General features: G+C 63.4%; 107 protein-coding genes, 1 tRNA gene and 1 other RNA gene (2 of these 109 running past the window's edge). 67 read left to right on the top strand and 42 right to left on the bottom strand.

The annotated features are described in order from the left end of the window. A protein-coding gene (gene mutY, locus Q0603_RS05440) for an A/G-specific adenine glycosylase (protein ID WP_298723185.1) crosses the window boundary here: on the bottom strand, nucleotides 1-639 show its 5' portion. The gene continues 468 nt to the left of window position 1, outside the view; 639 of the gene's 1,107 nt are visible here — the first part of the coding sequence; the start codon lies at nucleotides 637-639; the stop codon falls past the left edge of the window. Nucleotides 640-711: 72 nt separating this feature from the next. Here mutY and Q0603_RS05445 point away from each other — a divergent pair, with 72 nt between their 5' ends. From Q0603_RS05445 to Q0603_RS05460, 4 genes are all read left to right on the top strand, one after another. Next, nucleotides 712-1,278 carry a DciA family protein gene (locus tag Q0603_RS05445; protein ID WP_298723187.1) on the top strand — a complete coding sequence of 189 codons (567 nt, stop codon included), beginning with the start codon at nucleotides 712-714 and terminating at the stop codon, nucleotides 1,276-1,278. 119 nt (nucleotides 1,279-1,397) lie between these two features. Further along, nucleotides 1,398-2,006 (top strand): DsbA family protein, encoded by a 609-nt coding sequence (locus tag Q0603_RS05450; protein WP_298723190.1) that lies wholly within the window; start codon nucleotides 1,398-1,400, stop codon nucleotides 2,004-2,006. A gap of 32 nt (nucleotides 2,007-2,038) precedes the next feature. After that, complete coding sequence (locus tag Q0603_RS05455; RefSeq protein WP_298723193.1) at nucleotides 2,039-6,271, top strand: AAA family ATPase; 4,233 nt, start codon at nucleotides 2,039-2,041, stop codon at nucleotides 6,269-6,271. Nucleotides 6,272-6,397: 126 nt separating this feature from the next. After that, nucleotides 6,398-8,569 carry an MASE4 domain-containing protein gene (locus tag Q0603_RS05460; protein ID WP_298723196.1) on the top strand — a complete coding sequence of 724 codons (2,172 nt, stop codon included), beginning with the start codon at nucleotides 6,398-6,400 and terminating at the stop codon, nucleotides 8,567-8,569. Between the two features lie 29 nt (nucleotides 8,570-8,598). Here the strand turns inward: Q0603_RS05460 and Q0603_RS05465 are convergent, their stop codons facing one another. The 6 genes from Q0603_RS05465 to Q0603_RS05490 form a co-directional block, all read right to left on the bottom strand. After that, on the bottom strand, nucleotides 8,599-9,528 hold the full coding sequence (locus Q0603_RS05465) for a pentapeptide repeat-containing protein (RefSeq protein ID WP_298723199.1): 930 nt from the start codon (nucleotides 9,526-9,528) through the stop codon (nucleotides 8,599-8,601). A gap of 170 nt (nucleotides 9,529-9,698) precedes the next feature. Beyond that, a complete protein-coding gene (locus Q0603_RS05470; protein WP_298724198.1) occupies nucleotides 9,699-10,685 on the bottom strand; it encodes a D-glycerate dehydrogenase in 987 nt (328 codons plus the stop codon). A gap of 165 nt (nucleotides 10,686-10,850) precedes the next feature. Continuing rightward, nucleotides 10,851-11,444 (bottom strand): hypothetical protein, encoded by a 594-nt coding sequence (locus Q0603_RS05475; RefSeq protein WP_298723202.1) that lies wholly within the window; start codon nucleotides 11,442-11,444, stop codon nucleotides 10,851-10,853. Nucleotides 11,445-11,552: 108 nt separating this feature from the next. Continuing rightward, complete coding sequence (locus tag Q0603_RS05480) at nucleotides 11,553-12,473, bottom strand: Hsp33 family molecular chaperone (RefSeq protein WP_298723205.1); 921 nt, start codon at nucleotides 12,471-12,473, stop codon at nucleotides 11,553-11,555. A gap of 32 nt (nucleotides 12,474-12,505) precedes the next feature. Then, entirely contained in the window at nucleotides 12,506-13,435 is a 930-nt protein-coding gene (gene argF, locus Q0603_RS05485; protein ID WP_298723208.1) for an ornithine carbamoyltransferase, read from the bottom strand. Further along, nucleotides 13,432-14,628 (bottom strand): aspartate aminotransferase family protein, encoded by a 1,197-nt coding sequence (locus Q0603_RS05490; RefSeq protein ID WP_298723211.1) that lies wholly within the window; start codon nucleotides 14,626-14,628, stop codon nucleotides 13,432-13,434. The genes argF and Q0603_RS05490 overlap by 4 nt, the downstream gene beginning before the upstream one ends. Before the next feature lie 664 nt (nucleotides 14,629-15,292). Here Q0603_RS05490 and Q0603_RS05495 point away from each other — a divergent pair. Further along, a complete protein-coding gene (locus Q0603_RS05495) occupies nucleotides 15,293-16,453 on the top strand; it encodes an iron-containing alcohol dehydrogenase (RefSeq protein ID WP_298723216.1) in 1,161 nt (386 codons plus the stop codon). 23 nt (nucleotides 16,454-16,476) lie between these two features. Continuing rightward, entirely contained in the window at nucleotides 16,477-16,932 is a 456-nt protein-coding gene (locus Q0603_RS05500; protein WP_298723219.1) for a thioesterase family protein, read from the top strand. A gap of 28 nt (nucleotides 16,933-16,960) precedes the next feature. Here the strand turns inward: Q0603_RS05500 and Q0603_RS05505 are convergent, their stop codons facing one another. Together Q0603_RS05505 and Q0603_RS05510 are read right to left on the bottom strand one after the other, a co-directional pair. Beyond that, nucleotides 16,961-17,299, bottom strand: coding sequence for a type II toxin-antitoxin system PemK/MazF family toxin (locus tag Q0603_RS05505; RefSeq protein WP_298723222.1), 339 nt, complete (start codon nucleotides 17,297-17,299; stop codon nucleotides 16,961-16,963). Beyond that, complete coding sequence (locus tag Q0603_RS05510) at nucleotides 17,296-17,526, bottom strand: antitoxin MazE family protein (RefSeq protein ID WP_298723225.1); 231 nt, start codon at nucleotides 17,524-17,526, stop codon at nucleotides 17,296-17,298. The genes Q0603_RS05505 and Q0603_RS05510 overlap by 4 nt, the downstream gene beginning before the upstream one ends. A gap of 168 nt (nucleotides 17,527-17,694) precedes the next feature. On the opposite strand from Q0603_RS05510, the gene Q0603_RS05515 reads away from it, so the two are divergent. Further along, a complete protein-coding gene (locus tag Q0603_RS05515) occupies nucleotides 17,695-17,880 on the top strand; it encodes a hypothetical protein (protein WP_298723228.1) in 186 nt (61 codons plus the stop codon). Between the two features lie 272 nt (nucleotides 17,881-18,152). Here Q0603_RS05515 and Q0603_RS05520 read toward each other — a convergent pair whose 3' ends face one another. Then, complete coding sequence (locus tag Q0603_RS05520) at nucleotides 18,153-18,977, bottom strand: ABC transporter permease (RefSeq protein ID WP_298723231.1); 825 nt, start codon at nucleotides 18,975-18,977, stop codon at nucleotides 18,153-18,155. Nucleotides 18,978-19,046: 69 nt separating this feature from the next. On the opposite strand from Q0603_RS05520, the gene meaB reads away from it, so the two are divergent. The 3 genes from meaB to Q0603_RS05535 all read left to right on the top strand — a co-directional run bounded on the left by meaB (nucleotide 19,047) and on the right by Q0603_RS05535 (nucleotide 22,420). Further along, nucleotides 19,047-19,988 (top strand): methylmalonyl Co-A mutase-associated GTPase MeaB, encoded by a 942-nt coding sequence (meaB, locus tag Q0603_RS05525; protein ID WP_298723234.1) that lies wholly within the window; start codon nucleotides 19,047-19,049, stop codon nucleotides 19,986-19,988. Between the two features lie 5 nt (nucleotides 19,989-19,993). After that, the gene (locus Q0603_RS05530; RefSeq protein ID WP_298723236.1) at nucleotides 19,994-21,160 is read left to right on the top strand and encodes a pyridoxal phosphate-dependent aminotransferase; all 1,167 of its coding nucleotides are present in this window, start codon (nucleotides 19,994-19,996) and stop codon (nucleotides 21,158-21,160) included. A gap of 75 nt (nucleotides 21,161-21,235) precedes the next feature. Further along, entirely contained in the window at nucleotides 21,236-22,420 is a 1,185-nt protein-coding gene (locus Q0603_RS05535; RefSeq protein WP_298723239.1) for an acetyl-CoA C-acyltransferase, read from the top strand. A gap of 1 nt (nucleotide 22,421) precedes the next feature. Here the strand turns inward: Q0603_RS05535 and Q0603_RS05540 are convergent, their stop codons facing one another. Next, entirely contained in the window at nucleotides 22,422-22,853 is a 432-nt protein-coding gene (locus Q0603_RS05540; protein WP_298723242.1) for a DUF3293 domain-containing protein, read from the bottom strand. Nucleotides 22,854-22,882: 29 nt separating this feature from the next. After that, entirely contained in the window at nucleotides 22,883-23,569 is a 687-nt protein-coding gene (locus Q0603_RS05545) for a lipid-binding SYLF domain-containing protein (RefSeq protein ID WP_298723245.1), read from the bottom strand. A 137-nt stretch (nucleotides 23,570-23,706) separates the two neighbouring features. Here Q0603_RS05545 and Q0603_RS05550 point away from each other — a divergent pair, with 137 nt between their 5' ends. From Q0603_RS05550 to Q0603_RS05615, 14 genes are all read left to right on the top strand, one after another. Next, nucleotides 23,707-23,985: an exodeoxyribonuclease VII small subunit gene (locus tag Q0603_RS05550; protein ID WP_298723249.1), complete on the top strand. Its 279-nt coding sequence runs from the start codon at nucleotides 23,707-23,709 to the stop codon at nucleotides 23,983-23,985. 1 nt (nucleotide 23,986) lies between these two features. Continuing rightward, nucleotides 23,987-24,904 carry a polyprenyl synthetase family protein gene (locus Q0603_RS05555; protein ID WP_298723252.1) on the top strand — a complete coding sequence of 306 codons (918 nt, stop codon included), beginning with the start codon at nucleotides 23,987-23,989 and terminating at the stop codon, nucleotides 24,902-24,904. A gap of 14 nt (nucleotides 24,905-24,918) precedes the next feature. Further along, complete coding sequence (dxs, locus tag Q0603_RS05560; protein WP_298723255.1) at nucleotides 24,919-26,838, top strand: 1-deoxy-D-xylulose-5-phosphate synthase; 1,920 nt, start codon at nucleotides 24,919-24,921, stop codon at nucleotides 26,836-26,838. Between the two features lie 12 nt (nucleotides 26,839-26,850). Further along, nucleotides 26,851-28,212 carry an MATE family efflux transporter gene (locus tag Q0603_RS05565; protein ID WP_298723258.1) on the top strand — a complete coding sequence of 454 codons (1,362 nt, stop codon included), beginning with the start codon at nucleotides 26,851-26,853 and terminating at the stop codon, nucleotides 28,210-28,212. Next, nucleotides 28,209-28,958 (top strand): TlyA family RNA methyltransferase, encoded by a 750-nt coding sequence (locus Q0603_RS05570; RefSeq protein ID WP_298723261.1) that lies wholly within the window; start codon nucleotides 28,209-28,211, stop codon nucleotides 28,956-28,958. The genes Q0603_RS05565 and Q0603_RS05570 overlap by 4 nt, the downstream gene beginning before the upstream one ends. Next, a complete protein-coding gene (locus Q0603_RS05575) occupies nucleotides 28,951-30,240 on the top strand; it encodes a class I SAM-dependent RNA methyltransferase (RefSeq protein WP_298723262.1) in 1,290 nt (429 codons plus the stop codon). Before Q0603_RS05570 ends, Q0603_RS05575 begins: the two co-directional genes overlap by 8 nt. Before the next feature lie 76 nt (nucleotides 30,241-30,316). After that, nucleotides 30,317-30,390: transfer RNA gene (locus Q0603_RS05580), tRNA-Gln, on the top strand. 192 nt (nucleotides 30,391-30,582) lie between these two features. Beyond that, entirely contained in the window at nucleotides 30,583-31,884 is a 1,302-nt protein-coding gene (locus Q0603_RS05585) for a TniQ family protein (protein ID WP_298723265.1), read from the top strand. A 5-nt stretch (nucleotides 31,885-31,889) separates the two neighbouring features. Continuing rightward, the gene (locus tag Q0603_RS05590; RefSeq protein WP_298723268.1) at nucleotides 31,890-32,525 is read left to right on the top strand and encodes a TnsA endonuclease N-terminal domain-containing protein; all 636 of its coding nucleotides are present in this window, start codon (nucleotides 31,890-31,892) and stop codon (nucleotides 32,523-32,525) included. 110 nt (nucleotides 32,526-32,635) lie between these two features. Then, nucleotides 32,636-34,492, top strand: a complete 1,857-nt coding sequence (locus Q0603_RS05595; protein WP_298723271.1) for a Mu transposase C-terminal domain-containing protein — start codon at nucleotides 32,636-32,638, stop codon at nucleotides 34,490-34,492. Further along, nucleotides 34,489-35,382 carry a TniB family NTP-binding protein gene (locus Q0603_RS05600; protein WP_298723274.1) on the top strand — a complete coding sequence of 298 codons (894 nt, stop codon included), beginning with the start codon at nucleotides 34,489-34,491 and terminating at the stop codon, nucleotides 35,380-35,382. Before Q0603_RS05595 ends, Q0603_RS05600 begins: the two co-directional genes overlap by 4 nt. A 36-nt stretch (nucleotides 35,383-35,418) precedes the next feature. Further along, the gene (locus tag Q0603_RS05605; RefSeq protein ID WP_298723277.1) at nucleotides 35,419-35,766 is read left to right on the top strand and encodes a hypothetical protein; all 348 of its coding nucleotides are present in this window, start codon (nucleotides 35,419-35,421) and stop codon (nucleotides 35,764-35,766) included. Further along, nucleotides 35,766-36,311, top strand: coding sequence for a hypothetical protein (locus Q0603_RS05610; RefSeq protein WP_298723280.1), 546 nt, complete (start codon nucleotides 35,766-35,768; stop codon nucleotides 36,309-36,311). Before Q0603_RS05605 ends, Q0603_RS05610 begins: the two co-directional genes overlap by 1 nt. A 2-nt stretch (nucleotides 36,312-36,313) precedes the next feature. Beyond that, entirely contained in the window at nucleotides 36,314-36,910 is a 597-nt protein-coding gene (locus tag Q0603_RS05615) for a hypothetical protein (RefSeq protein WP_298723282.1), read from the top strand. Between the two features lie 208 nt (nucleotides 36,911-37,118). On the opposite strand, the gene Q0603_RS05620 is transcribed toward Q0603_RS05615, so the two are convergent. The 3 genes from Q0603_RS05620 to Q0603_RS05630 are packed head-to-tail and all read right to left on the bottom strand — an operon-like array spanning nucleotide 37,119 to nucleotide 39,772. After that, entirely contained in the window at nucleotides 37,119-37,721 is a 603-nt protein-coding gene (locus Q0603_RS05620; protein ID WP_298723284.1) for a cation transporter, read from the bottom strand. Beyond that, on the bottom strand, nucleotides 37,708-39,108 hold the full coding sequence (locus Q0603_RS05625; protein WP_298723287.1) for a HAMP domain-containing sensor histidine kinase: 1,401 nt from the start codon (nucleotides 39,106-39,108) through the stop codon (nucleotides 37,708-37,710). Before Q0603_RS05625 ends, Q0603_RS05620 begins: the two co-directional genes overlap by 14 nt. Then, nucleotides 39,095-39,772: a winged helix-turn-helix domain-containing protein gene (locus Q0603_RS05630; protein WP_298723289.1), complete on the bottom strand. Its 678-nt coding sequence runs from the start codon at nucleotides 39,770-39,772 to the stop codon at nucleotides 39,095-39,097. Before Q0603_RS05630 ends, Q0603_RS05625 begins: the two co-directional genes overlap by 14 nt. Nucleotides 39,773-39,956: 184 nt before the next feature. Between Q0603_RS05630 and Q0603_RS05635 the strand changes: the two genes are divergently transcribed. The 11 genes from Q0603_RS05635 to rfbC all read left to right on the top strand — a co-directional run bounded on the left by Q0603_RS05635 (nucleotide 39,957) and on the right by rfbC (nucleotide 52,285). Next, nucleotides 39,957-40,706, top strand: a complete 750-nt coding sequence (locus Q0603_RS05635) for a glycosyltransferase family 2 protein (RefSeq protein ID WP_298723291.1) — start codon at nucleotides 39,957-39,959, stop codon at nucleotides 40,704-40,706. An 8-nt stretch (nucleotides 40,707-40,714) separates the two neighbouring features. After that, nucleotides 40,715-41,038, top strand: coding sequence for a lipid-A-disaccharide synthase N-terminal domain-containing protein (locus tag Q0603_RS05640; RefSeq protein WP_298723293.1), 324 nt, complete (start codon nucleotides 40,715-40,717; stop codon nucleotides 41,036-41,038). Continuing rightward, nucleotides 41,031-42,704, top strand: a complete 1,674-nt coding sequence (locus tag Q0603_RS05645) for a glycosyltransferase family 39 protein (RefSeq protein ID WP_298723295.1) — start codon at nucleotides 41,031-41,033, stop codon at nucleotides 42,702-42,704. Before Q0603_RS05640 ends, Q0603_RS05645 begins: the two co-directional genes overlap by 8 nt. Beyond that, a complete protein-coding gene (locus tag Q0603_RS05650; RefSeq protein WP_298723298.1) occupies nucleotides 42,701-43,393 on the top strand; it encodes a phosphatase PAP2 family protein in 693 nt (230 codons plus the stop codon). The genes Q0603_RS05645 and Q0603_RS05650 overlap by 4 nt, the downstream gene beginning before the upstream one ends. Before the next feature lie 138 nt (nucleotides 43,394-43,531). Then, nucleotides 43,532-45,508 carry an LTA synthase family protein gene (locus Q0603_RS05655; RefSeq protein ID WP_298723301.1) on the top strand — a complete coding sequence of 659 codons (1,977 nt, stop codon included), beginning with the start codon at nucleotides 43,532-43,534 and terminating at the stop codon, nucleotides 45,506-45,508. 598 nt (nucleotides 45,509-46,106) lie between these two features. Further along, a complete protein-coding gene (locus tag Q0603_RS05660; RefSeq protein ID WP_298723304.1) occupies nucleotides 46,107-47,450 on the top strand; it encodes a Gfo/Idh/MocA family oxidoreductase in 1,344 nt (447 codons plus the stop codon). Nucleotides 47,451-47,466: 16 nt separating this feature from the next. After that, nucleotides 47,467-48,549, top strand: coding sequence for a glycosyltransferase family 2 protein (locus Q0603_RS05665; RefSeq protein ID WP_298723307.1), 1,083 nt, complete (start codon nucleotides 47,467-47,469; stop codon nucleotides 48,547-48,549). Next, the gene (locus Q0603_RS05670) at nucleotides 48,546-49,892 is read left to right on the top strand and encodes a glycosyltransferase family 4 protein (protein ID WP_298723310.1); all 1,347 of its coding nucleotides are present in this window, start codon (nucleotides 48,546-48,548) and stop codon (nucleotides 49,890-49,892) included. The genes Q0603_RS05665 and Q0603_RS05670 overlap by 4 nt, the downstream gene beginning before the upstream one ends. Continuing rightward, complete coding sequence (gene rfbF / locus Q0603_RS05675; protein WP_298723313.1) at nucleotides 49,889-50,662, top strand: glucose-1-phosphate cytidylyltransferase; 774 nt, start codon at nucleotides 49,889-49,891, stop codon at nucleotides 50,660-50,662. The genes Q0603_RS05670 and rfbF overlap by 4 nt, the downstream gene beginning before the upstream one ends. Beyond that, the gene (locus Q0603_RS05680; protein WP_298723316.1) at nucleotides 50,647-51,753 is read left to right on the top strand and encodes an SDR family oxidoreductase; all 1,107 of its coding nucleotides are present in this window, start codon (nucleotides 50,647-50,649) and stop codon (nucleotides 51,751-51,753) included. Before rfbF ends, Q0603_RS05680 begins: the two co-directional genes overlap by 16 nt. Continuing rightward, nucleotides 51,740-52,285 (top strand): dTDP-4-dehydrorhamnose 3,5-epimerase, encoded by a 546-nt coding sequence (gene rfbC, locus Q0603_RS05685; protein WP_298723319.1) that lies wholly within the window; start codon nucleotides 51,740-51,742, stop codon nucleotides 52,283-52,285. Before Q0603_RS05680 ends, rfbC begins: the two co-directional genes overlap by 14 nt. Nucleotides 52,286-52,314: 29 nt before the next feature. Here rfbC and Q0603_RS05690 read toward each other — a convergent pair whose 3' ends face one another. Beyond that, entirely contained in the window at nucleotides 52,315-53,784 is a 1,470-nt protein-coding gene (locus Q0603_RS05690) for a lipopolysaccharide biosynthesis protein (RefSeq protein WP_298723322.1), read from the bottom strand. A 187-nt stretch (nucleotides 53,785-53,971) separates the two neighbouring features. Continuing rightward, nucleotides 53,972-54,250 carry a hypothetical protein gene (locus Q0603_RS05695; protein ID WP_298723325.1) on the bottom strand — a complete coding sequence of 93 codons (279 nt, stop codon included), beginning with the start codon at nucleotides 54,248-54,250 and terminating at the stop codon, nucleotides 53,972-53,974. A gap of 213 nt (nucleotides 54,251-54,463) precedes the next feature. On the opposite strand from Q0603_RS05695, the gene Q0603_RS05700 reads away from it, so the two are divergent. Together Q0603_RS05700 and Q0603_RS05705 are read left to right on the top strand one after the other, a co-directional pair. Then, nucleotides 54,464-55,660 carry a multidrug effflux MFS transporter gene (locus tag Q0603_RS05700; protein ID WP_298723329.1) on the top strand — a complete coding sequence of 399 codons (1,197 nt, stop codon included), beginning with the start codon at nucleotides 54,464-54,466 and terminating at the stop codon, nucleotides 55,658-55,660. Nucleotides 55,661-55,858: 198 nt separating this feature from the next. Then, a complete protein-coding gene (locus Q0603_RS05705) occupies nucleotides 55,859-56,161 on the top strand; it encodes an HU family DNA-binding protein (protein ID WP_298723332.1) in 303 nt (100 codons plus the stop codon). Between the two features lie 24 nt (nucleotides 56,162-56,185). On the opposite strand, the gene Q0603_RS05710 is transcribed toward Q0603_RS05705, so the two are convergent. Next, a complete protein-coding gene (locus tag Q0603_RS05710) occupies nucleotides 56,186-56,350 on the bottom strand; it encodes a hypothetical protein (protein WP_298723334.1) in 165 nt (54 codons plus the stop codon). A gap of 176 nt (nucleotides 56,351-56,526) precedes the next feature. Here Q0603_RS05710 and Q0603_RS05715 point away from each other — a divergent pair, with 176 nt between their 5' ends. Both Q0603_RS05715 and Q0603_RS05720 read left to right on the top strand, forming a co-directional pair. Next, entirely contained in the window at nucleotides 56,527-56,877 is a 351-nt protein-coding gene (locus Q0603_RS05715) for an FKBP-type peptidyl-prolyl cis-trans isomerase (RefSeq protein ID WP_298723336.1), read from the top strand. Nucleotides 56,878-57,020: 143 nt separating this feature from the next. Continuing rightward, nucleotides 57,021-57,500 carry an FKBP-type peptidyl-prolyl cis-trans isomerase gene (locus tag Q0603_RS05720; RefSeq protein WP_298723338.1) on the top strand — a complete coding sequence of 160 codons (480 nt, stop codon included), beginning with the start codon at nucleotides 57,021-57,023 and terminating at the stop codon, nucleotides 57,498-57,500. Between the two features lie 81 nt (nucleotides 57,501-57,581). Here Q0603_RS05720 and acnA read toward each other — a convergent pair whose 3' ends face one another. Beyond that, on the bottom strand, nucleotides 57,582-60,278 hold the full coding sequence (gene acnA / locus Q0603_RS05725; protein ID WP_298724200.1) for an aconitate hydratase AcnA: 2,697 nt from the start codon (nucleotides 60,276-60,278) through the stop codon (nucleotides 57,582-57,584). 557 nt (nucleotides 60,279-60,835) lie between these two features. On the opposite strand from acnA, the gene Q0603_RS05730 reads away from it, so the two are divergent. The 20 genes from Q0603_RS05730 (at nucleotide 60,836) to Q0603_RS05825 (ending at nucleotide 80,727) form a co-directional block, all read left to right on the top strand. Beyond that, on the top strand, nucleotides 60,836-62,815 hold the full coding sequence (locus tag Q0603_RS05730; RefSeq protein ID WP_298723343.1) for an AMP-binding protein: 1,980 nt from the start codon (nucleotides 60,836-60,838) through the stop codon (nucleotides 62,813-62,815). Nucleotides 62,816-62,820: 5 nt separating this feature from the next. After that, entirely contained in the window at nucleotides 62,821-63,612 is a 792-nt protein-coding gene (locus Q0603_RS05735; RefSeq protein ID WP_298723346.1) for an ABC transporter ATP-binding protein, read from the top strand. A 15-nt stretch (nucleotides 63,613-63,627) separates the two neighbouring features. Continuing rightward, nucleotides 63,628-64,512, top strand: coding sequence for a branched-chain amino acid ABC transporter permease (locus tag Q0603_RS05740; protein ID WP_298723349.1), 885 nt, complete (start codon nucleotides 63,628-63,630; stop codon nucleotides 64,510-64,512). 16 nt (nucleotides 64,513-64,528) lie between these two features. Continuing rightward, nucleotides 64,529-65,593 carry a branched-chain amino acid ABC transporter permease gene (locus Q0603_RS05745; RefSeq protein ID WP_298723353.1) on the top strand — a complete coding sequence of 355 codons (1,065 nt, stop codon included), beginning with the start codon at nucleotides 64,529-64,531 and terminating at the stop codon, nucleotides 65,591-65,593. 116 nt (nucleotides 65,594-65,709) lie between these two features. After that, nucleotides 65,710-67,020 (top strand): ABC transporter substrate-binding protein, encoded by a 1,311-nt coding sequence (locus Q0603_RS05750; protein WP_298723356.1) that lies wholly within the window; start codon nucleotides 65,710-65,712, stop codon nucleotides 67,018-67,020. A 68-nt stretch (nucleotides 67,021-67,088) separates the two neighbouring features. Then, nucleotides 67,089-67,916, top strand: coding sequence for an ABC transporter ATP-binding protein (locus Q0603_RS05755; RefSeq protein WP_298723360.1), 828 nt, complete (start codon nucleotides 67,089-67,091; stop codon nucleotides 67,914-67,916). Between the two features lie 18 nt (nucleotides 67,917-67,934). Next, on the top strand, nucleotides 67,935-69,290 hold the full coding sequence (locus Q0603_RS05760; RefSeq protein ID WP_366132448.1) for an AMP-binding protein: 1,356 nt from the start codon (nucleotides 67,935-67,937) through the stop codon (nucleotides 69,288-69,290). Between the two features lie 71 nt (nucleotides 69,291-69,361). After that, complete coding sequence (gene ccmA, locus Q0603_RS05765) at nucleotides 69,362-69,994, top strand: heme ABC exporter ATP-binding protein CcmA (protein ID WP_298723362.1); 633 nt, start codon at nucleotides 69,362-69,364, stop codon at nucleotides 69,992-69,994. Continuing rightward, a complete protein-coding gene (gene ccmB, locus Q0603_RS05770) occupies nucleotides 69,991-70,656 on the top strand; it encodes a heme exporter protein CcmB (RefSeq protein WP_298723366.1) in 666 nt (221 codons plus the stop codon). Before ccmA ends, ccmB begins: the two co-directional genes overlap by 4 nt. Before the next feature lie 26 nt (nucleotides 70,657-70,682). Beyond that, complete coding sequence (locus tag Q0603_RS05775) at nucleotides 70,683-71,414, top strand: heme ABC transporter permease (RefSeq protein WP_298723369.1); 732 nt, start codon at nucleotides 70,683-70,685, stop codon at nucleotides 71,412-71,414. Between the two features lie 73 nt (nucleotides 71,415-71,487). Next, a complete protein-coding gene (gene ccmD, locus Q0603_RS05780; RefSeq protein ID WP_298723372.1) occupies nucleotides 71,488-71,667 on the top strand; it encodes a heme exporter protein CcmD in 180 nt (59 codons plus the stop codon). Nucleotides 71,668-71,686: 19 nt separating this feature from the next. Further along, on the top strand, nucleotides 71,687-72,151 hold the full coding sequence (ccmE, locus tag Q0603_RS05785) for a cytochrome c maturation protein CcmE (RefSeq protein WP_298724204.1): 465 nt from the start codon (nucleotides 71,687-71,689) through the stop codon (nucleotides 72,149-72,151). A 12-nt stretch (nucleotides 72,152-72,163) separates the two neighbouring features. Further along, nucleotides 72,164-74,146 (top strand): heme lyase CcmF/NrfE family subunit, encoded by a 1,983-nt coding sequence (locus Q0603_RS05790; protein ID WP_298723375.1) that lies wholly within the window; start codon nucleotides 72,164-72,166, stop codon nucleotides 74,144-74,146. Between the two features lie 6 nt (nucleotides 74,147-74,152). Further along, nucleotides 74,153-74,707, top strand: a complete 555-nt coding sequence (locus Q0603_RS05795; RefSeq protein WP_298723378.1) for a DsbE family thiol:disulfide interchange protein — start codon at nucleotides 74,153-74,155, stop codon at nucleotides 74,705-74,707. Further along, nucleotides 74,701-75,174, top strand: a complete 474-nt coding sequence (locus Q0603_RS05800) for a cytochrome c-type biogenesis protein (protein ID WP_298723381.1) — start codon at nucleotides 74,701-74,703, stop codon at nucleotides 75,172-75,174. Before Q0603_RS05795 ends, Q0603_RS05800 begins: the two co-directional genes overlap by 7 nt. Further along, complete coding sequence (ccmI, locus tag Q0603_RS05805; RefSeq protein ID WP_298723384.1) at nucleotides 75,175-76,596, top strand: c-type cytochrome biogenesis protein CcmI; 1,422 nt, start codon at nucleotides 75,175-75,177, stop codon at nucleotides 76,594-76,596. A 208-nt stretch (nucleotides 76,597-76,804) separates the two neighbouring features. Further along, nucleotides 76,805-77,161 carry a hypothetical protein gene (locus tag Q0603_RS05810; protein WP_298723387.1) on the top strand — a complete coding sequence of 119 codons (357 nt, stop codon included), beginning with the start codon at nucleotides 76,805-76,807 and terminating at the stop codon, nucleotides 77,159-77,161. A 532-nt stretch (nucleotides 77,162-77,693) separates the two neighbouring features. Beyond that, nucleotides 77,694-78,740: an ABC transporter substrate-binding protein gene (locus tag Q0603_RS05815; RefSeq protein WP_298723390.1), complete on the top strand. Its 1,047-nt coding sequence runs from the start codon at nucleotides 77,694-77,696 to the stop codon at nucleotides 78,738-78,740. 347 nt (nucleotides 78,741-79,087) lie between these two features. Then, complete coding sequence (locus Q0603_RS05820; protein WP_298723393.1) at nucleotides 79,088-79,861, top strand: ABC transporter ATP-binding protein; 774 nt, start codon at nucleotides 79,088-79,090, stop codon at nucleotides 79,859-79,861. A 23-nt stretch (nucleotides 79,862-79,884) separates the two neighbouring features. Continuing rightward, complete coding sequence (locus tag Q0603_RS05825) at nucleotides 79,885-80,727, top strand: ABC transporter permease (RefSeq protein ID WP_298723396.1); 843 nt, start codon at nucleotides 79,885-79,887, stop codon at nucleotides 80,725-80,727. A gap of 145 nt (nucleotides 80,728-80,872) precedes the next feature. On the opposite strand, the gene Q0603_RS05830 is transcribed toward Q0603_RS05825, so the two are convergent. Continuing rightward, nucleotides 80,873-81,358: a MarR family transcriptional regulator gene (locus Q0603_RS05830; protein ID WP_298723399.1), complete on the bottom strand. Its 486-nt coding sequence runs from the start codon at nucleotides 81,356-81,358 to the stop codon at nucleotides 80,873-80,875. A gap of 195 nt (nucleotides 81,359-81,553) precedes the next feature. Here Q0603_RS05830 and Q0603_RS05835 point away from each other — a divergent pair, with 195 nt between their 5' ends. After that, entirely contained in the window at nucleotides 81,554-82,090 is a 537-nt protein-coding gene (locus Q0603_RS05835; RefSeq protein ID WP_298723402.1) for an NUDIX hydrolase, read from the top strand. A gap of 27 nt (nucleotides 82,091-82,117) precedes the next feature. Here Q0603_RS05835 and ftsY read toward each other — a convergent pair whose 3' ends face one another. The 5 genes from ftsY to Q0603_RS05860 form a co-directional block, all read right to left on the bottom strand. Beyond that, complete coding sequence (gene ftsY / locus Q0603_RS05840) at nucleotides 82,118-83,083, bottom strand: signal recognition particle-docking protein FtsY (protein WP_298723405.1); 966 nt, start codon at nucleotides 83,081-83,083, stop codon at nucleotides 82,118-82,120. Then, nucleotides 83,080-84,330 carry a tRNA (N(6)-L-threonylcarbamoyladenosine(37)-C(2))-methylthiotransferase MtaB gene (gene mtaB / locus Q0603_RS05845; protein WP_298723408.1) on the bottom strand — a complete coding sequence of 417 codons (1,251 nt, stop codon included), beginning with the start codon at nucleotides 84,328-84,330 and terminating at the stop codon, nucleotides 83,080-83,082. The genes ftsY and mtaB overlap by 4 nt, the downstream gene beginning before the upstream one ends. 6 nt (nucleotides 84,331-84,336) lie before the next feature. Further along, a complete protein-coding gene (gene dapF, locus Q0603_RS05850) occupies nucleotides 84,337-85,188 on the bottom strand; it encodes a diaminopimelate epimerase (protein ID WP_298723411.1) in 852 nt (283 codons plus the stop codon). 125 nt (nucleotides 85,189-85,313) lie between these two features. Continuing rightward, nucleotides 85,314-85,814 (bottom strand): Hpt domain-containing protein, encoded by a 501-nt coding sequence (locus Q0603_RS05855; protein WP_298723414.1) that lies wholly within the window; start codon nucleotides 85,812-85,814, stop codon nucleotides 85,314-85,316. A 7-nt stretch (nucleotides 85,815-85,821) separates the two neighbouring features. Next, complete coding sequence (locus Q0603_RS05860; RefSeq protein WP_298723416.1) at nucleotides 85,822-86,319, bottom strand: response regulator; 498 nt, start codon at nucleotides 86,317-86,319, stop codon at nucleotides 85,822-85,824. 171 nt (nucleotides 86,320-86,490) lie between these two features. Here Q0603_RS05860 and Q0603_RS05865 point away from each other — a divergent pair, with 171 nt between their 5' ends. Then, the gene (locus Q0603_RS05865) at nucleotides 86,491-87,699 is read left to right on the top strand and encodes a multidrug effflux MFS transporter (protein ID WP_298723419.1); all 1,209 of its coding nucleotides are present in this window, start codon (nucleotides 86,491-86,493) and stop codon (nucleotides 87,697-87,699) included. Between the two features lie 27 nt (nucleotides 87,700-87,726). Here the strand turns inward: Q0603_RS05865 and thyX are convergent, their stop codons facing one another. Further along, a complete protein-coding gene (gene thyX / locus Q0603_RS05870) occupies nucleotides 87,727-88,665 on the bottom strand; it encodes an FAD-dependent thymidylate synthase (RefSeq protein ID WP_298723422.1) in 939 nt (312 codons plus the stop codon). A gap of 157 nt (nucleotides 88,666-88,822) precedes the next feature. Between thyX and ssrA the strand changes: the two genes are divergently transcribed. The 3 genes from ssrA (at nucleotide 88,823) to Q0603_RS05885 (ending at nucleotide 91,460) form a co-directional block, all read left to right on the top strand. After that, nucleotides 88,823-89,150: a transfer-messenger RNA gene (ssrA, locus tag Q0603_RS05875) on the top strand. Between the two features lie 134 nt (nucleotides 89,151-89,284). Further along, nucleotides 89,285-89,794 carry a ClpXP protease specificity-enhancing factor SspB gene (locus tag Q0603_RS05880; RefSeq protein ID WP_298723425.1) on the top strand — a complete coding sequence of 170 codons (510 nt, stop codon included), beginning with the start codon at nucleotides 89,285-89,287 and terminating at the stop codon, nucleotides 89,792-89,794. Nucleotides 89,795-89,849: 55 nt separating this feature from the next. Beyond that, a complete protein-coding gene (locus Q0603_RS05885; protein ID WP_298723428.1) occupies nucleotides 89,850-91,460 on the top strand; it encodes a fumarate hydratase in 1,611 nt (536 codons plus the stop codon). A 74-nt stretch (nucleotides 91,461-91,534) separates the two neighbouring features. Here the strand turns inward: Q0603_RS05885 and Q0603_RS05890 are convergent, their stop codons facing one another. The 10 genes from Q0603_RS05890 to Q0603_RS05935 all read right to left on the bottom strand — a co-directional run bounded on the left by Q0603_RS05890 (nucleotide 91,535) and on the right by Q0603_RS05935 (nucleotide 99,922). Beyond that, a complete protein-coding gene (locus Q0603_RS05890; protein WP_298723433.1) occupies nucleotides 91,535-92,014 on the bottom strand; it encodes a PAS domain-containing protein in 480 nt (159 codons plus the stop codon). Between the two features lie 108 nt (nucleotides 92,015-92,122). After that, entirely contained in the window at nucleotides 92,123-92,830 is a 708-nt protein-coding gene (locus Q0603_RS05895) for an ABC transporter ATP-binding protein (RefSeq protein ID WP_298723436.1), read from the bottom strand. After that, nucleotides 92,827-93,555, bottom strand: a complete 729-nt coding sequence (locus Q0603_RS05900; RefSeq protein ID WP_298723439.1) for an ABC transporter ATP-binding protein — start codon at nucleotides 93,553-93,555, stop codon at nucleotides 92,827-92,829. The genes Q0603_RS05895 and Q0603_RS05900 overlap by 4 nt, the downstream gene beginning before the upstream one ends. Next, nucleotides 93,552-94,553: a branched-chain amino acid ABC transporter permease gene (locus Q0603_RS05905; RefSeq protein WP_298723442.1), complete on the bottom strand. Its 1,002-nt coding sequence runs from the start codon at nucleotides 94,551-94,553 to the stop codon at nucleotides 93,552-93,554. Before Q0603_RS05905 ends, Q0603_RS05900 begins: the two co-directional genes overlap by 4 nt. Further along, on the bottom strand, nucleotides 94,550-95,419 hold the full coding sequence (locus Q0603_RS05910; RefSeq protein WP_298723445.1) for a branched-chain amino acid ABC transporter permease: 870 nt from the start codon (nucleotides 95,417-95,419) through the stop codon (nucleotides 94,550-94,552). The genes Q0603_RS05905 and Q0603_RS05910 overlap by 4 nt, the downstream gene beginning before the upstream one ends. 36 nt (nucleotides 95,420-95,455) lie before the next feature. Then, nucleotides 95,456-96,688, bottom strand: a complete 1,233-nt coding sequence (locus tag Q0603_RS05915; RefSeq protein WP_298723448.1) for an ABC transporter substrate-binding protein — start codon at nucleotides 96,686-96,688, stop codon at nucleotides 95,456-95,458. After that, nucleotides 96,685-97,365: a MarR family winged helix-turn-helix transcriptional regulator gene (locus Q0603_RS05920; RefSeq protein ID WP_298723453.1), complete on the bottom strand. Its 681-nt coding sequence runs from the start codon at nucleotides 97,363-97,365 to the stop codon at nucleotides 96,685-96,687. Before Q0603_RS05920 ends, Q0603_RS05915 begins: the two co-directional genes overlap by 4 nt. Before the next feature lie 313 nt (nucleotides 97,366-97,678). Continuing rightward, the gene (locus Q0603_RS05925) at nucleotides 97,679-98,251 is read right to left on the bottom strand and encodes a response regulator (RefSeq protein ID WP_298723456.1); all 573 of its coding nucleotides are present in this window, start codon (nucleotides 98,249-98,251) and stop codon (nucleotides 97,679-97,681) included. 98 nt (nucleotides 98,252-98,349) lie between these two features. Next, complete coding sequence (gene dapD / locus Q0603_RS05930) at nucleotides 98,350-99,204, bottom strand: 2,3,4,5-tetrahydropyridine-2,6-dicarboxylate N-succinyltransferase (protein ID WP_298723458.1); 855 nt, start codon at nucleotides 99,202-99,204, stop codon at nucleotides 98,350-98,352. 76 nt (nucleotides 99,205-99,280) lie between these two features. Continuing rightward, a complete protein-coding gene (locus Q0603_RS05935) occupies nucleotides 99,281-99,922 on the bottom strand; it encodes a pyrimidine 5'-nucleotidase (RefSeq protein WP_298723461.1) in 642 nt (213 codons plus the stop codon). 146 nt (nucleotides 99,923-100,068) lie between these two features. Here Q0603_RS05935 and Q0603_RS05940 point away from each other — a divergent pair, with 146 nt between their 5' ends. Continuing rightward, nucleotides 100,069-101,358, top strand: coding sequence for a sensor domain-containing diguanylate cyclase (locus Q0603_RS05940; RefSeq protein ID WP_298723464.1), 1,290 nt, complete (start codon nucleotides 100,069-100,071; stop codon nucleotides 101,356-101,358). Further along, entirely contained in the window at nucleotides 101,355-102,641 is a 1,287-nt protein-coding gene (locus tag Q0603_RS05945) for a DUF2336 domain-containing protein (protein ID WP_298723467.1), read from the top strand. The genes Q0603_RS05940 and Q0603_RS05945 overlap by 4 nt, the downstream gene beginning before the upstream one ends. Nucleotides 102,642-102,669: 28 nt before the next feature. On the opposite strand, the gene xdhC is transcribed toward Q0603_RS05945, so the two are convergent. Genes xdhC through Q0603_RS05970 form a run of 5 tightly spaced genes read right to left on the bottom strand, consistent with a single transcriptional unit; the run spans nucleotide 102,670 to nucleotide 108,888 of the window. Further along, nucleotides 102,670-103,473, bottom strand: a complete 804-nt coding sequence (xdhC, locus tag Q0603_RS05950; protein WP_298723471.1) for a xanthine dehydrogenase accessory protein XdhC — start codon at nucleotides 103,471-103,473, stop codon at nucleotides 102,670-102,672. Continuing rightward, nucleotides 103,470-105,812, bottom strand: coding sequence for a xanthine dehydrogenase molybdopterin binding subunit (xdhB, locus tag Q0603_RS05955; RefSeq protein WP_298723474.1), 2,343 nt, complete (start codon nucleotides 105,810-105,812; stop codon nucleotides 103,470-103,472). The genes xdhC and xdhB overlap by 4 nt, the downstream gene beginning before the upstream one ends. Next, the gene (gene xdhA, locus Q0603_RS05960; protein ID WP_298723477.1) at nucleotides 105,809-107,266 is read right to left on the bottom strand and encodes a xanthine dehydrogenase small subunit; all 1,458 of its coding nucleotides are present in this window, start codon (nucleotides 107,264-107,266) and stop codon (nucleotides 105,809-105,811) included. Before xdhA ends, xdhB begins: the two co-directional genes overlap by 4 nt. Nucleotides 107,267-107,326: 60 nt before the next feature. After that, a complete protein-coding gene (locus Q0603_RS05965; protein ID WP_298723480.1) occupies nucleotides 107,327-108,097 on the bottom strand; it encodes an ABC transporter permease in 771 nt (256 codons plus the stop codon). Beyond that, nucleotides 108,094-108,888, bottom strand: a complete 795-nt coding sequence (locus Q0603_RS05970; RefSeq protein ID WP_298723483.1) for an ABC transporter ATP-binding protein — start codon at nucleotides 108,886-108,888, stop codon at nucleotides 108,094-108,096. The genes Q0603_RS05965 and Q0603_RS05970 overlap by 4 nt, the downstream gene beginning before the upstream one ends. Before the next feature lie 240 nt (nucleotides 108,889-109,128). On the opposite strand from Q0603_RS05970, the gene Q0603_RS05975 reads away from it, so the two are divergent. Beyond that, nucleotides 109,129-110,301 (top strand): MFS transporter, encoded by a 1,173-nt coding sequence (locus Q0603_RS05975; RefSeq protein WP_298723486.1) that lies wholly within the window; start codon nucleotides 109,129-109,131, stop codon nucleotides 110,299-110,301. A gap of 61 nt (nucleotides 110,302-110,362) precedes the next feature. Here the strand turns inward: Q0603_RS05975 and Q0603_RS05980 are convergent, their stop codons facing one another. After that, nucleotides 110,363-111,381 carry the end of a xanthine dehydrogenase family protein molybdopterin-binding subunit gene (locus Q0603_RS05980; protein ID WP_298723489.1) on the bottom strand. It continues 1,186 nt past the right edge of the window, so the window shows 1,019 of its 2,205 coding nt (coding positions 1,187-2,205); the start codon falls outside the window, past its right edge — the gene reads right to left on this strand; its stop codon occupies nucleotides 110,363-110,365.

The following is a 111,381-nucleotide window of genomic DNA, read 5'->3' on the forward strand; positions in this document are numbered from 1 at the left end:
CATCGCCGCCAGCGGACAGATCAGGCAATTGGGGGATTTGGGTGTGCAGACGGTCGCGCCCAGATCCATCATCGCCTGCGCGAAATCGCCCGGCCGCTGCTGCGGCGTAATGCCCTTGACGCGCTCGCGCAGTTCCGGTTTCGCCTGCGGCAACGGTGTTTCGATGGCAAACAGCCGCGCGATCACGCGCTCGATATTGCCATCCATCACGGCAGCCGGGCGGTTGAAAGCGATTGCTGCAATTGCAGCCGCCGTATAGGCGCCGATGCCCGGCAGTTCCAGCAGGCCTTCCTCGGTATCGGGAAAACGCCCGCCAAGTTTGCTCGCCACGGCCTGCGCGCATTTATGCAGGTTGCGGGCGCGCGCGTAGTAGCCAAGCCCCGCCCAGGCTTCCATCACGTCTTCCACCGGCGCTGCGGCGAGGTCTTCCACGCGCGGCCAGCGGCGCAGGAATTTGTCGAAATACGGAACCACCGCCGGCACGGTCGTCTGCTGCAGCATCACCTCGCTGAGCCAGACGCGATAGGGCTCCATCGGCGGCGCACCGGGCGGCGCGCGCCAGGGCAGCACGCGATGATGCCGGTCGTACCAGGCGAGCAGAGGCGTCGCGATGTCGGATGGCCGGCGGGGGCTGGGCATGGCGCGACCCTAGCATCGGCGAAGACGCAGGCAAGCATCGCGCGCGGATGATATGCGGCGTAGAATGCGGCCATGAGCGATGAGTCCGCCAAGAAGCCCGATTCAGCGAAGGTTGCAGCCAGGCAGGATGCAACGCGGCACGATCCTGGCCGGCGCTTCAATGCGCCCAAGGCTCTGGGACTGGCGACCAGCCGGCTGACCAATCCGGTGCTGAAGAAGCGCGGCGCGGCCTTGGTCGATATCCTTGGCCATTGGACCGCCATTGTCGGGCCGCTGCTGGCGGCCGAAACCCAGCCCGAGCGGCTGATCTATGCCGCAGGCGCAGGCCATGCCGCGACACTGGAAGTCGCGGTCAGCCCGGCCTTCGCGCTGGAGCTTCAGCATCTGTCTCCGCTGGTGGTCGAGAAGATCAACGGCTATTTCGGCTACCGCGCCGTGGCCGGTCTGAAACTGAAGCAGATGCCGATCCGCCGCCCCGAGTCGCCGCGCGACTCGGGATTGGCGACTCGGCGGGAGCGCCATCCGCTCACCGATCAGCAGCAGCGCCAGCTCGCCGAAATGCTCGCTGGAATCGAGGATAAAAGCCTGCGCCAAGTGCTTGAAAGCCTTGGCCGATCACTTCTTGGTGCGCGGCGCTGATCGCTGCTTTGGGCGCCTTGCCGGCGCCAGATTCTTGTGGATAACGGCAGAGTCCGGTTGAGGCCGGGTAGACCCATCCATAAAATGGCCCCCTACATGTTGGGGGTAGGAGCATCCCTATGAAATATATACAGCGTTTTGTCTTTGCTCTGACCCTGTGTCTTGCCATTCTGGGCCTGGGTTCGGCAGCCCAGGCGCAAGCGTCAGACCCGCGCCTGCAGGACATGGTGCTGGGCAAGGCTGACGCGCCGGTCACCATCGTCGAGTATGCGTCGCTGACCTGCCCGCATTGCGCCAATTTCCATTCCAGCATCCTGCCGGAGCTGAAGAAGGAATTCATCGAGACCGGGAAGGTCAAGCTGGTGTTCCGCGACTTCCCGCTCGATCAGCTCGCCTTTGCCGGCGCCATCGTGGCGCGCTGCGGCGGGCCGGAGCGCTACTTCACCTATCTCGACGTGCTGTTTGCGCAGCAGCGCCAGTGGGCCACCGCGCAGGATCCGATGGGGGCGTTGAAGCAGATCGCCCGCCTCGGCGGCATGTCCTCCGAGCAGGTCGACACCTGCTTCGCCGACAAGACGCTGGGCGACTACATCCTGAACCAGCGCCTCGAAGGCAATCAGAAGTTCAACGTCAATTCGACGCCGACCCTGATCATCAACGGCAAGACCGAACCCGGCGTGCCGTCGTGGGAAGAGTTGCGCAATAAGCTCAACGCGCTGGCGAAGTAATCGCCACACGCTGACTACGAAAGGGAGTTCCCGTGCAGTTCACCAAGTTGCGCTTGTCCGGCTTCAAGTCCTTCGTCGAGCCGACGGATTTCATCATCCATCCCGGCCTGACCGGGATCGTCGGTCCGAATGGTTGCGGCAAGTCCAACTTGGTGGAAGCGCTGCGCTGGGTGATGGGCGAGAATTCCGCCAAGCGCATGCGTGGCTCGGGCATGGACGACATGATCTTCGCCGGCACGGCGACGCGTCCTGCCCGCAACATCGCTGAAGTCACGCTCACCCTCGACAACAAGTCGCGCACCGCGCCGCCGGCCTTCAACGATCAGGAAGTCCTGGAGATCACGCGCCGCATCGAGCGCGAGAAGGGCTCCGACTACAGCATCAACGGCAACGAAGTGCGCATGCGCGACGTGCAGTTGCTGTTCGCCGATCTCGCCTCGGGCGCCAATTCGCCCGCCATGGTCAGCCAGGGCCGCGTCGGCGCCATCATCAACGCCAAGCCGACCGACCGCCGCATGCTGCTGGAAGAGGCGGCAGGCATTTCCGGTCTGCATTCGCGCCGTCACGAGGCCGAGCTGCGCCTGAAGGCCGCCGAGCAGAATCTGGAACGCGTGGTCGATGTCATCGGCCAGCTCGACAACCAGTTGCAGTCCCTGAAGCGTCAGGCGCGTCAGGCCAGCCGCTACCGCAACATCGCCGGTCAGATCCGCAAGACCGAAGCGATCCTGTTCCATCTCAAGCACGAAGCCTTGCGCAAGGCGCTGGCCGAGGCCGAGCAGGCCCTGCATGCCGCCGAGCGTGAAGTGGCTGACCGCACCTTGCAGGTTTCGGAAGCGCATGAAGCCGAGCGCGTCGCCGCCGAGGCTTTACCGCCGCTGCGCCAGCATGAGGCGGAAGCCGGCGCCAAGCTGCATCGCCTGACGGTTGCCCGCGAAGGCCTTGATGCCGAAGCCGCCCGCGCTCAGGAAGCGGCCGAGCAGGTGCGCCAGCGTCTGGCGCAGATCCAGGCCGATGCCGGCCGCGAAGGCAATCTGGCCGAAGAGGCGCAGGCTACCGTCGCACGGCTGGATGCCGAAACGCAGGAACTCGAAGCCCAGCGTGCCGGCGAAGCCGAAGCGCAGGCCGGCGCCGAAAGCGGCGTCGCCGAAGCGCAGGGCCGCGTCGATGAGCGCCAGGCCGAACTCGACCGTCTGACCGACCGTGCCGCCCAGGAGCAGGCCCAGCGCGCCCGCCTGCGCCAGGCCATCGAGGATGCCGAGCGCCGCCTTGCCCGCTTGCGCGCCCGCCTGGACGAGATCGTTCAGGAAGAGCAGCGCCTGCAGGAGCAGACCGAAGCGCAGGCCGAAGCCGAGATCGCCAATGCGGAAGTCGAGGCCAAGCAGCAGGCCGTCGAAGCCGCCCGCGCCGCTCTGGATGGCGTTGAGCAGGAATTCGCCGAGAAGATCGAAGCGGCCCGTCAGGCTTACGAAGCCGTGGAGGCCGAACAGGCCCGCCTGATCGAGGCGGCCCGCGCGGCGCTGGAAGCCGTCGAAGCCGAGCATGCGCAGAAGATCGAGGCCGCGCGCCAGGCGATGACCGCGCTGGATGCCGAGCATGAGCAGAAGATCGAAGCGGCCCGCACCGCTCTGGCTGCCGTCGAAGGCGAGCATGCCGACAAGATCGAAGCGGCCCGCGCCGGTCTGAACGCCGTCGAAGCCGAACATGCGCAGAAGCTCGAAGCGGCCCGCGCCGGCGTGAATGCCGTCGAGGCCGAGCATGCCGAGAAGATCGCCGAAGCGCGCCGCGCCCAGGAAGCCGCCGAGGCCGAGCGCCAGGCCAAGGCCCAGGCCGAGCAGGCCGCCCGCGATGCCTGGCAGGGCGTGCAGGGCGAACTCACCCGCCTGAAGGCGGAGGAAGCCGGTCTCACCAAGCTGCTCAAGATTGACGAGAGCAATCTCTTCCCGCCGCTGATCGACCAGGTCACGGTCGAGCCGGGTTACGAAAAGGCTCTGGGCGCCGCGCTGGCCGATGAGCTGAATGCCGCCACCGATCCCAATGCGCCGATGCACTGGGATGCGCTGCCGCCGCTGACCGATGCGCCGGCTTTGCCGTTTGGTGCCGAGCCGCTGTCGAAATACGTCACCGGCGCCGCCGCATTGCAGCGCCGCCTCAGCCAGATCGGCGTGGTGGCCGACGATGCTGATGGCGCGCGCCTGCGGGCCGATCTGAAGCTGGGCCAGCGTCTGGTCACCCGCTCCGGCGCGCTGTGGCGCTGGGACGGCTTCACGGTGAAGGCCGGCGCGCCGACCTCCGCCTCGATCAAGCTGGAGCAGCGCAACCGCCTTGCCGATCTGCGCGAGGAAATGCGCGAGCTGGAAGGCAAGCTGGCCGAAGCCCAGCGCGCCTATGAAGAGGCCAAGCAGGCGACCGAAGCCGCCGCCGCGCAGGAGCGCGCCGCGCGTCAGGCGATTGCCGCCGCCGAAGCGCAGCGCGATGCCGCCCGCCAGCAGGCCAATGCCGTGGTGCAGGCGGCCGAGCAGGCCCGCAACGAAGCGCGCCAGCAGGCGACGCAGGTCGTGCAGGCGGCCGAGCAGGCGCGCGACGACGCCCGCCAGCAGGCTGCCGCCATGGTGCAGGCGGCCGAACGCTCCGCATTGGAGGCGCGCGAGCGCGCCAGCCAGGCGGTGGCTGCGGCTGAGCGCGAGCGCCAGGCCGCGCGCGATCATGCCAATCAGAATGTCGCCCAGGCCGAACGCGACCGCCAGGCAGCGCGCGAACGCGCCACCCAGGCCATCGCCGCGGTCGAGCGCGACCGTCAGGCGGCGCGCGAGCGCGCCACTCAGGATATTGCCCGCGCCGACCGCGATCTGGCCGCTGCCCGTGAATTGCAGGCGGAAGTCGTGCGCAAGGAAGCCGAACGCCAGTCGCGCCTTGCGGCCCTTGCTGAACAGAAGCAGCAGACCGAAGCCGAGATCGCCGAAACCGAGCAGGCGCGTCAGGCCGAGGCCGCCGCTCTGGAGGCGATGCCGCCGGAAGACGAAGTGCGCGAACTGATCGCAATGGTGCGCGAAGAGGTCAACAGCCTGCGTCAGGCTTTGGCCGAGCGCCGCGCTGCGCTGGAGCAGCTTCGCCGCGATGCCGAGGCGCGCGCGCGCCGTCTCGAAGCCATCGTCATCGAGCGCCGCAACGCCGCCGCGCGTTACGAAAGCGCCACCCAGCAGATGGGCCAGCTCGCTGCCCGCCGCGAAGAGGCGGAAGCCGAACTGGCCAAGCTGGAGCAGATCCCGCTCGAACTCGAAAGCCGCCGGCAGGCGCTGCTCGATCAGATCGCCATTGCCGAGGCCGAGCGCCAGCAGGCCGCCGACCATCTTGCCAATGCCGAAGCGGCGCAGCAGCTTGCGGCCAAGACTGCGCGCGAACTGGAGCAGCTCATGGGCGCCGCCCGCGAGGAGCGCGTGCGCGCCGAGGCCGATCTGGAGCATCAGCGCACCAGCATGGACGAACTGGCGATCCGCGTGCGCGAGGCGCTGGACTGTACCCTGGACGAAGTGCTCAAGGCCGGCGAGGTCGAAGAGGGCGAGGAATTCCCCGAACTGTCGCAGGTCGAAAACCGCCTCGAGCGTCTGCGCAAGGAGCGCGACAATATGGGCCCGGTCAACCTGCGCGCCGATATCGAGGCGCAGGAAGTGGAAGAGAAGCTGACCACTTTGCAGACCGAGCAGAACGATCTCGTCGCCGCCATTGACAAGCTGCGCCAGGGCATCGCGTCGCTGAACAAGGAAGGCCGCGAGCGTCTGCTCGATGCCTTCAAGAAGGTCGACGAGCATTTCCAGAAGCTGTTCGTCGAAGTCTTCGGCGGCGGCCGCGCGCATCTGCAGCTCGTCGAAAGCGACGATCCGCTGCAGGCGGGCCTCGAAATCTACGCCTCGCCGCCGGGCAAGCGTCTGCAGGTGATGTCGTTGCTTTCGGGCGGCGAGCAGGCGCTGACGGCCTTGTCGCTGCTGTTTGCCGTCTTCCTCACCAACCCGGCGCCGATCTGCGTGCTGGACGAGGTGGACGCGCCGCTGGACGACTCCAACGTCGAGCGTCTGTGCAATCTGATGGAAGCGATGGCGCGCCAGACCTCCGATATCGGCGAGGGCACGCGCTTCATCGTGGTGACCCACCATCCGATCACCATGGCCCGCATGGACCGCCTGTTTGGCGTCACCATGGCCGAACGTGGCGTCTCGACGCTCGTCTCGGTTGATCTCGCGGCCGCGGAGGCGATGAAGGCGACGGCATGACCGTCGCCTCTTTCTGCGCTAACTCAGGCTAGATTTATCCAGGCGCGATTTATATCGACACGCTCTCTCACTGGACGATAAGCTGGGCTCACGAAGGAGCCTGCTGACTGTCCGAAGGGAGCGGTCATGTCGAAAGCGGAGATTGCCGCAGAAAGCGGCTCCGGTCGAACTGGCGCGTCCGGTGAAGAGACACCGGTTTTCCTGTCGCTATTGCCGGCCCGCCCCGGCGAGCGCCGCTTCGCTTTTGCGGTCATGGCGGTATCGCTGGCGGTTTTCGTCGCGCTCGCGCCCTTCGCCAAGGTTCAGCTCCCGCGCCTGGACGCCTTCATCCCGCTTTATCAATCGGCACTGGTGATCAGTCATCTGATCATTGCCGTGCTGCTGTTCGGGCAGTTCAGCATCGTACGCACGCGCGGACTTCTCATTCTTGCCAGCGCCTATCTGTTCACCACGCTGATGGTGGTGGCGCATACCCTCAGCTTCCCCGGCCTGTTCGCGCCAGGCGGCCTGCTGGGCAGCGGTGCGCAGACCACCGCCTGGCTTTACATGATCTGGCATGGCGGTTTTTCGCTGCTGGTAATCGGTTATGCGCTGTTCAACGGCGCGAAAATCGATGCTCCGCCGAACCAGATCATCACCTTTTCCGTCATCGTCGTTGCCGCCGTGGTGGCTGTCGTGATGGCGCTGACGTCGGCCGGGCAGGACTGGCTGCCGGCCATCATGGACGGCGACCGCTATACGCCGATGATGAGCGTGGTCGTCTTGGCGGTATGGCTGATCGGCCTGTTCGCCCTGCTGCTGCTGTGGCGCCGCAAGGCGGATACCGCACTCGATCTCTGGCTGGTCGTGGTGGTCGGCGCCTGGCTGCTCGATGTTGCGCTGGCGGCGGTATTCAATGGCGGGCGGTTCGATCTCGGCTTCTATGCCGGCCGCATTTATGGCCTCTTGGCCTCCGGCACCGTGCTGCTGGTGCTGCTTTTGGAAACCCGCGCGCTCTATGTGCGGCATGCGCTGGAGTTGCAGCAGACCAATCAGGCGCTGCGCGAAAGCAAGGCGCGGCTGCGGCAGCTGAACGAAACCCTGGAGCAGCGGGTGCAGGAACGCACGCAGCGGCTGGAAGAGGAAGCAGCCGAGCGCGAGCGGATGGAGGCGGCCCTGCGCGACGTGCAGAAGCTGGAAGCCATCGGCCGCATGACCGGCGGCATCGCCCATGACTTCAACAACCTGCTCGCCGTCATCATCGGCAATGTCGATGAACTGATGGAACGGTTCAGAGACCGGCCGGACATGGAATCCCTGTTGGCGATCAATCATGCGGCCGAACGCGGCGCGCGGCTGATCCGGCAATTGATGACTTTTTCCCGCAACAAGCCGCTCAAGACTGACACCATCGACCTGAAACAGCGCGCGCGGGACATGGGCTCATTCCTGACGCAGTCCTTGCGCGGCGATATCCGCCTCGTCTTCGACTGGCCGGAAGATCTCTGGCCGGTGCGCTGCGATGGCGACGAACTCGATCTCGCCATGGTCAATCTCTGCGTCAATGCGCGCGATGCCATGCCCGATGGCGGGCTGGTGCGGATCGCGGGCCGCAACATCGCCGCCATCGAGAAGCAGGAACCGAGCCTCGGGCTTGCCGGCGATTACGTGCAGCTCAGCCTGTCCGATACCGGCCATGGCATCGCCGGCGACGATCTGAAGCGGGTGTTCGAGCCCTTCTTCACCACCAAGGAAATCGGCAAGGGCACCGGCCTGGGCCTGTGTCAGGTCTACGGCTTCTGCCAGCAGGCAGGCGGCCGTGCCATGGTCGAAAGCGTCGAAGGGCAGGGCACGACGGTGACGCTCTATCTGCCGCGCGCTGTCGTGGAAACCGATGCGCCGTCCGTGCCGAATTCAGGGACTGCGCGGCGCGGCCGCGGCCGGGTGCTGCTGGTCGAGGATGACGACGCGGTGGCTGCGATGGCGACCCGCATGCTGACCATGCTGGGCTATGAAAGCCACCGCGCCCGGGATGCCCGCACCGCCCTGGCATTGCTGCTCGGCGGCCAGCAATTCGATGTGCTGTTTTCCGATATCGTGATGCCCGGCGGCATGAGCGGCCAGGAACTGGCGCAGAAGGTGCGCAGCCATTTTCCGGCTCTGCCGATCCTGCTTGCCAGCGGCATCGTCTATGCGGCAGCCGAAGTCGACCGCCAGGGCTTCGACATCATCGCCAAACCCTATCGTGCCGACGCGCTGGCCGATGCGCTGGAGCGCGTGATCCGCGAAAGCTATTCCAGGCAGCGCAACCGCGCGTGACCAGGCGCGCATAATCCAATCGCGCGTGATTAAAGGCTGCCGGCCGGCAGGAAGCCGAAGCTGCCCTCCAGCATGGCGCCGCGGAAATCGGCCTGCTCCAGCCGTGCACGCGAAAGATTGGCGCCGCGCAAGTCCGTGCAGATCAGCTTGGCCCGTGTCAGATCGGCGCCGGCCAGATTGGCATGAGCCAGATCCGCGCCGCTTAAATCGGCGCCAGCCAGGTTGACGCCGGTCAGGCAGGCGCCGCGCAGGCTGGCGCGGCTGCCCTGCTTGCCGTCGGTCCTGATCCAGGTCGTGTGCTGCCAGACAATTTCGGCCAGCTCGGTGGCGGCGGGCGGCCGCGGCAGCTTGCCGCCGGCGGCTTCGATGGCGGCCGCAACATCCTGCGGGATATCCGCCAAGGCAAACGAGGCGCCGCGCAGATCGGCGCCCTGAAAGCGCACATTCTCCAGCCGCGTGAAGGCGAAATCGGCATCCTGCAGATTGGCCTTCTCAAAGCTCGCCTCCACCAGGGTGGCGCGCGCAAAGGATGCGCCGCGCAGCACCGCGGAATGCAGCTTGGTGGCGGTGTGGTCGGTGCCGTCGCGATAGGGGCCAAGCTGGGCTTCGGTGAAACGGGTTCCGGCCAGTACCGCGCGGCTGAAATCCGCGCCGCGCAGATCGGCCTTGGTGAAATCGGCCTCGGTCAGGTCGGCGGCGGTGAAGTCGCCACCGGGAAGCTCGGCTTCAGCGAAATTGCATTCGCGCAGGTCAGCGCAGACCATCCGGCAGAAATGCAGATGCGCGCGCCGCAGATTGCGGCGGTGCAGCTTGATGGCGTCGAAATTGATGCGGTCGAGATGCAGCCGGCGGCCGATCCGCACCGAACTGTTCAGCGAGGACACGAACCGCCCATGCGATTCCAGCAGATCGCCCAGATCGGGCGGACAGGGGGCATAATGCGGCGGCAAGGCGGTCATGCGATGGCTCGGCCAGTCTGGGAGCAACCCTGGCCGTTAGGATAGGCCAAGTTGCGCCTGCTTGTAAGCACGCATGATGCCGCATGCAGCCTGGCTTGAAGGGCATCGGATGTGAAAACGGCGCCGGAGGATCGTCCGGCGCCGTACGTAAGACTTGCAGCAGGCGGGGCTTACAGCAGGCCCGCAATCACCCGGTCGGGCGGAGCATGGCCGTCGGCGAAGGTCTTGATGTTGATGATGACCTTCTCGCCCATGTCGATGCGGCCTTCCAGCGTGGCCGAGCCCATATGCGGCAGCAGCACCACGTTGTTCAGCTCGATCAGCTTCGGATTGACGGCGGGCTCATGCTCGAACACGTCCAGCCCGGCCCCGGCGATGTCGCCCTTGCGCAGCTTGCGCACCAGTGCGTTCTCGTCGATCACCTCGCCGCGCGCGGTATTCACGATATAGGCATGCGGCTGCAAAAGATCGAGGCGCCGCGCCGACAGCAGATGGAAGGTGGCTGGCGTATGCGGGCAGTTGACCGAGATGATGTCCATGCGCGCCAGCATCTGGTCGAGGCTTTCCCAATAGGTTGCTTCCAGCTCCCGCTCGATGCTTTCATGCACGCGCTTGCGGTTGTGGTAATGGATCGACAGGCCGAATGCCTTGGCGCGGCGTGCTACCGCCTGGCCGATGCGGCCCATGCCAATGATGCCGAGCCGCTTGCCCCAGATGCGCTTGCCCAGCATCCAGGTCGGCGACCAGCCTTCGAACTTGCCCTGCTGCAGCGCCATCGCGCCTTCCACCAGCCGCCGCGGCACCGAAAGGATCAGCGCCATGGTCATGTCGGCGGTATCCTCGGTCAGCACGCCTGGCGTGTTGGTGACGGTAATGCCGCGCTGGCGGGCGGCGGCCAGGTCGATATGGTCGACGCCGGTGCCGAAATTGGCGATCAGGCGGAAATTCGGGCCGGCATGGGCGAGGATCGAGCCGTCGATCCGGTCGGTGATGGTCGGCACCAGCACGTCGGCGGTCTTCACCGCCTCGATCAGTTCGGCCTGGCTGAGCGGCTTGTCCGTCACGTTCAGACGCGTGTCGAACAGCTCCATCATCCGGGTCTCGATCGGATCCGGCAGCTTGCGGGTCACGATCACCAGCGGGCGCTTTTTCGACATGGGCATGTGGGCGTTTCCAACTCCGCGGCGGGGGAGGTTTTGCCCCTCTCTAGCAGATCGACCCGACCGAGACAAACCTCGGCCGGGCCGAAATCGGCTGCCGTTAGGACAGTGTATGATCGCTCCGTTTGCGTACGAACGGAGCCGTTTTCAAGGGCTTAGCCGTCACCGGACGTAGAGCGCCATATACTGGCGGATATTGCGCTCCAGCTCCCGGTTCACGTCCATCATGGTCTCGCGGACCAGGTCATGAAGAATCCGGTCGCGGTCGTTCAGCGTGGCCCGCTCGCTCATGCTGGTGGCGCGCCGGGCGGAAGCCGAAGCCTCGGCCAGGCGGAAGCCGCGGGCGTCGCGCAGTTCGACCGCCATCTCCACATCGGTGTCGAAGCGGGCAATCTGATCCTCGGTGAAATTGCCGCGCAGGCCGGGGGTCTTCTTCAGGTCGGTGTCGGTGACGCTGGCCCTGCGGATGACGACGCGCACGGTGTGCTGCTGGCTGTTGTCCAGCTCCACGCGGTCACGCGCCCAGCGCTGCGCCACCACCAGAGGCGGCTGCGGGATGCTCAGCTCCACATGCGGCGGCTGGGCCGAGGGCTGATATTCCACCACGGTTTCGACATTGCTGGCGGCGAAGGTCAGCTTGGGCGATTGCTCGAAGGTGATCTCGGGCAGGAAAAGCCGCTCCGGCGGACCCGATGAGCAGGCCGCGAGCAGAACCGTCAAGCCGAGCGCAGCGAGGCCGCGGACGAAAGCATGCATGGCTTTTCTCCTTGTTTTCCGCCGTTAGCTAGATGGCAAATAGGGCGAATTCAAGGCTCGGCGACGGCAGCGGCGAGGCTGGCGCGTTTTATTCAGCTTGGGCGCTGCTTATCCGCGCGCGGCCTGCACGGCTTCGAGCGGAAAGTTGTAGGACTCGCTGCAGAACTGGCAGGTCACGGAGATGACGCCTTCCACCGCCATGCTGTCGATCTCCTCGGGCGAGAAGGTTGTCAGGATGCCGCGCACCTTGTCGGCCGAGCAGGTGCAGCGGTCGACCATCGGCAGCGGCTCGAAGACGCGCACGCCATCCTCATGGAACAGGCGGTACAGCAATTCGTTCTGGCCAAGCCGCGGATCGGTCAGTTCCTCATGCCTTGCTGTCGCCAGCAGGGCGGTGACCTTTTCCCAGGCCTGGCCGCGCTCTTCCTGGGTCAGGCCGCCGGGCTGCAGCGGCAATTGCTGCAGCAGGATGCCGCCGGCGCGCCAGTGCTTGCGGCCATCGGCGCCCTTGCGATGGGCGGCGCCCAGCACGACGCGGGCATTGAGCTGTTCGGATTGCGAGAAATAGGCATGCGCCGCATCGGCCAGCCGCGCGCCCGAAAGATCAACGATGCCCTGATAGCGGTCGAAATCCTCGCTTTGCGGCTCGATGGTGAAGGCGAGATAGCCCTTGCCGAGCAAAAGCGGCACCAGCCCTGCCTCGGCACCCGGGCCGAGTTCCAGCCCTTCCAGGCGCTCGGCATCGAAGCTTGCATAGCCGCGCAGATTGCCCGGCGTGCGGCAATCGGCCACCAGGGTGGAAACCGGCCCGTCGCCCTTGGCTTGCAGCGAAAAAATGCCGTCGAATTTCAGTGCCGTGGCCATGGTGGCGGCAAGCGTCAGCGCCTCGGCCAGCAGCATGGCGACCGGTTCGGGATAGTCATGCCGCCCGAAAATGCGGTCGAGCGCCGGGCCCAGCCGGACGATGCGGCCGCGCACGTCGCATTGTTCGACCTGGAACGGCAGCGACAGATCGTCGTGAAGAGGCATGCTCACAATACGGCCAATATAGGGTCGCGGACCTAGCCGTTAAAGCACCAGGCGAGAATTGCCTTCTGCACATGCAGGCGGTTTTCCGCCTCGTCGAATACCACCGAGCGTGGACCGTCGATCACATCCGCCGTGACTTCCTCGCCGCGATGGGCGGGCAGGCAATGCATGAAGATGGCGTCCTTGGCGGCATGGTTCATCAGGCTGTCATTGACCTGATAGGGCGCCAGAATCCTGTGGCGGCGCTCGGCATCCTTCATGCCCATCGACACCCAGGTATCGGTGATCACACAGGCCGCATCGGCCACCGCCTTCACCGGGTCAGTGGTGACGTAGATCTGGCCCTGCCGCGCGGCCGCCCATTGCAGCACCGCCTTGCTCGGCTGCAGCTCTTCGGGGCAGGCGAGATCGAGGCGGAAGCCGAACAGCACGGCGGCATGGATCAGCGAGGTCGCCATGTTGTTGCCGTCACCCACCCAGGCGAGCTTGCGGCCGCGGATCGGCCCGCATTTTTCCTCAAACGTCATCACGTCGGCCATCACCTGGCAGGGATGGCTGTCGTCGGTCAGGCCGTTGATCACCGGAATGGTGGCATTCTCGGCCAGCTCGGTCAGTACCTTCGGATTGCCGGTGCGGATCATGATCGCATCGACATTGGCCGACAGGATCTTCGCCGTATCGGCGATCGACTCGCCGCGGCCGACCTGCAATTCGTCGCCGCGCAGGATGATCGTCGCGCCGCCGAGCTGCCGCATCGCGCTGTCGAACGACAGGCGCGTGCGGGTCGAGGGCTTTTCGAAGATCATCGCCAGGATGCGGTCCTTGGCCGGGCGGTCCGGCTCGACCGCGCCTTTCGGCAGGCCCTTGCGGCCGGCCTTCATCTTGCTGGCGTGTTCCAGAATCCGCCGCAGCGTCTCGGCCGGGATCTGGTCGAGATCGAGAAAATGCCGGATTGCACTCATTTTGCCGCCTCGGCCCTCGCCTGCGCCTGCAGCTTCTGACAGGCCGCCTCGATGCGCTTCACGCCCTCGGCGATGTCCTTCTCCGGTATCGTCAGCGGCGGAATCAGCCGCACCGTATTGTCGCTGGCGGTCACGCCCAGCACATGCTCGTCGCGCAAGGCCGCCTGGAAGTCGCTGTTCGGCATCTTGGTCTTCACCGCAAGCAGGAAGCCCCGGCCGCGCACTTCCTCGATCACATCGGGATAGCGGTCATGCAGCATGGCAAGCTGCTGGCGGAAATAGGACGAACGCTTCTGCACGCCGTCAAAGAAACCCGGCTCCAGCATCACGTCCAGCACGGCATTGCCCGCCGTCATCGCCATGATGTTGCCGCCGAAGGTCGTGCCATGGGTGCCCGGCACGATGCCCGATGCGGCTTCGGCAGTGGCAAGGATCGCGCCGACGGGGAAGCCGCCGCCCAGGCCCTTGGCCAGCGTCATGATGTCGGGCTCGATGCCGGCCCATTCATAGGCAAACAGCTTGCCGGTGCGGCCCATGCCGGTCTGCACTTCGTCGAGAATCAGCAGCAGCTTGTTCTCGTCGCAGATCCTGCGGATCTCGCGCAGGATTTCGCTCGGCACCTCGCGCACGCCGCCTTCGCCCTGGATCGGCTCCAGCATGATGGCTGCCGTCTCCGGCGTGATGGCGGCCTTCAGCGCCTTGAGGTCGTTCAGCGGCACGTGGTCGAAGCCCTCGACCTTCGGCCCGAAGCCGTCGAGATACTTCTTGTTGTTGGTGGCCGCCAGCATGGCCAGCGTGCGGCCATGGAAGGCGCCGTCGAAGGTGATGATGCGGTATTTCTCCGGCTGGCCCTTCGAGGCCCAGTATTTGCGCGCAACCTTCACCGCGCCCTCGTTCGCCTCGGCGCCCGAGTTGCAGAAGAAGGCCTTGTCGGCGAAGGAATTGTCCACCAGCCGCTGCGCCAGCCGGGTCTGCTCCGGGATCTCGAACAGGTTCGAGACATGCCACAGCTTGGCGGCCTGGTCCTGGATGGCTTTCACCAGATGCGGATGGCTATGGCCCAGCGCGGTGACCGCGATGCCGGAACCGAAGTCCAGGTAACGTCGACCGTCGGCGGTGTAGAGGTAGGATCCCTCGCCCCGCTCGAACGCGAGGTTCTGCCTCGCGTAGGTCGACATCAATGCTTCGCTCACGGCACCTCTCCTTGGATGCTGGCCGGCCGGGCTGGCCGCCAGAAACGCCTAGACTGAAAACGATGACGCCAGCCCCGGCGTTTTTCGCGGCCGGGCTGGCGGGAAGGGGCGAATCTACGGGCCGGGGGCCTACCCTGTCAATTCGGCGAATGTCTGGATGCATTTGGCGGATTTCATGGCTGAGGCTGCGCCCGGATAGACCCCACCTTCGCATTGCCGGCGCGATGGCCCCCTCCCTCTCTCACTGCATGGGCGTGGGATTGTTTCTTTTAATCCTCCGCCTTGGGAGAGGGAGGGACCCGCGAAGCGGGAGGGTGAGGGTATTGGTGAAGTGCAAGAACCGGATGGCCGTCCAACCGCCATCCCGGCCAGGCAATCAAATCGCCTAAGTCCTTAACCGTCATCCCGGCCAAGCGGCGCTTTTCGCGCCGCGCATGCCGTGATCCCGTTCTTTCGATGCGACACAAAAAATGGGACCCCGGCTCTGCGCGATGCAACGGCATCGCTTGGCCCGGGTGACGGAAACAGAGAACTGCAGTCAGGCACCGCCGCTTGACGGTACGTCATGCATCAAAGGTCCAAGAATCCCCGTCCGGCGCCTTTTTCCCCGGCCGCCGGCAATGCTAGCCTTTTGCAAACGACAAGATTTGTGGAGGACGACCGGATGACCAGCCTAAGTTTCGAAACCACCCGCCGCGTTTATTGCGAGCCCGGCGCCAGCGCCAAGCTGGGTGAGCTCATGGCCGGCCTTGGCGCCAGCCGGGTGGTGCTGGTAACCGATCCGGGCGTGATGAAGCTTGGCCTGCCGAAGGCCGCGCTCGACAGCCTCGCCGCCGCGGGCATCGAAGTGGCGATCTTTGATAAGACCGAAGCTGATCCGCCCGAGCATCTGGTGCATGAGGCGGTGGCCCTGGCGAAGCAGCACAAGGCCGATGGCGTGGTCGGCTTCGGCGGCGGCTCGTCGATGGATATCGCCAAGCTGGTAGCCTTCCTGCCGAATGCGACGCAGCAGCTTTTTGAGATCTACGGCGTCGGCAATGCCAAGGGCAGCCGCCTGCCGCTGGTGCAGGTGCCGACCACGGCGGGCACCGGCTCGGAAGTCACCGGCATCAGTATCATCACCACCGGCGAAAGCGAGAAGAAGGGCGTGGTCTCGCCGATCCTGCTGCCCGATATCGCGCTGCTCGATGCCGATCTGACGCTTGGCCTGCCGCGCCATGTCACGGCGGCAACGGGCGTCGATGCGATGGTGCATGCCATCGAAGCCTATACCTCCAAGCACAAGAAGAACGCGATGTCGGATGCGCTGGCGCGTGAGGCTTTGCGCCTTCTGTCGTCCAACATCCGCAAGGTCTGCTCAGAGGCAGGCGCCAAGGACCGCCAGGCACGCTCTGACATGTTGCTTGGCGCCATGCTGGCGGGCATGGCCTTTGCCAATGCGCCGGTGGCAGCGGTGCATGCGCTGGCCTATCCGGTCGGCGGCCATTTCCATGTGCCGCATGGCCTGTCGAACGCGCTGATGCTGCCGCATGTGCTGCGCTTCAATCTCGATGCCGCCGTGCAGCATTATGCCGAACTCGCGCCGATCCTGCTGCCGGGCCAGAGCTTCCAGAATGACAAAACCGCCGCCGGCGCGCTGATCGCCGAACTGGAAGCCATCATCGACGACGTGAAGCTGGAAAAGCAGCTCCGCCAGGTCGGCATCAGCCACAATCATCTGCCGATGCTGGCCAAAGACGCGATGAACCAGCAGCGCCTGCTGGTCAACAATCCGCGCGAAGTGACCTATGAGGATGCGCTGAAGATCTACGAGCAGGCCCTGTGACAGGCGCTGTGAGCTGAGACGCAATGAGCATCGAAACGATGAGCGAGACCGATCCGAAAAAGCAGACCCGCGCCGATTACAAGCACAGCCTGAAGATTCCGGTGCGGCTCGGCGATGTCGACATCTACCAGCATGTCAACAACGTGGTTTATTACTCGTATTTCGACACGCTGGTGAACGATTACATGATCCGCTTCGGCGGGCTGGACATGGTCAATGACAAGGTGATCGGGCTGGTGGTCGAAACCGCCTGCCGCTTTCACCAGTCGATCAATTTTCCAGAAACCATCGATGCCTGCCTGCGCACGACCAAGATCGGCAATTCCTCCGTGCGCCACGAGATCGGCCTGTTCCGCGAAGGCGAGACGCATCCCGCCGCCACCGGCCATTTCGTGCATGTATTCGTGGAGCGCGGCGTGCAGAAGCCGGTGCCGATTCCGCCGCAAATCAGGGCCGCGCTGGAGAAGCTGCTGGTGTGATGCCATAAGCGGCACATCCGCCGCGCCGTCAGGTCGCCGGTCCGGCCAATCCCAAAAACACCATCATTGCACGGTTCAGCCACACGATATCTTCGTCGCAGAGGCGGCCGATCTGCCGGCCGAGCCTGGCCCTCGGCACAGTGGTGATCTTGTCCACCATCAGCCGTGACGGTTCGCGCAAGCCATTGCCAGCGCTCGGCTCGACAGGCAACCGGAACAGGGGCGCTTCCGCAGGATTGGTTGTCATCGCGCAGATGGTGATCGATGCCGTGGCGTCAAAGCGATCGTCCTGCAGAATCGCCACCGTCCGAGGTTTGCCGGCATAGTCGGCCCCGCCGGCCATCGTCCAGATATCGCCGCGCTTCATGCATCATCCAGATCGGAGACGGAATCGATGAAGCTCTGGTCGTCCCACTCGTGCTGGCTGCGGGCGACCAGCAGCGACTGCCGATGCGCTTCCTCGGCAAAGCCGGGCGCGCGGGTATCCGGCACCCAGATCTGAATGGGTCGCAGCCCTTGGCGGCGCAGACGCTCCCGATGCGCCCGGACCTTTTGGCGGGAGGGCGAAGCTGACTTGGATGCCGGTCTGGTCATGCTGCCTCGCTGGTTACATGTAACCTGGTGCGCGGCCGAGCGGGAAGATAGCCGGAAATTAATTACCGCCTTCGTGCTGCAGCGCGGCATGGTGGGGCTGCGCCGGCAGGGGCTATTTGGGAGCCGGCAGCAGAAGCCGGCGGGAACTGGCCGGAGAAAGAGCGAGTTATGGCAACGATCCGATCCGTGCCGGGAGCCCGGCTTGTCATCCTGCTGGGTATCCTGGCGGCCATCGTGGCCGGTGTGGCGATTGCCCATGGCGACCAGACCTCGGCGGTCTGGGCGGCGGCGGCCCTGTTCGGCGCGGCGGCCTGGCTGGTCAAGGCCGGCCTGGGTCAGATGCGCCAGGGCTGAGATTACGATGCTCTGTGACTTTAATCCTTGAGTATGTGCGATTGATATTCTCAATCAGGGCGGGGCGCCAGTCCGGCCTGCTGTTGGACATCATGGCTGTGATCTGCCTGGAGTCCGCCCGGCCCCTCTGGCCCGGCTTGGGGCCGTGTCAGGCGACTTTGGTCGCGTTGGCTCGTTTTGGACGAGTTTGGGCGAGTTTGGCTCCGTGTGGCCGCGCATGGCTTGCGGTCCGGCCCTAGTCCGAGCCCGGCCGCCTGGGAAGTCCCCTTATTTTAAGGCTTCAGCCGGTAGCCCCGGCGCAGCAGCGCATAGCACAGCGCCCATAGCGCTGCCCCGGTCGCCCCCAGCGCCACCCCGCCGATCAGCACGTCGCCATCGGTATGCCCGGTCATGCCCCAGCGGAATCCGTCGATCATGAAGAAGAACGGGTTCAGATGGGCGGCGTTGTACCAGAATTCGGGCAGGCGCTGGATCGAGTAGAAGGTGCCCGAGAGAAATGCCAGCGGCGTGACGATGAAGTTGGTCACCGCGGCGAGATGGTCGAACTTCTCGCTCCACAGCCCGGCCAGGATGCCGATCAGGCTGAGGATCAGCGAGCCGCAGAAGGCGAAATACAGCACCGCCGGCCAGGAATGGATGCGGATTTCCGCAAAGGGCAGGACCGCAAGCCCGACCGCCAGCGCCACGGTCAGGCCCCGCGTCACGCCTGCCATAGAATAGGCGAACAGCAATTCGCCGGCGCTCAGCGGCGGCATCAGCACGTCGACGATGTTGCCCTGAACCTTGGAGATCATGATCGAGGATGAGGTGTTGGCGAAGGCGTTCTGCGTCGTCGCCATCATGATCAGGCCCGGCGCGAGGAATTCGACGAAAGGCAGGCCGCCCACCTGCCGCACCGCGCCACCCAGCGCCAGTGCGAAGACGGCGAAGAACAGCAGCGTCGTCACCACCGGCGCCAGCACCGTCTGCGTGATCACCTTGATGAAACGCTTCACTTCCTTGACGTACAGGGTCCACAGGCCGATCCAGTTGATCGCGCCGTACCTGCGGGGGCCGCGAAGAGGCGTGCTGGCGGCGTGGCGGAGAGCGTTCGTCATGGCGTGGTCCGCACAAGTTGAGGGGCAGGCTTCTTGTAGGGCCGACTTCTTAGCGCGTATGGTGCGGCGATGCAAAAGCCTGACGCGGAAATCCCGGTAAAGCAGCCCGAATGGCTGTCACGCCTGCTGGACGGCGAACGCGCCGCCCTGGCGCGGGCGATCACTGCCGTCGAGAATGAAACCGCTGAAGCCCGCCCCGTGCTGCAGGCGATCCGCGGAAGGCTGGGCCGGGCTTTGGTGGTGGGTTTCACCGGTGCGCCGGGTGCGGGCAAGTCGACGCTCGTTTCCGCCTATGTGGCCGAGCTGCGCCGGCGCGATCAGACGGTTGGCGTCGTTGCCGTCGATCCGTCCAGCCCACTCACCGGCGGCGCCATTCTGGGCGACCGCATCCGCATGGGCCAGCATGCCACCGATCCGGGCGTATTCATCCGCTCGCTGGCCAGCCGCGGCCATCTCGGCGGCCTGTCGCGCACGGCGGCACGCGTGATCGATGTCTTCGATGCCGCCGGCCGCGATGTGGTGGTGGTGGAAACCGTCGGCACCGGCCAGTCGGAAGTCGAAGTGGCCGAGATCGCCGATGTGCGCGTGGTGGTGAATGCGCCGGGTCTTGGCGACGACATCCAGGCGATCAAGGCCGGCATTCTGGAGATTGCCGATATCCTGGTAGTCAACAAGTCCGACCTGCCGTTCGCCGAACGCTCGGCCCGGCAACTGGCCGCGATGGCGGCGCAGCGGTCAGGCCAGCCGATCCCGGTGCTGCAGACCAGCGCCACCTCGGGCAAGGGTGTTGCCGAACTCGCCGATGCCATCGTCGCGGTGGGCAAGCGCAAGCGTCCCGATCCGCGCGCCCGCACCCGGCGCCTGCTGCAGACCCTGGCGCTGGATCGCCTGCGCCAGGGTCTTGCCAGCCTGCCGGACTCTGAAATGGATGCGCTGGCCGATGGCGTGCTGTCGGGCAGCCTGGATATCGATACCGCCCTGCATCAGTTGATAGCGTTGTTGAAACAGTGAGTGTTATGACCAGCCAGCCCCGTATTCGTCAGACCATCCTCGATCTGCCCGGTTCGCGCATCCGCGCCGTTTATGCCGCCGGCCAAGGCGTCGAGGGCGTGATTCCGCTTTGGGTCGGCGAGGGCGACGAGCCGACGCCGGACTTCATCCGCCAGGGCGCGGTGCAGGCGCTGGCACGCGGCGAAACCTTCTACGGACCCAATCGCGGCATTCCCGAATTGCTGGCCGCGATCCGCGACTATCTCAAGCGCAGCTACAGCGCCGACATCGCGCTGGGCCGCATCGTGGTCAGCGCCTCGGGCATGAATGCGCTGATGATCGTGCTGAACTGCCTGATCGAGGCCGGCGACAATGCCGTCGTGATCGGGCCGATCTGGCCCAACGGCCGCGAGGCAATCAAGGCGCTGGGCGGCGCCGTGCGGGACGTCTATCTGCAGCAGGATGAAGACGGCCGCTGGAGCCTGGATCTGAACCGCCTGTTCGATGCCTGCGATGCCTCCACGCGGCTGATCATGCTCAACAGCCCCGGCAACCCGACCGGCTGGGTGGCGAGCGAGGACGAACTGCGCGCGATCCTCGATTTCGCCCGTTCGCGCGGCATCTGGATTCTCTCCGACGAAGTCTATGGCCGCATCGTTTATAACGGCGCGCCGCATGCGCCGAGCTACTATCCGATCGCTACGGCCGACGATCCGGTGGTGATCGTCAATTCATTCTCAAAGAACTGGTCGATGACCGGCTGGCGGCTCGGCTGGATCGTCACCACGCCGGCCTTGGCGGCCGCCATCGAGAAGATGACGGAGTTCCACGTCTCGCATGCCACGACCTTCGCGCAATGGGGCGGTGTGGCGGCGCTGAATGAAGGCGATGCCTATGTGGCATCGCTGGTGGAACGCTACAGCCGCGCCGCGGACATGGTCTATCAGGCGCTCGCACCGCTGCCGCGCATCCGCCTGGGCAAGCCGCAGGGCGCCTTCTACGCCTTCTTCGCGGTCGATGGCATGACGGACAGTCTGCAATTCTGCATTGATATGCTGCACAAGGCGCGCGTGGGACTGGCGCCGGGCATTGCCTTCGGTGACGCAGGGGAAGGGCGCATCCGGCTCTGTTACGCAGCGTCATTGCCGAAACTGTCGGAAGCGCTCGACCGTCTGGTGCCGCAGTTGAAGTAGGGCGGTCGTCGCGCTAGCGTCACCGCCTGACCGGGATCACGGATAGATTGCGAACAGGATTACGGAGGAAACCTCATGCGCGAAGCCGTCATCGTCTCCACTGCCCGCACACCGATCGGCAAGGCCTATCGCGGCGCCTTCAACAACACCGATGCGGCCACGCTCGGCGCTCATGCGATCCGCGCCGCGGTCGAACGCGCCAAGGTCGATCCGGCCGAGATCGATGACGTGATCATGGGCGCGGCGCTCCAGCAGGGCGCGACCGGCGGCAATATCGCGCGCAACGCTGCCATTGCGGCGGGCCTGCCGGTTTCGGTTGCCGGCATGAGCGTGGATCGTCAATGCGGCTCTGGTCTGATGGCGATCGCCACCGCCGCCAAGCAGGTGATTCACGACAATGTGCCGATTGCGGTCGGCGGCGGCCTGGAATCGATCTCGCTGGTGCAGAACGAGCATATGAACACGTTTCGCGCCCGCGACGAATGGCTGATGAAGAACAAGCCGGAAATCTACATGGCGATGATCGACACGGCGGAAGTCGTCGCCAAGCGTTACGGGATCAGCCGCGAGGCGCAGGACGAATACGCCCTGCAAAGCCAGAAGCGCACGGCTGCCGCCCAGCAGGCCGGCAAGTTCGACGACGAGATCGTGCCGATGCCGACCAAGATGGCGGTGGTCAACAAGGAGACCAAGGAGGTCACCTACAAGGACGTCACGCTCACCAAGGACGAAGGCAACCGTCCGGACACCAATGCCGAAGGCCTTGCGGCGCTGCAGCCGGTGCGTGGTCCGGGCCATTTCATCACGGCCGGCAATGCCAGCCAGCTTTCGGACGGCGCGTCGGCCTGCGTGGTGATGGAAGCCAAGCTGGCCGAGAAGCGCGGCCTACAGCCGCTTGGCATCTATCGCGGCATGGCGGTCGCCGGCTGCGAGCCTGACGAGATGGGCATCGGCCCGGTCTATGCCGTGCCCAAGCTGCTGCAGCGTTTCGGCCTGAAGATGGATGATATCGGCCTGTGGGAGCTGAACGAGGCTTTCGCCGTGCAGGTGCTCTACTGCCGCGACAAGCTCGGCATTCCGAACGAGCTGCTGAACGTCAATGGCGGCGCGATTTCCATCGGTCATCCCTATGGCATGTCGGGTGCGCGCATGGTCGGCCATGCGCTGATCGAGGGTAAGCGCCGCGGCGCCAAATACGTCGTTGTGACGATGTGCATCGGCGGTGGCCAGGGCGGCGCGGGCCTGTTCGAGGTCGTTTAAGTCAGCGCCGGGCGAGGCGGGTCAGCAGCAGTTCGGCGATCCCGCCGCGCTCATAAAACACAACAGCATATTGGCCGTACGTCTCAGCCAGGCGTACGGCCTTTTGCTGATCGATATCCAGCACGGCAAAGCCCGGTTCCGGGTGCCAGTTCGGCTGATCGGGCACGCCGATATGGGAACGGAAGCGCCAGCCGCGTGCGCGCAGGTCGCGGCGCAGGCGCTGATGCGCCGCCATGTTGCGGTTGACCGGCAGCATGCGGCTGCGCGGATTCCACGCATTCACGCAGCAAAGCGTTCTTGCCTGCAAACGCCTGAGCAGCGCATCGGCCTCTGGGCTGGGCTGATCCAGCCGCAGGCCGATCCATTCGCCGCTTTGTGCTTCAACCGTGTAGGTGGTTGCGCGATAGCCGCGCAGCTGCGCCTGAGAAATCATTGGTGTGGAAAATCATTGAATAGGAAAAATCAACGCATCTCCGCCGCATTCAGGGACTGGATCAGATTCGACGTACCAGGATTGGAGACGACGTTATCGTAAAGAATGTTACGCGGATGCATCGAGCGGCCGTAATAGGCCTGGTTGCGGCTATGGCGCGCAGTAATCACCGCGCCTTCTATCGAGATGCCGGCCGCCAGTCCCTTGCTTTTGGAGTAAGACAGGATATCGGCGCCAAGATTGGTGGTGGTTGCCGCTTCGATGCCTGCGCCCACCGGCCCGGCCGCAACGGTCGCATCGGCACCCAGCTTGAATTCGTTGCGCAAAATGGCGTCGACGGCCTTGTCGTTCATCAGCAGCAGTATCACTTCCGAAGCCTCGCCGCCAATCTGCAGGCCGATGGAGCCCGCGCCCATCGTATAGATGGCCGGCTGGCTCCAGCCATTTGGCGTTCTGGCCAGCAGCACGCCCGAGCCGCCTTCACCGCCGATGATAAAGCTCGCCTTCAGCAATTGCGGCACGATGAACACGCCCTTGGCATTGGCCAGCTTGCGCCGCATATCGGTGAATTGCGGGTCGGCCGCGAAACGGTCGACGGTGATGCGGGCTTCGTCGATCAGGTTCTGATTTTCATCCGCCCGGGCGGATGGCGCCACCAGCATGAACGCGATAGCGCCGCAGGCTGCTGTCGCGAGCAGGGTTCGGCGAGTCTGCATATCTGTCCTCCCGGGTTGGCAAACCGGATGTCGCATTATATTGCTTCGCCCGCCTTGGCGCGCTGTCGAGTCGCGCCAGCGGGTTGTTCGGTGGGTAGCCAACCTTTAGACTATGGCAACTTTTGGACGGAGGCGGCATGTCTAACATCAAGGAATCGGCCGAAAATACCCAAGAGGCGATTCCGGCGGACATCGCGGCGATGAGCTTTGAAACGGCGCTGAAGGCACTGGACGAAATCGTCGCCAAGCTGGAAAGCGGCCGCGTCGATCTTGAGGAATCGATCGCTCTCTATGGCCGCGGCGCGCTGCTGAAGCGTCACTGCGAAGCCAAGCTGAAAGCTGCCGAAGAGAAGATCGAGAAGATCGTCGTCGGCGGCGACGGTCAGGTTTCGACGCAACCCTTCAAGGCCGAGTGACATGACTTCGGAGCCGTCGCCTGCCTTCACGGCGGCGGTGCAGGATGTTGCGGCCGCCGTTGAGGCCGAACTCGACCGCCTGCTGCCGCGCCCGGAAGGGCCCACTGCCAAACTCGATGACGCGATGCGCTATGCCTGCCTGGGCGGCGGCAAGCGTCTGCGCGCCCTGCTGGTGGTGGCGGGCGCCGACCTTTTTGGCGTGCCGCGTGAGCGCAGCCTGCGGGTCGCGGCTGCAGTCGAGATGCTGCATGCCTATTCGCTGGTCCATGACGACCTGCCCTGCATGGACGATGACGATCTGCGGCGTGGCAAGCCGACGGTGCACAAGGCCTATGACGAGGCCACGGCGGTGCTGGCGGGCGACGCGCTGCAAACGGAAGCCTTTGCCGTGCTGGCCGATCCGGCCACGCATCCCGATGCGGCCATCCGCGCCGAATTGGTCGCCGGCCTGGCGCGGGCCTCCGGCGCGCGGGGCATGGTGGGCGGGCAGGCCATCGATCTGGCCGCCGAGACGCGCAGCGCCGCCGGCCAGCCGCTGTCTTTTGCGGAAATCGCGCATCTGCAGAGTCTCAAGACCGGCGCCCTGATCGGCTTTTCGGCGGAAGCCGGGCCCATTCTGGCCAGCGCCCGGACCATCGAACGCTCGGCCCTGATCGGTTATGCCGCCGATATCGGGCTTGCCTTCCAGATCGCGGACGACATTCTGGACGAGGAGGGCTCGGTCGCCGAACTGGGCAAGGCGGTGGGGAAGGACCAGGCGGCCGGCAAGGCCACCTTCGTCGGCCTGCTGGGTCTGGAGCAGGCCAAGGCCAAGGCACGGGAATTAACCACTTCGGCCCAGGCACGTTTGGCGGGATTCGGCGATAAAGCCCGGCTTTTGCAGGAGTTGGCGGAGTTTGTTATAACCCGCCGCTCGTGACAGAATTGGACCCCATGATCAGCAACCGTACGCCTCTGCTGGACTTGGTGCGGACGCCAGCGGATATCCGCGGCTTCGATATCGACCAGCTCAAGCAACTCGCCGACGAAGTGCGCCGCGAGATGATCGATGCTGTCTCGGTTACCGGCGGCCATCTCGGCGCGGGTCTGGGCGTGGTCGAGTTGACGGTGGCGCTGCATCACGTCTTCGACACGCCGGTCGACAAGCTGATCTGGGATGTCGGCCATCAGGCCTATCCGCACAAGATCCTGACCGGCCGGCGCGATCGCATCCGCACGCTGCGGCAGGGCGGCGGGCTGTCCGGTTTCACCCGCCGCAGCGAAAGCGAATACGATCCCTTCGGTGCGGCGCATTCCTCGACCTCGATTTCCGCCGGCCTCGGCATGGCGGTTGCGCGCGACTTCAAGGGCGAGAAGAACAACGTCATCTGCGTGATCGGCGATGGCGCGATGTCGGCTGGCATGGCCTATGAGGCGATGAACAACGCCGGCTCGATGGATACGCGGCTGATCGTCATCCTCAACGACAACGACATGTCGATTGCGCCGCCGGTTGGCGCGATGAGCGCCTATCTGTCGCGGCTGCTGTCCTCGCGGTCTTACATGGGCCTGCGGCAGCTGGCCAAGCAGATCGGCGAGAAGATCCTGCCCCGCGGCCTCGCTTCGGCAGCCGAGAAGGCGGAAGAATATGCGCGCGGCCTGGTCACCGGCGGTACGCTGTTCGAGGAAATGGGCTTCTACTACGTCGGCCCGGTGGATGGTCATAACCTCGAGCATCTTGTGCCGGTGCTGAAGAATATCCGCGACTACGACAAGTCCGGCCCGGTGCTGATCCATGTGGTCACGCAGAAGGGCAAGGGCTATGGCCCGGCGGAAGCTGCCGACGACAAGTATCACGGCGTCGCCAAGTTCGATGTCATCACCGGCACCCAGGCCAAGCCGAAGGCCGGCCCGCCGAGCTATACCAAGGTTTTTGCCGAAAGCCTGATCAAGGAAGCCGAGCGCGACGACAAGATCGTTGCGATTACGGCGGCGATGCCCTCTGGCACCGGCCTGGATCTTTTCGCCAAGAAATTCCCGGACCGCTGCTTCGATGTCGGCATCGCCGAGCAGCATGCGGTAACCTTTGCCGCCGGCATGGCCTGCGAGGGCTACAAGCCCTTTGCCGCAATCTATTCCACCTTCCTGCAGCGTGCCTATGACCAGGTGGTGCATGACGTGGCGATCCAGAAGCTGCCGGTGCGCTTTGCCATCGACCGCGCCGGTCTGGTCGGTGCCGACGGCGCCACCCATGCAGGCAGCTTCGATATCGCCTATCTCGGCTGCCTGCCCGACATGGTGCTGATGGCGGCGGCTGATGAAGCCGAACTCGTCCATATGGTCGCAACCGCGGTCGCCATCGACGACCGCCCCAGCGCTTTCCGTTATCCGCGCGGCGAAGGCATCGGCGTGGCACTGCCCGAGCGCGGCCTGGTTCTGCCGCTCGGCAAGGGCCGCGTGATGCGCGAAGGCAGTTCCATTGCCATCCTGTCCTTCGGCGCGCGCCTGCAGGAAGCGTTGAAGGCTGCCGACGATCTGGCCGCACGTGGTCTGCCGACGACGGTGGCCGATGCGCGTTTCTGCAAGCCGCTCGATACGGATCTGGTGCGGCAGCTGGCGCGCCATCATGAAGTGCTGATCACCATCGAGGAAGGCTCCATCGGCGGCTTCGGCAGCCATGTGCTGCATTTCCTCAGCCAGGACGGCCTGCTCGATCAGGGCCTGAAGGTGCGCAGTATGGTGCTGCCGGACATCTTCATTGACCATGATTCACCGGCCAAGCAGTACGACATCGCCGGCCTGAACGCACCGCAGATCGTCGCCACGGCCCTGTCGGCCCTGGGCCGAGCCAGCGAACTTCCCGCCCGCGCATAAACGAGTCTCGTCATGATTGTTACCGAAGCGCGGGCGACGCTCACGCTGGCGTTGCCGATTGCTGGAACGCAGCTTGCCCAGGTCGCCATCCACACCACCGACGTCTGGCTGCTGTCGCATTACAGCGAAGCGGCCCTGGGCGCGGCCTCCCTCGGCATTGCGGTCTATAACATCCTGTGGATGCTGGGGCTTGGGCTGTCGATGGTGACGCCCGCGCTGGCTGCGCAGGCGCGCGGCCGCGATGCGCAGGACAAGGATGGCGTCCGCCATGCCGTGCATGACGGTCTGATCTGCACCGGCATTTATGGCCTCGTCTGCACGGTGGCCTTGTGGTTTGCCGCGTCGTTCTTCCGCCTGACCGGACAGCCCGAATCTCTGACGGCTTTGGCCGCGCCCTTCCTGCAGGCGGTCAGCGGCATGTTCATTCCCTCGCTGTGGTTCATGGTGCTGCGCGGCTTCTGTGCCGCGCTGGAGCGGCCGCGTCCGGCGATGGCCATGATGCTGATGGCGATCATGCTCAATGCGGGCATCAATTCCGTGCTGATCTTCGGCGCTTTCGGCCTGCCTGCCTTGGGTGTCGTCGGCGCGGGCATAGGATCGAGTCTCGTCAACCTGATCACGGTGATCGGTCTCGGGCTTTACATTGCGCGCGATCCGCAGTTCCGCGAATACCGGCTGGCGAATGGCTGGTGGCGCACCACGGCGGCGCGTTTGCGCGGGTTTTTGCGCATCGGCGTACCGATTTCGCTCACGCTTGGCGCCGAGGTCGGGCTTTTCTCAGTGGCAGCACTGCTGATGGGGCGGATCGGCACGGCGGAGGTCGCCGCGCATCAGATCGCCCTGCAATGGGCGACCATCGCTTTCATGGTGCCGATGGGGATCGGCCAGGCGGCGACGGTGCGCGTCGGCCTCGCGGCTGGCGCAAGCGATGCCGCGGGCGTGATGCGGGCCGGCTGGATCGCCATCCTGATGGGCATCGGCTTCATGGGCTGTACGGCCTTGATTTTTGCCTTTGGCGGCGAATGGCTGATCCGCGTCTTCGTCGCCGACACGACATCCAGGGTTTACGCCCTGGCAGTGTCGTATCTTGGCATGGCGGCCCTGTTCCAGCTCGTGGACGGCGCACAGGCGGTGGCAAACGGCGCGCTTCGCGGCCTGAAGGATACCGCCATCCCGATGGTGATGACGGTGATCGGCTATTGGGGCATCGGTTTCACCACTGCGGTCTGGCTTGGCTTCTACACCGCGCAGCAGGGACGGGGCGTCTGGGCCGGTCTGGTGGTCGGACTTTCGGTGGTGGCGGCCATGCTGCTCTGGCGCTTTGCCCGGCGGACGCATAGGCTGCGCCGCATGCAGATGCGGAGCGTGGCATGAAGGCGCCAAAGATCAGGCTGGATCAGGCGCTGGTCGAGCGCGGCCTGGCGGAAAGCCGCGCCAAGGCGCAGGCCGCCATCATGGCTGGCCTGGTGTTTTCCGGTGACAAGCGCCTGGACAAATCCGGCCAGATGATCGCCGCCGACCTGCCGCTGGAACTGCGCGGCAAGCCGCATCCCTGGGTCAGCCGTGGCGGGATTAAGCTTGCCCATGCGCTGGAGCATTTCGGCCTGTCGCCGCAGGGACGCATCTGCATCGATGTCGGCGCTTCCACCGGCGGCTTCACCGACGTGCTGCTGCAGCATGGCGCGGAGAAGGTCTATGCCGTGGATGTCGGCGAGGGGCAGCTGGACTGGAAGCTGCGCAACGATCCGCGTGTGGTGGTGCTGGAGAAGACCAATGCGCGGCATCTCAGTGCGGATCAGGTGCCCGAGGCGGTTGGCGCCGTGGTCTGCGATGCCAGCTTCATCGGCCTGGAGACGGTGCTGCCCGCGCCTTTGGCGCTCGCCGCGCCGGGCGCCTGGGCGGTGGCGCTGATCAAGCCGCAATTCGAGGTCGGCCGCGAACGTGTCGGCAAGGGCGGCGTGGTGCGCGATCCGGCCTTGCATGAGGAAGTCTGCCAGCGCATCGCCGCCTGGTGGAGCGCATTGCCTGGCTGGCGCGTGCGCGGCATCGAGCCGAGCCCGATCCTCGGCCCGGAAGGCAACAAGGAGTTTCTGATCGCAGCGGATTACGATCATGCGTGACGTGGAAGGCATCATTGCGCGCATGGGCGGGCAGGGCCATGGCGTGCTGGAGAAGGATGGCGAGCGCTATTACGTGCCCTATACCGTGCCGGGCGATCATGTCGCCGCGAAAGTCGGCGAGGCGCGGGGCGATGGCTTCGCTGCCCAGATCAGCGTGCTGGAAGCGGCGGGGCCCGAGCGCATCGAGCCTGTCTGCGCGCATTTTCAAAGCTGCGGCGGCTGTGCCCTGCAGCATTGGGCGGATGCGCCCTATCGTGCCTGGAAGCGTGACAAGCTGGCTGCGGCGCTGGCTCGCCGCGGCTTTGAGACGCCGCCGGTGCAGGATCTGCTTGCCGTGCCGGATCAGTCGCGCCGCCGTGCCGAATTCGTTGCCCGGCGCGTGAAGGACCGCGTGCTGATGGGCTTCCATGAAGCCGGCAGCCGCAAGATCGTCGATCTCGCCGAATGCGCCGTTTCGCGGCCCGGGCTGGTTGCGGCATTGCCGGGCCTGCGCGAAGCATTGCTGCCGGTGCTGGGCGATGGCTGGGCGGTGGATGTGAAGGTTACCGACACCACGACCGGTCTCGATGTGCTGATCACCGGCAACATGAAGGTGCGGGTGCAGGAGCGCATCGGCCTCAGTAAAGCGGCAAAGGCAATGAATCTCGCGCGCCTGAGCTGGCGGCGCGAGCTGCGCGGCGGCGAGCCGGAACTGCTCTATCTCGGCGACCGGCCGCCGACCGTGATGTTCGGCGAGGTGCCGGTGGTGCTGCCGCCCGGCGGATTCCTGCAGGCCACCGCCGAGGCCGAGCAGATGATGATGGACTTCGCGCTCGACGCTTTAGGCAATGCCAAGCGCGTGGCCGATCTTTTCTCCGGCTGCGGCGCCTTCGCGCTGCGGCTGGCGGCCGCCGGCAAGCAGGTGCTGGCCGGCGATGCCGATCGGCCCGCCATTGCCGCCTTGCAGGCTGGCGTCAATGCGGCGGGCTTGAGCGGCAGGGTCACAGCCGAGGCGCGCGACCTCGAACGCCGGCCGCTCACCGGGCCGGAGCTGAAGAAGCTCGATGCGCTTGTGCTCGACCCGCCGCGCGCCGGCGCCAAGGCGCAGGTGCAGCAGATCGCCGCTGCGGCCGGCTCAAAGCAGGCCCCGCCGCTCATCGTCATGGCGGCCTGCGATCCGGCCAGTTTTGCCCGCGACGCCCGCACCCTGGCGGATGCCGGCTACCGGCTGGAACGGGCCGTGCCCATCGACCAGTTCCGCTGGTCGCCGCATCTGGAAATCGTCAGTATTTTCAGGTGCTAACGGGGGTATGCGGGAGGGGTTGCAAAGCCCCGGCGGAACCGCTATATCCCGGCGCCTGAACCGATCCGGTCCCTGCTGGGGGATCGTCTAACGGTAGGACCCCAGACTCTGACTCTGGTTGTCTAGGTTCGAATCCTAGTCCCCCAGCCAACTCTCCGCTCCGGCGGCTTTCCCATATTCCTGATGTCGGTTTTCAGATTAGTTGGCAATTTCTCAAAGAAGTTGGCAATTCCGACCGGACATTCTGGCAATCGGTGAGAATCACTGCCGCGTTTCGAACTACGGTTCGCGGCGCGACGTGGTAAAATCCATCCAAATCGCAGGCAGAAATTTCGGCTGCCAGTGAGCGATCCGGAAGGATCCCAGATGTACTTGCCGCGGAAATGGCCCGTCGGCATCTCGCTTCTGACCGATGAGAGTTTTGCGTCTTGGTTTGCTCGCATCGCATGGGCGCATGGTGCCACACCGTCTGAACTCTATCGTATTGCCTTACCCGGTGCGCGCATCGGTGGGGTCGATCTGGACAGGCACGCCTGCGACGATCTGATCTTTAACCTTTCCCGGGACGCCGGCTTGCCGGCGCTTACCCTTGAGGCTGCCACGCTCCGGCGCTGGCGGGGCTCGGTCTATGACAACGACGACGGCAAGACGCCGATCGTCTGGCTGCCACCAGCCGGACGTGCTTATGCAAAGAGCTCTTTCGGGCAGCAGGTCTGCCCGTCCTGCCTGGCCGAAGATCCAGAGCCGTATTATCGGACCAGCTGGCGCCTTAGCTTCTACAGCGTTTGTACCCGGCACCGGCAGATAATGGTTGATCGTTGTCCTGGCTGTACCCACCCGCTTCATCCCTCGAACACGGTTTCTGGTGCCACATTGGCGCTGTGCGGCTTCTGCGGCTTCGATTTGCGGGCGATTGCAGCAGCGAAGGTTCCTGAGAGAGATTTGGCCGCTCAGATTCGACTTCTAAAAGTCGCCGATGGTGATTGGCAGCCAATGGGCGATTATGGACCGATACACCCGGTCTTGTTCTTCCGCCTATTTACGCTGCTTTACAGGTTGGTTTCGTCCGATCGCCATGCGCTTCCGTTGCGACAATTATTGATGCCGCCCAAAAGCGACGTCAGGGCTGAAGCCATCCCGCGCATTCGTGAAATCGACAGGCATCCCGCCCGAGTACGCCATCTGTTGGTCAACCTGGCGTCGCAGATGGTCCAGGATTGGCCGCGTCGCTTTGTTGACGCCTGCGATGCTGTGGGTCTGCATCGTTGGCTGCTCGTCAAAGAGCCAAAAGATGTACCATTTGCCTATTCGGACGCTGTATCCCGACACTTGGTTCGGCAAATGCACCATGTTGGCGCCGAGGAGGTTGATACCGTTTCGCGGCATCTCTCCGCAGCTGGACAATCCCCAACTTACGAAGCGTTGCAAGGCATCCTTGGCGTTAAATTCCACGCCGCGCGCAAGCTCGCAGCGCCTGTGAAGGCTCACAAACCATACGGAACCCATAGATACTGGAAGCTCGATGGGGTTTCCCCCACTACGAGAGCAGCTGTGAAGCAAGCCGCGCACAAAGCTGGAGAAAACGTTGGCGCGTGGGTAGATCTCGCCCTGCAAAGCGCTCTGAAAGCTCAAGCGAAGAGGTAACTGAAATGCCTGTACGCCGCATTAGAGCAAACCCGCGTAGTATCACTGGCGCCGTGACTGGTGCGGATGGAAATTTTATCGACTTTGAGTCGCTCTTGGAGCGGGACTATCTAGTCCTTACCCGCTTTCAGTATCCGAGCGCGAAAATCGAAGAGCAGCCAGTCAAGATCCCATATGTCATGGATAATGGCCGTAAGAGCCACTACACCCCCGATTTTCTGGTGGAATACGAGCAAGGTCCGAGTGAACTCGTCGAAGTCAAGCCAGCTGAGGTGCTAGTTAAAGAGAAGGAAGCATTCCTGGCTCGTTTTGCTGCAGCCGCGGAATATGCTGCAAATAAGGGCTGGGATTTCGTCATCAAATCAGAGATCGACGTTAAGCTCCCTGTCCTGCCTAACGCACATTTCCTGATTCACTACAGGACGCTCAAGCCAAAGCCTGAGCTCTGCGCGCGCCTCATGTGCGAGGCAGAATCTGGCCCCATTCCTGTTGGCAACCTAATCGCGAGTGCAATCTGGGAGGCATCCGAAAGGTACAGCGCAATACCACAGGTTTGGCGGTTGCTGGCGACAGGCATGCTCGATGCCGATCTAAATGTTCCATTGAACCAAGGCTCACTCGTATGGGCTCAGGCGAGGTAGTTCAGGTGAAGAGGCTATCGACATTTAAGAAGGGGACCAACGCTTACCTGCATGGGCGGCGTTGCACCATTATTGGTACTGCGGGGACAAAGTCTGTCCGGATCGTATTCATGGATGGTGGTCAGACTGTTCAGACTGATATCGAGAACCTGTGGGAAGACATTTCTCCCGACGATATGGGAGCCGATGTTTCAATCGATATCTTCCATCCCAGCGATATAGAGGTAGCTCGTGAGCGCCTGGAAATTATTGAACCTATCGTGTCTCTACTCAACAAACCCGCCAAGGATGAAGCTTTTAAGGCACTTTATAAGGAGATCAGTCAGAAGAGCGGGCATAGCGTAAGAACGTTGTACCGCTGGGTTTCCGATTATACCGGAAGAAGTCTGCTAACAGACTTGGCGCCCAAGAGGCGAAAACGTCATAAGCGACGGCTCGATAGCAAATCAGAAGACATCGTTGAGGATGCTCTGAAGAAGTATCTGTCAGGCCGTAGACCATCAATTAACGCGATCTATAAAACGATTGCACAGCAATGCAAAGATGTAGGCGTTGAAATTCCACACTTGAGTACATTGCGTCGGCGAATAAAGGATTTACCGCCGAAAGAAATTCTCGCTAGCCGCCTCGGCCCCAAGGCCGCGAGAGACATGTACGAGCAGATCCAGGGGCACTATCCCGGGGCTGACTATCCACTCGCATATGTTCAAATTGACCACACACTTCTCGATATCCAAGCGGTAAGCGCACGGGATCGCCTTCCGATCGGTAAGGTGTGGCTGACAGTGGCAATCGATGTATATAGCCGAATGATCGTGGGCATTTACATCACGATTGAAGCGCCTAGTGCGTTTTCGACGTGTATGTGCATCCGACATGCCGTCTTGCCCAAGGAGAATTTTTTACTGGGGCTAGATGTCAAAGGAGAGTGGCCGGTATGGGGATTCATGCGGAATTTGCATGCGGATAATGGCCCCGACTTCCGCAGTGAGGTGTACAAGGCCAATCTGCAGCAATACGGGTGCTGGCCATTGTGGCGCAAGCTGCGTCAGCCGCACTACGGTGGCCATATTGAGCGCCTCATTGGGACGATCAATCGTGTTTTCCATGATCTGCCAGGGACAACATTTTCAAACCCTCGGGAACGAGCAACATACGACTCCGAAGGTAATGCCGTATTCACGATCGATGAGCTTGAACAGGTCGTGGCGCATTGGGTGGTGAATATTTACCACAGGACCCTGCATGAAGAACTGGGATGTACGCCTCTGGAGAAATGGGAGGCTGGCATACTTGGCACGGATGGCTCGCCAGGTGTTGGCCTGCAGGATCGTGCCGAAGATCCGGAGCGGGTAGCGCTTGACCTGCTGCCATTTGATGAGCGCACGGTGCAGCGTGACGGAATCACATGGGAGAAGATCACCTATATTTCCGAAGCGCTCATACCGTGGATCAAGGCTGATGAAGGCCGTGTGCGCAAAAAGTTCAAAGTTCGCCGGGACCCGCGAGACGTCACTTGTGTCTGGTTTTTAGACCCCAAGAGCGGAGTATATCACCGGATTCCAGAGGAAACTCGGCAGATGAAGCCAATATCCATATGGGATCATCGGCTTGCGAACAGCCTTAAACTGAAGCGCGGCGGACGGGTTGCCAGCACTCTCGATACCTTGGATGCGCACCGAGATCTGGAGCGCATGACCCAGGCAGCCGAGGAAAAGACGAATATGGCAAAGGGTGCGCGGCGGAAAGCCGAGCGGCAGCGCCGTAATCAAAAGACCCTCGGAGATGAGGCGTATGCCGGCAAACCAGATTTGACGTCTGCGCAGCAGAAGATTAAAGCGCCGGTACGACCGCGTTTGGTCGTGAATAATGACAATCTCAGTAAAAAACCGACACGCCAGATCAATGACGACAATGACCTCGATCTGTCGCTGGATGATTTGACGGCACGTGCGGAGGAATTATGACCGAACCAAATATGGTTGATCCTGTCTGTGGCACAGGATCGAGTTTACTAGCTGCAGACTTCAATGAGTTGCGAAAGCCTTGCTGGATATCATATCCACGAGGCGATGTAGGGCTGCGGAAACTGCGTGATTTGATTAAGGCGCCTGTGAGTCACCGGCCGGGTGGTATGCTTCTCTATGGAGATTCTAACAGCGGAAAAACAACGCTGGTCCGACATTTTCAGAACCTCCGCTCGAAAAGTAGCGATGATGGTGACGACGATTATCCGTTCGAGGGTGGCAATGCGACGATGATCTTCCAATCGCCGCCGTATCCGTCAACCGGCGCTCTCTTAACCGGTGCTTTGCGAAGCCTGAATGCACCCCACCAGGAAACATGGCATTGGGAGAAGAAGCTGGCCGCGGCGGTCGCCATCCTTTCGAAGACCAGCGTACGTATGATCGTCATTGATGAAATACATAACGCGCTTACGGGACCGCATGACAAGCGGGTGCATTTCCTGAACACGATCAAATATCTTTCCAATGAGTTGCGGATCCCGATCGTGGTTATCGGGACGAGCCTGGCGCTCAGCACTATTCAGACCGATCAGCAACTCGGCAGCCGGCTTGTGCCTTTCAAGCTACCGAAATGGGAGGCCGACAAGGAGTTTGCCCATTTTCTTGGACGGATATTCGTGCACCTAAAGGTCAACCCGTTGCCTGCCGTCAATTCTCGCAAATTCCGTGAGCGCTTCATCCATATGACGGATGGCCTTACGGGGGAAATCTGGAATCTTGCGGTTCTGACCGCTGAAGACATGCATGCCAAGACCATTGATATCGTCGAAGAGCAAATGCTGATCGATGCTCCTTGGGTTCGGCCGCAGGATCGGCGAATCGAAAGCTAGGCCGTCTGATCAGAGATTACTTCTAGGGAGGTGACCGTGCCGAATTTTCGTTCGTTTCACGATGGCGTTTTTGAATGCGCTAAAATCGACGGGGACTTTCGGCGATCATTACTGCGCGAATGCGCAGGGTTACTCCTGAATCAAGAATTCGAGGTCGCTCACAGGCTGGTCAAGAATTACATCCTCTCGGCCGACTACATTGAGAGAATGTCCGAAGAGCTTGAGCTGGATGGTGGCACAGAGGCCGTCATCAATCTGCTTGACCCGGAAGTAAATGATGAGGGTACCAGGCTGCTTCTGGCGCTTATTATCATACTTCAGAATGAAGGATTGTCCCTGATCACACGACGACAGATTTCTGTCGATCGACGGCGGCTATCCTGATGCCGATCAGTCGGTCTTTCGATGAGACAGCTGCGGCCCGTGCAGCCCGCGATAAGGAATTCGCCCGAGGTCTTCTTGTCGAAGCGATATCTGTATTAGGCTCAGAGCCGGAAGTTGCTTCAGTGCTCATCGGTCATTATATCGACGGTACAGGCGATATTGACCGCCTGGCCGTAGCAATGGGCCTTCCGGGAACGGATGGCCGGTCTGCAATGCTAAATCCAGGCGCGACACCGTTTGTCACTTTCATGCGCGGCCTTGATTCACTCTGTAAGGCGGAGGGAATGTCCGCCGCGGTATCTTGCCTAGCGCCGGGTATTCAGCCCTTAGAAGAATGGACGCCAGCACATCACAGATTGGCTCTGGTGCGCATCGAAAATCTAATGGATGCAGCCGCAGGCTCTCCGGATGCAGCCGAGCTGGCTGCGCTCGGAGAAAAAGTCGCGTCCTATGAACGACTATGTTTTCCCCATCGCAGACGAACGCTAGCCGAGCACATACAGGATTTTCTGCGTAAGGTCCGGGAACGAAAGCCCTGGGAATAGGCATGCAACTGTCTGAAATTGTTTTTATGGATTCTGAGGCCTCAGCTCTGCGGGACGGTTACCCCGTCGAGGTGGGGTGGGCATGGGTCGAGGGCAGCGATGTTCAGGCCGAGAGCATGCTCATCTCGCCTGCCGACGAATGGCTGACACCAAGCTTCGTATGGGACCCGATTGCCGAAGGTCTTCACGGTCTTCCGCTAGCCAGGTTGCGGGCGGAAGGTGTAACCCCGTCCGAGGTCTGCGACGTTCTCAACGAACGTCTGCAGGACAAAATTGTCGTTTTCGATACGGGCCCTGATGGGGTCGATCGGCATTGGCTGGACCTTCTGTATTTTGAAGGTGGGCAGCATCGACACTTCAAGCTCGGCGGATCGGCGAGTGAAGTCCTCTTGGCGCTGGCAGCTGGTCATGGCCTGACGGATGCCGATCTGCTGCAAATAAAGAAGTGGGCGCCGGAAGCGACCCATCACGCAGCGATCGATGCCGCACACTATGCTTGGTGTGCAGCGGCTATTCAGTTAATGACAAGTCAAATGCCAGATGAAGGAATTGAAAGAATTGTACACCTGATATCAGTTCGGGGCGCAGTTAGAAAGTAGCAGATGGTAAAAATAGCTTCATGAAATGAGTTGTGTGAGCTTCGAGAAGCCTAAACTGGTGGCTATATTATCCCGTCGATCTAACGGTAGCAGCCGAAATTACTGATCTATGAATGCAACAAGCCATTCGGAGGCAAAGGGTCATGTATGATCGTCAGCAGCGAAACAAGTTGCGCGAATGACATTGAACGTGCACTAGCGAAGTATTCTAGACCGCAGCCTGCTTCCGCTCCATTCTGGCAGCTCTCCAGACATCGTTCGCAGCCCCTACATTCATCGCCGCGATAGCGGTGCCGACAATCAGATCTGGCCAGCCCGATGCCGTATAGGCCGTCGCCACGGCAGCCAGCAGGATGGCGCCATTCGCATAGGCATCGTTCCGGGCGGACAGGAAGGCCGCCTTGGTCAGGCTGCCGCTATGATGGCGGAATTTCACCAGCACATAAGCGCAAACCACGTTGACGGCAAGAGCTCCCAGGCCAGCCAGCGACAGAGGGACCGGTTCTGGCGGAACGGGCGCCAGGAACTTCTCCCAGGCCATCCATATGGTCGCCAAACCTGGAACCAGCAGGATCCCGGCCAGCGCCATGCCCAATCTGCTGCGCGCCTGCAGCGACCAGCCTAACGCAATCAGAATCAGGAAATTGACTAAGGCATCTTCCAGGAAATCAACGCTGTCGGCGAACAGGGAGACCGAGCCGATCGTCAGGGCGACAGTAAACTCGATGAAAAAATAAATCAGGTTGGCACAAGCGACGAAACCAACCGCCTTTCGCAGTTCGACATTGTCGCTCGGATCAATCGCGCCCATGTGTCGTTCCCGAAGGAAATGCCAGTCTGACAATTAGGCCAGGCCTGTTGTCCTGCAACGTCACCTGTATGTGATGTAGTTCCGCCACCGCTGACACCAGTGACAGGCCCAGTCCGTTGCCTGCCGTCGTGCGACTGCTTTCCAGGCGATAGAAGCGCCGGAAAACCTTTTCACGCGCTTCCGCGGGAATGCCTGAGCCAGTGTCAGACACAATACCCACAATGCCATCTGGGCTATCCTTGAGGCCGAGGTAAATGGTCGTTCCGGGCGGGCAATGCCGAATGGCATTCTCCACCAGGTTGACGAGCATTTGGGTCAGCAGTTCCTTATCGCCGTGGACCAAGACGCCATCCTCGATATCGGCGCTGATGAACTGACCGTTATCTTCAGCGACAGCAGAATAGGTCTCGCAAATCGACCGGAACAGAATGGACAGGTCGACCGTGCTGAAGCCTGCCTTTCGCGTACCAGCTTCAATCTGTGCAATTCGCAGCAAGGCTGCGAAGGTTTGCAGAATGGCGTCCACATCCGAAATGGCGAGGTCGACAGCCGATGTGTAACCTTCAACGCTCATGCTGCGCGCCCGAGCAGCTTCCAGCTTCTGGCGAAGTCGACTCAGGGGCGTGCGCAGGTCATGTGCGATGTCGTTGGATACCTGTCGCAGACTCTCAATGAGCGCCTGGAGCCGGTCGAACATCTCGTTCAGACCCTGCGCGAGCCGGTCCAGCTCATCGCCAGTACCTCGTGTCGGGATACGGTCATGCAGATTGCCTGATACGATAAACTGGGCAGTACGCGAAATCTCATCGACGCGACGCAAGAAGCCTGTGCTCAACAGTATACCGCCACCGAAGCCCGAAACGATAATTAGGGCAAATGCCAGCCCGAAGGCGCGGAAAATGGCCTCCTCGGCCTCAATGACACGGAGACGGTCTTCCGCCACAAGAAGGAAGCTTCCGTCTGTAAATTTCTTGCCAAAGGCGATCAGCATGTGCTCGCCTTTCTGATCATGGTCCAGATCATCAGGGCCGGTTGGTGGCGTTGGACGGATAAATTCATGCCAACCGACAACAGGATCCCGCATCGGCAAGCTGCCGGCGAGCCGCTGTCCCGCCGGGTCGAGGAGAAGGTAGTAGGTCGTCGGGCGACGGCCAGAACTAAGGCGAATCTCAACTTCATCCTTTAGATGAGGTAGCCCATCTTCATCATACTCCTCGGTAAGCGCCTCAATTTCGGCGGAGATGATATGGTTCAAGCCATCTCGCAGGGCATTGCTGGTGACGATGTAAACCACGCCGAGCAACAGTAATACCGACACGCCGAATATCCCCGCATAGAGCAGGGCCAAGCGGAAGCCGATTGTCTTGACGATCCTATTCAGGCGCATGCAGTTTATACCCGGCGCCCCGAACCGTGTGAATCAGTTCTTGACCAAAACCACGGTCCACCTTGCTGCGCAGGCGGCTAATATGCGTCTCGACTACATTGGTCTGCGGGTCGAAATGAAAGTTCCACACGTTCTCCAGCAACATCGTTCGGGTGACGACGCGACCGGTATGCCTGATCAGGTATTCTAGCAGCTTGAATTCCTGTGGTTGCAAATCGATGCGTTTGCCGCCCCGTGTCACCGTCCGGCGAACCAGGTCCATCTCCATGTCCGCCACACGCAGGGTGGTATCAACATTCACTACGGGCGGACGGCGCGCGAGCGCATTCACGCGAGCCAGTAGTTCGGCAAAGGCAAAAGGTTTGACGAGATAGTCGTCAGCACCGGCTTCCAGACCCTCGACACGATCATCGATGCCACCCAGCGCGGTCAGGAACAGGACCGGCGTGCGAACCGCTGCACCGCGTATGGTCTTCACGATGCCTAACCCATCGAGTCCGGGCAGCATGCGGTCGACAATCATGACGTCGTAAGGTTCGCCGGCAGCCATAAACAGGCCATCGCGACCGTTTGCCGCATGATCGACAGTGTGTCCAGCCTCTTTCATCCCGCCGACGATGTAATCGGCAGTTTCCTGATCATCTTCGATAAGCAGCAGCTTCATCGCTGTCGATTGGCTCAATCAAATTGTTGCCGGACCCGCCACGGAGACTACCTGTCCAGCATACCCAAGCAACGGACTTTACAGGGAAAATCCAAATATTACGAAATTGTATAGTTCGGGCATCCTTGCCCCAATGCTTGCTTGCTCATAGTGGCTCCGTTTTCATCCTCACGGGGCTCTCTTTATGGCTAGCCAGCCAGACATCTCAGTCGTCATCCCGGTCCACAATGAGGAAAAGTGCATTTCCGCATTGGTCTTAGAGACCTGCCGGATTCTGCGCGGCCAACTTGCATTCGAGATTATCGTCGTAGACGACGCCTCCGATGACGACACATGTGACTTGCTTCAGCAATGCATGGAAGCAATTCCAGAACTGCGACCTCTACGCCACGGAAAACAGGCCGGACAATCCCGAGCCATCATGACCGGCGTCCAGGCTGCCCGCGCTGAGATCATTGTCACCATGGACGGCGATGGCCAGAACGATCCCGCCGATATCTTAACTTTCTGGACCGCGATGCAGGGCGCTTGGGACGGCACATTCCTGCTGCTGGCGGGGCAACGGGTGCGCCGCCAGGACACCTTCATCAAGAAGGCCTCATCCAAGGTCGCCAATATCATCCGTTCGTCGGTTCTGCGCGATGCGACTCCTGATACCGGTTGCGGTATGAAAATGTTCAGCCGTCAGCTTTTCCTGCAGCTCCCCTTCTTCGATCATATGCACCGTTTTCTGCCGGCACTGGTCATCCGTATGGGCGGGCGTGTGGTCTCCTTGCCGGTGAACCATCGCCCTCGACGTGGCGGCCGTTCGCACTACGGCACGCTCGATCGGCTGGTTGTCGGCCTGATTGATCTCTTTGGAGTCTACTGGCTGCGTCTTCGCTGGACCGATAGCGGCGGCGCTACTCTCCTGTCAATCAAGAACAATAACTGAGATTTCGAATGTGGCCGGAATATCTTCAAAGGCTGCTCGACAGCTTCGACGTCTGGGCATTGGTCGGGTTCCTCGGCCAGCTCGTATTCGCCTCCCGCTTTGTCGTTCAGTGGATTCACGCTGAACGCGTCGGCCGCAGCGAAATCCCGCTTGCCTTCTGGTTCCTCAGTGTGGCCGGCGGCGTAATCTTGCTCTTTTACGCTGTCCAGCTCGCCAATATCGTCTTCATCGTAGGTCAGGTCACCGGCCTCGCCATCTATCTGCGGAATCTGCACCTGATTCTCCAGTCCCGGCGGTCTATGCCTTCTCAGCAGAGCATCGCCGGTGCTTGAACGCAAAGACTACTCCCATCTGACGCCGTTCCTGCTGACTGGCGCCGTCATCCTGATCAGCCTTTACGCTCGGCCGCTACTGCCGGTCGACGAGACGCGCTACCTGTCCGTCGCCTGGGACATGCATATCAACAACGATTGGCTGGTCCCGCACCTGAACGGTGAGCCATACCACCACAAGCCGCCATTGCTGTTCTGGATTATCCGCCTGCTCTGGCTGACGTTCGGGGTTTCCGAATTCGCTGCTCGCCTGGTCGCTCCGATATTCGGCATCGGCGCCTTGTGGCTGACGCAAATTCTCGGCCGACTGCTCTGGTCCGGCGAGGAAGGCCGCAAGGCTGGCATCTATGCATCTCTGATGGTGGCATCCGCCAGTTGGTGGATGGTTTTCTCGTCACTGGTGATGTTCGACCTGATGGTCGCCTTCTTCGCTATGCTGGGATGCGTCGGTCTGGCTTACACGGCGCGCACTGGAAAGCTGCTGCATGGCATGGCGATGGTCGCAGTGGCCATTGGCGGCGGCATCCTCGCCAAAGGCCCCGTCATTTTCCTATTCATTGTCCCGGTAGGCTTGCTCGCACCCATTTGGGCACCCCCCGAAAACCAGATCCGCTGGCGGCAGTGGTATGGCAGCCTGCTGGCAGCCGTATTGGCCGGTACTGCCGTTGGGCTGGCCTGGGCCATTCCAGCGGCAATCTCAGGTGGCGAAGATTTTGCGGAGAACCTGCTCTGGGGTCAGACTGTCAACCGGGTTTCAAACAGCTTTGCCCATCGGCGGTCGTTCCTGTGGTACCTACCGCTGCTGCCTCTCATCCTTTTCCCGTGGTCGATCTGGCCGAATAGCTGGCGTGCCCTGACACGCTGGTCGCACACGACCGACCGTAGCGTCTTCCTGACCGTTCTTCTCCCAGCACTGGTCTTCCTTTGCTTCTGTGTAATCAGCGGCAAGCAGCCCCAATATCTGCTGCCGCTATTTCCGCTGCTGATGCTGGCGATTGCCCGCGGCATCACGATGCCGGGCCGGGCCATGAATCGGCCGGCGGCCTGGCCTATCACCGGCACCCTGGTGTGTCTTGGCGTTGGACTGCTGGCGGCGCCATTCATGCTTCTGGTGGATGCCCGCCTTGAAGGCGCCGACTGGTCGGGCATCGTGCTGAAAGCACATGTACCTGCCGGGCTTGCGGTCCTCGCGGTGGCCGCCTTGTGTCATTGGATGGCGCGTCGAGGTCAAGTCGAAGATGGTCTTCATGCCTGCGTCGTGGCCGTTTTCGGTCTCTTTGCCATTCTGCATCTGGCAGTATTCAACCCGCATTTACGCGACGCCTATGACCTTGGTCCTATCAGCCGCGTCATCGCTGAATACCAGAAGTCCGGGTACGACATTGCTTTCGCCGGCGACTACGCCGGGGAATACAATTTCAGCGGCCGTCTGAAGCAGCCACTCGCGGAACTCCACCTCAATGAGGTCTCGGCTTGGACCGCGGCCCATCCGGACGGCATCGTCGTGACACTGCTCCGCGATGAGCTCGCGTCATTCCCGCCGCTATTCAGCCAAGCTCAGCGTGGCCGCACCGCAGTCCTGCTACCGTCCCGCGCATACCGTACCGGGACAGACCAATCGCCCATGTCCCTCAGTGCAAGTGCTTTAGCGAGGCAGGCACAATGATGATGGCGCCTGCACCAAGCACTTTGAAATTCCGCATCCTGCAGCTAAGCGCGCGCCGGGACAGATGGATGCTTCCACTGGTGATTGCCTTCTTCGTATGCCCTTTGGCGGCCTTTCTGATCGATCCTTGGCTGGCCCTATTTATCCACGGGAAGCGCGATAGCTGGGTAGTCAGCGTCGCCCAGTGGGTAACGGATTTCGGAAACGCCTGGCGATACTTGCTTGGCCTGGCGGTCCTGCTCGCGGGCTCCTACATCTTCAAGAATGCCAGCAATTTCCGCGCTCGCTGCATTTATGTCTTCGTGAGCATATGCGCGAGCGGCGCCATCACCGAAGTGCTCGCATTCATCATCGGCCGGTCCCGTCCGAGGCTTCTTATAGAGCAGGGCATATACCAGCTTTCCCTATTCAACGGCTTCAAGCCTTACGACTCCCTGCCATCCTCGCACGCCGCGTCCGTGCTAGCCTTCGTGTTTGCCGCGGCCCTGGTGTTCCCCAATGCGCGGGGAGTTCTATTCATCTACGGCTTCTTGCTGGCAATCACGCGCGTCCTGATTAATGCCCATTACTTTGGCGACCTCGTCGCCAGCGCGGCAGTATCCGGAGCTGCTGCTCTATTCCTGTTGCGATACCTGCCGCAGAAAAATACAGCCCTGACTCCAGACACAGTCGTGAATGGCCCTACCTGATGAAATCCTCAGAGTATCTCAAGGGTCTTTTTGCTGCGACTGGGCGCAGTAATAGCCGGCTTCTGGATTTTCTGGGCGCTTGTGCATTTCGGCCTGGAATTCTGGATCTACTTGCTTCGCCATTAAGGGGTGCGCCCAATGCGGCTTCCGAACCGTTTCAGCTTCTGGCTGCTATGTATCGTTGTTTTTGTGGTTATTTCAACGCTTGTACGCTTGGGCCTCGCCACCTGGATTGCCGTGGAAGGGCATTCAGTCCGAGGGCTACTGATAACTGTCGTGGTAGGTATTTTCCATGACGCTAGTATGGGCTTAGCGCTCGGCCTGCCATTTCTGGTCGGACTCTATTTGCTGAAATTTGCATGGCAGCGCAGGACTGGTCGCTGGCTTGCACATGCAATTCTATTTGCGTTCAGCAGTGTATTGATTTTCTCGGCTGGCGCTGAATTCTTATTTTGGAATGAGTTTAGCAGCCGGTTCAATGGCATTGCCGTCAATTACCTCATCTTCCCGCGCGAGGTGATCGGCAATATCGGTGAGTCCTTCAATCTTGGCCTGTATCTGCCAATGGCGGCTCTGATTGCTCTGGTGCTTTACTGGAGTCTCCGCCGCCGCCTGGATGCGGCGCTTGCGGCTCGCCTATCGCCCGCCGAGTTGATCGGCGTTGCCAGCAGTGCTCCTATCCTGGCCATCATCGCGGCATTGAGCCTTTACTGGGCGCCATTCGGCCCCAGCCGCGACCGAGAGATCAATGAGGTTGCCCAGAACGGTCTGTTCAGCATGGTCAGGGCATTTCTGACTAACGATTCCGAATATGATGGTCAGTATGCCGGTATGGATGAAACTGCCGCTATTCCGCTGCTCCGCGGTATGGTTGCTCAGGACAATACGGTTTTCCTGACACCGAAAGGCTCGCGCAGCCTGATGCGGCATGTGGACAATGGCCAGAAGCTCAAGAATCTGAATATCGTTCTCGTCATCAACGAGTCCTATGGCTCAACCTACATCGACAGCCTGGACAACAAGCGCGGAGAGTCCATTTCTCCGAACATCGACAGGCTGGCCAAAGACGGCCTGTTGTTCACCAACGTCTATGCGACCGGCGACCGCACAGTGCGCGGCCTGGAAGCCCTACTGACGTCCTTTGCTCCCATTCCCGGCATCTCGACTGCTCGCCGCAGCGGGTCTGAGGGCATGAATTCCGTGCCGCTCCTGTTGCGCCAGTTCGGTTACCGCAGTGCCTTCCTGTACGCGGGCGACGGACGCTTCGACAATATGGGCCACTTCTGGGAGACCATTGGCTTCGACAATGTCTGGGACGAACGTGACTTCTCCGAGAAAGGCTTCAAGACGATCTGGGGCTATGCCGACGAGTATCTGTACAAGGAGGCTACTGCACGCCTCGACCAGATGACCAAGGATGGCCAGCCAGCCTTTCTGGCCATGCTGACCGTATCCAACCATCGCCCCTATACCTATCCTGAAGGCCGGATCTCCAAAGATCCGAATGCCAAGACGCGGACGAATGCTGCGACCTATGCCGATTGGGCATTCGGCAACTTCGTGGACAATGCGCGCGGCAAGCCATGGTTCGACAACACGGTATTCGTATTCATCGGTGACCATGGCCCAAAGATTAACGGCTCGGCCCATGTGCCGGTCGATGGCTTCCGCGTTCCGCTGCTCTTCTATGCGCCCAAGCATATTGTGGCAGCACGAGACGGCACTCTCGGGTCCAGTCTGGACATGGCACCGACCCTGATGGGTCTGCTCGGCATCAGCTTCGACAGCCCATTCTTCGGGATCGACTTGCGCCGCGTGCCCCCCGGCGGCGGGCGCATGACGATGGCGCACAACTTCTCAGTCGCGTTCGGAACGCAGAACAAACTGGTAGTGCTGGAACCCAATCGAACGGTTCGTGGCTACACCTTCCAACCCGGCCCGGCACCGCCTCGATGGCAGAAGGAGCCGGACCCGGAAGTCATGCAACTCGGCATAGCCCAGACGCAGACGGCGCACCGGATGTTCTATGCCCGTCAATACCATGACCTGTCAGAACAGACCGGAAAGCAGTACGACCCGAGCAAACCTCGGCCGACAGCGGAGCTCCGGCATTGACTTCCGCCATTCTCTACTCAAGGAGGGAGTAGATGTTTGGTAAATGGCGAATTCGATGTAGGTTTTGCACGGATTGATGGCGAGCCTTTAATGCCATGGCAATCCAGTGACGTGGCTTATCCTTTGTCTCAATTATGGGACGTGGGTATGGACACAGTTCAGCAATACCTCAGTGCCAATTTGGCAGCCATTGGTCGTCGCGCAGGGCTCTAAGATGTTGATAAGGCATAGTTTATCTTGCAAGATGACGAAATCTAAAAATGCAGGATAAATTATGTCTTGCCAATAAAGCTGGTCCTTGGGAATCGTTTGCCAAAATGTCTGGTGATTCCTTGCCAACGACTCGGATTCGACTCGCCCGACTCACGCAAAAAATTGCCATCTACTCTGGTAAGTGACACCTGAAATAGGTATTCCTGAAATAGGCGCGCCGCATCTCGGCGCCTGCTGCATTGCAACGTCGCATCAGGGCGCCGCAGCCATCCCCAAAGGTGCGCGAAAACGCCTGATTTGCGCCTCTGCGGCAGCGGGGGCAGGCGAGATAGCAGACACAGCTTGATCACAACCCAGAATGGGCTTGGCGTCGCTAAATGGCGCCATGATCATCGTCGATAAAGCCCTCCAGCACTACGAACTTGAGCACGGCCGCCCCATCCGCGTCGGCATGATCGGCGCGGGATTCATGGCGCGCGGCATCGCCCTGCAGATCGCAACGGCGGTGCCCGGCATGCGGCTGGTTGCCATCGCCAACCGCAATCTCGAGCCGGCCAGGCGCGCCTATACCGAGGCCGGCCAGCCGGTGCCGCGGGTGGTCGAATCCCCCTTCGGCCTGCGCAGCGCCATCGCCGCGGGCCAGCCGGCGATCACCGAGAACTGGCGCCTGCTCTGCGAGGCGGAGGAGATCGACGCCATCATCGAGGTGACGGGCTCGATCGAATATGCGGCCCATGCGGTCTGCGCCGCCATCGAGAACGGCAAGCATGTCATCCTGATGAATGCCGAACTGGACGGCACGGTGGGGCCGCTGCTGAAGCGGCGCGCCGACAAAGCCGGCGTCGTCTACACCAACGCCGATGGCGACCAGCCCGGCGTGACCATGAACCTCTACCGCTTCGTGCGCGGCATCGGGGTGCGTCCGGTCCTGTGCGGCAATATCAAGGGCCTGCACGATCCGTATCGGACGCCGACGACGCAGGCGGAATTCGCCCGCCGCTGGAAGCAGAAGCCGCATATGGTGACCTCTTTTTCGGATGGCACCAAGGTCTCTTTCGAGCAGGCGATCATCGCCAACGCCACCGGCATGGGGGTTGCGCGGCGCGGTATGCTGGGGCCGACGGTGGAAGCCGGAACCCCCATCGATAAAGCCGCACAGCTTTTCCCGGCCGATGCACTGATGAGCGGCGAGGGCATCGTCGATTACGTGGTCGGCGCAGCTCCCGGCCCCGGCGTCTTCGTGCTCGGCACCATCGAGCATCCGACGCAGCGGCATTACCTTGCCCTCTACAAACTCGGGGACGGGCCCTTCTATTGCTTCTACACGCCCTATCACCTGTGCCATTTCGAGGTGCCCAATACGGTGGCGCGCGCGGTGCTGTTCAAGGACGCCGCCATCGCGCCCATTGCCGGGCCCTGCGTCGAGGTCGTGGCGGCAGCGAAGACCGATCTCAAGGCCGGCGACACGCTCGACGATCTCGGCCATTACATGACCTACGGCCTTTGCGAGAATGCTGATGTGGTGCGGCGCGAGCGGCTTTTGCCAATCGGCATTGCCGCCGGCTGCCGGCTGCGGCGCGACATTCCGAAAGATGCGGTGCTGACCTACGATGATGTGGAGCTTCCCGCCGACCGCCTGATCGACCGTCTGCGCGCCGAGCAGGACGCGGTCTTTGCGCCAGCCCAGGCGCCGGAGTACGTCCGGCCGCTTGCCGCCATGCCCGCGTAACCGGCTGGAGCGCTCCATGACCAGCCAGCCCCTCGTGAGCGTTGTCACGCCGGTCTATAACGGCGCAGCCTATCTGGCTGAATGCATTGAGAGCGTGCAGCGCCAGGGCTATGGCAATTACGAGCATGTCATCCTCAACAATGCCAGCAAGGATGACACGCGCGCGATAGCGGAAAGCTATGCGCGCCGCGACCGGCGCATCCGGGTGATCACCAACGAAGCCACCTTGCCGATCATCGAGAACTGGAACCGCTCGATGCGGCTGATCTCGGATGCCAGCGTCTATTGCAAGGTGCTGCATGCCGACGACACGCTCTATCCTCATTGCCTGGAAGAGATGATGCGGGTGGCGCTGGCGCATCCTTCCGTCGGGCTGGTCGGTTCGCTGCGCCAGCGCGGCGAGGAGGTCGAATGTGGCGGCCTGCCGGCGGACCGGGAAGCCTTCCCCGGCGTCGAAATCGCGCGGCTCTTCCTGGCGCAGAAGGTTTTCTCCCTGGCGCCAAGCTCCGGGCTGATCCGCGCCGATCTGGTGCGGGCGCGCTATCCGGCCTTCTATCCGACCCAGTTCCTGCATGCCGATCTGGCCGCCTATTTCGATCTGCTGGACCGCGTCGATTACGGCTTCGTGCATCAGCTGCTGTGCTTTTCGCGCAAGCACGAGACATCGGTGACGTCGACAGTCGCCGAGCGCAACCAGACCCTGATGCGCGAATGGCTGGTTTTCCTGAGGGATTACGGCCCGCGCTATTTCAACGCGGCTGAACTGGCCGAGCTGGAACGCGCGCATCTGCGCCGCTACTACCGCCTGCTGGTGCGCGGCGCGGTCACCGGCCGCGGCGGCTCGTTTCTTCGATATCACCTGGAAGGCTTAAAGGCCGCCAAGCGCGTGCCGAATGCCTTCGGACTCAGCCGCGCCGTGGCCGCCGAAGTCGCAGCCGCAATCAGCAATCCGGGCAAGCTCTATCACGTTCTCTCCGGCCGCCAGCCGCCCAGGCCGACGCGTGAGCCAGAGCCGCCCGATGTGCCCATCGCGCCGTTGCTCTCCGCCGTTCAGGACCATCCCGCGCAACATCATTCCCCACCGCCAGGCAAGCCATGATCCGCGTCCTTCATATCTCCCCGGCCGACGGCGATGGCGGCGCGATGGTGGGCGCCTACAAGCTGCACAAGGCGGTTCAGGCGGCGGGCGTCGACTCGCAGATGCTGGTGCTGCGCAAATACACCGACGATCCGACAGTCATTCCGCGCAGTGGCTCGCCGCGCTCGATTCTTGAGATCATGCGCGACCCGCTCGATCGCATTCCGCTGAAGATCTACGACTGGTCGCCGCATAACTGGTGGTCGGTCGGCTGGCTGCCCTTCAACATCAGGGAAGCGGTGGATCGCCTGAAGCCGGACATCGTCCAGTTCCATTGGGCCGGACGCGGAGCCGTGCCGATCAAGACGATCAGCCAGCTTCGGGACTATCCCATCGTCTGGACCTTGCGCGACATGTGGCCGCTGACCGGCGGCTGCCATTACGCGGGCGATTGCAACAAGTACATGCGCAGCTGCGGCGCCTGCCCGCAGCTTGGCTCGAAAAGCAATTTCGACATCAGCCGCTGGCAGTGGAAGCGCAAATACCGCGCCTGGCACGGCACGCCGATCACCTATATCGCGCTCAGCAACTGGATCGCGGAATGCGCCCGGCAAAGCCCGCTGACTTTCGACAACGAGATCACCGTCATTCCGAACGGCGTCGATGTCGACCGCTTCCGGCCGGTGGACAAGATTACGGCGCGCCGCATCTGGGGTTTGCCGCTGGATAAGAAGATCATCCTGTTCGGCGCCGTGAACGTGCATGATCCGCGGAAGGGATTCTCCTACTTGTCCAAGGCCATTCACCTGCTGAACGAGCAGGGGTGGGGAGACAAGGTTCAGCTCGTTGCCTTCGGCAATCCGCTCGGCTCCACGCAGTTCGATTTCCCGGTGCGCTATGTCGGCCGTCTGCACGACGATCTCAGCCTGGCGCTGCTTTATGCCTGTGCCGATGTCATGGCGGCGCCGTCTGTCTACGAGAATGCCGCCAAGACAGTTCTGGAGGCGATGGCCTGCGGCGTTCCCGTCGCCGCCTTCGCCAATACCGGCCAGGTCGACCTCATCGATCACAAGCTCAATGGCTATCTGGCGCAGAATCTCTCCGCCGAAGATCTGGCGCTAGGCATCGCCTGGTGCTTGGCGGAGGAAAACAGGGACAGTCTCGCGCAGGAAGCACGCGCCAAGGTGCTGCGCTGCTTCGATATCAGCAAGATCGCGCAACACCATGTCGCGCTCTACGAGCGCCTGATCGCCGCCCGCGGGCGGGCGACGGCAAACGACAGCCTTTCCGGTTTGGATGCGGAAGCGGTGCGGTCGATGATCGACGACACGCTGATGCGTCCGCAGAATGGGAGAGTGTCATGAAGGTAGTCATTCTCGCCGGCGGATTCGGCACCCGCATCAGCGAGGAGAGTGCGATCAGGCCAAAGCCTCTGGTCGAAATCGGCGGCCAGCCGATCCTCTGGCATATCATGAAGATCTATTCAGCCCATGGACTGAACGACTTCATCATCTGCTGCGGCTACAAAGGCAACATGATCAAGCATTACTTCCGCAACTACGCTTTCGAGTTGTCGGATCTTACGCTCGATCTGCGCAGTAACGACGTCCAGGTGCATAAGAATGGCGTCGAACCCTGGAAAGTGACCCTGATCGATACCGGCCAGGACACCATGACCGGCGGCCGCATCAAGCGGGTGAAGGATTATATCGGCGACGAAACCTTCTGCCTGACCTATGGCGATGGCGTCGGCGACGTCGACATCAGCGACCTGATCGATTTCCACCGCAAATCCGGCGCCCTTGCCACCGTGACGGCCGTGCATCAGCCGGGCCGTTTCGGCGCGCTGAACCTGCTGCCGGGCCAGACCCAAGTGAACGGCTTTCGCGAGAAGTCGAACGAGGACGGCATCTTCATCAATGGCGGCTTCTTCGTGCTGGAGCCGGAAGTGCTCGATTACATCGATGGCGACGACACGGTGTGGGAGCGCGAACCGCTCGAGAGGCTGGCCGCAGAAGGCAATCTGGTTGCCTACCGGCATCGCGGCTTCTGGCAGCCGATGGATACCCTGCGGGACAAGAGCGTGTTGGAAGGCTTGTGGCAGAAAGGGGAAGCGCCATGGAAGATCTGGTGATGGATACCGAAATCCGGCCGGTGCGCAGCGAGCCGGTGCGCGAAGTGCCGCGCAAGGTGCTTCTGACCGGCGCGGACGGCTATATCGGCAGCGTGATGGGGCCGCGCCTTGTGGAGCAGGGCTTCGAGGTGACCGGCGTCGATGTTGGGCTTTACCGGGCCGGCTGGCTGTTCCATGACGGCAAGGACCGTCCGCCGATCCTGATGCGGGATGTGCGCGACCTGAAGCCGCAGGATCTGCGCGGCTATGACGCGGTGGTGCATCTGGCCGAGTTGTCCAACGATCCGCTGGGCGAGCACGACCAGGGCCTGACATATGCCATCAATCATGAGGCATCGGTTTCGCTGGCCAAGGCGGCCAAGGCCGCCGGCGTGCGCCGCTTTGTCTACGCTTCGTCCTGCAGCGTCTATGGCGCAGCTGCGGATGAGGAGCCGCGCACCGAGCTGTCGCCGACCAATCCGCAGACCGCCTATGCGCGCTGCAAGGTGATGGTCGAGCGCGATGTCAGCGCCTTGGCGGATGCGGATTTCTCGCCGACCTTCCTGCGCCTGTCGACGGCGTTCGGCGCCTCGCCGCGGATGCGCTTCGACGTGGTGCTGAACAACCTCGCAGGGCTTGCCTGGACCACGGGGAAGATCGCCATGAGCAGCGACGGCACGCCCTGGCGGCCGCTGGTGCATATCTCGGACATCTCCGATGCGTTCATCGCCGCGCTGAAGGCGCCGTCCAACGCGGTGCATAACCAGATCATCAATGTCGGCACCGAGGCCAACAACTATCGCATCCGCGAGATCGCCGAGACCGCAGCGAAGGTTTTCCCTGGCTGCGAAATCTCGTTTGGCGATAACGGCGCCGATAATCGCAGCTACCGGGTCTCGTTTGCAAAACTTGGCCAGTGCCTGCCGGATTTCCGCTGCCAGTGGACGGCGGAGAAAGGCTTCCGGCAGTTGCGGGCAGTCTTCGAGCGGATCGCGATGACCGATGCGGTGTTCAACGCGCCGCCTTTCACCCGGCTGAAGCAGCTCCGGCAGTTGCTGGAGACCGGCCAGTTCGACGCCAACCTGCGGTACAAGCCCTATGAAATTCACTGAGACCAAACTGCCCGGCGCTTTCATCATTGACCTGGAGCGGCGCGAGGACGACCGCGGGTTCTTTGCCCGCGTCTGGTGCCGCAAGGAGTTTCTCGATCACGGTATCGATATCGACATCCTGCAGGGCAACCTGTCGGTCAACCCGGTACCCGGCACGCTGCGCGGCATGCATTACCAGGAGAAGCCTTATGGCGAGGCCAAGCTGGTCCGCTGCCAGCGCGGCGCGATCTATGACGTGATCGTCGACCTGCGGCCCGGCTCGCCCACCTTCCGGCAATGGATCGGCGTCGAGCTGACGGCTGAGTCCCACCGGATGCTGTACGTGCCCGACGGCTTTGCCCATGGCTTCCAGACCCTGGTCGAGAATTCGGAAGTGAATTATCTGGTGTCGCAATACTACACGCCGGATGCTGGCCGGGGTGTGCGCTACGACGATCCGGTGCTGAATATCACCTGGCCGCTGCCGGTCAGCCGGATCTCCGAGCAGGACAAGGGCTGGCCCTTGCTGGCAGCAACCGTTCCCGCTGAATAAGCCTGAATAGCGTTGATGTGATGGCGCCGTCATCCCTGCGAGGATGACGGCGTTATCATAATTCGCCCGGTGCTGATCACGTCGCGCACCAGCGCCGGAGCGAAGAGGCGGGCAGCCCCGATATAGAGCGCCACGCCAACCCCGATGGCGATGGTCAGTTGCAGCGGCGCGCCATATCCAGCCGGCAGGGCCCATAATGTGGCTGCGACGCCGGCGGCCATGGCGGCGGTGGCTGCCAGGGCTGGCGTCGCCATGCCCAGCATCGCGGGCATCGAAATGCCCAGGAAGCGGTGCATGACATAGATGTGGATCGGCATCAGCGACACCGACTTGCAGACCCAGAAGATCGCCACCGCAGCGATGCCGAAGAATTGCGACATCACGACGATGCCGGTCATGCCGATGGTGAAATACAGGATCGCGCTATACAGCGCCCAGGCCGGCTTGCCCAGCGCGCGATAGCCGGCGCTGAAGAACATCAGATAGAAGGCCGGCAGCATGTCGAGCGCCAGAATGCCGAAAAGCGGGATGCTTTCCTCCCACTTGGCGCCGAACATGACCTGAATAGCGGGCTCGGCCGTTACCGCCATGCCGGCGCCGATGGGAAAGCCGATCAGACAGCTCATCTTGGTGGCGCGGGTGAAGGCGCGCACCAGCGCCGGGCGGTCATGCTGCAGCTTGGCGAAGGTGCTGAAGGCGACCTGATAGACGGCCGAGGCGATCAGCGCGCGCACCAGCTGCACCATGCGCCAGGCGACGCTGAAATGGCCCAGGATGACGGTACCGAACATGCTGCCGACCAGCAGGTTCATCATCTGCTCGCCCAGTGCCGAGATCACCTGGCTGGTGGAAACATGGAAGCCGAATTCACCCATCTCGCGCAGACGCTGCAGCGAGAAGCGAAAATGCGGCCGCCAGCGCGCCGCGATCACCACGGCTGCGCTGCTGATCACCGCGGCAATCAACTGCTGGCCGACCAGGCTCCAGAGCCCAAAGCCGGTCAGCGCCATGATCACGCTCGCCACCGCGCCGATGGCCCGCCCGGAGACATTGCAGATCGCCAGGGTGCGGAAACGCAGATCGCGTCGGAAAATGGCAATCGGCACGGCACCCAGCGAATTGACGATCAAGAGCGTAGAAAGCCACGGCATGATGACGGCGAGTTTGGGCTCATTCAGCCATTGGGCCGCCGTATCCGCGCCCAGGGTACAGAGAAGGCAGAGCAGGATGGCCGTGCCCAGCGTGCTCCAGAAGCCGGTATCGAGATGCTCGGGCGTCAGGCGCAACTGCAGGACGATGGCATCGACGAAGCCATAGGCGATGATCAGGTTGAAGATGATGATGAAGGCGCTGGCCAGTGCCACCGCGCCGATATCGCCGGGCTCCAGGATACGCGCCAGGATGATGAAGGAGCCCAGCGACAGGATGGCGACGCCGACGCTTTCGGTGGCCGACCAGAGTACCCCTTTGATGCTGCGCGTCTTCAGACCATCCGTCATGTCACCCCATTCCACTCCTCTCAGACCCGATCAGACCTGGCAGCGGGCTGCCTGCAGCAGCCGACCATGCCCCAGGCGCAGACCGGAATCATGATCTTCACGCGTGATCATAAAGAGACGGCGTCAGTGCAGGCTGTGACATCCGTGGGTTGCTGAATTCCGCGGCAATCGGTCATTCGATTGGCAGTCAGGTCCTGCTGTCAGGATCGCTGCGACGACGGTTGCGGAAGGCCGGCATCGCTGTGCTGGGCTGGCTGATCGAGACCGGATCGCTGGCAGGGAAACTGTCCACCAGGCCTTCGTCCAGTTCCTCTTCCTGCTGCAGGCGCTCGGGTGAATAGGCCTGTTTGGCACGCCCGCGGGCCAGCCGCTCGCGGGCCTGTTTCTGGCGCGCCTGTCTTTGGCGGGTTTGTTTCTGATAGGAGAGATCCTGCTCGGATTTCGGCTGCATGGTCGGCTCCATCACGGCGTCGTCTCCATGACATAGTGCCGTTGACATATGGTCCAGGGGTGACACGCCAAGGCCGCGCCTTCTGCTCCCCTCGATGACCTGCCGCGTTATGCGCTGGTGCAGAGGGCGTGAAATGGCGCTATGGTCATCCCCTCACGTCGGCCGGGTGTCCGCCCGGTCCAATCAGCGACCTCCCATCGCAAAAAGACCAGCCGCCTGCAGCACCCCATGCCAGTCCTTCCAGCCCAACGGCCATCCACCGTCATTCTCGTCGCCATTTCCGCGCTGGGGCCGCTGGCCCTCAACATCTTCATGCCGTCGATGCCCGGACTGGCCAGGCAGTTCGGCGTTGATTACGGCATGGTGCAGCTCACCCTGACCCTTTATCTGATCGGACTGGGTGTGGCGCAGTTGATCTATGGTCCGCTCAGCGACCGCTATGGCCGCCGTCCGGTGCTGCTCTGCGGATTGGCGCTCTATCTGGTGGGCAGCCTGCTTTCCACCCTGGCACCATCGATTGCCGTGCTGATCCTTGGCCGCATGCTGCAGGCCATCGGCGGCTGCTCGGGTCTGGTGCTCGGCCGCGCGATCATCCGCGATCTATATGACCGCGAACGCTCGGCCGCGATGATCGGCTATGTCACCATGGCGATGTCGCTGGCGCCGATGCTGGCGCCGGCCATCGGCGGCTATCTGGATACGCTGTTCGGCTGGCGCGCCAGTTTCGCCTTCTGCAGCCTGATCGGCGCCGTCATCCTGGGCTGGGTCGCGCTCGCGCTGCCCGAAACCCTGGCCGAGCGCGGCAGTCCCGGCTTTGGGGCATTGCTGCGCAGCTATGCCGGGCTGATCCGCTCGCCGGTCTTCTGCGGCTATGCCCTGCAGACGGCCTTCACCTCCGGCGTCTTCTTCGCCTTCATCGCCGGAGCGCCCTTCGTCGTGGTCACCGTTCTGGGCCTGCCGCCTTCCAGCTACGGGCTTTGGTTCGTCGTGGTCTCGCTCGGCTATCTCGCCGGCAATTTCCTCACTGGGCGTTTTTCCGTGCGGTTTGGCATCGATCGCATGATCGCCGCCGGCGCCATCACCGGCCTGTTGGGGATTACGGCCCTGGCGGTTACGGGATGGTTCGGATTGCTTACTCTGCCGGCGATTTTCCTGCCCATGGCGGTGGTCGGGCTTGCCAACGGCCTCACCCTTCCGAATGGCACCGCTGGTGCGGTTTCGGTCAATCCGCGCGCCGCAGGGACGGCTGCCGGCCTGTCCGGCGCGCTGCAGATGCTGGTCGGAGCGGGGGCTGCCGTGGTGGTCGGCTATGGCCAGGATATCGACCCCAGCCAGTATCCGATGATCTGGACCATGCTGGCCAGCGGCCTGCTTTCAGTGGCCAGTTTCCTGCTCGCGCTGCGGTTTCGCCGCCGCCGCGGATAGTTTTGCCAGGACGCGAATGCCCAAAACCCGCATGGATGGCGGCTCCGATTCGGGTGGGGTGTTGCAAAGCCGCATAACTAGCGGATTTTTTCGTATTGCCGATGGGCAAGTGCCCAAAGCGGTGCTATGGAGGATTCCGGGAAACAACTCCCGATTCGCAAATAACAAGCGTTTGACGCATCTTTTGAGGAGAGAGCTATGGCTAAAGCGGCCGCCACCAAAACGGTCACCGTGACCGCCAAACAGATCGCCACTGCGCTGGCGGAGAAGCATGAGCTGCAGAAGAAGTCCACGGTCGCCCTGTTCGACGAATTCTTCGCTGCCGTGACCAAGTCGCTGAAGAAGGGCGAGCGCGTCCGCCTCGGCGATCTCGGCATCATGCAGGTCCGCAAGCGCGCTGCCCGCATGGGCCGCAACCCGCAGACCGGCGAGCCGATCAAGATCAAGGCTTCCAAGAAGGTTGCCTTCCGGGCCAGCAAGGTTCTGAAGGACGCGATCTAAGTCGCTCCGCAAGGACGACAGCGATCAGGGGCCTGCCGCGCGGCGGGCCCCTTTTTTATTGCCCTCTTTGCCTTTATTGCCCTCTTTGCCTTTATTGCCCTCTTTGCCTTTATTGCCCTGTTTGCCCGGCTTGTGCGCATAGCGCCGCCGTGCCGAAGGCCTTCCCCGATGCAATGCCTGGATCAACATCCGCGCAATGGGCCTGGCTTGCCTCTGGAAAACCCGATTCGTTTGGGGGCGGGGCGCTTATCCTGTGGGCGAAACTCTAGTCCGCGAGGATTTTGCACGGTATTCTTCGCCTTATGGGTATCCTTTCATCTCTTCTTGGCGCCATTGGCCTCGGCGGAAAGAAAGAGGCCGTTAATATGCGTCAGACCCCCTCGGGGATGCGCGTGGGTGAGGTCGTCGTCGGCACCGGCGACAAGGCCGAACCGGGCAAATTCGTCTCGGTCCATTATTCCGGCTGGCTGTGGGAGAATAACAAGCCCACCCGGATGTTTGATTCCTCCTACAAGCGCGGCCAGCCCTTCGAGTTTCAGCTCGGCCAGGGCAAGGTGATCAAGGGCTGGGACGAAGGCGTCGCCTATATGAAGGTGGGCGGCAAGCGCGCTTTGCTTATTCCGCCCTATCTGGGCTATGGCGCGCGCGGCAACGGCCGCATCATTCCACCCAATGCGACGCTGTTCTTCGAAATTGAATTGATCGGCGTAAAATAATCACTCCGGCCAGCATCGCGTGCGGGCCGTCTGATCTTTCATAAAAGTCACAAGGCGGGCCACGCTGTCGCCCCATTTGCGACGAAGATTCCCCCTGTGCATCTGCATCTTTGTTCATTGCCGTTTTCAAGGAGTTCCGTCTCATGGCTTTCCGACCCCGCCGCGTCTTTATGCGTCACGCCCTCGCCGCCCTTGCCGTCTCGGCCTTGGCTGTCGGCGGTGGCGCGCTGCTGTCTTCGACGACCCTGATCCCCTCGGCACAGGCCGCGCAGGAAACCACCACGCCGTCCGGCCTGCGCTATACCGAGACCAAGGCGGGCAGCGGTCCGACCGCGCAGGCAGGCAGCACGGCGCTGGTGCATTACACCGGCTGGCTGTCGGAAGGCGGCAAGAAGGGCCAGAAATTCGATTCCTCGCGCGACCGCGGTCAGCCCATCGCCATCGCGCTTGGCTCCGGCCGCGTAATCCCGGGCTTCGAGGAAGGCGTCTCGGGCATGAAGGTCGGCGGTGAGCGTACGCTGGTGATCCCGCCGAATCTTGCTTACGGCGAACGCGGCGCGGCCAATGTCATTCCGCCGAATGCCACGCTGATCTTCGATGTCGAGCTGGTGGACGTGAAGTAAGCGCCGGGGCGATCAAATATCTCAATAAAAAAACGGCCGGGTTTCCCCGGCCGTTTCTTTTTGCAGTTCGTGCAATGCGCGTTACGCAGCCTTGGCCAGGTTGCGCAGCACGGAATGCAGGATGCCGCCGTTCTTGTAGTAGTCGATCTCGTCCAGCGTATCGATGCGGCACAGCACCTCGATCGTCTGGGTCGAGCCATCGGCTCGGGTAATCGTCACCGGCAGCTTCATGCGCGGCTTCAGGCCCGAGGCGAGGCCGGTGATATCGAACTTCTCGGTACCATCCAGCTTCAGGGTGTGGCGGTTCATGTCGCCCAGGAACTGCAGCGGCACGACGCCCATGCCGACCAGGTTCGAGCGGTGGATACGCTCGTAGCTCTCGGCGATCACGGCCTTCACACCCAGCAGGATGGTGCCCTTCGCCGCCCAGTCGCGCGACGAGCCGTTGCCGTATTCCTTGCCGGCAACGATCACCAGCGGCGTGCCCGCCGCCTTGTACTTCATGGCGGCGTCATAGATCGACATGACTTCGCCGGTCGGCACATACTTGGTGATGCCGCCTTCCGTACCCGGCACCATCTCGTTGCGCAGGCGGATATTGGCGAAGGTGCCGCGCATCATCACCTCGTGGTTGCCGCGGCGGGCACCATAGGAGTTGAAGTCGGCATAGGCGACGCCGTTCTCCAGCAGGTACTTGCCGGCGGGGCCATCCTTCTTGATCGAACCGGCCGGCGAGATGTGGTCGGTGGTGATCTTGTCAGGCAGGATGGCCAGCAGGCGCGCGCCCTTGATGTCGGTGATCGGCGACGGCGTCAGGCTCATGCCCTCGAAATAGGGCGGGTTCTGCACATAGGTCGACTTCGAGTCCCAGTTGTAGGTCTGGCCGGCGCCAACCTTGATCTTGCGCCAGTTCGGATCGCCCTTGAAGACGTCGGCATAGCGCTTCTTGAACATCGCCGGGGTGACGTACTTGCGCACCACCGCCGCGATCTCCTTGTTGGAAGGCCAGATGTCCTTCAGATACACCGGCTTGTTCTTGGAGTCGTAGCCGATCGGCTCGCTCGTCAGGTCGATCTTCAGGTTGCCGGCCAGCGCATAGGCCACCACCAGCATCGGCGAGGCGAGGTAGTTCGCCTTGGTCAGCGGATGGACGCGGCCTTCAAAGTTGCGGTTGCCCGACAGCACGGCACCGACGACGAAGTCGTTATCGGTGATCGCCTTCGAGATGTTGTCCGGCAGCGGACCCGAGTTGCCGATACAGGTCGTGCAGCCATAGCCGACGATCTGGAAGCCCAGCTTGTCGAGATCCTTCTGCAGGCCCGACTGGGCCAGATAGTCGGTGACCACCTGGCTGCCCGGGGCGAGCGAGGTCTTCACCCAGGGCTTGGTCCGCAGGCCCTTCTTGATGGCGTTGCGGGCCAACAGGCCGGCACCCAGCAGCACGCTCGGGTTCGAGGTATTGGTGCAGGAGGTGATTGCCGCAATCACCACGTCGCCATGACCCAGGTCGAAGTTGGCGCCTTCGACCTTGGCGCGGAAGTCCAGCGCGGTCTTCTTGCCGTAGAAATTGGTCATCGCGTCCTTGAACTCGGCGGCGGCGCGGCTCAGCGGCACGCGGCCTTCCGGACGGGTCGGACCGGCCAGCGACGGCTCGATCGTCGAGAGGTCGAGTTCCAGAGTGTCGGTGAAGACCGGCTCAGGCGACTTCGGCGTACGCCACAGGCCCTGCGCCTTGGCATAGGCCTCGACCAGCTTCACGCGCTGCGGGTCGCGGCCGCTGGCCTTCAGGTAGGCGATGGTCTCTTCGTCGACCGGGAAGAAGCCGCAGGTGGCGCCGTATTCAGGGGCCATGTTGGCGATGGTGCAGCGGTCGGGGATCGACAGTTCCTCGACGCCCGGGCCGTAGAATTCGACGAACTTGTTCACCACGCCCTTCTTGCGCAGCATCTGGGTGACGGTCAGCACCAGGTCGGTCGCCGTGGTGCCTTCCTTCAGCTTGCCCGACAGGCGGAAGCCGACCACCTCCGGCAGCAGCATGGAGATCGGCTGGCCCAGCATGGCCGCCTCGGCCTCGATGCCGCCGACGCCCCAGCCGAGCACCGCTAGGCCGTTGACCATGGTGGTGTGGCTGTCGGTGCCGACCAGCGTATCCGGGTAGGCGACTTCCGTTTTGCCATCCAGGCCGGTCCATACGGTCTGCGCCAGGTATTCGACGTTCACCTGGTGGCAGATGCCGGTGCCCGGCGGCACGACGCGAAAATTGTCGAACGCAGTCTGGCCCCAGCGCAGGAAGGCGTAACGCTCGCCGTTGCGCTCATATTCCAGATCGACGTTGCGCTTGAAGGAATCCTTCGAGGCCGAATAGTCCACCATCACCGAGTGGTCGATGACGAGATCGACCGGCGACAGCGGATTGATCTTCTTGGTGTCGCCGCCGAGCTTGGCCATGGCGTCGCGCATCGCCGCCAGGTCCACCACGGCGGGCACGCCGGTGAAGTCCTGCATCAGCACGCGGGCCGGACGATAGGCGATCTCGCGGTCGGAGCGGCGATCCTTCAGCCACTTCGCCACCGCCTTGATGTCATCGACGGTAACGCTGCGGCCATCTTCATAGCGCAGCAGGTTTTCCAGCAGCACCTTCAGCGAATAGGGCAGGCGCGACAGATCGCCCAGGCCGGCCTTCTCGGCAGCCTTGATGCTGTAATAGGCGTAAGTCTTGTTGCCGACCTTCAGCGTGCGGCGGGTCTTCAGCGTGTCCTGGCCGACGACGATCGGCACTGCGCGCGCGGCGCCCTTGCTGGCGCTCACCACGGCCTTGGCGGCCGGCTTCCTGGCGACAGCCTTCTTGGTAATGGCCTTCTTGGTGGCGGCGCGGGTAGCCGACTTAGCCGACTTGGCGGCCTTCTTGGCGATCTTGCGAGCGGCGGTCTTGGCGGCCGTCTTCGGCTTCGCAGCCTTGCGGGCGACCTTCACGCTCTTGGCCTTGGCAGGGCTTTTGCGCGCCGACTGCGCCGGCTTGCGCTTGGTCTTCTTCGCGGCTTTCACGGGGCGATCCTTTCGTGTCGAAATCGTCAAATGGGAAAGGGCTGGATCGGCGGGTTTCATCCCGCCTGGAATGCTGCCCATAGGTGCCGTAAATCCGCCGCTTTGCCAAGGGGCTTGCCGTGGAGGAAAGCTCAACCTCGGTCGAAATTTAGGCAATCTCGCTGCTGTTCCGCGCGAGACAAATCGCGGGCCAATTCCACGCCCCCTTGACGGGCAACTGTCCGTACGCTTATCAACGATAGCAATAACGACGGTATCGCCACTGGCGGTATCGCGTAGAGGAGGCGAAAATGTCCGAGACGTTGGCCGCGGCCGATGGGCGCGATCCGTTGGGTCGCGACACCATCCCTAAATTCATTGCGTATAACGGGCAACATCGCCGCGACCGCCCGGCCATGCGGGAGAAAGATCTCGGCATCTGGCAAAGCTGGACCTGGGGCGAGGTCGCCGCAAAGGTGCGCCAGCTTGCCTGCGGCCTGGCCGAAGCCGGCTTTCAGCGCGGCGACAAGCTGGCGATCATCGGCGACAACCGCCCCGAACTTTACTGGTCCCTGGCCGCCGTGCAGTCCCTGGGCGGCATTCCGGTGCCGATCTATCAGGACAGCGTTGCTGACGAAGTCCAGTACGTCATCGACCATGCCGAGGCGCGCTTTGCGATTGCCGAGAATCAGGAACAGGTCGACAAGCTGCTCACCATCAAGGATCGCCTGCCGCGGCTGAAGACCATCATCTACAGCGATCCGCGCGGCCTGCGGCATTACAACCAGCCATTCCTGCTCTCGCTTGAGACGGTGATGGAGCGGGGCGCTGCCTTCGAGAAGGCTAATCCTGGCTTCTACGACGCCGAAATGGCGAAGGGCAGCGGCAGCGACGTTTCGATCATCTGCTATACCTCCGGCACCACCGGGCGGCCGAAAGGCGTCATGCTCAGCCACGACAATGTGGTCCGCTCGGCCACTCTCGCCATCGCCTTCGACAAGATCAACGAAGACGACGAGATTCTGGCCTATCTGCCGCTCGCCTGGGTGGGCGACAACTTCATCTCCTATGCCGAAGCTGCGATTGCCGGCTTCTGCGTGAATTGCCCGGAATCCGGCGAAACCGTGCTGTCCGATCTGCGCGAGATCGGACCAACCTACTTCTTCGCGCCGCCACGCATTTTCGAGAATCTGCTGACCACTGTGATGATCCGGATCGAGGATGCCAGCGCGATCAAGCGGCGCATGTTTCACTACTTCATCGGCGTCGCCAAAAAGGTCGGCCGCTCGATCCTGGAGGGCAAGCCGGTGGCTTTGGGCGACCGCCTGCTTTACGCGATCGGCGACCTGCTGGTTTACGGGCCGCTGAAGAACGTGCTGGGCATGAGCCGGCTGCGCCTGGCCTATACGGCGGGCGAGGCGATCGGCCCGGATATCTTCGATTTCTTCCGCGCGCTCGGCATCAACCTCAAGCAGCTCTACGGCCAGACGGAATGCACCGTCTATCTGTGCCAGCAGAAGGATGACGATGTCCGCTCCGACACCGTCGGTCCGCCGGCGCCTGGCATCGAGCTGCGCATCGACGAGCAGACCGGCGAGGTGCTGTATCGCAGTCCCGGCGTTTTCGTCGGCTATTACAAGGACGAAGCCGCCACCGCCGAGGCCAAGACGCCGGATGGCTGGGTGCATACCGGCGATGCCGGCGTCTTCACCGATGACGGCCATCTGCGCATTATCGACCGCGCCAAGGATGTCGGCCGGCTGAACGATGGCTCGCTTTTCGCGCCCAAATATGTCGAGAACAAGCTGAAATTCTTTCCCTTCATCAAGGAGGCGGTGGTTTTCGGCCATCAGCGCGACTACGCCACCGCCTTCATCAACATCGATCTGGGCGCGGTCGGCTCCTGGGCCGAGCGCAACGCCATCGCCTATACCTCCTATGCCGATCTGGCCGGCCGGCCGGAAGTCTATGCGCAGATCAAGAACTGCATCGAGCAGGTCAACCGCGACCTTGCCTCTGACAGTTCGATGGCGGCCTGCCAGATTCGCCGCTTCCTCATCCTGCACAAGGAACTGGATGCCGATGACGGCGAACTGACCCGCACCCGCAAGGTGCGTCGCCGCATCATTGCCGAGCGTTATGGCGAACTGATCGAGGCGCTTTATTCCGACAAGCAGGCTGTCGCAGTGGAGGCCAAGATCACCTTCGAGGATGGCCGCACCGGCACCTTCAAGGCGAATCTGGCGATCCAGGGCGCTGAGACCTTCATCCCGATGCGCAAGGCCGGCTGACACATATGAACCCTGCACAGAAGACAATTGGCGACGTCCTGCTGAAGGTCGAGAATATCAGTCTGTCCTTCGGTGGCGTGAAAGCGCTGACCAATATCAGCTTCGAGATCCGTGAGCACGAGATCCTCGCGATCATCGGCCCGAACGGCGCCGGCAAATCCTCGATGCTGAACTGCATCAACGGCTTCTATCATCCCCAGGAAGGCACCATCACCTTCAAGGGGCAGCCGCGCAAGCAGATGCGCCCGCACGAGGCGGCCAAGCAGGGCATTGCCCGCACCTTCCAGAACATCGCGCTGTTCAAGGGCATGTCGACGCTCGACAACATCATGACCGGGCGTCTGCTGAAGATGAAAAGCGGGCTGCTCTCCTCGGCCATCTACAAAGGCCCGGCCGAGAAGGAGCAGATCGAGCACCGCGAATTCTGCGAGCGCATCATCGACTTCCTTGAGATCGAGGCGATCCGCAAGGTTCCCGTCGGCCGGCTGCCTTATGGCCTGCAGAAGCGCGTCGAGCTTGGCCGCGCGCTGGCGGCTGAGCCCACCTTGCTGCTGCTGGACGAGCCGATGGCGGGCATGAATCTCGAGGAAAAGCAGGATATGTGCCGCTTCATTCTCGATGTGAACGACGAATTCGGCACGACGATCTGCCTGATCGAGCATGACATGGGCGTGGTGATGGATATTTCCGACCGCATCGTGGTGCTCGATTATGGCCGCAAGATCGGCGATGGCCTGCCGGACGAGATCAAACGCAATCAGGCGGTGATCGACGCCTATCTCGGCGTGCAGCATTAAGGCGAGGGCGGAGAGATGATGTTTTTCCTCGAAGTCCTGATCGGCGGCCTGATGGCGGGCGTGATGTACTCGCTCGTCGCACTTGGCTTCGTGCTGATCTTCAAGGCCTCTGGCGTGTTCAACTTCGCCCAGGGCGCCATGGTGCTGTTCGCCGGTCTGTTCTTCGTCGGCTTCATGGAGCTCGGCGTGCCGCTGCTGCTTTCGCTGCTGCTCACGGCGGCCGTGATGGTGCTGCTGGCAGGCGTGATCGAGCGGCTGGTGCTGCGGCATCTGGTGAACCAGGAAGGCATCATCCTGTTCATGGCCACCATTGGCGTGTCCTTCTTCCTGGACGGCTTCGGCCAGACCATCTGGGGCAGCAACGTGCGCCAGCTCGATGTCGGCATCCCGACCGATCCGATCCTGCTGTTCGATGGCGATATCCTGATCCAGTCCTTCGATCTTTATGCCGCGCTTGTTGCCGGCGTGCTGCTCGCCATCCTTGTGGTCTTCCAGAAAACCCGCATCGGCCGCGCGCTGCGCGCGGTGGCGGACGACCATCAGGCGGCTCAATCGGTAGGCATTCCGCTCAACGTGATCTGGGTGATCGTCTGGTCGATTGCCGGTCTCGTCGCGCTGGTGGCCGGCGTGATGTGGGGCTCCAAGCTCGGCGTGCAGCCGGCCATCGTGTCCCTGGCGCTGAAGGCCCTGCCGGTGCTGATCCTCGGCGGTTTCACCTCGGTGCCGGGCGCCATCGTCGGTGGCCTGATCATCGGCGCCGGCGAGAAGCTGGCCGAGGTCTATATCGGGCCGCTGTTCGGCGGCGGCATCGAGAATTGGTTTGCTTACGTGCTGGCGCTGGGCTTCCTGCTGATCCGTCCGCAGGGTCTGTTTGGCGAACGCATCATCGAACGCGTCTGAAGCGGAGAGAGGCAAGATGTTCTACCGCGAATCCGGTCAGTTCAAGACCTCTTATCGCGCCGATCAGGCGATCTTCACCATCCCGCAGGACCGGATCTTCTTCGCCCTGTTCATGCTGATGGCCTATGTCGGCGTTCCGCTAATCGCCAGCGACTATCTCTATACCGCGCTGATCATTCCCTTTCTCTGCCTGTCGCTGGCGGCGCTGGGGCTCAACATCCTGACCGGCTATTGTGGCCAGCTGTCGCTCGGCACCGGCGCCTTCATGGGCGTGGGCGCGGTCTCGGCTTGGAACCTTGCCTACCGCATTCCGGACCTGAACATCCTGGTGGTGTTCATCCTCGCCGGGCTGATCACGGCTGCGGTCGGCATGTTCTTCGGCCTGCCGTCGATGCGCATCAAGGGCTTCTACCTTGCGGTTGCAACCCTGGCGGCGCAGTTCTTCCTGCCCTGGCTGTTCGTCAAATGGGGCTGGCTGACCAACCACAATTCCTCTGGCGTGATCACCGCGCCGCAGCTTGAGCTGTTCGGCTGGGTGATCAACACGCCGATGGAGAAATATCTCTTCGCACTCAGCATCGTCGCGCTGCTGGCGCTGGCGGCGAAAAATCTGGTGCGCAGCAATCCGGGGCGGCAATGGATGGCGATCCGCGACATGGATATCGCCGCCGAAATCATCGGCATCCGCCCCATGGTGGCCAAGCTGTCCGCCTTCGCCGTGTCGTCCTTCTATGTCGGCGTCGCCGGCGCGCTGTATCTGTTTGTCTATCTCGGCTCCACCGAGCCGGATGGCTTCAACATCAATCTGTCCTTCCAGACGCTGTTCATGATCATCATCGGCGGACTGGGCTCCATTCTCGGCAGTTTCCTCGGGGCCTTCTTCATCCTGCTGCTGCCGATCTTCCTGACCCGCGTGCCGCCGATGCTGGGTTTCGAATTCTCCACCGCCCTGGTGTCGCACCTGGAATTCATGGTGTTCGGTGCGCTGATCGTTTTCTTCCTGATCGTCGAGCCGCATGGCCTGGCCAGATTGTGGCAGATCGCGAAGGAAAAGCTGCGCATCTGGCCGTTCCCGTACTGAGCGAGATCGCCGCCGGCGCGGGTTGTATGGGAAACCGTGTTTGTCGCCTTGAGTCCGCGTGCTAGGGTTTAAACAACGCCCGCCGAAAAGGGCGGGTCAAACCGGGAGGAAACAAAATGAATGCGAGACAATGGGTGGCGTCCGTTGTGATGGGCGCCTCGCTGGCTGGAGCGGCCTTCGCCGCTTCGGCGCAGGAACAGATGATCCCTTCGATGGTGTATCGCACCGGCCCCTATGCCCCCAGCGGCATCCCGGTCGCCGATGGCTATCAGGACTTCATCACCCTGATCAACCAGCGCGAAGGCGGCATCAACGGCGTCAAGCTGCGGGTTGAGGAATGCGAAACCCAGTACAACACCGAGCGCGGCGTCGAATGCTATGAACGCCTGAAGGCGCTGGGCGGCACCATCTTCAGCCCGTATTCGACCGGCATCACCTACGCGCTGATCGACCGCGCGCCGGCCGACAAGGCGGTGATCTTCTCGATGGCCTATGGCCGCGCTTCGGCCACGGTCGGCAACATCTTTCCCTGGGTCTTTACCGCGCCGATCACCTACTGGGGCGGCGCCTCGGCCGGCATCCAGTATTTCGCCAGCCAGCTTGGCGGCAAGGACAAGCTGAAGGGCAAGAAGATCGCCTACGTCTATATCGACATCGCCTATGGCAAGGAGCCGATCCCGGTCTTCCAGAACTACGCCCAGGAACTCGGCTTCCAGCTTGAGCTGGTGCCGGTGCCGGCGCCGGGCCTGGAGCAGAAGTCGATCTGGCTGCAGATCCGCCAGATGCGTCCCGACTTCGTCTACCTGCAGGGCTGGGGCGCGATGAACGCCGTCTCATTAAAGGAAGCGGCTGCTGTCGGCTTCCCGCGCGAGAAGATGCTCGGCGTCTGGTATTCGTCGCAGGATAGCGACACCCAGGCGGCAGGCGCTGCGGCCAAGGGCTACAAGGGCCTGACCTTCCATGGCGCGAGCCGCGATCTGCCGATCCTCAAGCAGTTGAAGGAAGTGGTGCTCGACAAGGGCCTTGCCAGCAACGGCGCCAAGCATTTCGGCGAGATCGGCTACCTCCGCGGCGCCCTGAATGCCTTGTTCGTCGTCGAAGCCCTGCGCACCGCGCAGGAGAAGTTCGGCAAGGGCAAGGTGATGGATGGCGAGCAGTCCCGCTGGGGCTTCGAGAACATCAACTTCACCGAAGAGAAGATCAACAAGATGGGCCTGCAGGGCTTCATCGCGCCGATGAAGCTGAGCTGCGACAACCATCTGGGCGACGGCAAGGCGCTCGTCGTGCAGTGGCAGGGCGATCAGTGGAAGCCGGTCAGCGACTGGATCGAGCCGGAGCATCCGAAGCTGTGGCCGCTCTATCTGCGAGACGCCGAAGCCTATGCGCGCGAGAAGAACATCGCCTCGCGCGTCTGCGCCAAGTCGTAAAGCAATGGCATCCCTGCCGGTGCAACCGGCAGGGATTTCCTTCCGCACTCTGAGACGAGCTTCCGCCGATGAGCACCTCCACTGCCGTGGCCGATCAGCCCTTGCTGTCGGTCAACAACATTGAAGTGATCTACAATCACGTCATTCTGGTGCTGAAAGGCGTGTCGCTGCAGGTGCCGCAGGGCGGCATCGTCGCGCTGCTGGGCGCCAATGGCGCCGGCAAGACCACGACCTTGAAGGCGATTTCCAATCTGCTGCGCGCCGAACGCGGCGACATCACCAAGGGCCATATCGATTATCGCGGCGAACGCGTCGACCAGCTCAATCCCTCGGCGCTGGTCAAGAAGGGCCTGATCCAGGTGATGGAAGGACGGCATTGCTTCGCCCATCTGACTGTTGAGGAGAACCTGCTCACCGGCGCCTATACGCGCGGCGAGGGCCGCAAGGCGATCGAGCAGGATCTGGAGATGGTCTACACCTATTTTCCGCGCCTGAAGGTGCGGCGCAAATCGCTGGCGGGCTATACCTCCGGCGGCGAGCAGCAGATGACGGCGATCGGCCGCGCGCTGATGAGCAAGCCCGACATGATCCTGCTGGACGAGCCCTCGATGGGCCTCGCGCCGCAGCTCGTCGAAGAGATATTCGACATCGTGCACAAGCTGAACAGGGAAGCAAAGGTCAGCTTTCTGGTCGCCGAGCAGAATACCAACATGGCCCTGCGCTATGCCGATTACGGCTACATTCTGGAGAATGGCCGTATCGTCATGGACGGCGAGGCGGCGAAGCTGCGCGAGAATTCCGACGTGAAGGAATTCTATCTCGGCCTCGGCGCCGGTGGCCGCATGAGCTTCCGCGATGTGAAGCATTACCGCCGCCGCAAGCGCTGGCTGGCGTGATCGTTCAGGAGGATTGCCGTGGCAAAAGCGGCCAAAAGCAAGGCGCCCAAGAAAAAAGCTGCCAAGTCATCCATCAAAGCTGTCAAGCCGCGTGCGCGGATGGCGAAGGCTGCTGCGGATGAATATTTCGACAGCCGCGAGACCCGCACGCCGGCGGCACGCCTGAAGGCGCAGATCGCAGCACTTCAGGCTTTGCTCGCCCATGCCAAGAAGGCGAGCCCCTATTACCGCGAAATTCTGAAGAACGTGCAGCCGGCGAAGATCACGTCGCTGGAAGCTTTGGCCAAGCTGCCGGTGACGCGCAAGTCCGATCTCGCGCCGCGCCAGAAGGCCAAGCCGCCGCTTGGCGGCCTTGAAGCCGGCAAACCGTCCGAGATCGCCAATTTCTTCCAGTCGCCCGGTCCGCTTTATGAAGCCTATATGCGCCCCACCGCGGCGGTGAAAGACCCCTGGCGCTTCTCACGCGCCATGTGGGCAGCGGGCTGCCGCCCAGGCGATCTGGTGCACAACACTTTCTCTTATCATCTCACGCCCGCCGGTCGGCTGACCGAAGTTTCGGCCAATGCCATCGGCTGCCCGGTTTTCCCCGCCGGCGTCGGCAACACCGAATTGCAGCTCGATGCCATCGCGCAACTGAAGCCGCGGGTTTATTGCGGCACGCCGTCGTTCCTGAAGATTCTGCTGGAAAAGGGCAGGGAGCTTGGGCTGTCGACCGCTTCCTTGAAGAAGGGCCTGGTCGGCGGCGAAGCCTTGCCGCCCAGCCTGCGTGCCGAGCTGAAGGCCGGCGGCGTCGATGTGCTGCAATCCTACGGCACGGCGGAACTCGGCCTTGTCGCTTATGAATCCTCGGCCATGGAAGGCATGATCCTGGACGAGGATGTGATCGTCGAGATCGTGCGCCCCGGCACTGGCGATCCGGTGGCGCCCGGTGAGGTCGGCGAAGTGGTGGTCACCGTCCTGGGCAATCCGGTCTATCCGATGATCCGTTTTGCCACGGGCGATCTGTCCGCCATCCTGCCCGGCTTCAGCCCCTGCGGCCGCACCAATACGCGCATCAAGGGCTGGATGGGCCGCGCCGATCAGACGACCAAGATCAAGGGCATGTTCGTCACGCCAGGGCAGGTGGCCCAGGTGGTGGCCCGCCACCCGGAGATCGCCAAGGCGCGGCTGGAAGTCGCATCCCGGAACAATCTCGACAGCATGGCGCTGAAGATCGCGCTGAAGCGGCCGGTGGCCGATACGGCGGCCCTGGCCAAGGCGGTGGGGGAAAGCCTGCAGAGCGTCTGCAAGCTGCGCGGTCAGGTCGAGGTGGTCGATCCCGGCAGCCTGCCCAACGATGGCAAGGTGATCGCCGACCTGCGGACCTATCAGTAGGGTCGGCAGGTTTCTGGGCCGGTTTCCGCGCCTATCGGCGGAGCGGCGGAATCGCTACACTTTGCCGCGCCATGACCTTGACGGTTGAAAAGCTCGCCTGCATCCGCGGCGAGCGTCAGCTATTTTGCAATCTGTCCTTTCGACTCGCTGCTGGCGAGGCGCTGCTGCTGCGCGGCCCGAATGGCAGCGGCAAATCCAGCCTGCTGCGCATCCTGGCAGGCTTTCTGAAACCCGCCCGGGGCGGCATCGCCTGGGACGGCGCGGCGGCGGACGACGATACCGAGGCTTATTCCGAGCGGCTGCATTACCTTGGCCATCAGGATGCGGTGAAGCCGCAGCTGTCGGCCGAGGACAACCTGCTCTTCTGGGCGCGCCTCCTGGGACATGATGTCGCAGAGGCGCAGGCCAAGGTCGAAGACGCGCTCACCTCCTGCGGCCTGACGCGCCAGCGCCGCCTGCCCGGCCGCTATCTCTCCGCCGGGCAGAAGCGGCGCCTGGCCTTGGCGCGCTTTCTGATCACGCCGGCTTCGCTCTGGCTGCTGGACGAGCCGACCAACGCGCTCGATGCCGCGGCCGTGGAATGGTTCGGCGGTGTCCTGCAGAAGCATCGCGAAAGCGGCGGTCTGGTCATTCTCGCCAGCCATGTGCCGGTGCCGCTGCCCGGTGCGCGCGTTCTCGATCTGCCGGAAGGAAAGCTCTCATGAGCGCCTTCTTCGGAATCGTCATGCGCGATCTGCGGCTGGGCTTCGGCGCTCAGGGCGCGATGATGACGACGCTTTTGTTCTTCGTTCTTGCCGTCAGCCTGTTTCCGCTCGGCGTCGGGCCGGAGCCGGAAGTGCTGGCGCGCATTGCATCCGGCGTGATCTGGGTTGCCGCGCTGCTGGCTGCCATGCTGTCGCTGGATCGTCTGTTTGCCACCGACATGGAAGACGGCACGCTGGATCTGCTGGCGCAGGCGCCGCTGCCGCTGGGTCTTGTCGCGCTGGCGAAGACTTTGGCGCATTGGCTGACCACCGGATTGCCGCTTGCCGTGATCGCGCCGCTGCTTGCCGTTCTGATGCAAATGGAGGGCGATGCCATCCCCGTTCTGCTGCTGGCCCTGCTGCTCGGCACGCCGAGTCTGAGCCTGATCGGTGCCATCGGCGCGGCGCTGACATTGGGGGCGCGGCGCGGCGCCGTGCTGGTGCCGCTGATCACATTGCCGTTAGTGATACCGGTGCTGATCTTTGGCGTCGGCGCCGTCGATGCCGCCGCTTACGGCCTGTCTGCGCAGCCACATTTGCTGCTCCTGGGCGCTTTTTTTGCCGGTGCCGCCGCGCTCAGCCCCTTCGCCATGGCCGGCGCCATCAAGCTGGCATTGGAATAGCCGCCGCCCTATAAACCAGACCAGCCATGCACGCCCTAGCCAACCCAGCCCGATTTCTGCGCCTGATGGCGGCGATCCGGCCTTACGCTGCCGCCGTCGCGATCATCGGCCTTGTCGTCGGCCTGGGCTGGGGCCTGCTGATTTCGCCGCGCGACTACCAGCAGGGCGAGACGGTTCGGATCATGTATATCCACGTCCCGTCCGCCTGGATGGCGATGTTCATCTACGCGGCAATTGCCGTGTCGTCGGCTGTCGCGCTGATCTGGCGCCATCCGGTGGCGGAACTGGTGGCCAAGGCTTCGGCTCCGGTGGGCGCGGCTTTCACCCTGATCTGCCTCGTCACCGGCTCACTCTGGGGCAAGCCGATGTGGGGTACCTGGTGGGTCTGGGATGCCCGGCTTACCTCGATGCTGATCCTGTTTTTCCTGTATCTCGGCTATATCGCGCTGTGGGAGGCATTCGACGATCCCTCGCGCGCCGGCCGTGCGGCCGCAATCCTCGCCCTGGTCGGCGCGGTGAACCTGCCGATCATCAAGTTCTCGGTGGATTGGTGGAATACCCTGCACCAGCCGGCCAGCGTGCTGACGCTGGAGGGGCCGAAAATCCATCCGGACATTCTCTGGCCGCTGCTGATCACCGCAGTGGGCGCGCAGGGCTATTACGTCTGGATCCTGAGCCTGCGGGTGCGGGCGGAAATCCTCAACCGGCAGGCCCGTATCCTGCGGTTCAGCGCCGCGGCGGATCGCCGCGCCGGGTAGCCCTTCCGGCAGGAAAACTATATTTTCAGGCGGATGTCTGGCCGCGGGGCCAGGGAAAACAAGGATTTGTAACGTGTATTGGTCTTCGCTGGGCGATTTCCTGGCCATGGGTGGCCATGCCGGCTTCGTCTGGCCGTCTTTCGCGCTGGCGCTGGTCGTGCTGCTCGGTCTCGGCTGGTCGAGCCGCATCGCCATGAAGGCGGCCGAGCGCGAGCATGCGGAAGCCAAGCGGGAGGCCCGCGCCGATGCGTGACGTCCCCATGCGCAGAGGCATGAAGCGCAAGCACAAGCGCCTTCTGGCCGTGCTTGGCCTGGTGGCTGGCCTGGGTGTGGCGGCGGCGCTGGTGCTGACCGCCTTCAACGACAATCTTGTTTTCTTCCACAGTCCCTCGGATGTGGCCGAGAAGAAGATCGCCGCCGACAAGCGTTTCCGCATCGGCGGTCTGGTCGAGGCCGGCAGCGTCAAGAAGGACGGGCTGACCACCGAATTCGTCGTCACCGATCTGCGTCATGCCGTGCCGGTCGTCTATACCGGCATGCTGCCCGACCTGTTCCGCGAGGGCCAGGGCGTGGTGGCCAACGGCAAGCTGGATGCCGAAGGCCGTTTCATCGCCAGCGAAGTGCTGGCCAAGCATGATGAGAATTACATGCCGCCGGAAGTTGCCGACGCCTTGAAGAAATCCGGCCAATGGCACGAGAAGCCCGGCGATCACGCCAAGCTGAAGCCGGGCTCGTGACCGGCCTGTCGCATGGTTGCTGAGTTCGGCCATATCGCTCTGATCCTGGCGCTGGCTTTGGCGCTGGTGCAGGGAATCCTGCCGCTGATCGGCGCCGCGCGCGGCATTCCGGCCTGGATGGCATTGGCGCCGACTGCGGCGATGGGGCAGGCGGTGCTGGTCGCCTTCGCCTTTGGCTGTCTCACCTATGCCTATGTAACTTCCGATTTCTCGGTGCTGAACGTGGCCGAGAATTCGCACACGCTGAAACCGATGCTCTACAAGGTCAGCGGCGTGTGGGGAAACCATGAAGGTTCGCTGCTGCTGTGGATCCTGATCCTGGTGATCTTCGGTGCCGCCGTTGCCGTGTTCGGCCGTAACCTGCCGGCGACGCTGAAGGCCCGTGTGCTCAGCATCCAGGGACTGATCGGCGTCGGCTTTCTCGCCTTCATCCTGTTCACATCGAATCCCTTTGCGCGCATCCTGCCGCCGCCGCTGGAAGGCCGCGGCCTCAATCCGCTGCTGCAGGATCCCGGCCTCGCTTTCCATCCGCCGTTTCTTTATCTCGGCTATGTCGGCTTTTCGGTGGCCTTCTCCTTTGCGGTTGCCGCCCTGATCGAGGGCCGCGTCGATCCGGCCTGGGCGCGCTGGGTGCGGCCCTGGACCCTGGCCGCCTGGTGCTTCCTCACTGTGGGCATCGCGCTCGGTTCCTGGTGGGCCTACTACGAGCTCGGCTGGGGCGGCTGGTGGTTCTGGGATCCCGTCGAGAATGCTTCCTTCATGCCCTGGCTGGCCGGCACGGCGTTGCTGCATTCCGCCGTGGTGGTCGAAAAGCGCGAGACCTTGAAGAGCTGGACCATCCTGCTTGCCATCCTCACCTTCTCGCTCAGCCTGCTCGGCACCTTCCTGGTGCGCTCGGGCGTCATCAACTCCGTGCATGCCTTCGCCACCGATCCGACGCGCGGCGTCTTCATCCTGATCTTCCTTGGCGTGGTGGTGGGCGGCAGCCTCACGCTCTATGCCCTGCGCGCGCCGGTGCTGCAGGCGGTCGGCGTCTTTGCGCCGGTCAGCCGCGAGGGCGCGCTGGTGCTGAACAATCTGCTGCTGGCGGTGGCGACGGCGGCCGTGCTGCTCGGCACGCTCTATCCGATGGCGGTGGATGCGCTGCTCGGCGCGAAGGTCTCGGTCGGGCCGCAATATTTCAACACGGTCTTCATCCCGCTGATGACGCCGCTTCTCGCCGCGATGGCGATCGGGCCGCTGCTGGCCTGGAAGCGCGGCGATGTCGGCGCTGCGCTGCGCCGGTTATGGCCTGCGGCGCTCGCAACGGTGATCGCGCTGGCGCTTGGCTTGTGGCTGCTTCATGGCCGCGATGCGCTGGCGCTGCTGGGTCTGGCGCTGGGTGCCTGGCTTGGCATCGGCACGCTGTGCGAATGGGCGCTGCGGATCAAGCTGTTCGCCGCGCCGCTGTCCGAGACGCTGAACCGCGCGCGCCATCTGCCGCGCGCCGCCTGGGGCATGACGGTCGCGCATCTCGGCATGGCGCTGATGGTGCTGGGCATCACGGTGTCCAGCGTCTGGCAGGTGGAAGTGCAGCAGGTGATGAAACCCGGCGACATCGCCAGGGTCGGCCCCGTCGAATACCGCTTCCTCGGCGTCCAGCCGGTGCGCGGCCCGAACTACACCGCGCAGCAGGGCCGTTTCGAGGTAATCGAAGGCGGCGAAGTCGCCCGCGTCATGACGCCGGCACAGCGCCGCTATCAGCAGCCGCCGATGGAAACCACCGAGGCCGCGATCCGCCCCTCGCCGGTTGCCGATCTTTATGCCGTGGTCGGCGAAGGCGATGCGGCGCGCGGCTGGGCGGTACGGCTTTACTGGAAACCGCTGGTCTCCTGGATCTGGCTGGGTGCGCTGATCATGTGCTTCGGCGGGCTGCTGTCGCTCAGCGACCGCCGTCATCGCGTCGGCGCGCCCGCCCGCAAACGCATCGCGGCCTCTGCTGCCGCTGCCGAGTGATCGTCCATGCGCCTTGCCTATCTTGTTCCGCTTGTCCTCTTCGTGCTGATCGGCATCGGCCTCGCTGTAGGGTTGACGCTGAACCCGCGTGAGATTCCCTCCGCCCTGATCGGCAAGCCGGTGCCGGAATTCAGCCTGCCGCCGGTGGAAGGCCGTAAGGAAGGTCTGTCGACGGCGGATCTGAAGGCAGGCACGCCCAGCCTGGTGAATGTCTTCGCCTCCTGGTGCGTGCCCTGCCGCATCGAGCATCCTTTGCTGATGGGTCTGGCGCGCGAGCAGATCGCGCCGATCCACGGCCTGAACTACAAGGATAATCCGGCCGATGTATCGAAATGGCTGGATCAGCTCGGCGATCCGTTCCAGCGCACCGGCGCCGACCGCGATGGCCGCGTCGGCATCGAATGGGGCGTCTATGGCGTGCCCGAGACGTTTGTCGTTGATGGCCAGGGCCAGATCCGCTGCAAGCATGTCGGGCCGCTGACCGAGTGGGATGTCGAGAACAAGATCAAGCCGCTTTTGCGCGACCTGACGGCAGGGAAAGAAAGCGCAGTGAAATGCTGAAGCGGTTTGCATTCCTGATCGCGCTGCTCGCCGCGCCGCTGGCGCAGGCGCAGCCGCTGGACGAGCATCTGTCCGATCCGGCGCAGGAGGCGCGTGCGCGGGAGATTTCGCGCGAGCTGCGCTGCCTCGTTTGCCAGAACCAGTCGATCGAGGATTCCAATGCGCCGCTGGCGCGCGACCTGCGCCGCATCGTGCGCGAGCGCGTTGCCGCCGGCGAGGACGACCAGGCGGTGCTGGATTACGTCGTCGCGCGTTATGGCGAATGGGTGCTGCTGAAGCCGCGCTTCAATCTGCAGAACCTGCTGCTCTGGCTGGGGCCCGCACTGTTTCTGGTGATCGGCGGCATCGTGGTCTATGCCGTGCTGCGGCGTCAGCGCGCGGCGCAGGCTGCCGCCGCTGCTGCGCCGCTGAGCGCGGAAGAGCAGCGCCGCCTGCAGGCGCTGCTGAACGAGACTGAGGGGCAATAGATGCTGTGGCTCGGCTTCGCCGTCCTGGCACTGGTGGCGCTGGGATTCCTGCTCTGGCCGCTGATGCGCGTCCAGCATGGCGCCGCCGACCGCCGCGCGCATGACATCGCTGTCTACCGCAGCCAGCTCGCCGAGATCGATCAGGAACTGGCGCGCGGGGCGCTGAGCGAAGCGGAAGCCGAATCCGCAAGGCTGGAAATCCAGCGCCGCCTGCTGCGCGCCGACAGCGCCGGTGCCAATGTCGGTGCCAATGCCGGCGCTTCGCAGACATCTTCCCAGCGTTTCGTGCAGTTCGGCAGCATGGCCGCCCTGGTTCTGGTGCCGCTGCTGGCCGGCGGTCTTTACGTGATGCTGGGCCGGCCTGAGGCCGCCGACTTCGACACCGCGATGACACGGCAGCAGGCCGAGCGCGAGGCGCAGCAGCGCCAGGATATCGAGCGCATGATCGCGCAGCTGCGCCAGCGCCTGGAGGCCGAGCCGAACCAGCGCGAAGGCTGGATGCTGCTGGGCCGTTCGCTGATCGGCGTGCAGCGTCCCGAGGAAGCCGTGGCCGCTTTCGACCGGGCCATCGCCATGCCGGCGCCGCCGGCGCTGATGGCCGATGCGCTGTCGCTGCGCGGCGAGGCGCGGGTGCTGGCCGCCGATGGCGCAGTGACGCAACCGGCGCAGGAGGATTTCCGCGCCACCCTGCAGCACGATCCGCAGAATGCCAGCGCGCGCTATTACCTTGGCCTTGCGCGGCTGCAGGAAGGTGATACGCGCGGCGCCTATGACGACTGGTATGGCCTGGCGGCGGAAGCGCCGGCCGATGCGCCCTGGCTGCCGCTGGTGCAGGCGCGGCTGCGCGAACTGGCGCCGCGGCTGAACATTCCGCTCGCCCAGGCGGTGCCTGAGCCCAAGCCCGCCGCCGGCGCGCAGGACGGACAGCCCGGCCCAAGCCAGGAAGAAATGGAAGCCGCGCAGCAGATGGCGGACGACGAGCGCGCGGCGATGATCCGCGGCATGGTCGAACGGCTGAACGAGCGGCTGAAGGAAAATCCCAACGATGCCGATGGCTGGCTGCGGCTGGCGCGCGCCCGCGAGGTGATGGGCGAGCCCGAAGCCGCCCGCGAGGCCCTGCGCAAGGCGGTGGCGCTGCAGCCCAACCGCGTCGAGGCGCGGGTGGCGCTTGCCTTCAACCTGGCCGGCACGAGCGCCCGCAGCCGCGAGCCGCTGCCCGCCGAGGCGGCCGAGGAATTCCGCCAGGTGCTGACGCTCGCGCCCAACCATGCCCAGGCCCTGTGGTTTGCCGGCCGTGCCGCCTATGAGGCCGGCGACAAGGCCACGGCAGCAGGACACTGGAACAAGCTGCTGGCCATGCTGCCGCCCGACTCGCCCGAGGCCCGCGAGCTTTCGGACCGGATCGAAAGCCTGAACCGCTAGACCCGGTTGCCGCAGTCCCTCCGGGAAAGGCCCGGCTGCAGGACTTGTCCACAGGATTGGCGGTTATCAAACGCAAACTTGGGCCCGGCGTTAACCTCTGTTTAAGTGAGTCCTGCGCGTAATCGGCTCCGGGTTGAATTTCTGGGGTTACGGTCACCGGATAGTCACCGGCGGCGCCCGCATCGAGCGGGATTGGGTTGAGGCAGGCATGGCGATCGCACCGAGCACTAATCTTCTGTCGGCTTTGTCGCAGCTGCAGCAGGGCAGCGTCCGTCCGGCGCAGCCGGTCCGTCCCGCGGCCGGCCAGGCCCAATTCCAGGCGCAGGCGCAAGCCGCCGGCCAGACCCAGGCCGCCAGCCAGATCGCCGGCAGCTTTGCCGCCCAGCTCGCCGCCGCGCCGGGCGCGGTCCGCAACGCGGCACCCGCTGCGGCCACGGCATCGGCCGGCCTGACGGCCCAGGCTGGTGAGCAGCGCCAGGCCATCACCATCCCCGGCCTGCAGAATCACCGGCCGATCCCAACCCGCGGCGGCTATCTGGGCCAGCACGTCAACATCCTCGTCTGAGGCCGTCGGTGCCGGGCTGCCCTCGGCGGATTTCTCCCGGCGTGTAAGCCGCCTGCCGAGGCCCGCATTATCCAAGCCTGGCTGTTTTGGTTCTCTAGCCCGTATGGGTTCGTTTGAATTCATTCGGCACTATCGGCGCAATGAGTAGTGCCAAACCGGGCATGCTCTCGGCGGCAATGCCCTGTCTGCCTGCAGGCCACAATATCGTCGCACAACAATTTTTGGGGCAACTGCTCGCTGTTCAAACATTTTGCCACGTTCAGGGACAAATCGCGGTTCGTATTCCTCCCAGGCTGCATTCCTGAGAAGACGAAAGGATGGCTTGGGCACGAAGCGATCCGATAGGCGCTGGGAGACTCGCCTCGTCTGCTCGATCGGACGCAGCAAGAGTCTGTAACCAGTGAAGGGGAGCGGCTTACGTCCGAACGTGGAGAAAGGGCAGGGGGACCCAGCCGGTATCCCTTCACCTCCCCCGGCATTTCCACTAGCCTGACGCGCCTCAAACACTTGCGGGTCCTGGGGAGAAAACGCCATGGTCACACGTCGCTTCATTCTGTCGGGCCTGGTCGCCGGCACGGCTCTGTCTCTTGTCCTGCCCGGCATGGGCGCACTGGCGCAGGCTAAGGACAAGGTGAGCATCGCCGCCTTGCCCTTCATCTCCACAGCGCCGGTCTTCATCGCCAAGGAGCGCGGTTATTTCGATGCCGAGGGCATCGATCTCGACATCAAGATCTTCACCGCCGCACAGGCGGTGGCGGTGGCTGTCGCCTCGGGCGATGCCGATTTCGGCGTCACGGCGTTCACCGGCGGCTTCTTCAATCTGGCCGGCAAGGGCGCGCTGAAGGTGGTGGCGGCGCAAAGCCGCGAAGAGCCGGGCTACAACTTCAACGCCTATGTCGTGTCGAAGAAGGCCTACGAGGCCGGCTTCCGCTCGCCCAAGGATTTCGCCGGCAAGTCGGTGGCGATCACGACCATCGGCTCGAGCTTCCATTACTGCCTCGGCATGCTGGCCGACAAATACGGCTTCAAGCTGGAAGACGTGCAGATGAAGCCGGTGCAGTCGATCCCCAACATGATGGCGGCGCTTTCGGGCGGGCAGGTGGATGCCACCATCATCACCGCCAACAACGCGCTGAAGCTGGAGGCCGATGGTGTCGGCAAGATCATCGGCTGGGTGCATGAGCATACACCCTGGCAGCTTGGTGCGCTGTTTGCCTCGACCAAGAACGTGAAAGAGAAGCGTCCGATGGTGGAGCGTTTCGTGCGCGCCTATCAGAAGGGTCTGCAGGATTACGCCGACGCCTTCCTGCAGAAGGACAGTGAGGGCAACCGCATGATCGGCGAGAAGGCGCAGGCCATGATGCCGATCCTGGAGAAATGGGTGCAGCCCAAGCCCACGCTGGATACGGTGAAGATCGCCGCCAATTACATGGACCCGCAGGGCCGCCTGATGGTGAAGAACATCTACGACCAGGTGGCCTGGTATCAGGCGCAGGGGCAGGTGGATAAATCCGTCAACGCCAGGGATTTCCTCGATCTCAGCTTCGTGCAGGGTCATTTCGACGTGCCGAAGAACTGAGGTATTGCCGTCATCCCGGGTGCTGTGCAGCGTGAAACGGTGCGCTGCTCACCCGGGACCTTTCTCTGGCGTATGGATCCCTGGGTCTGCACTGCAGCATGTAATGCTGCAGCGCGGCCGGGATGAAGATGGCCGGAATGAAGATGGCCGGTGCGAAGATGACCGTAGGATGACGGCGTGAGGTTAAGGGTTTAGAGGATATGCCGTTCTGACACCTTACCCTTCTCCCATCGCTGACGCGATGGGCTCCTCCCTCTCCGCCGACGGGAGAGGGAGGGGCCTGCTGCGAAGCGGTGGGGGATGAGGGTGCTGGAATGACGCTGAGTTCTGTCGCGGGAGTAAACTGAATGCAGGTGGTGCTGGAGGGTGTCGGCTACCGATATGGCGATCTGCCGGTGCTGGACGGCATCAGCTTCACCCTGCCGCAGGGCGAGACGGCGGCACTGATCGGACCGTCGGGCTGCGGCAAGTCCACCCTGCTCAATCTTGTCGGCGGCCTGCTGCAGCAGCAGACGGGCCGCATCAGCACCATCGGCACGCCGCCACCGGGCTGTCTCAATCCGCTTACCTTCGTCTTTCAGGATTTCGCGCTGCTGCCCTGGCGCAGCGTCGCCGGCAATGTCGCGTTGGCGCTGGAGCATCACAATCTGGGCAAGGCCGAGCGCGAGGCGCGCATTGCCGATGTGCTTAAGCTCTGCGGCCTGTCGGATTTCGCCGATGCACTGCCCAAGCAATTGTCAGGCGGCATGCGCCAGCGCGTCGGCATTGCGCGCGCCATCGCGGTGCGGCCCGCCGTGCTGCTGATGGACGAGCCGCTTTCGGCGCTGGATGCGCAGACGCGCGAGTTGCTGATGGAAGACCTGATCTCCATCTGGAGCCGCGAGCGCACGACGACGCTCTATGTGACGCATAACCTGAACGAGGCGGTGCGGCTGGCTGACAAGGTGGTGGTGCTGTCGCGCCGGCCCGGCCGCATCAAGCAGATCGTCACCATCGACGTGCCGGTGGCCGAGCGGCAGCAGCCGCAGCATGCAGCGACGCTCAAGCGCCTGCATGACGAGCTTTGGGCGCTGATCAAGGCGGAGGCGCAGGTGGCAGACCGCGAAGTGCAGAATGCGTAAGGCGAGCATGGATGAGGTGCGGCATGTCTGAGGCACCGCTGTTCGCCCAGCAGGCCGCCCAACAGACTGCGCAGCAGACCGGCCCGCAGACAGCCGTTGCCTTCCGCGGGGCCGGTTTCGTCAACGACACGCGGCGCTGGGCACCGTGGCTTGCCTTCGCGCTCATCATCGCCGCCTGGGAGACAGCCTCGCAGCTTGGCTGGCTGCCGGCGCTGTTCATGCCCGCGCCAAGCGAGGTGGTGCGCGCGCTGCATAGCTTGCTGCTCGACGGCAAGCTGCTGGCGCATGTCGGCGCTTCCTTGCAGCGGATCCTGTCGGGCTGGATTCTCGGCAGCCTCGCGGGCGTGATGGTCGGCTTCCTGATGGGCATCTTCGTGATCGTGCGCTCCATCGGCCTGCCGGTGGTGTCGGCTTTGTTCCCGATCCCGAAGATCGCGCTGCTGCCGCTGTTCATCCTGTGGTTCGGCATCGGCGAGCCGTCCAAGATCGCCACCATCGGGCTTGGCGTTTTCTTTCCCACCGTGGTCGCGGCCTTCTCGGCGGTCGACAACGTGCCGCGCAACCTGATCCGCATGGCGCAGAGCTTTGGCCTATCGACGCCCGCCATCGTCGCCAAGGTGATCCTTCCGGGTGCGATGCCGGGCATTCTGGCGGGCTTCCGCATCACCTCGTCGATTGCGCTGATGCTGGTGGTGGCGGCCGAGATGATCGGCGCGCAGGTCGGCATCGGCGCCTTCGTGCTGGCGGCCGGCAACCTGATGCAGATCGACCAGCTGATCGCCGGCGTGGTGCTGCTGTCGCTGCTGGGCCTGACGATTTCCTGGCTGCTCAGCCTGGCCGAGCAGATCCTGCTGCGCTGGCGCTGATAAGATTTGCCGCGCGCCCGATCCGACCGGCGCGGGTAAGATGCCGCAGATCGAGATCGCAGCCCTGCAGGCGCGGTTTCCCGGCAACCTGCAGCGCTGCAATCGGCAACGCTGCGACCGTGGCTAGACGCCCGAGACTAGACGCTCAGGCCTGCTGGCGCGGCTCCAGCGCCTCGATGATCTGCTGCAGCAGCGCGATGAATTCCGCCCGCTTGGCTGGCGGAATCGGCTGCATGATGCGGTCCTGCGCCCGCATCACGCCGGGCACCGCCGCCAGCAGCTGGCGTTCGCCTTCCGGCGTCAGGGCCAGGGCGTTGGTGCGCCGGTCGGCCTCAGTGCGCTGGCGCACCAGCAGGCCGCGCTTGATCAGCCGGGCCACCATCTCGGCGACGGTCGAACGGTCGATGCCGGTCTCGCGGACCAGATCGACCTGGCTGATGCCGGCGCGCTGGTGAATCGCCAGCAGCAAGGCAAACTGGCGCGGCGTCAGGCCATCGGCGCCGACCTCCATCGTATAGAGATCGACGGCGAGTTGCTGACAGCGGCGCAGCAGGTGGCCCGGTGCGGAATGCAAGTCGAATTCGGCCAAGACATCCGTGGCCGTACGCTGGGTGGTTGTGTCCCCCGACATGGAACCTCCCGATATCGCTTCAGATTATGTTTTTATGCGCACTCCCTGGGAGCAGCTTATTCTTGCCGCTTCTCAGTTCACTGATAAAACGCCATTTGAGGGCGTGTCGTCTAGGGGGCGCGTTGTGATGCTTTGCCGAAATCGCGTCTTGGATCACAATTTATCGCAAAAAAGTGACTGAATGACTGAGGGATTATGCAGAATCCGACGAACTTCCCCTTCGCGAAGAAGATTCCGGAGGGCGACAGCCGGGAAAGGCTGGTCTGCGGCGATTGCGGCTGGATCCATTACGTCAATCCCAAGATCGTGGTCGGCGCGGTGGTATCGCATGACGGCAAGATCCTGCTTTGCCGCCGCGCCATCGAGCCGCGCCGTGGCTTCTGGACGATTCCCGCCGGCTACATGGAAGAGCGCGAGACCAGCGAGGCCGGCGCCATGCGGGAAGCGCAGGAAGAGGCCTGCGCCGAGATTGCCATCGATCAGCTGCTGGCGGTCTACAACATTCCTCGCATCAGCCAGGTGCAGCTGATCTACCGCGCGACGCTCGCTAAGCCCGAGATCGCGCCCGGGCCGGAATCGCTGGAAGTGCGGCTGCATGACTGGAATGAGATTCCGTGGGACGACCTGGCCTTCCCATCGGTGCATTGGGCGCTGAATCATCATCGCGCGGTGGAAGGCAAAAGCGGCTTCGCGGCTTTCACCAATCCGCCCGGCGAATTCGGCAATTACTGAGCCATTGCTGAACGGAAGCGGGCAGGGTCAGGCGACCTGCTCCAGGCCCGCCAGCGCGCGCGAAAACGCCTTTGCCGTGAAAGGCTGCAGATCGGCAGCCTGTTCCCCGACGCCGATGAAATGAACCGGCAGGCCGAACTTGTCGGCAATCGCCACCAGCACGCCGCCGCGCGCCGTGCCGTCGAGCTTGGTGATCACGAGGCCGCTGACGGCGCAGATTTCCTTGAATGTCGCCACCTGGTTCAGCGCGTTCTGGCCGGTTGTCGCGTCCAGCACCAGCAGCACGTGATGCGGCGCTTCCGGCATCTGTTTTTTCAGCACGCGCACGATCTTGGCCAACTCGCCCATCAGGTCGGCCTTGTTCTGCAGCCGCCCGGCGGTGTCGATCAGCAGCACGTCGATATTCTTGTTGCGCGCTTCGGTCAGCGCGTCGAAAGCAAGACCCGCCGCATCGGCGCCGGTCTCGCGCGCGACCACCGGCACCTGCGCGCGCTCGCCCCAGATCTTCAGCTGCTCGATGGCGGCGGCGCGGAAGGTATCGCCGGCCGCCATCATCACGCTGCGGCCCTGCTCGCGCAGATGCGTCGCGATCTTGCCGATCGTGGTGGTCTTGCCGACGCCGTTGACGCCGACAACAAGAATGACCTGCGGCTTGCCATCCTCAAGCCGCAGCGGCTGCTCCACCGGCTTGAGCAGTTCGGCAACCGAATCCGCCAGCGCGGCCTTGATCTCTTCCGCCGAGACATCCTTGTCGAAGCGGTCTTTCGCAATCGCCTTGACGATCTTCGCCGCGGTCGCGACGCCAAGATCGGCCTGGATCAGCGTCTCTTCCAGCTCGTCCAGCGCCTCCTGATCCAGCTTGCGCTTGGTGAACAGCGCCGTGATGTTGCCGCCGAGCTGGCCAGCCGTGCGCGACAGACCTGCTTTCAGCCGGCTGAACCAGCCAAGCTTCTTGCCGTTCTCGGGCTTGCCGTTCTCGTTCGTCTCGCTCATGCAGCCTCCAGCCAGAGCTTGCCATCGCGTGCCGCCGCAATCCGCGCCGTGATGATCGCGCCTTTCGCATGCACCGGCGGCAGGGCGACCGGCGCGTAAGTCTCATCGCGGCCCACGCCTTCCTGTTCTACCAGAATGCTGGCCTCGACGCCGATGCGGGCAGTCAGGAAACGATCCAGTGCCGCAGCCGCCCGCGCGCGCAGGATCGCGGCGCGTTGCCTGCGCAATTCGACCGGCAGCTGCGGCATGCGTGCCGCCGGCGTGCCGGGACGCGGCGAGAAGGGGAAGACATGCAGGAAGGCAAGCCCTGCCTCGTCGATCAGACTGGCACTGTTCTCAAACGCGGCATCGCTTTCGGTGGGAAAGCCCGCAATCAAGTCGGCGCCCAGGGCGATGCCAGGCCGCAGATCCTGCAAGCGGCGCATGACCGACAGCGCCTGCTCGCGGCTATGGCGGCGCTTCATGCGCTTCAGGATCAGATCGTCGCCCGCCTGCAGGCTGAGATGCGCATGCGGCATGACGCGCGGCTCTTCGGCATAAAGCCGGAAAAGCTCTTCGTCGATCTCCGCCGGATCGAGGGACGAGAAGCGCAGCCGCTCGATCCCGGGCACCAGTGCGAGCAGGCGGCGCACCGCCTGGCCGAGGCTCGGCCTGCCTGGCAGGTCGTGGCCGTAGGAGGTGATGTCGACGCCAGTCAGCACGAATTCACGATAGCCTTGGGCTGCCAGCGCGCGCGCCTGCGCCACCACATCGCCCAGAGGCAGCGAGCGGCTGGGACCGCGGCCGTAAGGAATGATGCAGAAGGTGCAGCGGTGATCGCAGCCCTGCTGGATTTCGAGATAGGCACGCGGCCGGCCGGGGAAGTGACTGACCGCGGGCAGGGCGGCCGGCGTGTCGCGCTGGATGTCGCCGACGGCGATGCGCGGCGCCGCTTCGAGTGTCTGCCAGGTTGCCTGGTCGAGTTTCTCGCGGTTGCCGATGACGTGATCGACTTCCTCCATCGCCGCGAAGGCCGCGGCATTCACCTGGGCGGCGCAGCCGGTGACGACGATCTTGGCATTGGGCCTTTCGCGGCGCAGGCGGCGGATCGCCTGGCGGGCCTGCTTTTCAGCCTCGGCCGTCACCGCGCAGGTGTTGACGACGACGACATCGTCCTGGCCGCTGGCGCTGAGATGCGCACGGATGGCCTCGCCTTCGTAGGCGTTGAGACGGCAGCCGAAATTGAGAACGCTGGCCTTGCCCGGCATCGCTGCTCAGGCCGGCTCGAGCGTGGTCCAGAAGCTCGGCGGAATCTCGCCGCGGAAGGCCTCGGTGGCCGGACCGGTCATGTAGATATGGTTGTCGGCCGCCCATTCGATGGTCAGCGGACCGCCGTCAAGGATGACTTCGGCCTTGCGCTCGGTCAGGCCGCGGCGGGCAGCCGCAACCAAAGTGGCGCAGGCGCCGGTACCGCAGGCCCGGGTGATGCCCGCGCCGCGCTCCCAGACGCGCATGCGGATACGGCCGCGATCCAGCACTTGCGCAAATTCGGCGTTGATGCGCTGTGGGAATAGCGGGTCATGCTCGATCTTCGGGCCGATCTCGGCCAGCGGCACGGCTTCGGCATCGGCGACGAAGAAGACGACATGCGGATTGCCGACATTCACCGCGCCGGGCTTGTCGTAACCGGCGAAAGAGTAATCCAGCGTCTCGGTATCCATGGCGCGTGACAGCGGAATGTCCTGCCAGCTGAGCCGCGGCTCGCCCATATTGACGCTGACCTGGCCCTTCGCGCCAGACTTGGCTTCCAGCCAGCCGCCCAGCGTGTCGATGGTCACGGCGTCGCGGCCGGTTTCCTGCATCAGCAGGGAGGCAATGCAGCGTGTGGCATTGCCGCAGGATTCCACTTCGCTGCCATCGGCATTGTGGATGCGCATGAAGGCATCGGCCTTGTCCGAGCCTTCGATGGTGATCATCTGGTCGAAGCCGATCCCAAGGCGCCGATCGCCCAAGAGACGCACCGCGGCGGTATCCAGCCGCACGGGCAGGCGACGGGCATCGAGCACGACGAAGTCGTTGCCGAGGCCGTGCATCTTGATGAAGGGGATCGGACGGTCGGGACGCATGCGGGGGTTATAGGGCGCGGGCGAGGGGGTGTCCACCCGGGCGCAGACCAGGGCGGAAAATGGCAGGGGCGGAGAGCTGAACCGCCGCTCCAGGGGGAGCGGGAGCCAGTATTCCCGGTGCCGGCTTACCCCGCCTTGGCGGCGGGTTTGGCCTTGTCGACGGCGGCTTTCAGCGAGGCGCGCAGTTGCGCCTCCAGCGGGCCGCCGGAGCCGGTGATCTTGTGCGTGACCACCACATAGAGCGTGTCGATATGGATGCTGACGATCTCCTGCTGCAATTCGTCGAGATCGTTCAGCTCTTTGAGGAAATCATGCAGCGACTTGGCGAATTCGGTCAGCAGCGGATAGCCGAAAACGCCGCCCATCCCCTTGATCTGGAAGGCTTCCTCGCGGATCTGCTCCAGCACTTCCGGGCGCGAGGAAGGATCGCTGGCGGCCCGGCCCAGCGCCTCGCGCAGGGTTTTAAGGATTTCGACCGTCTCGTCCAGGAACTGGCCGGCCGAATTCTGGATCACGGCCTCCATCTTCTGGCGCATCTCGTCGTCCAGCTTGATGTCGAGGCCGGTCCGGTAGTTCACCGCCTTGCGCTTGAGGTCGCCACGGTTGGGGATGATGGTTCGCCGCATCACGGGACTAGTCCAGCTTTTGCTGACGCCGGTCGGGGCCTTCGAAGGGCAATTGCTGGCGGCGGCGGTCAGGCCCGAAATAGCTTGGCACGCTGACGAAATCGCGCGGCCGCGCGATCACCGATACCAGCCGCCGGTACATGCCATCGGCGGTGAAGGGCTTGGCGAGGAATTCGGTGACGCCCTTGTCGCGGGACTCCACCACGTAATCCATTTCGGAATTCGCCGTCAGCATGATCACCGGCATCATGCGGTCGGGCGAGAGCGCGTCGGTGCGCAGCCAGTCGAGCAATTCCAGGCCCGTGCGCGGCTTGAGATTCCATTCGGTGATCAGGATGTCGATCCCGCCGGCGCGCAGGTTCTGGATCGCCTTCTCGCTGTCGCGGGCGGTGACAACCTGAGTGGCGCCCAGCATCATGAGGATGTCCTTCACGATCTGGCACATCAGGCGGCTCCCATCCACTACAAGGAAGCGAACCTGGCTGAAATCGATTTTCTCCGACATTGCGTCGGCATCCCCCTCAGAATGGGCCCCACCCCACCCGACTCGAATCGCGGATAATATTTTGCGATCACGTATATACTGCGGGTGGGGCTTCGCCAACCGATCCCTGGCTCTGGCACAGGCGCGGCCGGGGGGTCTATTATACCTAAAGTTGAAGTCTGCCCCGAACCGATGACAAATCCCTCTCCGCCTGCCGGCCTGGTGTCGCTCCTTACCATTCTGTTTGCCAATGGCGTCCTGGCCGCGACGATGTATCTGCCCTCGCTGCCCACCATCGGAACGGAAATGGGGGTGGCGGCCGAGATTCTGCCACTGACGCTGACTGTCTATTTCCTCACCTTCGCGGGAGGGCAACTGATCTATGGCCCGTTGAGCGACCGCTACGGAAGGCGGCCGCTGCTGCTGGGCGGGCTGGTGATCATGGTTGTGGGTTCGATCGCCTGCGCACTGGCCGAGACGCCATCGGCGCTGCTTTGGTCCCGTGCGGTGCAGGGCCTGGGTGCCGCCAGCGCCATGGCGGTGGGCCGCGCCATCATCAACGATGTCTATGACCGCCTGCAGGCGGCCCGCGCCACCTCGGTGATCAGCGCTGCCATCGCCATCGCGCCCATCGTGGCGCCGCTGCTGGGCGGCCTGATCGAGCATTACCTGACCTGGCGCTGGAATTTCTGGATCAGCGGCGGCATCACCGCCGCGGTGCTGGTGCTGCTGACCTACCGGCTGATGGAAACCCACAAGCCGCTGCCGGATGCCGGGCCTTTGCTGCATGGCATCGTCAAAGCTTATGCCTTCCTGCTCAGCAGCCGCACCTTCATGACGCTCGGGCTGCTGAACCTCGCGGTCTTCGCCGGTCTGCACGGGTTCAGTTCCAGCGCGCCGGCGGTGCTGATCGGCACGCTGGAACTCAGTCCCGTGCTGTATGGCGTGCTGACCGCCTTGGGCTCGGCCGGCTTCTTCCTCGGCGCGCTGCTGTCCTCCTGGCTCGGCGGACGGCTCGGCCTCATGCGGATGATCGATGGCGGCGTGCTCTGCATGTTCGTCGCAGCCATCGGGATGGCCCTTTACGTTGAATTCATCGCGCCAAGCGTAACCGCCATCATCGTTTGCCGCATGCTATGGGCGGCCGGTATGGGCATGACCCTGCCGAATTCGGTGACCGCTGCTGTGGGCATCAATCCGGCTACCATCGGCGCCGGCGCAGCCCTGGCGGGATTTCTGCAAACGGCTGGCGGCGTATTCGGCTCGGCGGTCAGCTCGCTGTTTCCCGCCGGCGATCCGCTGTCGCTGGGCCTGTCTTTTGGCAGCACCGCGCTACTGGGGGCGGTGGTCTGGTGGCTGAACCGCCCGGCCGTCGCCAAGGTGATGGCTGACCGGAACTGAAGCCGGCGCGGGCTAGAAGACCGCGGCTCAGCCTTGCGGCTTCAGCACGGCCATCAATTCGCGCCATTCGCGTGCGCTTAAGCCCGAATTGGCCTGATCGACGGCTTCGCCCGCCAGCATGCGGCGGACCACCTTGATCGCAGTGGCGGAAAGGCTGGCGCCGCCGACGCGGTATTCCATGAAGGCATCATAGCACATGGGCACCCAGCGCTTGACCGTCTCCAGCATCGCCTCGGCATAGACGCGGATCTCGTACTGCGCGTGGCTGTCGGCACGCAGGCTGAGGAAATGCAGCAGGTTCAGCAGATCGGTCTTCCAGTACCACTGGGTATAGAAGTTCAGCGTCAGGTTCATGCGCGCCAGCTCGCGCGCCAGGCCCTGGCGGCTTTCGTCCTTCTTCGTGCCGTCCGGGTTTTCGTTCAGCATCTCCTCGTAGGAGGCATAGGACTGCATCGCATCGCGCTTGAGCAGTTCCAGCACCCGGGCCGCCTCGGCGCCGGTCAGCAGGTCGCCGCGGCCCTGGCGGTTGCTGGTCGACTGCGCCGCCAGCTGGTCGGGGGCGGGGATGTAGAATTCGTTGTCCAGGATCGAATAGCGGGCGGAATATTCGTTCACATTGGCGGTGCGATGGCGGATCCACTGCCGGGCGACAAAAATCGGCAGTTTTACGTGATACTTGATCTCGCACATCTCAAACGGCGTGGTGTGCCGGTGCCGCATCAGGTAGTTGATCAGCCCGCGATCCTCGCTGACCTTCTTGGTGCCGCGGCCATAGGAGACCCGAGCGGCCTGCACCACGGCGGAGTCGTCGCCCATATAGTCGATGACGCGGATGAAACCGTGATCCAGCACCGGGATGGCTTCGTACAGCACCTCTTCCAGCGCCGGGACGGTGGCACGGCGGGTGGTCTGGGTCTGGCTGCGCAGGGCGGCGATTTCGGCGGCCTGCTCCGGCGTCATGGTCATGGCGGCATTTCTCCGGCAACGAACCCGGCGACTCGGCGCCGGGCGAAAAAAGGCAGGCCGTTATAGACCGGCCACCCGAGTCCCAGAAAGGGCCTCAGGCGGCTCCAGGGGGCCTGCGGCGGCAAAAGCGGGGCCTTTGCCGGCGAAGGCTCAGCCGGGGCTTTAAAACCCGGCCGCTCCCCCCTACATTAACGGCGTCGGGCAACCGACTATGGCGATAAACGCTGTGTAGAATAGGCGTAATGGACCCGGGGGCAGTACCCGGCGCCTCCACCATGAATCCAGCCCATTGGCCGTTTCGGCAGCCGCTGGGTTGATGCTGGGGGCGAATCAGGCTCGACATGCGCAGTAAAGACGCAGTTTTCGCCCGGCATGATACCGCCGTTATCGGGTCACTCTAAAAGTGCCAACGACAATAGCGTTGCACTCGCTGCCTAATCGGTAAGCGCGGCTCGGGGGGCGCCGGGCAACAGAAGCCCCCCACTGCAAATCTCTTCTCCGCCGCGGCGAAATACCGCCGGCTGAGAGCTGCATTCCACCAAGAGATAATCCTGCTTGGAATTGAACCGCTTGGGGCGGAAGGGTAAAATGCCCCGAGTAAGCCCCGAGAAGATTAGTCATGGCCGGCAAATTGCTCGACTACAACCAGTTGGTGGAAACGGCGCTGCGCGGCGCGGTACGCGAGGCGCTGAAGCGCGTCGCAGAATTCGGCCTGCCGGGCAATCATCATTTCTACATCACCTTCCGCACCGATCATCCAGGCGTCGAGCTGCCCGACTATCTGCATGAGCGTTATCCCGAAGAGATGACCATCGTGCTGCAGCACCAGTATTGGGGACTGGAGCCGTCGGAGGATCAGTTCCAGGTCACGCTCAGCTTCAACAAGGTGCCGGAGCGGCTGGTCATTCCCTATGCGGCGATCACCGCTTTCGCCGATCCCAGTGTGCAATTCGGCCTGCAATTCCGCGTCGCGCCCGCCGAGGGCAGCGCCCGGCCTGCCTCTGCGGCCGCCTCCACCGCCGACAGCGACGCGGCGCCCGCCCGCAGCGCCGAGACGACGAATGGCGAGCCGGAGCGCAAGACCGGCGACGTCGTCGCGCTCGACGCTTTCCGCAAGAAGAAGACCTGACATGCCTTTGGCCCGTCCGGGCCATCCGATCATCCGCCAGCCGCTGGAGTGACCAATGCCCGAGTTCCTGTACGAGGATCTGTTTCCGCTTGCCAAGGACACGACGCCGTACCGCAAGCTGTCGAGCGATGGCGTCGAGGTGATCAAGGCCGGCGGCCGCGAAGTGCTGCAGGTTTCCGACAAGGCACTCAGCGATCTCACCTTCGCCGCGATGCGCGACATCGCGCATCTGTTCCGCCCCGGCCATCTGGCGCAGCTTCGCGCCATCCTCGATGACAAGGATGCCTCGCCTAACGATCACTTCGTCGCACTGGAGCTGCTCAAGAATGCCAATATCTCGGCGGGCATGGTGCTGCCGTCGTGCCAGGATACCGGCACGGCCATCGTGATCGGCAAGAAGGGCCAGTATGTCTGGACCTCGGGCAAGGACGAGGAGGCGATCAGCCGCGGCGTCTATCGCACCTATACCGAGACCAACCTGCGCTATTCGCAGCTCGCGCCGCTCTCCATGTTCGAGGAGAAGAATACCGGCACGAACCTGCCGGCGCAGATCGAGCTCTATGCCACCGACGGCGACGAGTACAAGTTCCTGTTCATGGCCAAGGGCGGCGGCTCGGCCAACAAGACCTTCCTGTATCAGCAGACGCCTGCCGTGCTGCGCGGCGAGAACCTGCTGAAGTTCCTGGATGCGCAGATCAAGACGCTGGGCACCGCGGCCTGCCCGCCGTATCACCTCGCCATCGTGATCGGCGGCCTGTCGGCTGAACTGAATCTGAAGACCGCCAAGCTGGCCTCGGCGCGTTACCTTGATGGCCTGCCGACCAAGGGCAGCCCCAGCGGCCATGCCTTCCGCGACATCGAGTTCGAGCAGAAGATTCTGGAGCTGACCCGCGTCAACGGCATCGGCGCGCAGTTCGGCGGCAAGTATTTCTGCCACGATGTGCGCGTGATCCGCCTGCCGCGCCATGGCGCTTCGATTCCGATCGGCATTGCAGTGTCCTGCTCGGCCGACCGTCAGGCGCTTGGCAAGATCACCCGCGAGGGCATCTTCCTCGAGCAGCTTGAAACCAATCCGGCGCAGTATCTGCCCGATCACGAGGACAAGCTCTCGACCGAGGTCGTGAAGGTCGACCTCAATCAGCCGATGAGCGAAATCCGCAAGCTGCTGTCGCAGTATCCGATCAAGACGCGACTGTCGCTCACCGGCACGCTGATCGTCGCCCGCGACCTGGCGCACCAGAAATTCGCTGAGCGCATCGAGAAGGGCCAGGGTCTGCCGGATTACGTGAAGAACCATCCGATCTACTATGCCGGCCCGGCGAAGACGCCAGATGGCATGCCGTCGGGTTCCTTCGGTCCGACCACGGCGGGCCGCATGGATTCCTACGTTGACCTGCTGATGGAACATGGCGGCGGCTATATCAGCCTTGCCAAGGGCAACCGCTCCAAGCAGGTGACCGAAGCCTGCAAGAAGTACGGCGGCTTCTATCTCGGCTCGATCGGCGGCCCGGCCGCCATTTTGGCCAAGAACAACATCAAGAAGGTCGAGCAGCTCGAATATCCTGAGCTCGGCATGGAAGCGGTGTGGAAGATCGAGGTTGAAGACTTCCCCGCCTTCATCATCGTCGACGACAAGGGTAACGACTTCTTCGCCAATCTGAGCTGAACGCTCTTCTATGGGCTTCTAATCCATGGCCCCGGGCTTGACCCGGGGCTTCTTTTTTGGGAGCGCAGCAGCGCTCACATGTCCAGCGGCTGGCCGTTCACGTCGTAGGCGAGATACAGCCCCAGCAGCATATCGACATGGCGGCCGTCATCGGCGAGCGGCAAGAGCAGGGCTTCCATGAAGCTGTAGGAATCGCTCACCTGCACCAGGCGCGGCCAGCGCCGCCACAGGCCTTCGCCGGCGGCAATCGCAGGCGCCAGGCGCTCCATCAGCGCCGAGACATCGGAGATTTCATCCGTGTAGCGGCCGGTGAGTTCGAGGCCGGTCCATTGCCGCAACGCCGTGCCGGCCAGTCGGAAGCGCAGCCGCAGGCGCGGCGTGTGCTCGATGTCATAGAGGCTGAGATAGGGCAGCAGCTTCGGCACTGCCGCAGGATCGAAATGCGCCCGTGCCGGCAGGCGGCCTTCGGGGGCGATGCTGCGCCAGTAATCGAACAACGCGCGATGACGTTCGTGCCAGGTCTCCGGCTGGAGTTCGGGCCCGATCTGTATCACGGGGGAAATGGCGTTGTTCAATAGACCGGCTCTTCCCTCATGGACTTCGGGTCAGCATCGGGCCGCAGATATTAACAAAGGCTTTCGCAGCGGCGCTGCGAAAAACCCTTACAGACCGAGATAAGCCTGCCGCACGCGGTCGTCATGCAGCAGCGCCTCGCCACTGCCATCCATCACGATGCGGCCATTCTCCAGCACATAGGCATGGTCCGCCAGTTTCAGCGACACGGCGACATTCTGCTCGACCAGGATCACCGTCAGGCCGCGCTCATGCAGCAGCTTGATGATGTGAAAGACTTCCTGCACCACGGCCGGCGCAAGGCCCAAGGACGGCTCATCGAACATGATCAATTCCGGCTGGCCCATCAGGCAGCGGCCGATCGCCAGCATCTGCTGCTCGCCGCCCGACATGGTGCCGGCCAGCTGATCGCGCCGTTCGGCAAGACGCGGGAAGAGGGAGAAGACCTCTTCCATCGTCGCCTTTTCCTTGCCGCGGGCGCGCGGCAGCAGGCTGCCCATCTGCAGGTTCTCGACCACCGTCAGGGTCGGGAAGATCTGACGGCCCTCGGCCACCTGACCGATGCCGAGATCGCAGACCTTGTAACTCGGCAGGCCGGCGATATCGGTGCCGTTATAGCGTATGCTGCCGCGACGCGGCTTCTCGATGCCGGCGATGGTGCGGATCAGGGTGGACTTGCCGGCGCCATTGGCGCCGATGATGGCGACGATGCTGCCGCGCGGCACTTCCAGCGAGACGCTATCCAGCGCCTGCGCATCGCCATAGAAGACGTCGATATCGGACAGGCTGAGGCTCATACTTCGGCCTCCTCGCCGAGATAGCATTCCAGAACTGCGGGATCGCGCACCACCTCTTCCGGCGCGCCCCGGGCGATGACCTGGCCATGATGCAGCACCACCACCTGCTGCGACAGCGCCATCACGGCGCGCATCACGTGCTCGATCAGCAGAATGGTGACGCCCTGGCGGTTGAGTTCTTTGAACACGGCGACCATCTGATCCGTCTCGGTGGGCCGCAGGCCGGCCATCACCTCATCCAGCAGCAGAAGCTTCGGCTCGGTGGCCAGTGCGCGCGCCACTTCCAGGCGCTTGCGCTCAGGCAGCGTCAGTTGCGCGGCCGGCTGATCGCGCTTGTCCAGCATGCCGAGGCGATCGAGAACCGCTTCCGCCTTGCGCCGCGCTACCCGCACATCCGGCTCGGTGCGCAGCGCGCCGACGATCACGTTCTGCAGGGCGGTGAGCTCCTTGAACGGCTTGACGATCTGGAAGGTGCGGCCGATGCCGGCATGGCAGATCAGGTCGGGCCGCAGGCCATCGATGCGGCGGCCTTCGAAGCTGATGCTGCCTTCATCAGGCTTGAAGACGCCGGCGATCATGTTGAAGCAGGTCGTCTTGCCGGCGCCGTTCGGGCCGATCAGGCTGACGATGCTGCCCTGCGGCACGGTCAGGCTGGCGGCCGAGACCGCGCGCAGGCCGCGGAAGCTTTTCGAGATGCCGTCAACGGTCAGGAGATGCGCGCTCATGAGTGATCTCCCAGGCCGAGGCGCTTGCGCAGGGGCGGCCAGATGCCGTTCGGCAGATAGATGATCACGACCAGCAGGCACAGGCCGTAGAAGACCTGCTTGATGCCTGGAATGTCATAGCCCAGCGCATGCATGATCTCGGTCACGCTTTCGGCCAGCACGGTCAGCACCACAGCGCCGAGGATCGGCCCGAACAGCGAGCCGATGCCGCCGATGATCGGGCCAAGGATCAGCTCGATCGAACGGCTCATGCTGAAGATCTGCTCAGGAAACAGATTGTTGTAATAGAAGGCGAAGAACACGCCGCTTAAGGCCGTCATGCCCGCCGAGATGGCGACCGCGATCATCTTGTAGCGGAAGACGTTGATGCCAAGCGTCTGCGCGGCCTCGGGCTCTTCGCGGATCGCCAGCCAGTAATAGCCGATGCGGCCGGTCAGCAGCCAGCGGCAGAACAGGAAGGCCAGCACGGTGATGGCGAGCAGGATGTAATAGAACATCACCGGCGCGCCGCGCAGGTTCAGCGGATCGTTCACGCTGTATTGTGTCACCGGGAGGAAGAAGCCGCCCGAGCCGTTGACCCAGTCGAAATGGTCGAAGCCGACGCGGGTGAACTCGGCAAAGGCGATGGTCAGCAGTGCGAAGTAGACGCCGCTGATGCCGAACCGGAACGCCAGGAAGCCGATGAACAGGCCGCAGGCTACCGAGATCAGGATGGCAAGCCATACGCCGGCCCAGGGGCCGATGCCGAAATGCACATAAAGGGCGGCGGCGGTATAGGCCGCGACGCCGACATAGAGCGAATGCCCGAGGCTGAGCTGGCCGGCGAAACCCATCATCACGTTCCAGGCCTGGCCGGTATAGGCGAAATACAGCACCAGGATCAGGATCGAGAGGATATAGCCATCGACCAGCAATGGCGCGACCAGCAGCAGCGCCAGGAACAGGCCAAGCAGGATGAGCGCGCGCCGCGGCACGCCGTCGACAAGGCGGGAGATCATATTTTACGCCCTAACAGGCCTTGCGGCCGGAATAGCAGAACGAGGATGAGGATGCCGACGCCAAACATGGTCTTGGCCGACGGCGCGAAGAACAGGCCGGACATGGCTTCCGACAGGCCGATCAGCACGCCGCCCAGCAGCGCGCCGGGCATCGAGCCAAGGCCGCCGATGATGACGATGACAAAGGCCTGGAGCGTGAAGGCCGGTCCCAGATTCGGTGTGGTGTCGATCAGCAGGGTCATCATGGCGCCAGCGGCGCCGACGCAGGCCGAGCCGATGCCGAAGGTGAGCGCGTAAAGCTTTTTCACATTCAGGCCGACCACCAGCGCGCCGAGATAGTTGTCGGCGCAGGCGCGGATGGCGCGGCCGGTGCGGGTCAGCTTGAAGAAGGCGAACAGGCCGGCGGCGATGAGCAGCGCCAGCGCGGCGGTGATGACGCGCACCTTGTCGACCAGCAGCGGCCCGATCTCGATGGAATCGAGCGCGTAATCGACCAGCACGTTGCGGGCATCGGGGCCGAAGATCATCAAAAGGCCGTTGACCATGATGATGGCGACGGCAGCCAGCAGGATGAACTGGCTGTGCTCCGGCCGGTTGATGAAGGGATTGATCAGCACCGCCTGCAACATATAGCCGACGGCGAAGAGAATGACGGCGATCGGCACCATCGCCACCAGGGGATCGATGTTCCAGGCGCCGAAGGCGACGATCGCGGCATAGCTCGCGATCGTCATCATCTCGCCATGGGCAAAATTGACCACGCGCACGACACCGAAGATGACCGACAGGCCAAGGGCCATCAGGCCATAGACCAGTCCGGTCAGGATGCCCTGTACGGCAACAGTGAAAACAAGTTCGATGGGCATCTGCTTCGAAATTCCGTGCGCGTGGTCTGTTACGGTTTACCGCTTGCTCCAGCTCTGCAGCGGCAGGGCAAGATTGTCTTCCGCGATTTCGAGCGGCAGCACAACCTTCGGCCGCTGGTCGAGGTTCTGCAGGGTGACAGAGCGGATGTTGACGTTCTGACCCTTGGCATCGAACTCCAGGGTGCCGCCGGCCATGACGTGGTTCTCGATCTTGGTCTGGCGGATCGCGTCGGCCAGCTCCTTGCCATTGGCGGTCTTGGCCCGGTTGAAGGCGTCGACGGCCACCATGACAGCCTCGAAGGAGAAGCCGACATTGAGCTCGAACATCTCGTTCTTGTAGGCCTTGGTGAATTCGTCGAGCAGCTTCTGCGTGATCGAGGAGCGCGGGTTGTACCACGGCACGTTCGTGATCATGCCGTTCGAGAACTTGCCCAGCGTCTTGTAGAACTGGCCCTCGTAGAAGCCGGGGGCGCCGGGGCTCATGATGATCTTCGGCTCCCAGCGCTGCTTGATCATTTCGCGCACGATCAGGATGGCGTCGTTCAGACGGGTGACCGGCATCACCATCTCGGCACCGGTTGCCTTGGCCTTGGCCACCTCGACCGAAAGGTCTTTGGCCTGCGGGTCATAGGAAATCGTTTCGACGATCTGGAAGGGCAGGTTGAAGCGCGGTGCCATCGCCTTGATCGCACCGGCCATCGACTGGCCGAAAGTGTCGTTGCAGTGCATGAAGACGGCGGTCTTCGGCGTGATGCCGCTCTTCTCGAAGACGCCCTTCATCAGGTTGAGGCCGTCGCCGACCAGCATCGGCGCGGTCGGGAAGTTGCGGAACACGAACTTGTAGCCCTGCTCGGTGATCTGCGGCGCGGCAGCCACGTTGACGATGTAGGGCACGCCCTTCTGCTCGGCGACCTGGGCGATGGCCGCGGACTGGCCGCTGTCGAACGCGCCGATCAGCACCTGGGCGCCGTCATTGATCAGCTTCTCGGCGCGGCTGCGGGCGATGTCGACGTTGGATTCGGTATCCGCGCTCATGATCTCGACTTCGGCATTCATGCCGAGCTGCTTCAGCACCCGCGGCGCGATGTCGATGCCGCGCTGGCAGGCGAGGCCGAGCTGGGCCTGATAGCCCGAGCGCGGATGGATCGAGCCGATCTTCAGCGCCTTGGGCTGGGCGCGGACGATGTTGAACGGCGCACTGCCGGCAAGCAGCGCGGCGCTTGCCGCTGTCCCGGCGGCGAATTGGCGGCGGGTAATCTTGGTGGTCATGGTCTCTCCTCCCTCGATAGGATTGCTCGACGACCGGCGCGTGCCTCGCTGCGGGCCGGCCGTTTCTGGCGCGACGAAATGGGACTGTCGCCCGGCGCGGACGGATTGTCCGTTCCGGCGTTGCCGCGCGTCGCCGGCGCGGCAATGAACTTGTGCAGCAGTTTCATCAGCATGCGGTGTTCTTCCGAAGTGAACACCGCATTCATGATCTTGTCATGGGCCTGGACGCGGGCGATGAGGCTGCTCATGCGCTCGCGGCCTTCGCGGGTCAGGAACAGGCTGTAGGCGCGGCGATCATGCGGATCGGCGCGGCGCTCGACGAGCCCCAGGCGCTCCAGGCGATCCACCATGGTCATGGCGCCGGACCGCGCCACGCCAAGCGCCTCACCGAGCCGGCTTTGCTGAAGGCCGGGATTGCGTTCGACCAGGATCAGGGCGGAGTAGAGAGACGGACTGATGCCGGTATCGCCGAGGCGGGCATAGAAGTCGTCCCACACGCGCAATTGCGCGAGCCGCAGCAGATAACCGACATGATTGGGAAGACTGCCATAATCGACGGAAGCGACGCCCGCCTTGCCGGCCGCCAGACCAGCCGGCCGCCTGCTGGCGCCCTTCAGCTGCGCGGCTCTGGCCTGCGCGGCTTTGGGCTGTGCCCCTGGCGCTGCGTTGCGCGGCATCGCGGTGTCATCCTCCCTGGACCCCGGCCTTGCTGCGGCCAGTGGTATTTCCCGGCAGATTGTAGCGATTCATAATTGTAATGCAAGAATACTAAATTCGCCCGCGGCCCGTTTCGCGCGATGCCGTCTGCGGGTTGTCATAAGGGGTCATGATGGAGCGCTAAGATTCAAACACCTTGGCACCGGCCTGCACGGCCTAGCGACCCGGCCGGATCAACGTTCCCGCCTAGACCGGCCTTTTTTGTCTGTGGATAGAAGCGCGGAATGCGGCCGAGATCAACCGGCAGGGGCGGTGGAATCAACAGTCGCCGCATCACGGTGCGCGGCGGTCCAGTCCGCTGCGGCGGCTGGGACGGCGGCGGCGCTCCTGGCGCGTCGGCTCAGCGGGACGAAAGCGGCGGTCGGGCTGGCGCCGGCGTTCTCCCTGACGGCGGCGGTCCGGGCCGATATAGTTGGTGGTGGTGATGAAGCGGCGCGGCACCTGCAGCACGCGCATCAGGCGCAGCATCAGCGTTTCGACCGAAAGCGGCTTGACCACCACCTCATGCACGCCGGCATCGCGGGCGGCCATCACCAGCGCCGCATCGGGCGCCTCGGCCATCAGAATGATTGGCAGCTTGCGCAGATCGCCCTTGTCGCGGCGCAGACGCCGCGTCAGGGCCAGGCCGTTGCCGCCCGGCAGCCTGTAATCCAGCAGCAGAAGGTTTGGCTGCTGCTGCACGATCTGGCGCATGGCTTCGGCCGTGTTGCCGGCCAGCAGGATCACCGGGAAGCCCATGCCCAGCAGCACGTCGCGCAAGGCGCGGCGCAAGGAACGGTTGCCCTCGGCCACCAGGATGGTCGCCGTGCGGAAGACGCTGGGATCGATGCGGCGGTGCAACGTCATGGAAGCTGGCGGAACCGGATTTCGGTTCCGCCAGCATCGCCGCAAGGCGGTTAAGAAAGGCTTGTTGGGAAATCGTGCGGGGCAACGCCCCGCAGCGATCAGTCGCGCAGAAGCTCGTTGATCGAGGTCTTCGAGCGGGTCTGGGCGTCGACGCGCTTGACGATTACGGCGCAATACAGCGACGGGCCCGGCTGGCCGTTGGGCAGCGGCTTGCCCGGCAGGCTGCCCGGCACCACCACCGAATAGGCCGGCACGCGGCCCTGGAAGACCTCGCCCGTGGTGCGGTCGATGATCTTGGTCGAAGCGCCGAGATAGACGCCCATGGAGAGCACCGAGCCTTCCTCGACGATCACGCCTTCCGCCACTTCGGAGCGGGCGCCGATGAAGCAGTTGTCCTCAATGATCACCGGATTGGCCTGCAGCGGCTCCAGCACACCGCCGATGCCGGCGCCGCCGGAGAGATGCACGTTCTTGCCGATCTGCGCGCAGGAGCCGACGGTGGCCCAGGTATCGACCATCGTGCCGCTATCCACATAGGCGCCGAGATTGACGAAGCTCGGCATCAGCACGACGCCCGGCGCGATATAGGCGGCGCGGCGCACGATTGCACCCGGCACGGCGCGGAAGCCGGCGCCGCGAAAACGCTGCTCGCTCCAGCCAGCGAATTTCGATGGCACCTTGTCGAACCAGTGCGCGCCGCCCGGCGCATCCGAGATCAGCATGTTGTCGGTGAGGCGGAAGCTGAGCAGCACGGCCTTCTTGGCCCACTGGTTCACTTCCCACTTGCCGTCGATCTTCTCGGCGACGCGCAGCTTGCCGTCGTCGAGCGCGGTCAGCGTGGCTTCGACGGCATCGCGGATCTCGCCTTTGGTGCTGAAATTGACCTGATCGCGAGCCTCCCAGGCCTTTTCGATGACGGGCTGGAGCTGGGTCTTGAGCGCGGCGTCGGTCATGGGATTTCCCTCGGGCAATACGGTGAAACGGCGGTGGAATGCGGAAAAACCGCGAGACAATAGCCGCAGGGCCTCTTTAGTCAACCGGCAGGCTGGCTAGGAAGGCAGTCAGGTCGGGCGCCACATGGTGGATATGGCTGTGGTCGTCGTTATCCGGCCGCGACCAGGATTCGGAGGTCGGCACCCAGATGGTGGTCATGCCCAGGGCGGCGGCCGGTTTCAGGTTACGCGCCATGTCTTCCACCATGACGGCGCGCTGCGGCGGGATGCCATGCAGGTCCAGCATCCGGCGATAGGGCGTCTCCTGCGGCTTTGGCAGGTATTCGGAGGCGACGATGTCGAACACCGTGTCGAAATGGCTGCCGATGCCGATGCGGTCCAGCACGCGCCTGGCATGCGCCACCGTGCCGTTGGTGTAGATGATCTTGCGGCCGGGCAGGCGGCGCAGGGCGGCATCCAGTTCGGGCATCTCAGGCACCACCGAGACGTCGATGTCATGCACGTATTCCAGAAAGCCCAGCGGATCGATGCCGTGTTCGACCATCAGGCCGCGCAGCGTCGTGCCATGGCGGTTGAAGAAGCCTTTCTGGCGGCTTTTGGCTTCGTCCAGGCTGATGCCGAAATGATCGCAGATGAACTGGCCCATGCGTTCGTCGATCTGGGCGAACAGGTTGCATTGGGCGGGATAAAGCGTGTTGTCGAGGTCGAAAACCCACATTTCCGCGCGCGCCAGGGCGGCGCCGGAAAGCGGGGTTTGCGCAAGACTAAAAAGGGGTGGTCGGGCGTCTGTCATCACGGTTTCGCAAAATACTGCCTTCCGTCTAAGATAGCGAGCATTCGCGGGTCTTGGAGCGCTGCGTCGTCGTGGAGAAAACAGAAGCAGGGAAGGGGCAGGCGGTGGCTTCGGCCTTCGCGCCTGAGGCGTTGATCCCGACCTTTCCCGGTCCGGCCGTATTGTTCGACGCACAAGACGGCGTCGTGCAGGCCAATGCGGCGGCTGCGCCGCTGGTGAGTGTGCTGGCGGATGGCAAGCTGCCGGCCTTGTCGGCCACCATTGATGCAGCCTTGAAGGACGGTAAGCCGCGCCAGGAACGCGTCGACCTGCCGCCGGGGCCCCCTGGCAATGCTGCCGCGCTGCAGCTCACCTTGCTGCCCGATGCAGCAACCGGCCAGTTGCTGCTGCTGGGGCGCGACGCCACGCTGGAACGCAACCTGATCCAGGCGCTGATGCAGTCGCGCCAGCTGTTCAAGGATCTGGTGACCTGCTCGACCGATTTCGCCTGGGAGACCAAGCCGGACGGACGCTTCGGTTTCGTCTCGCCGCGCGGCGCGCTGGGCTACACGGCGCGGGAGCTGGAAGGCAGCGATGCGCGCGCTCTCGCCGCGCCGGACGAGCCGGAGACGCCGGCGCCGAGCGTCTGGCCCTTCGCTGCCAAGACGCCGCTGGAAGCCATCGAGGTGTTCCTGCGCCGCAAGGACGGCAGCATCGGCTGTTTCGAGGTGTCCTGCCTGCCAGTGCGGGATGCCAGCGGCCAGTGGCTGGGCGCGCGTGGTGTCGCCCGCGACGTGACGGAAGCGCGCGAACGCGTCGATGCGCTGCGCCGCGCTCACAAGAAGCTCAACAAGCTGGCCAATACCGACGGCCTGACCGGGCTGCTGAACCGCCGCGCCTTCCTGGCCGAGCTGGAGAAGCGGCTGGCGCGGCATTTGCGTAACAAGCTGCGCGGCACCCTGATTTATTTCGACCTCGACAATTTCAAGAAGGTCAACGACGTGCGCGGCCATCAGGCGGGCGACGATGTGCTGAAAGCGGTGGCCGAGATCGTGCAGCGCACCTTGCGCGTGGTCGATCTGGCCTCACGCATCGGCGGCGACGAATTCCTGATCTGGCTGGAGGAAAGCAACCGCGGTGCGGCCGAATCGATTGCGCACCGCCTGCATGAGGCCGCTGCGGAACTGGACCGCCAGTATGGCGTCGAAGGCTTTCCGCTCGGCTTCTCCATCGGCGCGGTCTTCTCGCGGCTGGACCGGCTGGAGACCACGGAAGCCTTGATCAGCCGCGCCGATGAGGCGATGTATACCGCCAAGAAGGGCGGCAAGGGCCGCAGCTTCATCGCCGACTTGCCCGATGCGGGCAGCGAGGCTGCCGCATGAGTGACAAGACCAGCAGCGGAAAAGGTTTGGATTACGAAAAGGCCAAGGCGCTTGCGGCCTCGCCCGATCCTGCCGTGCGCCTGCAACTCGCCAGGCGGCAGGATACCCAGCCAGAAATTCTCTATTACCTCGCGGTGGACCAGGCCGAGGAAGTGCGCCGCGCCATCGCCGAGAACGAGGCAACGCCGGCGCAGGCGCATCTGCTGCTGGCCAATGACGCTTCCGAGGAAGTGCGCCATCGCCTGGCCGAGAAAGTCGCGCGGCTGTTGCCCGATCTGCCGGTCGACGAGGCCAACAAGGCGCGTGAATACGCGATCCAGACTTTGGAACTGCTGGCGCGCGATGAACTGACCCGCATCCGCGCCGCTTTGTCGGAAGCGCTGAAGGCTGCCGACAATGTGCCGCATCACATCGTCAAGCAGCTGGCGAAGGATGTCGAACTGATCGTTTCGGCGCCAGTGCTGCAATTCTCGCCTCTGCTGACGGACGACGATCTGCGCGAGATCGTCGCCACTGCTGCGCAATCGGGCGCATTGGCGGCGATTGCCCGTCGCGTCGGCCTTTCGGCGGGCGTGTCGGATGCGATCGCCTCCACCCGCGACGTTTCGGCGGTGGCAGCGCTGCTTGCCAATGACTCTGCCCAAATCCGCGAGGAGACGCTGGATCTCATCCTTGACGCCGCGCCCAGCATCGAGCCCTGGCACGAGCCGCTGGTGCAGCGGCCGAACCTGCCCGGCAAGGCGGCCAAGCGCATTGCCGGTTTCGTGGCTTCCTCATTGCTCACACGTCTGGCCGACCGCACCGATCTGCCCGCCGATACCCTGGCCGAAATCCGGCACGTCATGGAAGAACGCCTGGACGTGAAGCTGGAGGACGAGTCTGAGCCGCCCAAGAACAAGAAGAAGGGCGAGGAGATACGCTCGGAACAGTCGCCGATGGAGGTGGCAGAAGCCCGGGTGCGGGAACTGATCAAGGCCGGCAAGCTCGACAGCGACGTCGTGCAGGAAGCCATCGAGCGCAACGACCGCAATTTCGTGCTGCAGGCGCTGATCCAGAACGGCCGCATTCCGCTTTCGGTGATTCAGAAGACGTTCGAGTCGCGCAACGGCCGTTTGATCACGGCGCTGGTCTGGCGCGCGAAATTCAGCATGCGCACGGCAGTGATGATCCAGCGCGACCTGGCGAAAGTGCCGCCGCGCATGATGCTCAATGCCCGCAACGGCACGGACTATCCGATGGGCAAGCCGGAGCTGGAAGAGCAGCTCAGGATTTTGGGGTTGTAAGGCCCCCCAGCATGACGCTGCTAAGGCGTTATGCTGCACTCTCGTCGATCACCCGCAGCACCTGCTTCTGCTGCTCGCGCAGTTGCAGCAATTGCGCCGCCGTGGCGATGGCGATTTCGCCAGGATGCTTGCCGGAGATGCCGCCGATGCCAATCGGGCAGGTAAGCTTCGCGATCTGATCTTCCGGGATGCCAAGCTCGCGGAAGCGTTTCTCGAACCGCGCGCGCTTGGTGGTGGAGCCGATCAGGCCGATATAGGCAAAGCGATTCTCCTGCAGCGCCTTGGCCGCAATGCCGAGATCGAGCGCATGGCTGTGCGTCATGATCAGCAGCCAGGCGCCATCGGGCAAGGTTGCGACGTCGCGTTCCGGCGCATTGGTGACCTCAACCTCCACGCCTGGTGGCACATGATCGGGGAAGGCATCCGGCCGCGGGTCGAACCAGCGTATCCGGCAAGGCAGTGCCGACAGCACCTGCACTATGGCTTTTCCGACATGGCCGGCGCCGAACAGGGCGACGGTGAAAAGATCCGGCCGCTGCGGCTCGAACAGCAAAGTGACGTGGCCGCCGCAGCATTGGCCCAAAGCCGGGCCGAGCGGGAATTTGCGCAGGCTCGGGCCCTGTTTGGCGGCGAGCATATGCCGCGCGATCTCAATGGCGCGGAATTCCAGCGTGCCGCCGCCGATGGTGCCCACCGTATCGTCGGGCGTGACAACCATCTTGGTGCCGGCCTCGCGCGGCGCTGAACCATCGACGGCAGCAATGGTGACCAGCACGGCGCCGATGCCGCGGCGTTCGCATTCACTCAGCGCATTCAGCCAGGCCGAAGTCATTTCGCCGCTACCGGGATGGATGCAGCCGCGGCCTTGCGTGCGGCTTCGATGGCCAGCAGCACGCGTTCGGGCGTTGCTGGCGCATCGAGATGCACAGGCTTGCCCGCTGCGGCGGAGGCTGCGTCCTTCAGGGCGAGCCAGGCGGAAATCGCCAGCATGAACGGCGGCTCGCCCACGGCCTTGGAACGGAAGATGGTATTGGCCGGATTGGCGCGGCCGGAGACGAGCTGCACGCGGAAATCGTCCGGCAGGTCGCGTGCGGTGGGAATCTTGTAGGTGCTGGGCGCATGGGTGCGCAGCCGGCCTTTTTCGTCCCACCACAGCTCTTCCATGGTAAGCCAGCCCAGGCCCTGCAGATAGCCGCCCTCCACCTGACCCAGATCGATGGCCGGATTGAGCGAGTTGCCGCAATCGTGCAGCAGGTCTGCGCGGGTAAAGCGGTATTCCCCCGTCAGCGTGTCCAGCAGCACCTCGGTCGCGGCGACGCCATAAGCGAAGTAATAGAAGGGCTGGCCCTTGCCGCTCTCGCGGTCAAAATGAATCTCCGGCGTGGCATAGAAGCCGGCAGCGGAAAGCGGCACGCGCGCCAGATAGGCCTTGTGCACCACATCGCCGAAATCGAGCGACTGGCCGCCGCCGCTGACCCTGCCATCCGCAAAGACGATCTGCTCCGCCGGAACCTTCAGCTCATGCGCGGCCACCTCGGCCAGACGCTGCCGCAGCGTAAGCGCGGCCTGTTCCGCTGCCTTGCCGTTGAGGTCAGCGCCCGACGATGCAGCGGTGGCAGAAGTGTTCGGTACCTTGTCGGTGCGCGTCGCGGTGATGCGGATGCGATGAAGGTCAATGCCAAGCACTTCGGCGACGACCTGCGCCACTTTGACATAGAGGCCCTGGCCCATCTCGGTGCCGCCATGATTGACCTGTACCGAGCCATCTTCATAGATCAGCACCAGCGCGCCGGCCTGGTTGAGGAAGGTGGCGGTGAAGGAGATGCCGAATTTGACCGGCGTCACCGCCAGGCCTTTTTTCAGATAGGGGCTTTGCGCGTTGAACGCGGCAATCTCTTCGCGGCGACGGCGATAATTGCTGGAGGCCAGCAGCTCGTCGAAAAGTTCGGGCAGGATATTGTCGGTGACGGTCTGGTAATAGGGCGTGACGTTGCGCGCCGTCTTTCCGTAGAGATTGGCCAGCCGCACCTCCAGCGGATCGCGCCCTAAATAACGTGAGATCTCATCGACCACATACTCCGTCGCCGCCATGCCCTGTGGCCCACCGAAGCCGCGGAAAGCTGTATTCGAGACGGTATTGGTCTTGCAGCTCAGGCCGGTGATCGTCACATCCGGGATGTAGTAGCTGGAATCGGCATGGAAGACGGCCCGGTCAACCACGGCGCCGGTGAGATCCGCCGCCCAGCCGCCGCGGCCTGCCAGCAGCAGATCATAGCCGAGGATGCGGCCATCGGAATCAAAGCCGACCTCGTAACGCACCAGGAAATCATGCCGCTTGCCGGTGGCGATCATGTCCTCGTCACGGTCCAGCCGCAGCTTCACCGGCCGCTGCGTGCGCTGCGCCAGCACGGCGGCGATGCAGGCGAATTGCGCAGCCTGCGTCTCCTTGCCGCCGAAGCCGCCGCCCATGCGCCGGCATTCCACTGTGATGCTGTGCTGCGACTTGCCCAGCACGCGGGCGACCAGCTTCTGCACCTCACTCGGATGCTGGGTCGAGCAATGCACGAAGACATCGCCATCCTCGCGCGGCTCGACCAACGAGACCTGGCCTTCCAGATAGAAATGATCCTGGCCGCCGAGCCGAAGCTCACCCCTCAGGCGATGCGGCGCTTTGGCAATCGCCGCTCTCGCATCGCCGCGCTTCAGGACGGAAGGCGGCATCAGCAGGGAATTCTTCTCGATGGCTTCAGAAAGATCGAGGATTGCGGGCAGGTCTTCGTATTCGACCTTGATCAGCCTGGCTGCGCGGCGTGCGGTGGCGAGATCGACGGCGGCGACGGCGGCAATCGGCTGGCCGTGGAATTCGACCACATCCTTCGCCAGCACCGGCTCTGGCCGGATGATCGGCGCGATGTCGGGATCGCCGGGCACATCGGCGACGGTAATGATGGCGCGCACGCCAGCCAGGCCGCGCGCTGCCGAAAGATCAATGCTTTTGATCCGCGCGTGGGTGCGCTCGCTCAGATGCAGGGCCGCATGCAGCAGGCCTTCCGGCTCAGGCAGGTCGTCGATGTAGCGCGCCGTGCCGGCCACATGCCTGCGCGCGCTGTCATGCGCGATGGGCTTGTTGGCGATCAGCGTTTTCTGCACGGTCATGTTCTGCGCAGTCATTCGGCGGCCTCCACGCCGATCTTCCGGCCTTCGTTGACCTCCAGGCAGAACTTGCGCAGCAGGTTCTGCGCCGCCAGCAGGCGGTATTCAGCCGAGGCGCGCATGTCGCTCAGCGGCGTGAAATCCTCAGCCAAGGCCGACACCGCAGGTTCGATCTCGGAAGGGGTGAAGCGCTTGCCGATCAGCGCTGCTTCGGTCTTGCGGGCGCGGGCGGGCACCGCCGCCATGCCGCCGAAGCCGATCCGCGCGCCGGCGATGCTGCCGCCATCCAGCATGACTTGGAAAGCGCCCAGCACGGCGGAGATGTCCTGATCGAAGCGCTTCGACAGCTTGTAGACGGCGAAGCGGCTCTCAGGCTTGGGCTTTATCACCGTCACGCTCTCGACGAATTCACCGGGCTGCAGCGCCGTCTTGCGATAGCCAAGATAGAAATCCTCCAGCGCCAGCTGCCGCTGCCCCGCCTGGCTGCGCAGGTTCACCGAGGCGCCAAGGGCAATCAGCGCCGGCATGCTGTCGCCGATGGGCGAGCCATTGGCGATATTGCCGCCCAGTGTTCCGGAATTGCGGATCTGCACCGAGCCCAGCCGCCGCAGCATGCGGGCGAAATCGGGATGCAGGCTTTCGATGGCGGCGAAGGCGTCGGTGAAGGTCACGCCGGCGCCGATCTCGATGCGGTCGCCATGATCCTCGATCCGCTGCAGTTCCTTCACGCGGCCGAGATAGACGATGCTGCGCGGCGCGCGCTGCTGCTTGGTGATCCATAGGCCCACATCGGTGCCGCCGGCGAGAAGCCAGGTCTCGCCCTGCGGCAGCTTGGTCAGGACGTCGGTCAGTTCATCCAGATTGCGCGGCGCGATGAAATCGCCTGACGGTGTCGATTGCCACAGCATGCGCCGCCGCTTCAGGCTGTTGAGCTGCTCCAGCAACTCGGCTTCTGCTTGGTCGAAGCGGTCGGTTGTCGCGTAGCCGAACATGCGGCGGCCGGCTTCCAGAATCGGCCGGTAGCCGGTGCAGCGGCAGAGATTGCCGGCCAGCGCATCCTTCAGGCTGGCATCGTCGGCGGCATCGCGCTGATGGAAATAGGCGAACAGCGACATGACGAAGCCCGGCGTGCAGAAGCCGCATTGCGAGCCATGGGCATCGACGATCGCCTGCTGCACGGGATGCAGCGTTTCGCCATCGGCAAGGTCGTCGACGGTGAACAGCGCTTTGCCGTCGATCTGGTGCACCAGCAGGATGCAGGCATTGACCGCGCGATAGCGCGGACGTCCGTCTTCGGTCGCCTCAGCCAGGACCACCGTGCAGGCGCCGCAATCGCCCTCGGCGCAGCCTTCCTTGCTGCCGGTGCGGCCCATGGTAAGTCGGAGATACTCCAGGAGTGTGGCGGTGTGCGGGACTTCGCGGCCCACCGTGACCACCTGCCCGCGCGAGATGAACCGAACGGGGTCGGACATGGCACACTCCCAATCCGCCCGGCATAAGCCGGCCGGGCCGGTTCACGTTAGCAAATCGCTTTACGATATCAACTCGCCGCGGAAGGCCCAGCCGGTCATGCGGCGCTCGAACCAGACCGCGACCGCGTACATCAGCACGCCCATCACCGCCACCACGATCAGGCCGGAGAAGACCAGCGGCACGTTGTAGCTCGAGGAGGCCGACAGCATCAGGTAGCCGATGCCCTCGTTCGAGGCGACCGTCTCGGCGATCACCGAACCGACGAAGGCCAGCGTGATGGCGATCTTCAGCGAAGCGAAAAGGTAGGGCATCGCGCGCGGAAGTCCAATCTTGGTCAGGATTTCCATCTTGGTGGCCCCCAGCGAGCGCAGCACGTCGCGCAATTCCGGCTCGATGGTGGCAAGGCCGGTGGCGACGTTCACCACGATGGGGAAGAAGGAAATCACGAAGGCGGTGATGATCGCCGGCACCGTGCCGATGCCGAACCAGATCACCAGCACCGGCACGATGGCGACCTTCGGGATCGAGTTGAAGCCGATCAGCACCGGATAAAGGCCGTTATAGACCAGCTTGGAAGCGCCGATGGCGATCCCGAGCAGCGCACCGCCGACCACGCCGAGTGCGAAGCCGGCGGTGGTGGTGAACAGCGTCTGCAAGGAATGATGCAGAATCTGCGGCGCGAACTGCACCGTGGTCTCGAACACCAGGCTCGGGCGCGGCAGGATGAAAGGCTCGACGCCGGTGACGATGCACAGGGCTTCCCAGAAGACGAACAGGCCGATGGTCACCAGCCAGGGCATCGCGCGCTGCAAGGCTTTCTCGCTGGTCACGACACCCTCACTTCATGAATATGGTCGCGCAGTTCGTGCACGATGGCGCCGAAATGCGGCTCGAAGGTCGTTTCCAGCGTGCGCGGATGGGCGATGTCGACCTTCTTGGTCAGGATCACCTTGCCTGGTCGCTTGCTCATCACGAAAACCTTGTCGGCGAGATAGACGGCCTCGCGCAGATCGTGGGTGATCAGGATCGCGGTGAAGCGCTTTTCCATCCACAGATTCTGCATCACCGCCCAAAGCTCTTCGCGGGTGAAGGCATCCAGCGCGCCGAAGGGCTCGTCCAGCATCAGAAGCCGCGGGTCGTGGATGATGGCACGGCACAGATTGGCGCGCTGCTGCATGCCGCCCGATAACTGCCAGGGATACTTGTCGGCGAAATCCGCAAGGCCGACGGTTTTCAGCAGCGACATGGCGCGCTCGATATAGGCCTTCTTGTTACGGCGCAGATTGCGCTTGTGCGGCTCGACGATTTCCAGCGGCAGCATCACGTTTTCCAGCGTGGTGCGCCAGGGCAGCAGGGTCGAGTTCTGAAACGCCATGCCGACGCCCTGCACGGGGCCGCGCACCGGCTTGCCGCCGATGGTGATATTGCCGGCCGTGGTGTTCAGAAGACCGGTGACCAGTTTCATCAGGGTGGACTTGCCGCAGCCCGAAGGGCCAACCACGGCGACGAACTCGCCTTCTTCGATATCGAGGGACAGATCCTCGACGGCCAGTGTCTTTTCCTCGGCGAGTTCATAAACCAGGCTGACGCCGTCGATCTTTACGAAAGCCGGTCCCTGCATTACGCCCATTCCGCACCAAGGCGCATGGCGAGGGCCAGCGCATTACGGCCACACCGCTTAACGGCGCAGCCGCATTCCACTACCATTACGTTCATGATGCGACCTGTCCCCCTGGTCCCGAACTTCTGCGGCTGCGGATTAGTGTTCCTTCGTGCCGCATATGGAAGAATTGTAAACACTGTTGCCGCAAAATTGTAAACAGTTTTTGGCTGCCCGTTTTCTGGGCAGGAGGAGTGCAAGGTGACCATCGAGTCGCGCGGCATGGCATGGCGAATCAGCCTGCATTTCGCCGCGCTGTTTATTGTCCCCGGCGTTTATCTGCCGTTTTTCGCAGTCTGGCTCGAGTCGCGCAGTCTGGCGCCGACGCAGATCTCGATCATGCTGTCGGTCGGCATCCTGATGCGCCTGCTGGCCGGGCCGATGGCGGCGCATGTGGTCGACCGCAGCGGACGGCGCAAGACGGCGCTGATCCTTCTCGCCTGGGCGAGCCTCGCCAGCTTCGCGCTGCTCGGCTGGGTGGATGGTTTTGCCGCCATGCTGCTGGTGTGGGTCGTCCATTGCGCGGCCTGGGCGCCGGTGACGCCGTTCAGCGACAACATCGCCTTGCTGGCATCCACGCGGCACGGACTGCATTACGGCCGCATGCGGCTGTGGGGCAGCATCAGCTTTCTCTGCGCCGCCTATCTTTCCGGTCTGTGGCTGAAAGGCCGCGATGCCGACTGGATCTTCGTGCTGCTGCTGGGCGGCTACACGGCTCTGGTGCTGGGCGCTCATCTGCTGCCCGATCTGCGCCTGCCGCTGGACAAGCCGCGCGTCGGCGCGCCGGCTTTCCGCCTGCTGCGTTCGCGGCGTTTTCTGCTGTTCATGGGCGCTGCTGCCTGCCTGCAGGCCAGCCATGCCGCCTTCTATACCTTCGGCACGCTGCACTGGCGCAGTCTTGGTCATAGCGATGCGGCCATCGGCTGGCTCTGGGCCGAAGGCGTGGTGGCCGAGATCGTGCTGTTCGCCTTTGCCCAAAGAGTGCCGGCCTGGCTTGGCGGCACGGGTTTGCTGCTGATCGCGGCCACCGGCGGCCTGCTGCGCTGGAGCATCACGGCGGAGGCGGAAGACTATCTGCTGCTCGCAATTCTGCAGGTGCTGCATGCCGCCACTTTCGGGGCGGCGCATATCGGCGCGATGCGGCTGCTGTCGGACGGCGTGACGCCGAGTGACTCGGCCACGGCGCAGACGCTTTATGTCGCCGGCAACAGCGCCATGCTGGCGCTGGCGACGCTTGCGGTCGGGCCGATTTTTGCCTGGGGCGGCGGCGCGATCTATTGGGCGATGACAGCGCTGTCGCTGGTTGGCGGCGCCTGCGCGCTGATGCTCTGGCACAGGCGCGACAACCTGGTTTTCGCGCCGCCGCAGCCATAGCGGCCTCATGAAAGAAGCCCGCGGGTTGCGCCGCGGGCTTCTCCGATAGTTTGGATGGCCGTCAGGCCGAAGTGATCTTCGATGGCAGCGGCAGCGAGCGGAACTTCTGCCTGGTCGCCGCCATCAGGGCATTGGCGACAGCCGGAGCCAGCGGCGGCACGCCCGGTTCGCCGATGCCGGTCGGCGCTGCGTTGGAGGGCACGATATGCACCTCCACCTCCGGCATGCGGTCGATGCGCAGCACTTCGTAATCATGGAAGTTCGACTGCTCGACTGCGCCCTTGTTCAGGGTGATGCCGTTATACAGCACCGGCGTCAGCCCATAACCGATGCCGCCTTCCACCTGCGCCGTGATGATGTTTGGGTTGATCGCGATACCGCAATCCACCGCCGCGACCACCTTCTCGACGCGCCAGCTGCCATCCGGCTGCAATGATACTTCTGCCACCTCTGCCACGTAGGTGTTGAAGGATTCATGCACGGCGATTCCGCGGCTGCGGCCCGCCGGCAGCGGCTTGCCCCAGCCGGCCTTCTCGGCGGCGAGGTCCAGCGCACCGAGATGACGCGGATGCCGGTTCAGCATGCGGCGCCGCAGGGTGAGCGGATCCTGTCCGGTGGCCTGCGCGATCTCGTCCAGGAAGACTTCGGTCGCAAAGGCCGTATGCGTGCTTCCCACAGCGCGCCACCACAGAACCGGCACGCCGGCCTGCGTGGAGTGCAGCTCGACACTCATATTGGGAATGTCGTAGGGCAGGTTGGCGGCGCCCTCCACCGATGTGTGGTCGATGCCGTCTTTCACCATCACCGGTTCCAGCGGCGTGCCGGCCATGATCGACTGGCCGACAATGCGATGGCGCCAGCCGATGATCATGCCATTGGCATCCAATGCCGCAGCCAAGCTGTGGTGATACATCGGGCGATAGCGGCCGCCGCGGATATCATCCTCACGGGTCCAGACGAGCTTCACCGGCGCTTCGCCGTTGATCGCCTTGGCGATCTGCACGCCTTCGACGATGTAATCCGACTGCACCGTGGCGCGGCGGCCGAAGCTGCCGCCGGCGAACAGCGTGTTGATCTTCA

The organism is uncultured Ferrovibrio sp. (assembly GCF_937960835.1).
Classification (GTDB): Bacteria; Pseudomonadota; Alphaproteobacteria; order Ferrovibrionales; family Ferrovibrionaceae; genus Ferrovibrio.

What these genes read in the sequence shown, in the direction of transcription:
- Q0603_RS05445 (WP_298723187.1), top strand. Translation starts at nt 712, where the DNA reads ATGAGCGATGAGTCCGCCAAGAAGCCCGATTCAGCGAAGGTTGCAGCC.
- Q0603_RS05450 (WP_298723190.1), top strand. Translation starts at nt 1,398, where the DNA reads ATGAAATATATACAGCGTTTTGTCTTTGCTCTGACCCTGTGTCTTGCC.
- Q0603_RS05460 (WP_298723196.1), top strand. Translation starts at nt 6,398, where the DNA reads ATGTCGAAAGCGGAGATTGCCGCAGAAAGCGGCTCCGGTCGAACTGGC.
- Q0603_RS05465 (WP_298723199.1), bottom strand. Translation starts at nt 9,528, where the DNA reads ATGACCGCCTTGCCGCCGCATTATGCCCCCTGTCCGCCCGATCTGGGC.
- Q0603_RS05470 (WP_298724198.1), bottom strand. Translation starts at nt 10,685, where the DNA reads ATGTCGAAAAAGCGCCCGCTGGTGATCGTGACCCGCAAGCTGCCGGAT.
- Q0603_RS05475 (WP_298723202.1), bottom strand. Translation starts at nt 11,444, where the DNA reads ATGCATGCTTTCGTCCGCGGCCTCGCTGCGCTCGGCTTGACGGTTCTG.
- Q0603_RS05480 (WP_298723205.1), bottom strand. Translation starts at nt 12,473, where the DNA reads ATGCCTCTTCACGACGATCTGTCGCTGCCGTTCCAGGTCGAACAATGC.
- argF (WP_298723208.1), bottom strand. Translation starts at nt 13,435, where the DNA reads ATGAGTGCAATCCGGCATTTTCTCGATCTCGACCAGATCCCGGCCGAG.
- Q0603_RS05495 (WP_298723216.1), top strand. Translation starts at nt 15,293, where the DNA reads ATGACCAGCCTAAGTTTCGAAACCACCCGCCGCGTTTATTGCGAGCCC.
- Q0603_RS05500 (WP_298723219.1), top strand. Translation starts at nt 16,477, where the DNA reads ATGAGCATCGAAACGATGAGCGAGACCGATCCGAAAAAGCAGACCCGC.
- Q0603_RS05505 (WP_298723222.1), bottom strand. Translation starts at nt 17,299, where the DNA reads ATGAAGCGCGGCGATATCTGGACGATGGCCGGCGGGGCCGACTATGCC.
- Q0603_RS05510 (WP_298723225.1), bottom strand. Translation starts at nt 17,526, where the DNA reads ATGACCAGACCGGCATCCAAGTCAGCTTCGCCCTCCCGCCAAAAGGTC.
- Q0603_RS05515 (WP_298723228.1), top strand. Translation starts at nt 17,695, where the DNA reads ATGGCAACGATCCGATCCGTGCCGGGAGCCCGGCTTGTCATCCTGCTG.
- Q0603_RS05520 (WP_298723231.1), bottom strand. Translation starts at nt 18,977, where the DNA reads ATGACGAACGCTCTCCGCCACGCCGCCAGCACGCCTCTTCGCGGCCCC.
- meaB (WP_298723234.1), top strand. Translation starts at nt 19,047, where the DNA reads ATGCAAAAGCCTGACGCGGAAATCCCGGTAAAGCAGCCCGAATGGCTG.
- Q0603_RS05530 (WP_298723236.1), top strand. Translation starts at nt 19,994, where the DNA reads ATGACCAGCCAGCCCCGTATTCGTCAGACCATCCTCGATCTGCCCGGT.
- Q0603_RS05535 (WP_298723239.1), top strand. Translation starts at nt 21,236, where the DNA reads ATGCGCGAAGCCGTCATCGTCTCCACTGCCCGCACACCGATCGGCAAG.
- Q0603_RS05540 (WP_298723242.1), bottom strand. Translation starts at nt 22,853, where the DNA reads ATGATTTCTCAGGCGCAGCTGCGCGGCTATCGCGCAACCACCTACACG.
- Q0603_RS05545 (WP_298723245.1), bottom strand. Translation starts at nt 23,569, where the DNA reads ATGCAGACTCGCCGAACCCTGCTCGCGACAGCAGCCTGCGGCGCTATC.
- Q0603_RS05550 (WP_298723249.1), top strand. Translation starts at nt 23,707, where the DNA reads ATGTCTAACATCAAGGAATCGGCCGAAAATACCCAAGAGGCGATTCCG.
- Q0603_RS05555 (WP_298723252.1), top strand. Translation starts at nt 23,987, where the DNA reads ATGACTTCGGAGCCGTCGCCTGCCTTCACGGCGGCGGTGCAGGATGTT.
- dxs (WP_298723255.1), top strand. Translation starts at nt 24,919, where the DNA reads ATGATCAGCAACCGTACGCCTCTGCTGGACTTGGTGCGGACGCCAGCG.
- Q0603_RS05565 (WP_298723258.1), top strand. Translation starts at nt 26,851, where the DNA reads ATGATTGTTACCGAAGCGCGGGCGACGCTCACGCTGGCGTTGCCGATT.
- Q0603_RS05570 (WP_298723261.1), top strand. Translation starts at nt 28,209, where the DNA reads ATGAAGGCGCCAAAGATCAGGCTGGATCAGGCGCTGGTCGAGCGCGGC.
- Q0603_RS05575 (WP_298723262.1), top strand. Translation starts at nt 28,951, where the DNA reads ATGCGTGACGTGGAAGGCATCATTGCGCGCATGGGCGGGCAGGGCCAT.
- Q0603_RS05590 (WP_298723268.1), top strand. Translation starts at nt 31,890, where the DNA reads ATGCCTGTACGCCGCATTAGAGCAAACCCGCGTAGTATCACTGGCGCC.
- Q0603_RS05595 (WP_298723271.1), top strand. Translation starts at nt 32,636, where the DNA reads ATGGATGGTGGTCAGACTGTTCAGACTGATATCGAGAACCTGTGGGAA.
- Q0603_RS05600 (WP_298723274.1), top strand. Translation starts at nt 34,489, where the DNA reads ATGACCGAACCAAATATGGTTGATCCTGTCTGTGGCACAGGATCGAGT.
- Q0603_RS05610 (WP_298723280.1), top strand. Translation starts at nt 35,766, where the DNA reads ATGCCGATCAGTCGGTCTTTCGATGAGACAGCTGCGGCCCGTGCAGCC.
- Q0603_RS05615 (WP_298723282.1), top strand. Translation starts at nt 36,314, where the DNA reads ATGCAACTGTCTGAAATTGTTTTTATGGATTCTGAGGCCTCAGCTCTG.
- Q0603_RS05620 (WP_298723284.1), bottom strand. Translation starts at nt 37,721, where the DNA reads ATGGGCGCGATTGATCCGAGCGACAATGTCGAACTGCGAAAGGCGGTT.
- Q0603_RS05625 (WP_298723287.1), bottom strand. Translation starts at nt 39,108, where the DNA reads ATGCGCCTGAATAGGATCGTCAAGACAATCGGCTTCCGCTTGGCCCTG.
- Q0603_RS05630 (WP_298723289.1), bottom strand. Translation starts at nt 39,772, where the DNA reads ATGAAGCTGCTGCTTATCGAAGATGATCAGGAAACTGCCGATTACATC.
- Q0603_RS05635 (WP_298723291.1), top strand. Translation starts at nt 39,957, where the DNA reads ATGGCTAGCCAGCCAGACATCTCAGTCGTCATCCCGGTCCACAATGAG.
- Q0603_RS05640 (WP_298723293.1), top strand. Translation starts at nt 40,715, where the DNA reads ATGTGGCCGGAATATCTTCAAAGGCTGCTCGACAGCTTCGACGTCTGG.
- Q0603_RS05650 (WP_298723298.1), top strand. Translation starts at nt 42,701, where the DNA reads ATGATGATGGCGCCTGCACCAAGCACTTTGAAATTCCGCATCCTGCAG.
- Q0603_RS05655 (WP_298723301.1), top strand. Translation starts at nt 43,532, where the DNA reads ATGCGGCTTCCGAACCGTTTCAGCTTCTGGCTGCTATGTATCGTTGTT.
- Q0603_RS05660 (WP_298723304.1), top strand. Translation starts at nt 46,107, where the DNA reads ATGATCATCGTCGATAAAGCCCTCCAGCACTACGAACTTGAGCACGGC.
- Q0603_RS05665 (WP_298723307.1), top strand. Translation starts at nt 47,467, where the DNA reads ATGACCAGCCAGCCCCTCGTGAGCGTTGTCACGCCGGTCTATAACGGC.
- Q0603_RS05670 (WP_298723310.1), top strand. Translation starts at nt 48,546, where the DNA reads ATGATCCGCGTCCTTCATATCTCCCCGGCCGACGGCGATGGCGGCGCG.
- rfbF (WP_298723313.1), top strand. Translation starts at nt 49,889, where the DNA reads ATGAAGGTAGTCATTCTCGCCGGCGGATTCGGCACCCGCATCAGCGAG.
- Q0603_RS05680 (WP_298723316.1), top strand. Translation starts at nt 50,647, where the DNA reads ATGGAAGATCTGGTGATGGATACCGAAATCCGGCCGGTGCGCAGCGAG.
- rfbC (WP_298723319.1), top strand. Translation starts at nt 51,740, where the DNA reads ATGAAATTCACTGAGACCAAACTGCCCGGCGCTTTCATCATTGACCTG.
- Q0603_RS05690 (WP_298723322.1), bottom strand. Translation starts at nt 53,784, where the DNA reads ATGACGGATGGTCTGAAGACGCGCAGCATCAAAGGGGTACTCTGGTCG.
- Q0603_RS05700 (WP_298723329.1), top strand. Translation starts at nt 54,464, where the DNA reads ATGCCAGTCCTTCCAGCCCAACGGCCATCCACCGTCATTCTCGTCGCC.
- Q0603_RS05705 (WP_298723332.1), top strand. Translation starts at nt 55,859, where the DNA reads ATGGCTAAAGCGGCCGCCACCAAAACGGTCACCGTGACCGCCAAACAG.
- Q0603_RS05710 (WP_298723334.1), bottom strand. Translation starts at nt 56,350, where the DNA reads ATGTTGATCCAGGCATTGCATCGGGGAAGGCCTTCGGCACGGCGGCGC.
- Q0603_RS05715 (WP_298723336.1), top strand. Translation starts at nt 56,527, where the DNA reads ATGCGTCAGACCCCCTCGGGGATGCGCGTGGGTGAGGTCGTCGTCGGC.
- Q0603_RS05720 (WP_298723338.1), top strand. Translation starts at nt 57,021, where the DNA reads ATGGCTTTCCGACCCCGCCGCGTCTTTATGCGTCACGCCCTCGCCGCC.
- Q0603_RS05730 (WP_298723343.1), top strand. Translation starts at nt 60,836, where the DNA reads ATGTCCGAGACGTTGGCCGCGGCCGATGGGCGCGATCCGTTGGGTCGC.
- Q0603_RS05735 (WP_298723346.1), top strand. Translation starts at nt 62,821, where the DNA reads ATGAACCCTGCACAGAAGACAATTGGCGACGTCCTGCTGAAGGTCGAG.
- Q0603_RS05740 (WP_298723349.1), top strand. Translation starts at nt 63,628, where the DNA reads ATGATGTTTTTCCTCGAAGTCCTGATCGGCGGCCTGATGGCGGGCGTG.
- Q0603_RS05745 (WP_298723353.1), top strand. Translation starts at nt 64,529, where the DNA reads ATGTTCTACCGCGAATCCGGTCAGTTCAAGACCTCTTATCGCGCCGAT.
- Q0603_RS05750 (WP_298723356.1), top strand. Translation starts at nt 65,710, where the DNA reads ATGAATGCGAGACAATGGGTGGCGTCCGTTGTGATGGGCGCCTCGCTG.
- Q0603_RS05755 (WP_298723360.1), top strand. Translation starts at nt 67,089, where the DNA reads ATGAGCACCTCCACTGCCGTGGCCGATCAGCCCTTGCTGTCGGTCAAC.
- ccmA (WP_298723362.1), top strand. Translation starts at nt 69,362, where the DNA reads ATGACCTTGACGGTTGAAAAGCTCGCCTGCATCCGCGGCGAGCGTCAG.
- ccmB (WP_298723366.1), top strand. Translation starts at nt 69,991, where the DNA reads ATGAGCGCCTTCTTCGGAATCGTCATGCGCGATCTGCGGCTGGGCTTC.
- Q0603_RS05775 (WP_298723369.1), top strand. Translation starts at nt 70,683, where the DNA reads ATGCACGCCCTAGCCAACCCAGCCCGATTTCTGCGCCTGATGGCGGCG.
- ccmE (WP_298724204.1), top strand. Translation starts at nt 71,687, where the DNA reads ATGAAGCGCAAGCACAAGCGCCTTCTGGCCGTGCTTGGCCTGGTGGCT.
- Q0603_RS05790 (WP_298723375.1), top strand. Translation starts at nt 72,164, where the DNA reads ATGGTTGCTGAGTTCGGCCATATCGCTCTGATCCTGGCGCTGGCTTTG.
- Q0603_RS05795 (WP_298723378.1), top strand. Translation starts at nt 74,153, where the DNA reads ATGCGCCTTGCCTATCTTGTTCCGCTTGTCCTCTTCGTGCTGATCGGC.
- Q0603_RS05800 (WP_298723381.1), top strand. Translation starts at nt 74,701, where the DNA reads ATGCTGAAGCGGTTTGCATTCCTGATCGCGCTGCTCGCCGCGCCGCTG.
- ccmI (WP_298723384.1), top strand. Translation starts at nt 75,175, where the DNA reads ATGCTGTGGCTCGGCTTCGCCGTCCTGGCACTGGTGGCGCTGGGATTC.
- Q0603_RS05810 (WP_298723387.1), top strand. Translation starts at nt 76,805, where the DNA reads ATGGCGATCGCACCGAGCACTAATCTTCTGTCGGCTTTGTCGCAGCTG.
- Q0603_RS05815 (WP_298723390.1), top strand. Translation starts at nt 77,694, where the DNA reads ATGGTCACACGTCGCTTCATTCTGTCGGGCCTGGTCGCCGGCACGGCT.
- Q0603_RS05820 (WP_298723393.1), top strand. Translation starts at nt 79,088, where the DNA reads ATGCAGGTGGTGCTGGAGGGTGTCGGCTACCGATATGGCGATCTGCCG.
- Q0603_RS05825 (WP_298723396.1), top strand. Translation starts at nt 79,885, where the DNA reads ATGTCTGAGGCACCGCTGTTCGCCCAGCAGGCCGCCCAACAGACTGCG.
- Q0603_RS05830 (WP_298723399.1), bottom strand. Translation starts at nt 81,358, where the DNA reads ATGTCGGGGGACACAACCACCCAGCGTACGGCCACGGATGTCTTGGCC.
- Q0603_RS05835 (WP_298723402.1), top strand. Translation starts at nt 81,554, where the DNA reads ATGCAGAATCCGACGAACTTCCCCTTCGCGAAGAAGATTCCGGAGGGC.
- ftsY (WP_298723405.1), bottom strand. Translation starts at nt 83,083, where the DNA reads ATGAGCGAGACGAACGAGAACGGCAAGCCCGAGAACGGCAAGAAGCTT.
- mtaB (WP_298723408.1), bottom strand. Translation starts at nt 84,330, where the DNA reads ATGCCGGGCAAGGCCAGCGTTCTCAATTTCGGCTGCCGTCTCAACGCC.
- dapF (WP_298723411.1), bottom strand. Translation starts at nt 85,188, where the DNA reads ATGCGTCCCGACCGTCCGATCCCCTTCATCAAGATGCACGGCCTCGGC.
- Q0603_RS05855 (WP_298723414.1), bottom strand. Translation starts at nt 85,814, where the DNA reads ATGCGGCGAACCATCATCCCCAACCGTGGCGACCTCAAGCGCAAGGCG.
- Q0603_RS05860 (WP_298723416.1), bottom strand. Translation starts at nt 86,319, where the DNA reads ATGTCGGAGAAAATCGATTTCAGCCAGGTTCGCTTCCTTGTAGTGGAT.
- Q0603_RS05865 (WP_298723419.1), top strand. Translation starts at nt 86,491, where the DNA reads ATGACAAATCCCTCTCCGCCTGCCGGCCTGGTGTCGCTCCTTACCATT.
- thyX (WP_298723422.1), bottom strand. Translation starts at nt 88,665, where the DNA reads ATGACCATGACGCCGGAGCAGGCCGCCGAAATCGCCGCCCTGCGCAGC.
- Q0603_RS05880 (WP_298723425.1), top strand. Translation starts at nt 89,285, where the DNA reads ATGGCCGGCAAATTGCTCGACTACAACCAGTTGGTGGAAACGGCGCTG.
- Q0603_RS05885 (WP_298723428.1), top strand. Translation starts at nt 89,850, where the DNA reads ATGCCCGAGTTCCTGTACGAGGATCTGTTTCCGCTTGCCAAGGACACG.
- Q0603_RS05895 (WP_298723436.1), bottom strand. Translation starts at nt 92,830, where the DNA reads ATGAGCCTCAGCCTGTCCGATATCGACGTCTTCTATGGCGATGCGCAG.
- Q0603_RS05900 (WP_298723439.1), bottom strand. Translation starts at nt 93,555, where the DNA reads ATGAGCGCGCATCTCCTGACCGTTGACGGCATCTCGAAAAGCTTCCGC.
- Q0603_RS05905 (WP_298723442.1), bottom strand. Translation starts at nt 94,553, where the DNA reads ATGATCTCCCGCCTTGTCGACGGCGTGCCGCGGCGCGCGCTCATCCTG.
- Q0603_RS05910 (WP_298723445.1), bottom strand. Translation starts at nt 95,419, where the DNA reads ATGCCCATCGAACTTGTTTTCACTGTTGCCGTACAGGGCATCCTGACC.
- Q0603_RS05915 (WP_298723448.1), bottom strand. Translation starts at nt 96,688, where the DNA reads ATGACCACCAAGATTACCCGCCGCCAATTCGCCGCCGGGACAGCGGCA.
- Q0603_RS05920 (WP_298723453.1), bottom strand. Translation starts at nt 97,365, where the DNA reads ATGCCGCGCAACGCAGCGCCAGGGGCACAGCCCAAAGCCGCGCAGGCC.
- Q0603_RS05925 (WP_298723456.1), bottom strand. Translation starts at nt 98,251, where the DNA reads ATGACGTTGCACCGCCGCATCGATCCCAGCGTCTTCCGCACGGCGACC.
- dapD (WP_298723458.1), bottom strand. Translation starts at nt 99,204, where the DNA reads ATGACCGACGCCGCGCTCAAGACCCAGCTCCAGCCCGTCATCGAAAAG.
- Q0603_RS05935 (WP_298723461.1), bottom strand. Translation starts at nt 99,922, where the DNA reads ATGTGGGTTTTCGACCTCGACAACACGCTTTATCCCGCCCAATGCAAC.
- Q0603_RS05945 (WP_298723467.1), top strand. Translation starts at nt 101,355, where the DNA reads ATGAGTGACAAGACCAGCAGCGGAAAAGGTTTGGATTACGAAAAGGCC.
- xdhC (WP_298723471.1), bottom strand. Translation starts at nt 103,473, where the DNA reads ATGACTTCGGCCTGGCTGAATGCGCTGAGTGAATGCGAACGCCGCGGC.
- xdhB (WP_298723474.1), bottom strand. Translation starts at nt 105,812, where the DNA reads ATGACTGCGCAGAACATGACCGTGCAGAAAACGCTGATCGCCAACAAG.
- xdhA (WP_298723477.1), bottom strand. Translation starts at nt 107,266, where the DNA reads ATGTCCGACCCCGTTCGGTTCATCTCGCGCGGGCAGGTGGTCACGGTG.
- Q0603_RS05970 (WP_298723483.1), bottom strand. Translation starts at nt 108,888, where the DNA reads ATGCAGGGACCGGCTTTCGTAAAGATCGACGGCGTCAGCCTGGTTTAT.